General features: G+C 42.2%; 62 protein-coding genes and 1 pseudogene (1 of these 63 cut by a window edge). 28 read left to right on the plus strand and 35 right to left on the minus strand.

What is annotated here, in order from left to right:
- Together VM932_RS05640 and VM932_RS05645 are read left to right on the plus strand one after the other, a co-directional pair.
- Window positions 1-273, plus strand: partial view of a S9 family peptidase gene (locus VM932_RS05640; RefSeq protein ID WP_326277618.1) — the final stretch only. It extends 1,887 nt beyond the left edge of the window; only the last 273 of its 2,160 coding nucleotides appear in the window; its start codon lies off the left edge, out of view; it ends in the stop codon at window positions 271-273.
- Window positions 274-297: 24 nt separating this feature from the next.
- On the plus strand, window positions 298-1,833 hold the full coding sequence (locus tag VM932_RS05645; RefSeq protein WP_326277619.1) for a peptide MFS transporter: 1,536 nt from the start codon (window positions 298-300) through the stop codon (window positions 1,831-1,833).
- An 80-nt stretch (window positions 1,834-1,913) separates the two neighbouring features.
- On the opposite strand, the gene VM932_RS05650 is transcribed toward VM932_RS05645, so the two are convergent.
- From VM932_RS05650 to surE, 8 genes and pseudogenes are all read right to left on the minus strand, one after another.
- The gene (locus VM932_RS05650; RefSeq protein WP_326277620.1) at window positions 1,914-2,540 is read right to left on the minus strand and encodes a hypothetical protein; all 627 of its coding nucleotides are present in this window, start codon (window positions 2,538-2,540) and stop codon (window positions 1,914-1,916) included.
- Between the two features lie 17 nt (window positions 2,541-2,557).
- Window positions 2,558-3,120: pseudogene (locus tag VM932_RS16735) on the minus strand (ComEC/Rec2 family competence protein).
- Complete coding sequence (locus tag VM932_RS05665) at window positions 3,108-3,344, minus strand: DUF4131 domain-containing protein (RefSeq protein ID WP_326277623.1); 237 nt, start codon at window positions 3,342-3,344, stop codon at window positions 3,108-3,110. The pseudogene VM932_RS16735 and the gene VM932_RS05665 overlap by 13 nt, the downstream one beginning before the upstream one ends.
- Window positions 3,313-3,732 (minus strand): hypothetical protein, encoded by a 420-nt coding sequence (locus VM932_RS05670; protein WP_326277624.1) that lies wholly within the window; start codon window positions 3,730-3,732, stop codon window positions 3,313-3,315. The genes VM932_RS05665 and VM932_RS05670 overlap by 32 nt, the downstream gene beginning before the upstream one ends.
- Before the next feature lie 19 nt (window positions 3,733-3,751).
- Complete coding sequence (locus VM932_RS05675; RefSeq protein WP_326277626.1) at window positions 3,752-4,309, minus strand: C40 family peptidase; 558 nt, start codon at window positions 4,307-4,309, stop codon at window positions 3,752-3,754.
- A 33-nt stretch (window positions 4,310-4,342) separates the two neighbouring features.
- Window positions 4,343-5,455 (minus strand): lipid-A-disaccharide synthase, encoded by a 1,113-nt coding sequence (gene lpxB / locus VM932_RS05680; RefSeq protein ID WP_326277627.1) that lies wholly within the window; start codon window positions 5,453-5,455, stop codon window positions 4,343-4,345.
- An 85-nt stretch (window positions 5,456-5,540) separates the two neighbouring features.
- Complete coding sequence (locus tag VM932_RS05685) at window positions 5,541-5,828, minus strand: hypothetical protein (RefSeq protein ID WP_163626641.1); 288 nt, start codon at window positions 5,826-5,828, stop codon at window positions 5,541-5,543.
- The gene (gene surE / locus VM932_RS05690; RefSeq protein WP_326277631.1) at window positions 5,818-6,597 is read right to left on the minus strand and encodes a 5'/3'-nucleotidase SurE; all 780 of its coding nucleotides are present in this window, start codon (window positions 6,595-6,597) and stop codon (window positions 5,818-5,820) included. Before surE ends, VM932_RS05685 begins: the two co-directional genes overlap by 11 nt.
- 201 nt (window positions 6,598-6,798) lie before the next feature.
- On the opposite strand from surE, the gene VM932_RS05695 reads away from it, so the two are divergent.
- Both VM932_RS05695 and VM932_RS05700 read left to right on the plus strand, forming a co-directional pair.
- A complete protein-coding gene (locus VM932_RS05695) occupies window positions 6,799-8,970 on the plus strand; it encodes a carboxy terminal-processing peptidase (RefSeq protein ID WP_326277632.1) in 2,172 nt (723 codons plus the stop codon).
- Between the two features lie 245 nt (window positions 8,971-9,215).
- Window positions 9,216-10,013, plus strand: coding sequence for a DNA/RNA non-specific endonuclease (locus tag VM932_RS05700; protein ID WP_326277634.1), 798 nt, complete (start codon window positions 9,216-9,218; stop codon window positions 10,011-10,013).
- Here the strand turns inward: VM932_RS05700 and rodA are convergent.
- The 7 genes from rodA to VM932_RS05735 all read right to left on the minus strand — a co-directional run bounded on the left by rodA (window position 10,010) and on the right by VM932_RS05735 (window position 17,747).
- Window positions 10,010-11,293, minus strand: a complete 1,284-nt coding sequence (gene rodA, locus VM932_RS05705) for a rod shape-determining protein RodA (protein WP_326277635.1) — start codon at window positions 11,291-11,293, stop codon at window positions 10,010-10,012. The two genes, VM932_RS05700 and rodA, sit on opposite strands and share 4 nt — an antisense overlap.
- Entirely contained in the window at window positions 11,283-13,151 is a 1,869-nt protein-coding gene (locus tag VM932_RS05710) for a peptidoglycan D,D-transpeptidase FtsI family protein (protein ID WP_326277637.1), read from the minus strand. The genes rodA and VM932_RS05710 overlap by 11 nt, the downstream gene beginning before the upstream one ends.
- A gap of 55 nt (window positions 13,152-13,206) precedes the next feature.
- Complete coding sequence (locus VM932_RS05715) at window positions 13,207-13,713, minus strand: rod shape-determining protein MreD (protein WP_326277638.1); 507 nt, start codon at window positions 13,711-13,713, stop codon at window positions 13,207-13,209.
- On the minus strand, window positions 13,710-14,522 hold the full coding sequence (gene mreC, locus VM932_RS05720) for a rod shape-determining protein MreC (protein WP_326277640.1): 813 nt from the start codon (window positions 14,520-14,522) through the stop codon (window positions 13,710-13,712). The genes VM932_RS05715 and mreC overlap by 4 nt, the downstream gene beginning before the upstream one ends.
- Window positions 14,523-14,587: 65 nt before the next feature.
- Window positions 14,588-15,616, minus strand: a complete 1,029-nt coding sequence (locus tag VM932_RS05725) for a rod shape-determining protein (protein WP_293165385.1) — start codon at window positions 15,614-15,616, stop codon at window positions 14,588-14,590.
- A 55-nt stretch (window positions 15,617-15,671) separates the two neighbouring features.
- Window positions 15,672-17,201: a bifunctional phosphoribosylaminoimidazolecarboxamide formyltransferase/IMP cyclohydrolase gene (gene purH, locus VM932_RS05730; protein ID WP_326277642.1), complete on the minus strand. Its 1,530-nt coding sequence runs from the start codon at window positions 17,199-17,201 to the stop codon at window positions 15,672-15,674.
- A 93-nt stretch (window positions 17,202-17,294) separates the two neighbouring features.
- On the minus strand, window positions 17,295-17,747 hold the full coding sequence (locus tag VM932_RS05735; RefSeq protein ID WP_326277644.1) for a GAF domain-containing protein: 453 nt from the start codon (window positions 17,745-17,747) through the stop codon (window positions 17,295-17,297).
- 132 nt (window positions 17,748-17,879) lie between these two features.
- Between VM932_RS05735 and VM932_RS05740 the strand changes: the two genes are divergently transcribed.
- From VM932_RS05740 to VM932_RS05775, 8 genes are all read left to right on the plus strand, one after another.
- A complete protein-coding gene (locus VM932_RS05740) occupies window positions 17,880-18,266 on the plus strand; it encodes an HYC_CC_PP family protein (protein ID WP_326277645.1) in 387 nt (128 codons plus the stop codon).
- 92 nt (window positions 18,267-18,358) lie between these two features.
- Window positions 18,359-22,102: an efflux RND transporter permease subunit gene (locus VM932_RS05745; RefSeq protein WP_326277647.1), complete on the plus strand. Its 3,744-nt coding sequence runs from the start codon at window positions 18,359-18,361 to the stop codon at window positions 22,100-22,102.
- Window positions 22,099-23,319 carry a TolC family protein gene (locus VM932_RS05750; protein WP_326277649.1) on the plus strand — a complete coding sequence of 407 codons (1,221 nt, stop codon included), beginning with the start codon at window positions 22,099-22,101 and terminating at the stop codon, window positions 23,317-23,319. The genes VM932_RS05745 and VM932_RS05750 overlap by 4 nt, the downstream gene beginning before the upstream one ends.
- 17 nt (window positions 23,320-23,336) lie before the next feature.
- Entirely contained in the window at window positions 23,337-23,672 is a 336-nt protein-coding gene (locus VM932_RS05755) for a heavy metal-binding domain-containing protein (RefSeq protein WP_326277651.1), read from the plus strand.
- Between the two features lie 23 nt (window positions 23,673-23,695).
- Window positions 23,696-24,247: an AraC family transcriptional regulator gene (locus tag VM932_RS05760; protein WP_326277652.1), complete on the plus strand. Its 552-nt coding sequence runs from the start codon at window positions 23,696-23,698 to the stop codon at window positions 24,245-24,247.
- A gap of 66 nt (window positions 24,248-24,313) precedes the next feature.
- Window positions 24,314-26,812 (plus strand): heavy metal translocating P-type ATPase, encoded by a 2,499-nt coding sequence (locus tag VM932_RS05765; RefSeq protein ID WP_326277654.1) that lies wholly within the window; start codon window positions 24,314-24,316, stop codon window positions 26,810-26,812.
- Window positions 26,813-26,819: 7 nt separating this feature from the next.
- On the plus strand, window positions 26,820-27,527 hold the full coding sequence (locus VM932_RS05770; RefSeq protein WP_326277655.1) for a hypothetical protein: 708 nt from the start codon (window positions 26,820-26,822) through the stop codon (window positions 27,525-27,527).
- 4 nt (window positions 27,528-27,531) lie between these two features.
- Window positions 27,532-29,265, plus strand: coding sequence for an efflux RND transporter periplasmic adaptor subunit (locus VM932_RS05775; protein ID WP_326277657.1), 1,734 nt, complete (start codon window positions 27,532-27,534; stop codon window positions 29,263-29,265).
- Window positions 29,266-29,548: 283 nt separating this feature from the next.
- Here VM932_RS05775 and groL read toward each other — a convergent pair whose 3' ends face one another.
- From groL to miaB, 7 genes are all read right to left on the minus strand, one after another.
- On the minus strand, window positions 29,549-31,183 hold the full coding sequence (groL, locus tag VM932_RS05780; protein WP_326277659.1) for a chaperonin GroEL: 1,635 nt from the start codon (window positions 31,181-31,183) through the stop codon (window positions 29,549-29,551).
- A 99-nt stretch (window positions 31,184-31,282) separates the two neighbouring features.
- Entirely contained in the window at window positions 31,283-31,561 is a 279-nt protein-coding gene (locus VM932_RS05785; RefSeq protein WP_014032184.1) for a co-chaperone GroES, read from the minus strand.
- Window positions 31,562-31,707: 146 nt separating this feature from the next.
- The gene (gene secG, locus VM932_RS05790; protein ID WP_014032183.1) at window positions 31,708-32,070 is read right to left on the minus strand and encodes a preprotein translocase subunit SecG; all 363 of its coding nucleotides are present in this window, start codon (window positions 32,068-32,070) and stop codon (window positions 31,708-31,710) included.
- Window positions 32,067-32,984 (minus strand): hypothetical protein, encoded by a 918-nt coding sequence (locus VM932_RS05795; protein WP_326277663.1) that lies wholly within the window; start codon window positions 32,982-32,984, stop codon window positions 32,067-32,069. The genes secG and VM932_RS05795 overlap by 4 nt, the downstream gene beginning before the upstream one ends.
- Window positions 32,985-32,990: 6 nt before the next feature.
- On the minus strand, window positions 32,991-33,518 hold the full coding sequence (locus VM932_RS05800; protein ID WP_326277665.1) for an LptE family protein: 528 nt from the start codon (window positions 33,516-33,518) through the stop codon (window positions 32,991-32,993).
- A 19-nt stretch (window positions 33,519-33,537) separates the two neighbouring features.
- Window positions 33,538-34,818, minus strand: a complete 1,281-nt coding sequence (locus VM932_RS05805; RefSeq protein ID WP_326277667.1) for a sigma-54 interaction domain-containing protein — start codon at window positions 34,816-34,818, stop codon at window positions 33,538-33,540.
- 97 nt (window positions 34,819-34,915) lie between these two features.
- Window positions 34,916-36,361, minus strand: coding sequence for a tRNA (N6-isopentenyl adenosine(37)-C2)-methylthiotransferase MiaB (gene miaB / locus VM932_RS05810; RefSeq protein ID WP_326277724.1), 1,446 nt, complete (start codon window positions 36,359-36,361; stop codon window positions 34,916-34,918).
- A gap of 152 nt (window positions 36,362-36,513) precedes the next feature.
- Between miaB and VM932_RS05815 the strand changes: the two genes are divergently transcribed.
- A complete protein-coding gene (locus tag VM932_RS05815; RefSeq protein ID WP_326277669.1) occupies window positions 36,514-37,242 on the plus strand; it encodes a hypothetical protein in 729 nt (242 codons plus the stop codon).
- A gap of 66 nt (window positions 37,243-37,308) precedes the next feature.
- Here the strand turns inward: VM932_RS05815 and VM932_RS05820 are convergent, their stop codons facing one another.
- Window positions 37,309-40,446, minus strand: a complete 3,138-nt coding sequence (locus VM932_RS05820; protein WP_326277670.1) for a VPS10 domain-containing protein — start codon at window positions 40,444-40,446, stop codon at window positions 37,309-37,311.
- Window positions 40,447-40,635: 189 nt separating this feature from the next.
- Here VM932_RS05820 and topA point away from each other — a divergent pair, with 189 nt between their 5' ends.
- The 7 genes from topA to VM932_RS05855 all read left to right on the plus strand — a co-directional run bounded on the left by topA (window position 40,636) and on the right by VM932_RS05855 (window position 50,348).
- Window positions 40,636-43,122 (plus strand): type I DNA topoisomerase, encoded by a 2,487-nt coding sequence (gene topA, locus VM932_RS05825; RefSeq protein WP_326277672.1) that lies wholly within the window; start codon window positions 40,636-40,638, stop codon window positions 43,120-43,122.
- A gap of 1 nt (window position 43,123) precedes the next feature.
- A complete protein-coding gene (locus tag VM932_RS05830) occupies window positions 43,124-44,281 on the plus strand; it encodes a formimidoylglutamase (protein ID WP_326277674.1) in 1,158 nt (385 codons plus the stop codon).
- Between the two features lie 123 nt (window positions 44,282-44,404).
- Window positions 44,405-45,784 carry a T9SS ring complex lipoprotein PorK/GldK gene (gene porK, locus VM932_RS05835; protein WP_326277675.1) on the plus strand — a complete coding sequence of 460 codons (1,380 nt, stop codon included), beginning with the start codon at window positions 44,405-44,407 and terminating at the stop codon, window positions 45,782-45,784.
- Between the two features lie 90 nt (window positions 45,785-45,874).
- Window positions 45,875-46,531 (plus strand): type IX secretion system motor protein PorL/GldL, encoded by a 657-nt coding sequence (gene porL, locus VM932_RS05840; RefSeq protein WP_326277677.1) that lies wholly within the window; start codon window positions 45,875-45,877, stop codon window positions 46,529-46,531.
- A 69-nt stretch (window positions 46,532-46,600) separates the two neighbouring features.
- Window positions 46,601-48,169, plus strand: coding sequence for a type IX secretion system motor protein PorM/GldM (porM, locus tag VM932_RS05845; RefSeq protein ID WP_326277679.1), 1,569 nt, complete (start codon window positions 46,601-46,603; stop codon window positions 48,167-48,169).
- A 26-nt stretch (window positions 48,170-48,195) separates the two neighbouring features.
- Complete coding sequence (porN, locus tag VM932_RS05850; RefSeq protein ID WP_326277680.1) at window positions 48,196-49,098, plus strand: type IX secretion system ring subunit PorN/GldN; 903 nt, start codon at window positions 48,196-48,198, stop codon at window positions 49,096-49,098.
- Between the two features lie 194 nt (window positions 49,099-49,292).
- Window positions 49,293-50,348 (plus strand): NAD(P)/FAD-dependent oxidoreductase, encoded by a 1,056-nt coding sequence (locus tag VM932_RS05855; RefSeq protein ID WP_326277682.1) that lies wholly within the window; start codon window positions 49,293-49,295, stop codon window positions 50,346-50,348.
- Here VM932_RS05855 and VM932_RS05860 read toward each other — a convergent pair.
- On the minus strand, window positions 50,345-50,746 hold the full coding sequence (locus VM932_RS05860) for a DUF983 domain-containing protein (protein WP_326277684.1): 402 nt from the start codon (window positions 50,744-50,746) through the stop codon (window positions 50,345-50,347). The two genes, VM932_RS05855 and VM932_RS05860, sit on opposite strands and share 4 nt — an antisense overlap.
- 66 nt (window positions 50,747-50,812) lie before the next feature.
- Here VM932_RS05860 and VM932_RS05865 point away from each other — a divergent pair, with 66 nt between their 5' ends.
- The 6 genes from VM932_RS05865 to VM932_RS05890 all read left to right on the plus strand — a co-directional run bounded on the left by VM932_RS05865 (window position 50,813) and on the right by VM932_RS05890 (window position 59,828).
- A complete protein-coding gene (locus VM932_RS05865; protein WP_326277685.1) occupies window positions 50,813-52,726 on the plus strand; it encodes an ABC-F family ATP-binding cassette domain-containing protein in 1,914 nt (637 codons plus the stop codon).
- 135 nt (window positions 52,727-52,861) lie between these two features.
- Window positions 52,862-53,749 (plus strand): leucine-rich repeat domain-containing protein, encoded by an 888-nt coding sequence (locus tag VM932_RS05870; protein ID WP_326277687.1) that lies wholly within the window; start codon window positions 52,862-52,864, stop codon window positions 53,747-53,749.
- Between the two features lie 148 nt (window positions 53,750-53,897).
- A complete protein-coding gene (locus VM932_RS05875) occupies window positions 53,898-55,019 on the plus strand; it encodes an efflux RND transporter periplasmic adaptor subunit (RefSeq protein ID WP_326277689.1) in 1,122 nt (373 codons plus the stop codon).
- A 10-nt stretch (window positions 55,020-55,029) separates the two neighbouring features.
- A complete protein-coding gene (locus VM932_RS05880) occupies window positions 55,030-58,320 on the plus strand; it encodes an efflux RND transporter permease subunit (protein ID WP_326277690.1) in 3,291 nt (1,096 codons plus the stop codon).
- A complete protein-coding gene (locus tag VM932_RS05885) occupies window positions 58,320-59,645 on the plus strand; it encodes a TolC family protein (protein WP_326277692.1) in 1,326 nt (441 codons plus the stop codon). Before VM932_RS05880 ends, VM932_RS05885 begins: the two co-directional genes overlap by 1 nt.
- A 3-nt stretch (window positions 59,646-59,648) precedes the next feature.
- A complete protein-coding gene (locus VM932_RS05890) occupies window positions 59,649-59,828 on the plus strand; it encodes a CPXCG motif-containing cysteine-rich protein (RefSeq protein WP_326277694.1) in 180 nt (59 codons plus the stop codon).
- Window positions 59,829-59,949: 121 nt separating this feature from the next.
- On the opposite strand, the gene VM932_RS05895 is transcribed toward VM932_RS05890, so the two are convergent.
- The 11 genes from VM932_RS05895 to VM932_RS05945 form a co-directional block, all read right to left on the minus strand.
- Window positions 59,950-61,059 (minus strand): glycoside hydrolase family 16 protein, encoded by a 1,110-nt coding sequence (locus VM932_RS05895; RefSeq protein ID WP_326277696.1) that lies wholly within the window; start codon window positions 61,057-61,059, stop codon window positions 59,950-59,952.
- Window positions 61,060-61,189: 130 nt separating this feature from the next.
- Window positions 61,190-63,370 carry a hypothetical protein gene (locus VM932_RS05900; RefSeq protein ID WP_326277698.1) on the minus strand — a complete coding sequence of 727 codons (2,181 nt, stop codon included), beginning with the start codon at window positions 63,368-63,370 and terminating at the stop codon, window positions 61,190-61,192.
- Window positions 63,371-63,407: 37 nt separating this feature from the next.
- Window positions 63,408-65,024, minus strand: coding sequence for a RagB/SusD family nutrient uptake outer membrane protein (locus tag VM932_RS05905; RefSeq protein WP_326277700.1), 1,617 nt, complete (start codon window positions 65,022-65,024; stop codon window positions 63,408-63,410).
- Window positions 65,025-65,034: 10 nt separating this feature from the next.
- Window positions 65,035-68,013, minus strand: a complete 2,979-nt coding sequence (locus VM932_RS05910; protein WP_326277701.1) for a SusC/RagA family TonB-linked outer membrane protein — start codon at window positions 68,011-68,013, stop codon at window positions 65,035-65,037.
- 274 nt (window positions 68,014-68,287) lie between these two features.
- Window positions 68,288-71,083 (minus strand): helix-turn-helix and ligand-binding sensor domain-containing protein, encoded by a 2,796-nt coding sequence (locus tag VM932_RS05915; RefSeq protein WP_326277703.1) that lies wholly within the window; start codon window positions 71,081-71,083, stop codon window positions 68,288-68,290.
- Between the two features lie 117 nt (window positions 71,084-71,200).
- The gene (locus VM932_RS05920; protein WP_326277704.1) at window positions 71,201-72,418 is read right to left on the minus strand and encodes an MFS transporter; all 1,218 of its coding nucleotides are present in this window, start codon (window positions 72,416-72,418) and stop codon (window positions 71,201-71,203) included.
- Window positions 72,419-72,746: 328 nt separating this feature from the next.
- A complete protein-coding gene (locus VM932_RS05925; protein WP_326277706.1) occupies window positions 72,747-73,547 on the minus strand; it encodes a hypothetical protein in 801 nt (266 codons plus the stop codon).
- A 23-nt stretch (window positions 73,548-73,570) separates the two neighbouring features.
- Window positions 73,571-75,286, minus strand: coding sequence for a SusD/RagB family nutrient-binding outer membrane lipoprotein (locus VM932_RS05930; protein WP_326277708.1), 1,716 nt, complete (start codon window positions 75,284-75,286; stop codon window positions 73,571-73,573).
- Between the two features lie 30 nt (window positions 75,287-75,316).
- Window positions 75,317-78,559: a SusC/RagA family TonB-linked outer membrane protein gene (locus tag VM932_RS05935; RefSeq protein WP_326277710.1), complete on the minus strand. Its 3,243-nt coding sequence runs from the start codon at window positions 78,557-78,559 to the stop codon at window positions 75,317-75,319.
- Window positions 78,560-78,930: 371 nt separating this feature from the next.
- A complete protein-coding gene (locus VM932_RS05940) occupies window positions 78,931-79,413 on the minus strand; it encodes a helix-turn-helix domain-containing protein (protein ID WP_326277712.1) in 483 nt (160 codons plus the stop codon).
- Window positions 79,414-79,487: 74 nt separating this feature from the next.
- Window positions 79,488-81,008, minus strand: coding sequence for a helix-turn-helix domain-containing protein (locus VM932_RS05945; RefSeq protein WP_326277714.1), 1,521 nt, complete (start codon window positions 81,006-81,008; stop codon window positions 79,488-79,490).
- 342 nt (window positions 81,009-81,350) lie between these two features.
- On the opposite strand from VM932_RS05945, the gene VM932_RS05950 reads away from it, so the two are divergent.
- A complete protein-coding gene (locus VM932_RS05950) occupies window positions 81,351-82,436 on the plus strand; it encodes a tyrosine-type recombinase/integrase (protein WP_326277716.1) in 1,086 nt (361 codons plus the stop codon).
- Between the two features lie 60 nt (window positions 82,437-82,496).
- A complete protein-coding gene (locus tag VM932_RS05955; protein WP_326277717.1) occupies window positions 82,497-83,678 on the plus strand; it encodes an IS256 family transposase in 1,182 nt (393 codons plus the stop codon).
- The last annotated feature ends 69 nt before the right edge of the window (window positions 83,679-83,747 follow it).

Below are 83,747 nucleotides of genomic sequence, written 5' to 3' on the forward strand. Positions count from 1 at the left end.
ATGCAAACACCACAAGAAAACCCAACGGGGTATGATGATAACTCACCGTTCAATTATCCAGAATTGTTGAAAGGCAACTATTTATTGGTGCATGGCTCGGGAGACGACAATGTGCACGTGCAGAACACCATGCGGATGATCGAGGCATTGGTACAGGCCAACAAGCAGTTCGATTGGGCCATTTACCCTGATAAAAACCACGGTATTTATGGTGGCAATACCCGATTGCACCTGTATACCAAAATGACCAACTTCGTTAAGGAAAATCTATAGAATTTTAACCAACACAGACCTGTTATGACAGAAGTATCCAAACCAGAAAGCGAAAAACAAATATTTGGGCATCCAAGAGGTTTGTTCTACCTCTTTTTTGCAGAGTTATGGGAGCGTTTCAGTTTTTATGGAATGCGAGCTTTGCTCACCCTTTACATGGTAGATGTGATTTTCGCAGCTTTAATGGAAAGGGATTACGCCACAGCCGCAGTGTATTCATCATACGGTTCTTTGGTTTATGCTTCAACAGTAATCGGGGGTCGTATTTCCGATAGCATTCTAGGGATGCGAAAATCTATTTTTTTGGGAGGTATCTTAATGTCCTTGGGACATTTTGTGCTGGCCATCGAAAACAACATCACTTTTTTTCTGGCACTTTCGCTAATTATAGCCGGTAACGGATTCTTCAAACCAAACATATCAACATTTGTAGGTTCGCTGTATAAAGATGGAGACCCCAAAAAGGATTCTGGGTTTACCATTTTTTATATGGGAATCAATATTGGGGGCTGGGTAGCACCATTACTTTGCGGTTTCTTGGCTGCAAAATATGGATGGCACTACGGTTTTGGACTTGCAGGAATTGGGATGCTTACTGGTCTGATTGTTTTTTGGAGTGGAATCAAAAAAGGGGTTTTTGGAGATAAAGGACTTCCACCAGCAAATGGAAACATTGAAAAAAAGATTTTCGGTCTAAAACAAGGGGTATTGGTGCCGGTTTTGGCTTTCGCTTCGGTTCCAGTGATAGCCTATTTATTGTCGGCTTACAAAGCATTGGGTGCAGAAGGAACTTTTTTTGATGACCAGAACATAGTCAATGTAATTTTTAAATTGATAGGATTATCCATATTGGTTTATTTGGGTTACATTATGTACAAAGCCACTGTTGATGAACGTAAAAAACTATTTGTCGCCGTACTGATTACCTTTTTTATGACCATCTTTTGGGGCTTTCATGAGCTTTCGGGCAGTGTAATTACACTCTTTGCCGCCCGAAATGTGGATTTGGAGGGAATTATGTCCGCTTCCCAGACCAATTCATTGAACTCCATGTGGATCATTATTCTGGCCATTCCAATTTCTTTAATGTGGCAATGGCTCTCCAAAAAGAAACTCAACCCAAGAACGCCTTACAAGTTTGGAATGGGACTTTTATTTGCGGGAATCAGTTTTTATGCCTTGGCCATAAGCGGGGCAAGTGCCAACGAAAACGGTTTTGTTCCCTTCACGTACCTGTTGTTGATGTACTTCTTGTTATCCGTTGGGGAATTGTTCATGTCTCCGGTTGGACTGTCCAAAATCACGGACTTATCTCCTAAACGCATCGTAGCATTTATGATGGGAGTGTGGTTTCTATCATCTGCATTTGCATTTCAGGTAGTTGGCTTTATCGGTAAACAATTGGCCATAGAAAGTACAGATGCCGATATAAGCGGCTTTGAAACTCTTAATGTATACACAGATGGTTTTATGCTCATAGCACAATACGCTTTGGGAGCTGGTGTTTTAGTGATTTTAGCTTCGCCATTGATCAAAAGGTTGATGGGCAAAGTACATTAAAAGCAGATTTAAAACTTAAAAACATAAAATCCCTTTTCGCCAGTATATTGGAAAGGGATTTCTTTTTGTGCACAGCTTAGTTACCATATATTGATCAAGCTAGGGTAATTACTCCCGTCCGCAAATATAGTTTTGGGTCGGATGGAATCCAGAAACCGGTCTAGATTGATTTTCGGGGATTGGATGAGCAGCACATAATTTGGATTCTCTTCCAAAGGAAGAATACCTAAACTGTCCACAACGAATAAATTTTTATCACCAAGGCGATAGCTGTTTTTTATTTTTGATGTATCTATTTTTTGAATACGTTTCGCAATTGAATAATTGTTTGCGATGCTTCCAATGTTGGAGCTGTCAGATATAATAATTGAAAGGGAGTCCCCCAATTGATGCAACAAAACCGTATTCCGAGACCGATGCGCCAATAGAACGACCTCTTTTTTATGCAATTGGGCTCGATTCCAAATATTCCAACTTTGCAAGATGATAACTCCACCAAATAACACTAAAGCCACTCTCCATTTGGGTCTGGACAAAAACATCACCAAAGCAATGATGATGAGGTAACCCAAGATCAATTGAATCGAATCAAAAGGAATATTTTTTACAATAAAACCTTCTTGATGGGCAACCCAGCCAATAACGGAATTCATCATTTTAATGGTCCAATTGAAACCATCGACCAAAAATGTGGGCAAAAGATCCATCAAAGCCAGTATAATGACTAAATCCCTATACCCAAAATCAAACCTGAAAAAGGAACAATGAGCAGGTCGGAAATAAAGAAAAGTGCCGGAAACCAAAACCTTTGCAATTTGGGGTAAATCCAAACAATGGCAAACACCGCAGCGTAACCCATTTGAAACCCCACTTGGAACAAAAACAAGGGTTTTGTCAATAAAATAAACAACATGGAAAGTGCCATAATGTTGAAGGAATTAGTGGGTCGGTTGAGGTAAAGCGCGTAGGCTACAAAAGAAAACATGGTAACGGCACGGACGATGGATGGCGAAAGTCCCGCCACAAAGCATTACCCCAAAGTAGGAGGACAACCAATAGGAGTTTAAGGGTTTTACCTTTGGGCAAATGTGCCAAAGGCGACAAAAAGAATTCCAATAATAGTATAATGCCCACATGGAGGCCGGATACTGCCAAAATATGAACGGCCCCTGCATTGGCGCAATTGTTGTATGAACTTTCCGGAATATTGTCACGCTTACCCAAAAGCAATGCTTGGATCACACCCAGCTCTTCTTCTCCGAAGTTTTCCTTTTTCAATTTGGACATGATGAATTCCCTAAAGTTTGAAGCAAGTCCAAATAAAGCTTTAGAAACATTCTCTTTTTTTTAATTGAAGGGAAATTGGTTCTTATTTGGTGTTGAATCCCCTGTTTTTGCGGATAGCTTTTATAATCAAATTGGTGTGGATTTAAAGGGGGGTGAATGCTATCGGGTTTTGCATAGACCACAAGTTCATAATCAACCTGTAATTCCTTTAAAGTGGAGTGCACCGAGAGACTGAAAAAGCAGTTTTCCGGATGCTACGTCACCATCCAAAGCAATAATTTGGGCAATATATGGGTGGGAGTAGGCATTTGGTTTGTATACCTCTCTCACTTTGAGATGCCAGACCTTTTCTTGGTTGAGGCCTTGTTTAGGGTAGTGTTGAGACATTCCTCTGTTCATGGAAATGCCCACAACAAAAACACCCAAGCATATCGTGATGAGCGAAGTAAGCACCTCAAAATACGGGAACCCTTCCCTTTGTTGTTTTTTGCTGACCCGGTAAAGCACGGGTAGCAAAACAAACATTGAAACGAGGGGCAAAAGCGGAGCAACTTCAAAATAAAAACCTACAACAATGCCCAAAATAACACACAACGTGAGTTTTATGGACACAAAATTAAGTTGGCGCACTTTACAGGATACGCATGGCCTTTACAAAAGCGCTGTTCCAGTACCCCTCCCGTAACGAGGATACCAGGACGCCCCGTGAGGTTGTGGCATGTATAAATTTAATGTCGTTACCATCTACATCCACTACCAAGCCAACATGATTGATGCGCCTTCCGGTTTTGCTGGTCTTAAAAAAGAGCAAATCCCCTTTTTCTATGTGGTTCACCTTTATTTTTTGTCCTTCCATGGCCATTTGATAGGAAGTTCGTGGAAACATAATGTCATTTTCCCGTAAGGACACATAGACCAATCCAGAGCAATCCATGCCCCTTTTGGTGGTGCCCCCGTATTTGTAACGGGTTCCGGAAAAAGTCAATGCGGTGGAGATTATTTCATTGGCCTTAGCATTTTTACGCCCCTCCTTTTTGCGTTCCTTTTCAGGTTCTTTAAAAGGGGAAGTGTCTTCATTGGACCCCTCTACCGTAACGGTTCGGGTCTTGCTGTAGGTACGTCGTTTTTTACCGGGACCACAAGCGGAAATGGCAAAAAGCAACAGTAAGATTATGGTTTTTCGAAACATCCAAGAATAGATTTACATTCTTGGAAGATAAAACTACGCATTTTTCACAATTAATTTGGCGGCCAATTCACTGGCACCTTTCCCGCCCAATTTCTCTTTTAACAATGTATAGTCGGACAACATACGCTCCCGCTCGGCCCCACCTACTATTTTGGAAAGTTCTCTTTTCAAGTTTTTTGTTGATAAATCATTTTGAATCAATTCTTTAACAACCTCTCTTTTCATAATCAGGTTTACCAAGGAAATATAATCCAACGTGATTATTCGCTTCGCAATTTGATAGGAAATCCAATTTCCTTTGTAGCACACCACTTGAGGGATGCCAAAAAGAGCGGTTTCCAAAGTCGCGGTTCCGCTTGTGACCATCGCAGCATGAGAATGTTTTAAAAGCGTATAAGTTTTGTTGGAAACGTATTCCACTTTATCGCCTTTAAGAAATGGCGTGTAAAAATCATCGGGCAGACTGGGAGCACCTGCGATCACAAATTGATACGATGGAAAATCCTTTTTTACGGAAAGCATTACCTCCAACATTTTTTGTACTTCTTGCTTTCTGCTCCCGGGAAGCAATGCTATTATGGGTTTTTCGGAATCCAGTCCGTTTTCTTTTCTAAAGGTTTCATTATCCTGTAGCGGTGTATTTTCTATGGCATCAATAAGGGGGTGCCCCACAAAGTGTACTGGATAACCGTGTTTTTTCTCGTAAAAGTCCTTTTCAAAAGGAAGGATTACGAACATATTGTCAATGTCACGTTTTATTTTTTTAATTCTACTTTCTCTTGATGCCCAAATTTGAGGTGAAATGTAATAATTAGTCTTAAAGCCATGTTCTTTGGCCCATTTGGCAATCCTTAGGTTAAAACCGGAGAAATCAATAAAAATAACCACATCTGGATTAAATTCTTGGATGTCCTCCTTGCAATAGGCAATATTTTTGAAGATGGTGGGGATATTCATAAGCACCTCCAAAAACCCCATAAAGGCCATATCCTTGTAATGTTTTGCCAATTCTCCGCCAGCTTGTTGCATCAAATCACCGCCCCAACAACGAATCGTCGCCGATGTATCCTCTTTTTTAAGGGCCTTGATCAAATTGGAACCGTGCAGGTCCCCCGATGCTTCACCAGCTATGATGTAATATTTCATTGACAAGTATCAAGTTAAAGTATCAAGTCCAAAAGTTTTCAGTGAAACCGTTTAATCTTGAACTAGCTCATGTGTTTTCCGTTTTTTACGACATCACTTTGTACAACAATATAACCAAAGCCGTTACCAAAGTGGCCAACATAACCCCCTTGGCCCGTTGATCTCTTTTGATTCGTAAAAATCCAAAAAACGCCACTAAGTTCAAGATGGCGCCCAATGCCAATAAGCTGCCAATATGGCCTTGCTCTATAGCGGCATTAAAGGTTTCAACAATGTCCAAATCGGAAAACATGAGAATGTAGAGCAAAGTGCCAAAGGTATTTGCAATGATCCCTACGATAAATCCTATGATGATTTCTTTCTTATTGTTCATTTAAGTTCCAGTTGTTTATTTGTGGTATGGCGTGGTGTGCCGTGAGGTCGAACTGGGTGGGCACTATCGAAATGTAGCCCTGTGCCAAAGCCCATTCGTCGGTGTCCTCGCCTTTGTCCAAAAGTTCAAATTCTCCCGTTAACCAATAATAATCCTTTCCAGAAGGACTAGTTCTTTTGTCAAATTCCTCTTTCCAATTACCACGTGCCTGCCTGCATATCCTTATTCCTTTGGGTACTGTTTCCGTTTTCGGGATGTTTACATTCAACACAGTTCCCTTTGGGATTCCGTTGGTCAACGCTTCGGAAACAATTTTTTTGATGGAACCCGACGCAGGCTCAAAATTGGCATCCCAAGAATAGTCGCACAACGAAAATCCAATAGCAGGGATACCTTCGATACCTGCCTCAATGGCTGCACTCATGGTTCCTGAGTAAATCACATTGATAGACGAATTGGACCCGTGGTTGATGCCGCTTACACAAATGTCGGGTTTTCTGTCCAAAATTACCCGAAGTGCCAATTTTACACAATCGGCAGGGGTTCCACTGCAACTGTACTCGCTCGGCGCACCTTCTTTATGGTCAACGACAACCTTTTTGGAAAACAGGGTGCTGTCAACGGTAATGGCGTGCCCCATGCCACTTTGCGGGCTGTCGGGAGCCACTACCACAACATCTCCAAGTTCTTTCATGGTGCGGATTAACGCCCTAAGGCCTGGAGCTGTGATTCCATCATCGTTGGTAACCAGAATAAGCGGTTTTTCCATGTTGGATAATTTAAGCCATAAAAATACGTTTTTCATAAGGATATGAAGCCTTGGGCGTTTAACAAAAAATTAAATGCCATGGAAATGACTGGCACGGTTTTTTCTGTATCTTAGAGAATTCATACAAGTAGAAACGATGGGTGATGTAATGAAGATTTGACAGTATGATGTCAGATTATTTCGCTCTAGAAAAATCACATTATGAAAAAGAACTTTATTTTGGCACTTTTGGTTATTCTTGTTGCAGTTGCCTCCTGCAGTTTTACCAATAAGTCTTTTGATAACGACGACAAGGATAAATTTTTATTGGAACTGATTTCCTACGTTTTGGAAAAAGGGCATTATGAGCCCAAAGAAGTCAACGATAGCTTCAGCTCCAATGTTTTTGATGATTTTATAGACATCATCGACCCTACCAAAAGATACTTTCTAAAAAGTGACATCAGGGAATTTGAAAAATACAGGTTTATGATCGATGATGAGATCAGAAATACCGATATTGAATTTTTCAATACCGTATACCAGCGTTTAATGGTACGAATGGATGAAGCCAAGGATATTTATAAAGAAGTACTTGCTACGCCTTTTGACTATACGCTTGATGAATCCATTGAAATCGATTATGACGAACAAGATTTTGCGGCCAACAAAAAAGAACTTAAGGAACGTTGGAGAAAACAGCTAAAGTACAATACCCTAAACGTTTTTGACAATAAGGTAGACAATATTATCTCCGATGCAAATCAGGAGGCAGCTTCGAATTCCGATGGGATATTGGCTTTTAATGATATTCCTAGCACTGTTGATAAGGTCACTACAGAGGAAGAGGCAAGAGAAGTAACCAAAAACACCTTGGACGAATTTTTCGATTTTGTGGGTGATTTGGAACGAAAAGATTGGTTTGTACAATACTTGAACACCATTGTAGAGGAGTTTGACCCCCACACTTTTTACTTTGCTCCTGAAGAAAAGGAAAAATTTGACATTGGTATGTCCGGTAAGTTTGAAGGTATCGGAGCCCGATTGCAGAAAAAGCCTGAAGGAGCCAAAATCGTGGAAATTATTTCCGGTGGCCCCGTTTGGAGAGATCAGTCGCTTGAAGTTGGAGATCAAATACTCAAAGTAGGGCAAGAGGGTGAGGAGCCCATCAATATTGTGGGCATGCGATTGGAAGATGCCATTAAATTGATCAAGGGCCCAGAGGGAACCGTGGTTGATTTGACAGTAAGAAAAGTAGACGGAACCATTGAAACGGTTTCCATAACCAGAGATGTTGTGGAATTGGAGGAATCCTACGCTAAATCAGCAACTATTGATGCTGGTGAACAAAAGTATGGATTGATCAATCTTCCAAAATTCTATGTGGATTTTGAAGATTACTCCGAAAGAAACGCAGCAACCGATGTGGCCAAGGAATTGGAACGTTTAAAAGAAGCAGGCGCAGAAGGAATTATTTTGGATTTGCGCGACAACGGTGGAGGATCTTTAAAAACGGTTGTCGAAATGGCAGGATTGTTCATTAAGGATGGACCTATCGTTCAGGTTCGTTCCTCTGGCCAACGCAAAGAAGTTCACGAGGACAAGGATGAGCGTATCCAGTGGGATGGACCATTGGTTATCTTGGTGAACGAACTATCCGCCTCCGCCTCGGAAATATTGGCCGCTGCCATGCAAGATTACAAAAGAGCGGTAATCATTGGAAGCAAACAAACTTTCGGAAAGGGAACCGTTCAAAATGTAATTCCTTTGGACAATATTGTAAGGGGCAACGAACACGGAGATTTGGGAGCCATTAAATTGACAACTCAAAAATTCTACCGAATCAACGGTGGGTCTACCCAGTTGGAAGGTGTAAAGAGCGATATCGTGGTTCCGGACCGGTACAGTTATATAGATCTTGGGGAACGTGACCAGCAAAACCCACTTGGTTGGGATAAAATTACCCCTGCGGATTACGAAGTTTGGGATGGCTATATTGATTTTGATGAAGCCGTAAAAAACAGTAAAGAACGTATGGCGAAAAATGAGCAGATCAAGCTTATTGAGGAAAATGCCAAATGGTTGAAAGAGCAGCAAGATGAAAACACCATTTCCCTTAAATATGATGCTTATGTAAGCAAAGAACAAGAAGCCAAAAAGCGTTCAGAAAAGTTCAAGAGCCTGAGGGATTACGATTCCAAACTGTCTTTTAGCTCCTTGCAATACGAGAAGGAGCTATTTACCCAAGATTCTGTTCTCAGGGAAAAAAGAGATAGATGGCATAAAGACCTAGCACGAGACATTTATGTTGAAGAAGCTGTGAACGTGCTAAAAGATCTTCACAAGAACAATATCAAGAGAGAAGAAAATAAATTGGCTAGCGTAAAAGGATAGTCGTTTATAAAAAATAGTATTAAAAGCCAACTCTTATGGGTTGGCTTTTTTTTATGCAACTTTATGAACTCGTCTTGAGTTGTCATATTCAGGCGAAAATTAAAGATTTTGAACCAGAAAGAAGGCTTTTTTGAACCAGATAGCGGCTACGGGGCGAGAAAAAGACAAAATGCGGGTGCAAAAGATAAATTTGCAGCAAATATCGGGAACTCCAGGCGAGTTCTATCAGTACAATAGTTGACTAAATGAAGAACAGAACAATTTATGCCCTGCTCATAACACTATGTGTTATTGGCTTCTGGTTGTTTGAAAATTTCTACACCCCGGCAACCTATTCCAATCCAAATGGAGCAAAGGGAGACTTGGTCCATACCGATTTTTTACCCTATTCCACAACAGGCGAAGTAGTGCAACATGCCTACTATACACTTTCTTATAGTGAACCCCACGAACAGGCAGAGTGGGTGGCATACACCCTTAAAAGGGAACATCTCACCTATGAGGATAGGGAACGCCCCTATTTTATTGAAGATCCAAAGGTGAAAACAAAATCGGCAGATTGGTGGAATTACAGAGGTTCTGGGTACGATAGGGGGCATTTACTTCCTGCTGGTGACCGACGGTTTTCTGAACAGGCCTATAACGAGACTTTTTATACAAGCAACATAAGTCCGCAGAACAAATACTTTAATGCTGGGATTTGGAACCGATTGGAACAAAAAGTACGTTATTGGTGCAAAAAATATGGCGATTTAATAGTCGTCACCGGAGGTGTATTGGAAAATGGTTTAGAAGAGATTGGGAGCGAGGATATAGATGTGCCGAACTCTTTTTACAAGATTGTGTTGAAAGGTAATGGTGGAGGAGCGCAAGTACTGGCATTTTTGATTCCAGCAGAAGAAAGTCAAGAACCACTTCAAAACTTTGTAGTGCCCGTTGATGAAATCGAGGAGAAAACAGGCATTGATTTTTTTCAAAACCAACCTGAAAACTGGCAATCAGCAATGGAAGCTCGGGTTGATACCCAAGATTGGAAATTTTAAATACCGTCCTTCAAGCGGTTGGAATCCAGTTTTAGAAAGATGAACAATAGCATCGTAAAAAAGATCAATCCAGAACCTCCATAACTAAAAAAGGGCAGTGGAACCCCAATGGTAGGTAACAGTCCGATCACCATTCCAATATTGATGAAATAGTGGAACACCAAAATCGAAATCACCCCATAACCATACATTCGACTAAAGTCGCTTTTTTGTCGTTCTGCGATATAAATCAACCGCAAAAAAAATAAGGAAAACAATAGAATTACGGCAGAAGTGCCTAAAAACCCCCATTCTTCGCCCACCGAGCTAAATATATAATCCGTATGCTGCTCGGGCACAAAATCCCCTTTGGTCCGTGTACCCTCCATAAATCCTTTTCCGGTAAAACCGCCCGATTCGATGGCTTTTTCGGATTGATAGGTGTTGTAGCCAATGGTCTGTCGGATTTCATCAAGCTTTTCTTCGTCCTTTTCCAAACTCAACCATAAAGAAAAACGATCTCTGTGACGTTGTTCAAATACATTTTCAAACACAAAATTTACAGATAGGGAAAAGAGTATCGAAACAACAATCACCCCAACAACGGGGAGTATTGGAATTTTTACGGATGCCTTTTTGAATGTGTAGATCAATAGGGTTAAAATGATCAATCCTATGGTGACCCAAACAGTTCCGAACATTAAAGTTGTAGCAAATAAAACGACCGAAAAAATGAGGATGCCCAAGTAATAGATGGGAAAACCTTCTCTAAATAGCACAAAAAAGAGAGAAAAGTAAATAAGTGAGCTTCCTGGATCGGGCTGTGGCAATATCAATAACGCGGGCAATAAGATAATGATCAAGGCATAAATTTGATGCTTTCTTGTCCGAATATCCGTTTGGATGTCGCTTAAAAACTTGGCTAGTGCCAAGGAGGTTGCCACTTTCGCCAACTCCGAAGGTTGAAGGTTAAAAAAACCAAGGTCGTACCAAGAAGTTGCCCCAGCTATGGTTCTTCCGAAAACAAACAAGCCCAAAAGCAAAACAATCGAAACAATATAGAAGATTGAGGCAAAGCGCTCAAAAAATTGGGATTCCACAAAGAGCACGAAGATGATACCCAAAGCGGCAAGGCCTATAAAAAAAAGCTGTTTGCCGTATAAAGTGGAAAAATCAAAAATGGAAGTACTGGCTTCGCCCACCGATGTGGAGTAAATATTGATCCAACCAATAAAAACCAAAATTGCGTAGAGGATTACGGTAATCCAATCCAATCTGCCAAAAGGCCCCCTACCACTCATATTCGTTTATTTCAAAAGGTTCGCCACTATATGGTTTGGCATACTCGTGTTCCAATGTTTTTTCCAGCATGCGCTTTTCCAAATCTTTTCGGGTAATCTCCCCTTTAATGTATTTTTCTATCAAAAGTGAGGCAATGTGACCCGCATAGCGTGATCCGTAATACCCATTTTCAATATAGACCGCTAGGGCAATTTGAGGATTTTCTATAGGTGCAAAGGCCACAAAAACCGAATGATCCGTAAGTTGCATGCGTTCACCATTGACCCGGATATAATTTTCCACAGTACCTGTTTTTCCAGCTATCTCAATACCTGGAATTTGGACCCACCTTGCTGTTCCATAATTATACACATTGGCCATGCCCTCAATTACAGGTTCAAAATGTTTTCTGTCTATGGTGGTGTATCGGGGCTCGGTGTATTTAGGGTCTATTTTTCCATTGTTGCCAACACTTTTAATAATGTGAGGGGTATAAAAATAGCCTCGGTTAGCAATGGCAGCTGTCATGTTGGCCAATTGTAAGGGTGTGGCAGCAATTTCCCCTTGCCCTATGGAATTGGATATAATGGTGGATGCTGCCCATCTGCCATCTCCGTACCATTTATCATAATAAGCCACATCTGGAATCCTTCCAGGGGCGCCTGTGGGAAGGTCAGTGCCTAAAAAATCGCCCAGGCCAAAACTTTTCATGTGCTTTTCCCACATATCCATGCCTTTGTCGGTAGTCTCGTATTTGTCAAAAATCTTTCGGAACACACCGGCAAAATAAGCATTGCACGATTGGTAAATACCTGAATTTAAATCTCGAATTCCACCACCACAATGACATCCCCTGAGCGTATTGCCTACATAGAACCCGTGATAGCACCTAAACTTGGTTTGGGTATCTATTACCCCTTCTTGCAGGCCCACCAAGGCATTAAGTGTTTTAAAAGGTGATCCAGGGGAAGGCTGTGCTAAAATAGAACGGTCCCATGTAGGTTTGGATATGGTATCATAATGTAGTTTGCTATAATTTTCGGAACGTTCCCTGCCTACCAAAAGGGCGGGGTCGTAGGTCGGGCCCGAAATCATGGCCAATATTTCTCCTGATTTGGGTTCAATGGCCACAATGCCCCCACGTTTGCCGTGCATCAATTTTTCCCCATACTCCTGCAGAGTCTTGTCCAAGGTAATGTGAATCTCTTTGCCCTGTTTGGGAAGGGTGTCCAATTTTCCGTCTTTGTAAGGCCCAATATCCCTGTTAAAACGGTCTTTCTGAATATGCTTGACACCTTTTTGGCCTCTCAATATTTCTTCATATTGCTTTTCAATACCTGTACGTCCTTTTAATTCTCCGGCAACATAATACGGATTGTTTTTGAGGTCCCATTCGTTTACCTCACTAATGTAGCCCAGTACATTGGCCGCACTTTTGGTGTTGTAATAGCGCAACGACCTCTTTTGGATATAAAAGCCGGTAAAGTGCCGCATTTTTTCCTGAAGCTTGGCATAATCCTCTTTGGAGAGCTGGGGTACCAAAACAGAGGGCAGCCGAGGAGAATAAATTCTCGCTTTTTCCATTTTGGAAAGGAATTCAAGTTTATCAATACCCAAAAGACTGCAAAATTCCAGAGTGTCCAAAGGTTTTACTTCCCTTGGTATGACCATAACGTCGTATGCAGGTTGATTGCCTACCAATAGTTTGCCGTCCCTGTCGTAAATATAGCCTCTTTCAGGATAGTCGTAGACTTTTTTTATGGCGGGATCATCCAATATTTGATCGGGCGAAAACCGAAACAATTGAAGATAGGATAACCTGCCAATAAATGTGAATCCTATAAGTACAACAATGGATGACAGCAATAATTTCTTCATGACCAACCTAAATTCTAGGGCTTCTTAATATACACCAACGATAAAAACTACGTTTTTATTCGCTTTTTGGACTAAAAAGTGAACTGAATAATACACAAAGTATTAAAGTTACAATACCTGTGGCGAAAACTTTCTTCAAAATTAATAGGATATGGGCGATACTTAAAATTTCAAACGAAAAGAATATTAGATGATGGATAAAAACGAGCAAAGCCATAAAGGTGATACGCTGTACCTTGGTGGTGTTCTTAAAGCTGAAACTTTGAAAATCGTAGTTTACGCCAAAACAAAACCGCATAATGGCGGGTCGCGCATAGGCAATGGTAACCGACGCCAATGCATTCAAGGCAAGGGTGTCAGAAAAAATATCGATGACCAGCCCCAATAAAAATGCTATAAGCATAAAAAGTGCCCTGTTCCCTTTGATGGGGTACCAATAAAAGAAAATCACATAGACAAAAGGATTTATAAAACCCAGAAAGTTGAGATTGTTAAATATCAAAATCTGTGTGATGACCAACAACACAAATCGCAGCATATTTATGATCAGGGTATTGTTCATTCTATGGTTCTGGATTCTAATTCCTCAATCTCCTCTTTGTCTTTATTCTCTATAAGATATACATTTTTGATGTTGGCCATATCCGAAAACAGTTCCACATCGATATCGTAAAAGCTCTTTGATGCGTTCAAGTCGTATTTTTTAATGATCCCAATGGGAACGTTTTCTGGAAAAATACTGGACATGCCCCCAGTTACAATAGTGTCGCCAACGACCAAGGGAACCAAGCGGGGAATGTCAATCAATTGTACAACCTTATAATCTTTAGTGTCCCAAATCAAGGAACCAAAGTATTCGGTGCCCTTAATTTTTGCGTTGATGTTGGATTTGGTGTTCAGCACACTTTGTACCGTGGCAAAATTATTGGAGACATTCTCTACGATTCCCAAAATTCCATCGGTGGTAATTACGCCCATATCTTGTTGTACCCCATCTTTCTCTCCTTTGTCAATTAAAACATAATTTCTGGGAGAGGTAAAACTATTCTTGATAAGCCTTGCGTCCAATACCTGATAGACGGCCAAAGTGGAATCCAAAGGTTCGATGCTATCATATTGGGCGTTGAATAGCATTTTGCGTAACTGCTGATTTTCCTCGACCAATCGTTTATTTTCTTCTTGTAGATTAAAATATGAAGACACATCTGACCCAGCACCGTAAATACTTCCAGATACCCATCGGGATGAATTAAAAAATCTGGATTGATGATAGGAATGGGAGCGAATCGTCATCACCAATGCGATAAACGCAAAAAAAGCATACAAAAATGCATTTCGGTAGCGTAAAACAAAATTGATGATGCGTTGCATGCAATCGTATCGTTAAGAAGGTTTTTCAACTCCTTGAAGGTAATAGAACCGCAGAAAATACAAGTCTATTTTATTAAAATACTTTTATAGCGCTCCAAGTTTTTAAGGGCAATGCCCGTACCCCGCACAACGGCCCTCAAAGGATCTTCGGCGATGTACACGGGCAAATCGGTTTTTTGGGAAAGCCTTCTGTCCAAACCTCGGAGCATGGATCCACCACCTGCCAAATAAATACCTGTATTGTAAATATCCGCTGCAAGTTCGGGTGGGGTTTGTGACAAGGTTTCCATAACGGCATCCTCTACCCTTAAAATACTTTTGTCGAGTGCTTTGGCAATCTCTCTGTAGGAAACATGGACCTGTTTTGGTTTTCCCGTCAATAGGTCGCGGCCTTGTATGGATTTATCCTCTGGTGGGGATTTCAAATCCTCGGTAGCCGAACCAATCTCTATTTTGATGGCCTCGGCGGTGCTTTCGCCCACGTACAAGTTATGTTGGGTCCGCATATAGTAGATAATATCGTTGGTGAACACATCACCAGCAATTTTTACGGATTTGTCACAAACAATACCACCAAGTGCAATGACCGCAATCTCCGTAGTACCACCGCCTATATCCACGATCATGTTTCCTTTCGGTTGCATAATGTCCAGACCAATACCAATGGCAGCGGCCATTGGTTCGTGGATCAAGTATACTTCTTTACCGTTTACACGTTCAGCAGATTCGCGTACCGCACGCATTTCCACTTCAGTAATCCCAGAAGGAATACAAATGACCATGCGAAGTGCTGGCGGGAACCATTTTTTCTTGAGTGCCGGAATATTTTTGATGAACATACTGATCATCTTTTCCGAAGCATCGAAATCGGCAATTACCCCGTCTTTCAACGGTCGTATGGTTTTGATGTTTTCATGGGTTTTCCCCTGCATCATGTTGGCTTCGCGGCCCACCGCGATTATTTTCCCCGATACACGGTCTCTTGCCACAATGGAAGGACTGTCCACAACCACTTTGTCCAAGTGGATGATCAGGGTATTTGCAGTACCAAGGTCAATGGCAATTTCCTCGGTCATGAAATCAAAAAATCCCATACAAATTGTCTGTTTTTCGGATTAACGGTAAAATTTAACGGCTAAAGTACTAAAATTAATGTTTAAAATGTCTTGTACCTGTCATCACCATGGCCAATCCATTTTCGTTGCAATAATCGATGCTCAATTGATCCTTGATTGACCCCCCGGGTTGAATCACACTTTTAATGCCCGCGTTGTCCGCAATTTCCACACAATCGGGAAAGGGGAAGAACGCATCGCTGGCCATAACCGCACCGTTCAAATCAAAGTTAAAGGATTGTGCTTTGTGGATGGCTTGGTTCAATGCATCAACACGCGATGTTTGCCCAGTTCCGCTTGCACACAATTGTTTGTTCTTCGCCAAAACAATGGTATTACTTTTAGTGTGCTTGCACAATTTAGAGGCAAAAATCAAGTCCTCAATTTCTTCTGGAGTTGGCTTTTTGTCGGTCACGGGGTTCAGATCCTCCTTTGTGTCGGTTTTGGAATCCTTATCCTGGACCAAAACACCGTTCAAGCAAGTTCTCACCAAAGTGTCTGGCAATTCAATTTCATTTTGGACAAGAATAATTCGATTCTTCTTGCTTTTCAAAATTTCCAAAGCATCATCCGCATAACCTGGAGCAATCACCACTTCACAGAACAATTTGTGAATTTCTTCGGCTGTAGGCTTGTCAATTTCAACATTGGAAATTAAAATACCACCAAAGGCTGAAACCGGGTCACCGGCCAATGCATCCACATAGGCTTTATGAATATTGCTTCGAGTGGCCAATCCACAGGCATTGTTGTGTTTTAAAATGGCAAAAGTCGGGTCATCGTTTTTAAACTCACCCATTAAGTTTACGGCAGCATCCACATCCAAAAGGTTGTTGTAGGACAGTTCCTTACCGTGAAGCTTGGAGAACATCGCATCAAAATCACCAAAAAAGAATCCTTTTTGATGTGGGTTTTCGCCGTAGCGCAATACCTGACCTTTGGTCTCGCTGATTTTTAATACGGTTTCTTCTTTCTCTTTGTTGAAGTAGTTGAAAATGGCCGTATCGTAATGTGAGGAAATATTGAAGGCCTTGGTTGCAAAACGTTTGCGGTCTTCCAAGCTAGTGCTTCCGTTTCCTTCGGAAATCACATTCAAAAAGTCTTCGTAATCCTCCATGGACGATACACAAAGCACATCTTTAAAGTTTTTGGCGGCGGCCCTGATGAGAGAGATGCCCCCTATGTCTATTTTTTCAATAATATCTTGTTCCGATGCGCCACTGGCAACGGTTTTTTCAAAAGGATAAAGATCTACGATCACAATGTCCAACTGTGGAATATCAAATTCCTTCATTTGGGAAACATCGCTCTCGTTGTCCTGTCTGTTCAAAATTCCACCAAAAACCTTTGGGTGCAGTGTTTTTACGCGTCCCCCCAAAATGGACGGGTAACTGGTAACATCCTCAACAGGTACCACGTTGATACCTAGATCACGGATAAATTTTTCGGTACCCCCTGTGGAATAAAGAGTTACACCAAGTTCGTCCAATTTTTTTACGATGGGTTCCAGTCCATCCTTATGAAATACGGAAATTAATGCGGCAGAGGCTTTTTTGGCAGTCATCTTCTTTGTCTTAAAATCAATTTATTAAGCGCACAAAAGTACTTTTTTTGAAGCTAAAAAGCAGAACGGTTTATCAACAAAATGGGAGAAGTTTTACAAAATTTCAGCAACGTTTTGGTTGATGAATTCCAAAAAACGTTCATCTTCTTCCGTAAATGGGTCCGGCGTATTGGAGTCGATGTCGATTTGGCCCACATTTTCGCCATTCACGAACAACGGGACAACAATCTCTGCTTTTACTGTAATGCTACAGGCAATATAATTGTCCTGCGCCGCTACATCGGGTACCACAAAGTTCTGATTGCTCACGGCAACCTGTCCGCAAATACCTTTGCCAAAGGGGATAATGGTGTGGTCGGTGGGAGTACCAGCGTAGGGGCCCAATTTCAATTCTTCCTTGTCGCCATTTTTAAAGTAGAACCCGACCCAATCGTAATAATCGATATTATTGCGCAAAAGTTCACAGATTTCCCCCAAACGGGTATCTACTGATTTGTTTTCGTCTCTTACGATTTCAAGTACTTTGGGTTCCAATGATTTTAGCATGAGGTGATTTTTTTTGCAAATGTATTGAATAGTGGTTTTGTACAACAAAAGAAAGTAAACTTACAGCCTAAAACAGATAAAGTTCTGTTAAGCAAAGCAATAAATGTTAATATTTTGTAGTTTTGTAGTCGAATGAAACAGTTTTTCCATCAAATAGGATCCTCGGTAATGGCACTTTTGTTGTTGGCCTCCACGGTTTCGTGGACGGTGGACAAGCATATTTGTATGGGCCGTGTGATGGATATTTCCTTTTTTGCCCATGCCGACGATTGTGGTATGGACATGGATATGGAAAAATCGTGTTGTGATGATGAGTCGTTCACTGTTCAAGGTCAGGACGACCTAAAAATCTCCTTTGAAAATTTTAGTCTGGATCAACAAGTCTTTTTGGTAAGCTTTGTCCATACCTATTTTCAACTTTTCGAAATTGATCCCGGAGAACCAAGCTCGTTCAACGAGTACAACCCACCTCCGTTGATACGGGATGTACAGGTTCTAGATCAGACTTTCCTTATTTGATTTAACATAGATTGAATTTTCCCGATTCAAGTGATTGGGCAGCTGCGTTTATACGCGTTTTTGAGTTGATCTAATGTCTAAATCAAACCTTTATGCTGAACAAAAGCATTAAATTTTTAATAGAGAATAAATTGGTGGCCGTGTTGCTCCTGCTGGTTTTTATGGCATGGGGCATTGTAAGCACGCCTTTTAATTGGGATACTGGAGGTATTTTGCCCAGTAACCCTGTGGCCGTGGATGCCATTCCCGATATTGGGGAAAACCAACAGATCGTTTTCACCAAATGGCCCGGACGCTCCCCACAAGATATTGAAGATCAGATCACCTACCCGTTAACGACTTCTTTATTAGGTATTCCAGGGGTGAAGACCATCCGAAGTTCTTCCATGTTCGGGTTTTCTAGCATCTATATCATTTTTGAAGAGGATGTGGAGTTCTACTGGAGTCGCAGTCGCATTTTGGAAAAACTCAATTCACTCCCAAATAACTTATTGCCCGATGGTGTAAATCCGGCCTTGGGACCAGATGCCACCGCTTTGGGACAGATTTTTTGGTACACTTTGGAGGGTCGCGATAAAAATGGCAATGTAACGGGTGGATGGGATTTGCAAGAGTTGCGCAGTGTACAGGATTACTACGTAAAATATGCGCTTTCTTCTGCATCGGGCGTATCTGAAGTAGCCTCCATCGGTGGTTTTGTGCAAGAATACCAAGTGGATGTGGACCCTGAACTGATGAAGCAGTACAATGTGGGGCTAGATCAGGTCGTCAAAGCCGTAAAGCAGAGCAATAGGGATATTGGGGCACAGACCTTGGAAATCAACAAAGCAGAATATTTGGTTCGTGGTCTCGGCTACATCAAATCGTTGGATGACATCAAAAATGCGGTTGTAATGGCTACCGACTATACCTCCATTCGCGTGCAGGATGTGGCCCATGTTTCTTTAGGGCCTGCGGTTCGTCGCGGAATTTTGGACAAGGAAGGAGCCGAAGTAGTTGGTGGTGTGGTTGTGGCCCGATACGGAGCCAATCCGTTGGAGGTCATCAACAATGTGAAAGATCAAATAAAAGAGTTGAGTGCGGGACTTCCATCAAAAGAATTGAAAGATGGGACCACTTCGCAATTGACCATTGTTCCCTTTTATGATAGAACGGAACTCATTCAAGAAACCCTGGGAACCTTGAACGAAGCCTTGACGCTCGAAATTCTCATCACTATTTTGGTCATTGTGGTCATGGTGTTCAACCTTCGAGCTTCTATTCTGATTTCTGGCCTGTTGCCCATCGCAGTGCTCATGGTGTTCATTTCCATGAAAATGTTCGGAGTAGATGCCAATATTGTGGCCTTGTCAGGTATAGCCATCGCCATTGGAACCATGGTCGATGTTGGGGTCATTCTCTCCGAGAACATTATACGGCACTTGGATGAGAATGATCAAAATTTATCGACCAATGAGGTGGTGTACAATGCCACTTCCGAGGTTTCAGGAGCAATTTTAACGGCCGTATTGACCACGATTATCAGTTTTATACCCGTATTCACTATGGTCGGTGCCGAAGGAAAATTGTTCCGACCATTGGCCTTTACCAAGACCATGGCATTGACGGCCTCCATCATTGTAGCGCTCTTTTTGATTCCGCCTTTTGCAGCCATTATTTTTAAGAAGAAAAAACAAAATTCCATCTTTAAATATATGTGGAACGGTATTTTGATGGCATTAGGCTTGGTTGCCATCGGTTTCGGATATTGGTTGGGCTTGGCATTGCTGGTGTTTGGCGTTTTTGGAGTCCTCAAATTGAGGAAATTTATTGATGGGAAACAAGCTGGAATGCTCAACGTAGGTATCTGTGTTGGAACGATTGTTTTCTTATTGGCAAGCTATTGGAGACCTTTGGGCTTTGATCGTAGTATTGCCATCAATCTACTGTTTGTAAGTTTGATATGTGCTGTTTTATTAGGCGTATTTTACCTGTTCAGACAATATTACAGTCGCATTTTGACATGGGCATTGGAAAACAAACTGCTATTTCTTTCTATTCCTTCTGTAATAGTTGTCTTCGGATTTATGATCATGCGCAACACAGGGGAGGAATTTATGCCCTCGCTCAATGAAGGCTCATTCCTTTTGATGCCCACTTCCTTGCCCCATGCAGGAGTTGAAGAAAACAAAAGGGTGTTGCAACAGCTGGATATGGCCGTGGCCACCATTCCCGAGATTCAAACCGTAGTGGGAAAAGCAGGACGGACCGAATCCGCGTTGGATCCCGCACCACTTTCCATGTACGAGAATATTATCCAGTACCGTTCGGAGTATCAAAAAAACGATACAGGAAGTCCGCAGCGATTCAAGGTTAATGCGGACGGTTATTTTGAATTGGGCAATGGAAAAGTGCTCGCCAATCCAAATTTGGAAGTCCGCAATGAACAAAAGTATGCCGAAAACCATGTGAGCGAACCATTGCGAATCGATAGGAAGCTTTTAATTCCCGATGATGATGATGGGGAGTATTTCCGTAATTGGCGCCCCGAGATCAAAAGTCCGGATGATATTTGGAACGAAATCGTAAAAGTGACCAAGTTGCCCGGAGTTACATCGGCGCCCAAGCTCCAACCCATCGAAACACGATTGGTGATGCTTCAAACAGGAATGCGTGCCCCGATGGGTATTAAGGTAAAAGGTCAGGATTTAAAGGAAATCGAAAACTTTGGCCTTCAATTGGAACCCATTTTAAAAGAAACTGCTGGGGTTAAGGATGAAGCCGTTTTTGCAGACCGAATCGTAGGGAAGCCCTATCTGCTCATCGATATTGACCGTGAAAAATTGGTGCGCTACGGACTTGTAATTGAAGATGTGCAACAAATTCTTGAGGTGGCCATTGGAGGTATGAATTTGACCCAAACCGTGGAAGGAAGGGAGCGCTATGGTGTTCGGGTGCGCTACCCAAGGGAACTTCGGGAAAACCCAACCGATTTGGAAAATATTTATGTTCCGGTGCAAAAAGGAAGTCCCGTTCCATTGAGCGAACTTGTAACCATTCGATACGAGCAGGGACCACAAGCGATTAAGAGCGAAGACACCTTTTTGGTGGGCTATGTGCTATTTGATAAGCAAGATGGCTATGCAGAGGTCAATGTGGTGGAAAATGCACAGGCCAAGATTGAAGAAAAAATAGAAAGTGGCGAATTGGTGGTGCCAAAAGGCATCAGCTATAAATTTACCGGGACGTATGAGAACCAGTTACGTGCAGAAAAAACTTTGTCCGTGGTGGTTCCCTTGGCCCTATTAATCATCTTTTTGATACTTTACTTTCAGTTTAGGTCGGTTGCTACTTCCCTAATGGTTTTTTCTGGAATTACGGTGGCTTTTGCAGGTGGCTTTTTAATGATTTGGTTCTATGGTCAGGATTGGTTTCTAAACTTCAGTTTTATGGGTGAGAACCTGCGTGACCTTTTCCAAATGCATACGATTAACCTGAGTGTGGCTGTCTGGGTCGGTTTTATTGCCCTGTTCGGTATTGCTACCGATGACGGGGTGGTGATGGCCACCTACCTTACCCAAACTTTTGACAAGAACAAACCCAACAATTTAAAAAGCATCCGTACCTCGGTACTGGAAGCAGGCGAAAAACGTATCCGGCCTTGTTTGATGACCACAGCGACCACCATTTTGGCACTTTTGCCCGTGCTTACCAGTACAGGAAGAGGGAGTGATATTATGATTCCGATGGCCATTCCAAGTTTTGGAGGGATGTTGATTGCATTGATCACCTTGTTTGTGGTGCCCGTGCTATTCAGTTGGAAAAGTGAGTTGCAACTTAAAATGCAAAACAGATGAAAAGGAGATTCATATACATAGTATTTGCTTTAACAGCTTTTGGGGTTAACGCCCAGTCCTTGGAAAGCTATTTGCAAGAAGCTGAGTTGAACAGTCCCAAGATTCAAGCCTTGGAACTTCGCTATAACATCGCAAAGGAAAAGGTGGTCGAAATGAACACTTTGCCCAATACCACCATAGCGGCAGGATATTTTGTGAGCGAACCAGAGACCAGAACAGGGGCACAGCGTGCCAGATTTTCGGTATCGCAAATGTTACCTTGGTTCGGAACGATCACCGCACGGGAAAACTATGCAGGTTCCATGGCGGAGACCGAGTATGCAGAAATTGTAATCGCCAAACGAAAATTGGCCTTGTCCGTGGCACAATCCTATTATGTGTTGTATGGAATTCAGTCGAAGCAAAAAGTGTTGCAGGAAAATATAGAACTGCTTAAAACCTACGAGACCTTGGCTTTGACCTCTGTTGAAGTGGGAAAGGCTTCCGCGGTTGATGTTTTAAAGCTTCAAATTCGTCAAAATGAATTGCAACAGCAGAAAGAAGTGCTGGAGCAATCGTACCTAGCAGAGCAGGCTGTCTTCAATAATTTGCTGCATCGAGATGAAAGTATTGGGGTTGAGGTGGTGGATGAAATGGATATTCCTGTGGATGAGCCCATTTTCAACAAAGACGATTTGAGCCTTAATCCAGAGTTACTCAAATATGATCAATTGTATGAATCGGTAACCCAATCGGAATTGCTCAACCAAAAGGAAAATGCTCCAAGTTTTGGGATAGGGTTGGATTATATACCTGTTTCGGAACGGGATGATATGGTTTTTAGCGATAACGGAAAGGATATTGTAATGCCGATGGTCACTTTTTCCGTTCCCATTTTCAACAATAAGTTTAAATCGACCACCAAACAGAACGAGCTTCGTCAAAAAGAGATTGAATTCCAAAAAGAAGAACGATTGAACGTGCTGGAAAATGCCTTTGCCAATGCCATTTCGCAACGGAACCAGGCACGCATTGCGCATCAAACCCAAGCAAAAAACCTAAAACAGGCCAAGGATGCCGAAGAAATCCTGATCAAGAACTACGAAACGGGCACCATCGACTTTAACGACGTGCTCGACATTCAAGAGCTGCAATTAAAGTTTCAGACCAATCAAATACAATCGGTGCAGTTGTATTATCTACAATCTGCCATCATCAATTATTTAATTAACAAGTAAATTTAAAATGTCAAAAAATGAGAACAAACATTAGAACTATTATCGGAATCGCATTCGCTTCAGTATTGGTACTTACGGTATCGTGCAAGGGAAAAACGGAGGAAGCAAAAGAAACTTCTACGGAAGCAACCATGGAACATGAAGGCCATGACATGGAAAAGATGGATCATGAAGGGCATGACATGGAAGGCATGGAAACTGCAAAAATGGAAGGCAAAGAATATACCTCCACATATGTGTGCCCAATGCATTGCGAGGGTAGTGGAAGTGATGAAGAGGGTAAATGCCCGGTTTGCGGGATGACCTATGTGTTGAACAAGGAGCACATGGCAGACGGACATACCCACAATTAATTAAAGTTTGAATTGTACCAGCGATGCGGATTAAAGTAAAAAATATGGTTTGCGATAGATGCAAAGGCGTTCTGAGACAAGAGTTTCAGAATGCGGGCATCAAGGTGGTACATATGGATTTGGGAGAAGTCCAATTTTATGACGGAGCCCAATATCAATTGGAGCATATTCGGGAGATTTTGGTCAAAAATGGTTTTGAATTGATCGAGGGTGTGAATGAAAGTTATATAGCTGACATTAAAAAACACTTGATCAATGCTTTGGATGACGATTTGCACCGGAATCTCTCGAAATACCTGTCAGAAAAAATGAACAAAGATTATTCGGTGCTCAGTAAAATGTTCAGTGCCAAGGAGGGCCTGACCATTGAAAAGTACTTTATCCTCTTGAAAATTGAGCGGGTAAAGGAAGAAATCCAGATGGATAACAAGACATTTTCTGAAATAGCTTATGATTTGAACTATAAGAGCAGTAGCCATTTGGCCAAACAGTTTAAATCGATAACAGGAATGTCCATGAGTGAATACCGAAAAGTGCAAGATTGGAATCGGAGGCCTTTAGATCAAATTGTATAAAAGATACCCAGAATTGTGAAAAGCTTCCAGCTGGTGTTCAGTTAGTTTTGAAAAAAAACAAACAAGATGAAACATACCTATCACATACACGGAATGAGCTGTAATGGCTGTAGAAATCATGTAGAAGGAACCCTTTCCAAAGTGGATGGGGTTACCGGGGTTGAGGTAAATCTGGAAAAAGCCGAGGCCGTGATTGAGATGGAGGAGCACATTCCAATTAAAAAGTTCGAGGAAGCTTTGGAAAAAGATGGAGGCGGTTACAGTATTCATGCCGAAGGCCACTATCATAAACCAAAGAAAAAAGAGAAAAAACCGGTTTCCAATGGAAATGGCACTTTTTATTGCCCAATGCAATGCGAGGGAGACAAAACCTATGATGAACCTGGCGATTGTCCTGTTTGTGGGATGGATTTGGTGGAGGAACAAAATACGTCTACGAGCTCCAAACAACAATGGACCTGTCCCATGCATCCCGAAGTGGTGGAAGATGGCCCAGGTTCCTGCCCAAAATGTGGAATGGAGTTGGTTCCCAAAGAACCGGAAGCCAGTGCAGAGGAAAAAACCTATAAAAAACTGCTCAAGAAATTTTGGGTAGCGGTAGCTTTTACGCTGCCCATTTTCTTAATAGCCATGAGCGATATGATTCCCAGTAATCCGTTTCATGAGTTAATGGTGCCCAAATATTGGAATTGGGTTCAGTTTGTCCTATCGCTTCCCGTGGTTTTTTACGCCACATGGATGTTTTTTGAAAGAGCTTATCGAAGCATCAAAACGTGGAACCTGAACATGTTTACCTTGATTGGTATCGGTGCGGGCGTGGCTTTTATATTTAGTGTGCTCGCATTGTTGTCCCCAGGATTTTTTCCTGACCAGTTCAAGGGGGAAACAGGTGCGGTTCACGTCTATTTTGAGGCAGCAACCGTAATTCTCACTTTGGTGCTTTTGGGCCAATTGTTAGAGGCTAGGGCGCACAGCAAAACCAATAATGCGGTAAAGGAATTATTGAAATTGGCTCCCAACAAAGCAATCAAAGTTGTGGATGGGGAAGAGGTTGAGGTAAGCATTGATGATATAGAAAAGGATGATATTCTCCGTGTGAAACCTGGCGAAAAAATTCCTGTGGACGGTATCATTACGGAAGGAGACACTTCAGTGGACGAATCCATGATCACAGGAGAGCCCATTCCAGTTGAAAAAACAGTGGATGACAAAGTAAGCAGCGGAACCATCAATGGGAATCAAACCTTTTTGATGAAAGCTGAAAAAGTGGGTAGCGACACCCTGCTTTCACAAATCATCAAGATGGTGAACGAAGCTAGCCGAAGCCGTGCACCTATTCAAAATTTGGCCGATAAGGTATCCGCCTATTTTGTGCCAGCAGTTGTCATCATTTCTATTTTGACATTTGCTGTTTGGGCGATATGGGGTCCCCGGCCAACCTATGTTTACGCCTTGATCAATGCCATTGCCGTATTGATCATCGCCTGTCCATGTGCACTCGGTCTAGCCACACCTATGTCCGTAATGGTAGGAGTAGGAAAAGGTGCCCAAAACGGAGTGTTGATCAAAAATGCCGAAGCTTTGGAGAAAATGGCCGATGTGGACACCCTGATTATTGATAAAACGGGTACCATCACCGAAGGCAAACCCACTTTTGATCATTTAGAGGTGTTTTCAGATGATTATTTAAAAGAAGAATTGCTGCAATATCTAGTGTCGGTAAATGCCAATAGCGAACACCCTTTGGCACAAGCGACGGTGAATTATGGCAAGGAAAAGGATGTTAAAATTCTAAAAACGGAATCTTTTAATGCCGTGACGGGTATGGGTGTTGAAGGCAAGATCAAGGATTTAGAGATTCAGTTGGGGAACATCAAATTGATGGAAAAAGCCAATGTTGACATCTCTGATGATATGAAGGATAAAGTCAAAAAAGCACAAGGGAAAGGTAAAACGGTTTCCTATTTGGCCATTGATGGTAAATGTCACGGTTTTGTGGCCATTGGAGATAAAATCAAGGAGACAAGTGCCAATGCCATCAAAGCAATTCAAGATAAGGGGATAAAGGTGATTATGCTTACGGGCGACAATGAAACGACCGCAAAAGCAGTAGCTGGTGAATTGCATTTGGATGATTTTAAGGCAGAAACCTTGCCCGAAGATAAAATGAAGGAAGTGGAACAGCTTCAAAACAACGGCAGAGTGGTCGCCATGGCCGGTGATGGAATCAACGATGCGCCTGCCTTGGCCAAAAGCGATTTGGGTATTGCCATGGGCACGGGCACCGATGTGGCCATAGAAAGCGCCATGATCACTTTGGTAAAAGGCAACTTGCATGGCATTGTAAAAGCACGGAACCTTAGTGAGGCCGTGATGAAAAACATAAAACAAAACTTATTTTTTGCATTGATCTACAACACCATTGGTGTTCCAGTAGCTGCAGGGGTGCTCTATCCCTTTTTTGGGATTTTGCTTTCGCCTATGATTGCGGCCCTGGCCATGAGCTTTAGCTCGGTGTCGGTTATAGCCAATGCATTGCGATTACGAACTAAATCAATCGACTAAAAATAAAATGGTAAAACGAACAACAGCGGTTAAGATTAGAAAAGCCCACAGGTATTTGGGGATATTTTTGGGCATTCAATTCATCATGTGGACAGCTAGCGGACTCTACTTCAGCTGGACCGACATTGATGAAATTCATGGAGATCATTTCAGAAACATGGATTATCACCCCGTTGCATTTGATGGACTCATTGGGCTTTCACAAATCAATATTCCATCAAGGATAAATTCGTTGAGCCTAAAGGAAATAGCAGGTAAACCGTATTACTGGATCAATAACGAATATTTGGTAGATGCTAAAAACGGAAACATAAAAGAAGGTGTTTCGGAACAAGAGGCTTTGGCGGTAGCTGAGCGTCATATGTCAACAGAATTAAAAGTCAAAGGGGTTGAGATGATCCATGAGGCCGATAAGCATCATGAGTATCGGGAAAAGAAATTGCCTGCTTATGTGATTACGTATGATTCACCAGAAAACATTAAGGCCTACGTTTCGGAGGCCGATGGTTCGTTTCAAACGGTAAGACATCGAAATTGGAGATGGTTCGATTTTCTTTGGATGACCCACACGATGGATTATGAAAGTCGGGACAATTTTAATACCACCGTGCTTCGTGCTTTTTCCCTTTTGGGATTGATCACGGTACTGAGCGGATTTTTGCTTTGGTTTACCTCGTCGCCAACGATGAGGAAATTGGTTAAACGAAAAAAGTAAAACGATGAAAAAGGAAAACATCATATATATTGGAATTGCGGTTGTGGTCGGGCTATTGGTCGGATACCTCATATTTGGGGGAAGTGCCGAGACTACAAACGAAACAGAGCATGACCACAGCACGGAAATTGCCTCGGGCGACATGTGGACCTGTTCCATGCACCCACAGATTATGCAACCGGAACCGGGATCTTGCCCCATTTGCGGGATGGATTTAATTCCGGCAGAAAGTAGCGGAGAGGGACTGATGGCGAATCAAATAAAAATGACCGAGAATGCCATGGTGTTAGCAGGCGTAGAAACCATTATGGTAGGTTCTGGAACAGCAGGAGAGGACCATGTTAAAGTTTCTGGTAAGGTTACTGTGAACCAAGAATCCGATGCAGTTCAATCGGCCTACTTTGATGGGCGGATTGAAAATATTTACATCAATTTTGAAGGCGAAACAGTGCGAAAAGGCCAAAAATTGGCCGCTATTTATGCCCCGGCTTTGGTTTCGGCCCAACAAGAGTTGTTGACCGCTGCCAAATTAAAGGAAACACAGCCCCAATTGTACAAAGCCGTTCGCAACAAATTGAAACTTTGGAAATTGTCCGAAACACAAATCAACGAAATCGAAAGCTCTGGCCAAGTGGTTGAAAATTTTCCGGTGTACTCCAATGTAAGCGGTGTAATCTCCGAAATTATGGTAGAGGAAGGCGATTACATCAAAACGGGTTCACCTTTGTTGAAAGTAGCCAATTTGAATTCGGTTTGGGCTATTTTTGATGCGTATGAAAACCAATTGAGCTTGTTTAAGGAAGGGCAAACGTTGAACGTGACCACCAAATCATACCCTAATGAAACATTCCCTGCCAAAGTTTCCTTTATTGCTCCCACATTGAACAAGAATACAAGAACCTTGGAGGTTCGTGCAGGACTTGATAACCAAAAGGGGTTGCTCAAACCTGGAATGTTTGTACAGGCCGAAGTTGAGGTTTCAAACAATCAAAACGAATCGTTGACCATACCGGAAAGTGCGGTTTTGTGGACGGGAAAGCGTTCCTTGGTCTATGTACAGCCAAATCCGGACAATGCAATTTTTGAAATGCGCGAGGTGGAGCTCGGAAATTTGAGAAATGGCAGTTATGTGATCAATTCGGGCTTGAAACCGGGTGACTTGGTAGTGGCCAAAGGAACTTTTACGGTAGATGCCGCTGCCCAGTTGCAGGGCAAAAAATCCATGATGAATCAAGATGGAGCCACAACCAGCATGAATCATGACGGGCATTCGGGTATGGGAAGTACCATGGAAATGAAATTTTCTAAAGAAGCACAATCAAAGTTCAACAACCTTTTAAATATTTATCTGGATTTGAAAGATGCCTTGGTTGCATCAGACCAAGAGCAAACACAAGTGTTGGCAAAGCAGGGTACGGAAATTGCTTCAGAAATAAGCGGCTTGCCAATGGATGATATGGGCAAGAGTCACATATCAGAATTAGCCGAACAACTTTCAGAAATTGCTTCAAAAGATATTTTGCAGGCGCAACGGCAGGATTTTGTATCGCTTTCCCAAAATATGATTCAGATAGGGCAACAAATCAATGAATTGGACATAAAACTTTATGTACAGCATTGCCCCATGGCGAATAATGATAAAGGGGCCAATTGGCTCAGCTTGGAGGAAGAAATACGAAACCCCTACTATGGGGATGCTATGCTGACATGTGGTAGCGTGGTGGGAACAATCGACTAACTATTTTAGTTAATTTTTAGCCAAATAAAATCTACGGATTCAAATCTGAAATACATTTACTCCAACATTTAAATTATTGACTGATGAAACAAGCAAAGTCAAACGGAAAGTCATCTCCTGCAAAAACGGTAAAGCCTGTTGCAAAGAAGACTGCCCAAGCTACTGGTAAGAAGAAGTAACTTGGTTTTTAGGTTCTCCCTGAGAACCGCACAAAAGAAAAGAAAAAGAAAACGCCCCGATGAAAATCGGGGCGTTCCTATTTTTAATCCGAATGGAAATATTATTACATCATGCCTGGCATTCCACCGCCACCTCCCATTGGAGGCATTGCAGGGGCATCTTCCTTAATATCGGTCAATGCACACTCTGTGGTCAAAATCATACCTGAAACAGATGCTGCGTTTTCCAAGGCAATACGGGTTACTTTTTTAGGATCAATGATTCCTGTTTTGAGCATATCCACATATTGGTCGGACTTGGCATCATAACCGAAGTCTTTTTTGCCTTCAAGTACTTTGGCGATAACCACGGAACCTTCACCACCAGCATTCTCTACGATGGTACGCAAAGGAGCTTCAATGGCTTTGGCCACGATTTGTACACCTGTGGTTTCATCCAAAGATTCGGTCGCCAATTTTTCAAGGACCTTTTTGGCTCTTACCAAGGCAACACCACCACCGGCAACAATACCTTCTTCTACAGCGGCACGGGTTGCGTGCAAGGCATCATCCACACGGTCTTTCTTTTCTTTCATTTCTACTTCGGAGGCTGCACCTACATATAGTACGGCAACACCACCGGCCAATTTGGCCAAACGCTCCTGAAGTTTTTCCTTGTCGTAATCAGATGTTGTAGTCTCGATTTGAGCTTTGATCTGGTTTACCCTGGCTTTGATGTCATCTGCATTTCCGCTACCGTTTACAATTGTAGTATTGTCTTTGTCAATGGTTACAGTTTCAGCAGTACCCAACATATCCAAAGAAGCGTTTTCCAAAGAGAATCCTCTTTCTTCAGAGATTACGGTACCACCGGTTAGGATAGCGATGTCTTCCAACATAGCTTTTCTTCTGTCACCAAAACCTGGGGCCTTTACAGCAGCAATTTTAAGCCCACCTCTCAATTTGTTTACTACCAAAGTAGCTAGGGCTTGCCCTTCTACGTCTTCAGCGATGATCAAAAGTGGTCTTCCAGATTGTGCTACGGGCTCTAGGATAGGAAGGATTTCCTGTAGGTTGGAGATTTTCTTGTCAAAAAGAAGAATGTAAGGATTCTCCAAATCGGCGATCATCTTGTCCGTATCGGTTACGAAGTAGGGAGAAAGGTATCCTCTGTCAAACTGCATACCTTCTACAACATCAACATAAGTGTCGGTACCTTTTGCTTCTTCAACGGTGATTACACCTTCGTTTCCAACTTTGGCGAATGCTTTGGCGATAAGGTCACCGATAGCTTGATCGTTATTTGCGGAAATAGAAGCAACTTGCTTGATCTTGTCGGAATCGTTGCCCACTTTTTTGGCTTGTTTTTCCAAGTCGGTCACCAAAGCTTCGACAGCTTTGTCGATTCCGCGTTTTAAATCCATGGGATTTGCTCCAGCGGCAACGTTTTTAAGGCCTTCTTTTACAATGGCCTGTGCCAATACGGTTGCGGTAGTGGTACCATCACCCGCTTGGTCGTTGGTTTTGGAAGCAACTTCCTTCACCATTTGTGCGCCCATATCCTCCAGAGCGTCTTCCAATTCAATTTCTTTTGCGACGGATACACCATCTTTGGTTACTTGTGGTGCTCCAAAGGACTTGCTGATGATTACGTTTCTACCTTTTGGCCCCAAGGTTACCTTAACGGCCTCGGCCAATTTGTCAACGCCTCGTTTCAGTCCGTCACGTGCATCTATATCAAATTTAATATCTTTTGCCATTTTATACTCTTATTTTGTCATTCCTGCGGAGGCAGGAATCTTTTGGTTATACTTTTAAGTCTTTTATGGATTCCCGCTGTTGCGGGAATGACATATGGGTTACACTATTGCCAAAATATCGCTTTCGCGCATCATCAAATAATCGGTACCATCAAATTTAAGTTCGGTACCGGCATATTTTCCATAAAGAACGGTGTCGCCTACTTTAACGGTCACTTTTTCGTCCTTGGTTCCAGGTCCAACGGCCACAACAGTTCCTTTTTGTGGTTTTTCTTTAGCGTTGTCCGGGATGATGATACCGGAGGCAGTTTTTGTCTCGGCCTGTAGAGGCTCGATCAAAACCCTGTCTGCCAATGGTTTGATATTTACTTTAGCCATATTTTAATTATTTAGGTGTTTGTTTTAAAAATTCTTGAACGTAAAGGACAGAAATTGTGCCAATGCTCAAAAACTGACATTCTGGAAAACAAAAATGCCAGCTTGTCATTTCAAGCTGGCATTTTTCTATGCTTTGTCACTTTTTGTTATCCAATAGTGTCTACTGGACTTGTTGTGTCGGCAGGTGGAAGTTGTTCGGGTACTTCCTCTGGAACCGTTTCTGGTATTTCCGTATCGTCGCCTTGGAGTAGTTTGGAATCTGCTTGGCTATAGTTTCCTTTTAGGGAAACGTTGGAAAGCAATATCAAAACAATCAAAAGGGTGGCAAGGGTCCAAGTACTTTTATCTAAAAAGTCCCCGGTCTTTTTTACACCACCAACAACTTGGTTGCCACTTCCTCCAAAGGATGAGGACAATCCTCCTCCTTTAGGGTTTTGGACCATAATGACCAAGACTAACAAAAGGCACACGATAATTATCAGTACCAAAAAAATTGCAAACGTGCTCATTTCTTATCTTTTTCTTGTTGCAGTTTCTTCACTGCCTGAATTTGATCTGCAAAGAAACCACTTTTTTCTGGATATTTCAAACTCAATATTTTAAACGCTTGAATAGCTTTTTTATACTTTTTTTGCTCTAAGTAAACCTTGGCCAAGGTCTCTGTCATCAACTCGTTTTGGTTGATTTTGGTAGATTCTTTTATTTTGACTTTGGGGTTGGATTCCTTTGGAACAATCTTGGGGTTGTTCTCGATAAACTTGTCCAAGAGTTCAAATTTCTTTTTACGCTCCAGCTCGTCCATCACATTTTCTTCCTGATGGTCTACATTGTTCTCCTTTTCTTCTGATGGTTCTTCAGAGGTTGAGGTCAATTGGAGCCATTCGGTAAAGGAGTGCTTCTCCTTTTTGGTGAACGGGATGGGTTTGCCCAAATTTAAATCGGTGTCCGGTTCCTTTATGGTTTCCTCAACTTTTTCAGCTTGCTTTTCAGGAGTTTTTGATTTGAAAAGTTCTGGATTCAGAATTTGTTCTGCATCGGTTAAATTTTGGGGCAGGGCAGGCTCGTTGGATTCCGATAGCATACTCGCCGCATTTGGATTGGGCCGTATTTCTTCCGAAACGGCTTCTTGGTCCTCAAGTTTGGAACCCCTCCCGGTAATGGCATCTGCAATATTGTTTTGGATAAATTCTTTGGAGGTGATATAATCAAAAAGCACATCCCTGTCAGAAGTATGGGCGGCCGTTACCTTAAGGGCATTGTTGTACTTGTAGCTGTCCAGATTTTTGAGGCCTTTTAAGTGCAGCGCGCGTGCTGCCTGAAAATAGGGGTATTCCTCAATGATACCTTCCAATTCCCTTGTTTGTTTGGGAGATAGGATGGCATTCGAGTTTTGAAGAATGTGTATAAAATTTGAAACGTTCATATACTATTACCAATTCCCCAAGGATGCATTAAAAATATCCTGGGTAAGTCGTTCAAAAATTTCTTCGTGCGCAGCAGCTTGTATGGATGGCAACGGAGCTGCTGCATCAAAATCGTAAAAGAAAGAAAACCTTTTTTCAAAATCAGCATCTTCCTTTGTAGTGTTGTAAAACCGGACATTTACGCTCATGGTAAGCCGGTTTTGGGCAGTCCGCTGATCGGATGTGGCTGTCATGGGCACCACTTTGTACTCCACAATTTCGCCTTCGTACAACAAATCACCATTACTTCCGGTAAGGGACAAGCTGGTAAGGTTGTTGATCATGTCCTGCAGTGCCAAGGTGAAATCACGCCCTAATCCGGGTACAATGACCGAACCGGGTGTTTGATCCGCATAATTCTGAAAAAAGTTCACTTGGAAACTCTCAGCGGTCCCGATGTCTGCTCCAGAAAAGTTATATGCCCCACAGCTCTGTAGGAAGAAAACCAATCCCAACAGTCCGGCCTTTAGTCCATTTTTTTTCATTGTTCCCATTAAAATTTTTAAGTGCAAATTAAAGATCGTACTGTTTTATTTTTCTGTAGAGTGTCCTTTCGGAAATTCCAAGTTCCGCAGCAGCGGCCTTTCTTTTCCCCTTGTTACGCTCCAACGATTTTTTGATCAGCTCGATTTCCTTTTCTTGTAAAGATAGGGTTTCTTCCTCTTCGATCTCTTCAGCAAAATGATAACGGTCTTCTGGGGGTTGATGTGTTGTGGTCGATGCTGATGCTTCAACAACAGGTTCAGGAAGATGTAACAATCCCGCCGTGGGTTTCTCCTCGTGTTCTACATCCTCTTCTTTCTGGTTTCCATAGATTTTTCGAATCAAGCCTTCGTTTTCGCGCTGAACTTTATTGGAATCATTATCCTTAAGAAGCTCCAAGGTTAATTTTTTGAGGTCGTTCAAATCACCCTTCATGTCAAAAAGAACCTTGTACAGGATTTCGCGCTCGTTGCTGAAATCCCCTTCTTTTTTGGCTTGGGCTACTACGGCAGGTAAATTGGAACTGCTTGCATTGGGCAAATAGCCGCTTAGTGTAGCTGCTGAAATATTTCGGTTTTCTTCCAGGACGGAAACCTGCTCTGCAATGTTTCGTAATTGACGAATATTGCCGGGCCAGCGGTATTTCAAAAGAAGCTCCACGGCATCGTCCTCCAATCGGATGGTGGGCATTTTATATTTTTGTCCAAAGTCCGAAGCAAATTTTCTGAACAGCAGGTGAATATCGTCCCGTCTATCGCGAAGCGGGGGCAGATTTATTTCAACCGTACTTAATCTATAATAAAGGTCTTCCCTGAATTTTTCCTTTTTAATGGCCTCGAACATATTAATATTGGTGGCCGCTACGATACGAACATCGGTTTTTTGCACTTGGGAGGACCCTACTTTTAGGAACTCGCCATTTTCCAGTACACGTAGCAATCGAACCTGAGTCGTCAACGGAAGTTCACCTACTTCGTCCAAGAAGATGGTGCCTTTGTCGGCCACTTCAAAATAACCGCTACGGGTTTGGGTGGCACCGGTAAAAGCCCCTTTTTCGTGACCAAACAATTCACTGTCTATAGTTCCTTCGGGAATGGCACCGCAGTTTACCGCAATGTATTTGGCATGCTTGCGGTGGGACAGGGAATGGATGATTTTTGGAATGGATTCCTTTCCCACCCCACTCTCACCGGTCACCAAAACCGAAATATCGGTAGGCGCGACTTGTATGGCTTTTTCTATGGCCCGATTGAGTTTTATATCGTTTCCGATAATCTCGAACCGTTGTTTTATGGATTGTACATTTTCCATATGCTGCTATTCCTGCGAAAACAGGAATCTTATTTTTTTTGATTCCGCACAGATACTGAGCGTAGTCGAAGCACAAAGCGGAATGACAAATTGGTTATTAATTGTTTTCTGAATATCCTACTGCCTCACCAATAAGGGTAGCCGAGGTACATTCGTGGATTTTTACGTTCACAAAATCGCCCACTTTGTAATTTTCCTTTGGAAAAACCACAACGGTATTCTGGGAATTTCGTCCCATCCAATGTGCATCGGATTTTTTGGAAGTTCCCTCGATAAGAACTTCTTCGGTTTTGCCCAGATGTTGTTGGGTACGATAGTGGCTGTGTTTTTGCTGCAGTTCAATGATTTCCTGCAAACGCATTTTCTTGGTAGCTTCAGGAATGTCGTCTTCCATTTTGCGTTCGGCCAAGGTTCCAGGTCTTTCGGAATAAGCGAACATAAAACCAAAATCGTACTTCACGTATTCCATCAGGCTTAAGGTATCTTGATGGTCTTCCTCGGTTTCTGATGGGAAGCCCGTGATCATATCCTGACTGATGGCGCAATCGGGTATAATTTTTCTGATGTTGTCGATAAGCTCAAAATATTCCTCACGGGTATGAAGCCGGTTCATCGCCTTTAAAATGCGGTTGCTTCCACTCTGCACGGGTAAGTGAATGTACTTGCAGATATTTTCGTGCTTGGCCATCGCCTCGATAACATCCAAGGTCATATCCTGTGGGTTGGATGTTGAAAAACGGATACGCATTTTGGGCTGTGCCTGCGCCACGAGCTCCAACAATCCTGCAAAGTTTACGGATGTGGCTTTTTGTATGTCCGAAGCCTTGTCGAAATCCTTTTTTAATCCACCGCCGTACCAAAGGTAACTGTCCACATTTTGGCCCAAAAGCGTGATTTCCTTGAATCCTCTTTCCCAAAGATCGTTCACTTCTTCCAAAATGGATTGTGGGTCGCGGCTACGTTCTCTTCCACGAGTAAAGGGAACCACACAGAAAGTACACATGTTGTCGCAACCTCGGGTAATGGAAACAAAGGCGGAGACTCCGTTGGTGTTCAATCGAACAGGTGCCACATCGCCATAGGTTTCTTCTTTGGAAAGGATAACGTTTACGGCATTTCTACCTTCATCAATTTCTTGGATAAGGTTGGGCAGGTCTTTGTAAGCATCGGGGCCTACCACCATATCCACAATTTTCTCCTCTTCCAGGAACTTACTTTTCAATCGTTCGGCCATACAGCCCAATACCCCAACCTTCATGTTGGGTTTGGTTCTTTTTACGGCATTGAACTTCTCCAGTCGCTTGCGAACGGTTTGTTCGGCCTTTTCGCGAATGGAGCAGGTGTTTACCAATACCAAATCGGCATCATCCAAGTTTTGGGTGGTGTTGAAACCTTCCTTGGCCAATATGGACGCCACAATCTCGCTATCGGAAAAGTTCATCTGGCAACCGTAGCTTTCTATATAGAGCTTTCGACCGTTGCTTTCGTTGTTTTCCAGCGACAAGGTGCTCCCTTGTTGGCTTTCATCTATTACTTTTTCCACGCTTTTTTCCTCGATCATAAATGTTTCAATGGGATGCAAAGATAATGCTTATTACAGTTTAGTGACAATTTGGCAGTAATTTTTAAGAAGATATTGCGGAATCGCCTGTTAGTGTTACCTTCAAACTAAAAAAATAACCAATTTTTTTTAAAATGAATTTTACCAACCTATCCGAAAGAATAAAGCAGAGCGCACCAGTAGAATTTGGGTCCGTGTTCAACAACTCTTTTGAATTGTTCAAAAAGGTGTGGCTACAGGGGTCTCTTACCTTATTATTGACTTTTGTTAGCATAATTCCTTTTTATTTGCTGATTTACCTCCCAATGATAGCCATGGGGGTCAGCGATTCCAATGCTTTCGACCAACAGGAAATGCCACCAGCATTTGCCGTGCTAATGACTTTTGTAATGCCCATATCTATGATTGGTGGAATGACCGTTGCTGTTTGTTTGAACGCTGCTTTTTTAAGGATTTGCAGAAAATATGATTTAAAGGAGCAGGGGAGGGACGATTATTTTTATTACTTCAAAAAAGAATATTTGTCAAAGGCATTGATTCTTTCTTTGATAATGGTCGGGCTATCGCTGCTGGGTTTATTGGTCTGCGGATTGGGTATTATCTATTTAATGGTGCCCATGTCTTTGTTCCCCGCATTTTTTTCTTTTGATAAAGAACTTACCGCCATGGAAATTGTAAAAGCCGGGTTTGCCCTTGGAAATAAAAACTGGTTGATGATATTTCTTTTGATACTTGTGGCCGGAATGGTTGCTCAACTTGGAGTAATATTGTGTTTGGTCGGGGTTTTATTTACCGCAATGTTCAGTAAAATACCCATCTACTTTATTTATAAAGAGGCCGTGGGAATTTCCATGGATGTGTAAATGACCATAAACAAAAAGCGCCCTCTAAAAAAAGGGCGCTTTCACTTGCTGCCCGGCATTACATTTTTATTGGGAGGAAATCAATTTAATTTGATTCTCTTCCACTTTCCGATTGATTAAGGTGGCTTGTTTTTCCACCAGCATATTTAAGTCGTTGATTTCCTTGTCGAGTTCCTTGGTCACCTCCACAAAAAACTCTTGGGCCTGTTGTGTTGGCTTTTGGTCGCCCCGTTGCGAGTCCACCATCAAAAATGCCAATCTGTTATTTATTCGGATACCATAATTTAATGGATCTTGCCTACTCTGATTTTTGGTCATGTGAATGTTGTTCTCGATTATAGAAAGCTCCGTTTCAAAATCCTTGGCCATTTTCAGGATTTCAGCATTTTCCTTGGTTTTCTCCTTTAAATAGGCCAGATCTCTTTTAATGCTTCTAATATTGATGATGGCATTGTTGGCACGGCTGACCTGTTCGCGGACCTTCATTAAAAAGTCGAATTGATCTTGAAAATCTTTTTGGCTGAGCGATACTCTTGGGTCTTTTACAATATTGAACATCTGCTCCATGGAATTTCCATTGACCGTGAGCCTTGCCTTGTAGTTGCCAGGAACCGCTTTTGGACCAATATTGGGTGAGGAATAGAATACCATTCCTTCGAATTCCTTATACCCAGGGTATCTCATGTTCCAGATAAATCGGTTTCCGCCTTCAGCAACTTCCAATTTTTGAGTTGATGTGGGATCCAATCCATCAGGTTTGGCATGGTTGGAAAAGGCTTGAATGACAGCGCCATCAGTTTCTAAAATTTCCAAGGTCACCGTATCGGTTTCCTTCAAGCTTTTTAAATAATAGTTGATAATGGCTCCATCGGGATGATTTTCCCCTACTAATTTGGTGTTGGGCTCTTGCCAAGATCGGTCCTGATGCATTCTGTAAGCCATATCGGGTTTGTACAGATAAAAATCACTCTCTGCAACTTCTTTGGTAAGCTGGTGGAGTGGTGTTAAATCATCAATTATCCAAAAACCCCTTCCGTGGGTGGCAGCGATCAAATCATTGTCTCTAACATGTAGGTCCCGTATTGCAGTGATAGGTAAATTTAACTGGAAGGGTGTCCAGTTTTCCCCATCATCAAAAGAAACATACATGCCCCATTCGGTACCCGCATACAATAATCCTTTCCTTACTTTATCGGCACGAATTGCACGGGTATAGTAATTATCCTTAATGCCGTCCGTAATCAATGTCCATGTTTGGCCATAATCATTTGTTTTGTATAGATAAGGGGTGTAGTCCCCAAATTTGTAGGACGAAGCGGCGACATATACGGTTCCAGGATCAAACGGACTTGCATCAATACAGTTGATCATGTTCAATTTAGGCGACATGGACTCTGGTGGGGTCACATTTTCCCAAGTAACTCCGTTGTCGCGAGTCACATGAATCAATCCATCATCACTACCGGTCCAGATCACCCCTTTTTCCAAAATGGATTCCGTAATCACAAAAATGTTGGAATAAAATTCTGCACCCGTATTGTCCTGCGTAATGGGTCCTCCTGAAGATTCAATGGTCTCGGGTATACCTCTGGCCAATTCAGGTGAGATGGTTTTCCATGATTGCCCCCCATCCGTAGTGGCATGCAAATAGTTGGAACCTGCATAGAGTACGTTAGGGTCGTGTCGGCTAAAAGTCAAAGGATAGTTCCAGTTGAAACGGTACTTCATTACTTCCGCGCCAGAACCAGCGGGATTGTCGGGCCATATGTTGGTGGAAATGGTCTGTCCCGTGGTATGGTCCAAACGGTTCATGTATCCTTTATAAGTTCCCCCATAAACCAATTGGTTGTTCTTGGGGTCGGGTGCCAAGTGGGCGCTCTCGCCTCCGGCCGTTGGTTCCCAGTCATCCTCTGTGATGCTTGAGCCCGAGGAGCGATGGAAAACTCGCAAGGCAGTATTGTCCTGCTGCGCTCCATATATTCTGTAAGGAAAAATGCTATCCGTCGCAATGCGGTAGAACTGCATGGTCGGCTGGTTATAATAAGTGGTCCAGTTGTTTCCACCATCATTGGAAATTTGTGCGCCTCCGTCATCGGCAATGATCATTCTTTGATTGTTGTTTGGGTCGATCCATAGATCATGGTGATCACTATGCCCGGCGGTTTTGAGTGTAAAGGTGTTTCCTCCATCTGTGGAAACCCCATAGCTCACGTTCATTACCCAAACTTTGTCAATGTTCTGGGTGTCGGCATAAATTCTACTGTAATACCAAGCTCTTTGTCTAAGTCCTCTGTTTTCATTGACTTTTTTCCAATTTGCCCCTGCATCATCGGAACGGAAAACACCACCATCTTCAGCCTCAATAATGGCCCATATCCTGTCAGAATCCAACGGGGAAACTGTTATCCCTACAATTCCCCATGGAAAACCGGGCAATCCTGAATGTTCCGAAATATCCTTCCAAGTATCGCCCCCATCGGTGCTTTTAAACATTTTGCTATCTGGACCACCACTGTCCATGCGATAACCGTTTCGTTTCATCTGCCAAGTGGCGGCATAGAGGATTCTACTGTTGTTCGGGTCCATAATCAGGTCCCCTGCACCCGCTTTATCACTTATGTATAGAATTTTTTCCCAATTTTCTCCTCCGTCCATAGAACGGAATACACCCCGGGTTTCATTGGGTTTCCACAAGTTTCCAATGGCGGCTACGTAAACAATGTCCGGGTTTTTGGGATGAACTCGGATTCGGGAAATATGTTCGGAATCTTTCAGGCCTATAAATTCCCAAGTCTCACCGGCATCCATACTTTTCCAAAGTCCTTTGCCCGAGGAAACATTTCCTCTTAGGGTCTGCTCGCCTTCGCCTACATATATAATGTTAGGGTCGGATTCGGAAACGGTGACGGCCCCGATGGAACCACCAAAATAGCCATCGGAAATACATTCCCAAGAATTGCCCGCATCAGTAGTTCTCCAAACACCCCCACCTGCGGTGCCCATATAATATAGGTTAGGGTCGTTGGCCACACCTGAAACGGTTCCGGCCCTTCCTCCCCGGTGTGGGCCCACCATTCTCCATTTCATTCCATCGTAAAGGGATTCCTTGTATAGGGGAGCGTTGTTCTTGTTCTTTTTTCGTTGAGCGTTCGAGGGACAAAAACACAGTACGGCAAGTACCATGATCAAGTAGCGGTTGGTCATTTTTAGTTGAGTTATGAGTTAGTCTTCATAAAAATAACAAATATTTCACCCTGAGTTGTAATGGATCAGCTATTAATGTGGGTTTTTGAATTTGCTTGATGATTTTTTTTGGTTCTGAAGACTAAAACCTATCCTGTAAATGCTGAAGTTTAAATTTTAATATACTTTTGTTGTCACAAAACCAAGTGCATGCCAAAAAATTTAGTTATTGTAGAGTCCCCCGCTAAAGCTAAGACCATTGAACGGTTCCTAGGAAAAGAATTTCAAGTAGAGTCTAGTTTTGGGCACATTGCCGACCTTCCCTCAAAAGAGCTCGGTGTAGATGTGGAGAACGATTTTAAGCCAAAATACACTGTAGACAAGGAGAAAAAAGCTTTGGTAAAAAAGCTTAAGGATTTGGCTAAAAAAGCAGAAACTATTTGGCTGGCAAGTGATGAGGACCGCGAAGGGGAGGCCATATCTTGGCACTTGGCAGAAGAGTTGGGTTTGGACAAGAACAAGACCAAGCGAATTGTATTTAACTCCATCACAAAATCGGCCATTCAAAAAGCGATTGAAAATCCAAGGGATATCAATTATAACTTGGTAAATGCACAGCAAGCACGTAGGGTGTTGGATCGATTGGTGGGTTACGAACTATCGCCGGTACTTTGGAAAAAAATAAAACCGGGACTTTCCGCAGGTAGGGTTCAATCTGTTGCGGTACGCTTGATCGTGGAGCGTGAACGTGAGATCGAGGGGTTTACGCCCGAAGCATCGTTTAGGATAAAGGCGGAATTCAAAACCAATGAGGGGAATACATTTGCAGCCAAGCTGAACAAAACATTCCCGACCAAAGAGGCGGCCGAATCATTTTTGAAAGAGAATATTGGTGCGGATTTTTCGGTTTCCGATTTGGCCCAAAAACCGGCCAAAAAATCACCGGCGGCGCCATTTACCACATCTACCTTACAGCAGGAAGCATCGCGAAAACTCTATTTTTCGGTGAGCCGCACCATGCAGGTGGCCCAGCGCCTATACGAGGCAGGTCTCATTACTTATATGAGAACAGATAGTGTTAATCTTTCGAACGAAGCATTGTCCGCCGCCAAAAGTGCCATATTGGACAACTATGGCGAAAAGTATAGTCAAACCAGAAACTTTACGGGCAAATCCAAAGGTGCACAAGAGGCTCACGAGGCCATTCGCCCAACCGATATGAAATTGCAGTCGCCCCAATTGGAGCGCGACCAGGCCAAATTATACGAACTTATCTGGAAACGTACCCTAGCCTCGCAAATGAGCGATGCCCAGTTGGAGCGCACCAATGTAAAAATAAAGGCAAGCACCCACAACGAGGAATTCTCAGCAAACGGAGAAGTGGTGAAGTTTGATGGATTCCTTAAAGTATACTTGGAAGGAACCGATGATGAGGATGGGGAGGAACAAGAAGGTATGTTACCGGCCATGGCTGTGGGGGAGCCGCTTCAAAATGTATTTATTTCGGCCACAGAAAGATTCTCAAGACCGCCTTATCGTTATTCAGAAGCTTCTTTGGTGAAGAAGTTGGAAGAATTGGGCATTGGCCGACCATCTACCTACGCACCTACCATATCCACCATTCAAAATAGGGGATATGTGGAAAAAGGTACCGTTGAAGGTTCCGAGCGCAAGTATACACAGTTGGTATTAGAGGGTGGAAAAGTGTCCGATAGCCAGCTAAGCGAAATGGTAGGCTCTGAAAAGGGGAAGATTGTTCCGACCGATATCGGGATGATAGTAAACGATTTTTTGGTGACCCACTTTACCCAAATTCTGGATTACAATTTTACGGCCCAGGTAGAAGAGGATTTTGATGAAATCGCATCTGGTGATGAAGATTGGCAGGAAATGATGAAGAACTTCTACAAGGATTTCCACCCGAATGTGTTGAAGGTTGAGGAAAATGCCGAACGTGCCAGTGGAGAACGTGTGTTGGGAACAGATCCAAAATCTGGCAGACAGGTTTCCGTAAGATTGGGACGTTTTGGTCCCATGGTACAAATTGGAACGGTCGACGATGAGGAAAAACCACAATTTGCAAGTTTGTTGCCAGACCAGTCTATCGGCACCATCACTTTTGAAGAAGCCATGACGCTTTTTGAGCTTCCAAGAAAATTGGGAGTGTACGAAGGTGAGGAAGTAGAGGCGAATGTAGGCCGCTATGGCCCTTATGTACGGTTTGGGAAAAAATTCATTTCACTCGCCAAAGGCGAAAGTGCTTTTGATGTGGATATGGACCGTGCCATAGAACTGATCAAGGAAAAACAAAAGGCCGATGCACCGATTGCCACGTATGAAGGAAAGGAAGTTACCAAAGGTAAAGGTAGGTTTGGTCCTTTTATCAAATGGGACGGTATGTTCATCAATGTGAACAAAAAATATGACTTTGATAATCTTTCCGAAGGCGATATTGCTGAATTGATCGAGGCCAAAAAGAAAAAGGAAGCCGAAAAACTGGTTCAAGAATGGCCCGAAGAAAAAATCAGGATAGAAAAAGCCCGTTGGGGAAGACATAATATTATAAAAGGTAAGGTGAAAGTTGAAATTTCCAAAGATGTGGATGCCACAAAAGTAACTTTGGAAGAAGCACAAGCCCTATTGGAAAAAAAATCACCAAAGAAAAAAGCCAAGTCAAAAGCTAAGAATAAAAAATAGTATGGCCTTCGATTTTCTGGTTCCGGTAAAGGACAAGGTATTGGCGCATTCCGAATTGTTGCCAGAACAAGCATTGGGAAAAAACATCCACATGCATACCGAAAAGGATGGGCTTCCCGTATTCGCCCATGCCGATGTAGCCATTTTTGGCGTATTGGAATCCAGAAATGCCTTCGAGAAAAAACCAGAAAAACTGGATTTGGACGAGGTCCGTATTCAACTCTACCGTTTAATGATGGGCAATTGGAACTCCACCATTATCGATATAGGGGATGTGGAGGAAGGCGACACTGTGGAGGATACCTACTTTGTTGTAAAGGAAATTGTAGCTGGATTACTAGAGGAAAACATCATTCCCATTGTTTTGGGACTTACGCAAGATATAACATTTCCTACCTATCGTGCTTTTGATAAGATAAAGAATATGGTGAATCTGGTCTCCATCGATAGTCGTTTTGACTTTGGTGAGGACGATGAATTGATTTCATCACATTCTTATATGAGTAAGATCATTACGGATAAGCCCAATAATCTTTTTAATTTTTCAAACATTGGATACCAGAGTTATTTCAATGCCCAGGAAGAAAAGGATTTAATGGAGCGTCTTTTTTTTGATGCCTATCGCTTAGGTGAGATTGCCGCCAATATAGAACTGGCGGAACCTGTTTTGCGAAGCAGTGATATTGTAAGCTTGGACCTGCGGGCTATCCGGGCCAGCGAAATGGGTATGACAAGAAACTTTTCCCCAAATGGTTTTACAGGTCGAGAGATATGTACCATTGCCCGTTACGCCGGTATTAGCGACAAAGTTTCCCTGTTTGGAATTTACGAAGGGGAGAACTCGCACCAGGCATTCCAGATGATTGCCCAGATTATATGGTATTTTATTGAGGGCCTAAGCTTCAGGATCAAGGAATACCCAAGTTCAAAGAACGAAGACTTCACAAAGTTTACTGTACCCACGGACACGGAAGAATTGATTTTTTTCAAAAGCCATGTCACAGAACGGTGGTGGGTAGAAGTGCCAACAATTTTGGCAGAGCATACTAAAACAAATTCGGTGGCGTTATTACCTTGCACCGAAGAGGACTATTTGGATGCTTGCAACCAGAACATTCCCGAAAGGTGGTTCAAAGCCTATAGAAAAGGCTTGAACTAAATAAATTAAATTTTGATCATTAATTGTTTTTACACAATAATTCATTCAAAAATCAGTTTTGAGAGTAATGAATCTGTGTAGTACAGTTATTAAAATCTTGAATCGAACAATTTAACCTAAAGTATGAGAAAGCTATTCTTTTCATCTCTAGCACTTGTTTTTTTGCTTACCAGTTGTGGCTCTAAATCAAGGTCAAAAGGTGAACTAGTTGGGGTAAAGGGGAAAAAATGGCATCCAGAAAAACCCTATGGAATGGAATTGATTCCCAGAGGCGCCTTTGTAATGGGGAAAGCCCATGAGGATCAAGCGAAAACATTGAACGCTCCCACAAGAACGGTTACCGTACGTTCCTTTTATATGGATGATACGGAAATCACCAATAGTGAGTACCGACAGTTTGTGGAGTGGGTCAAGGATTCCATAGTAAGAACCAGATTGGCCATTTTGGCCGATGAACTTGGCATAGGGCCCGAAGATGAAGGTATTGGTGAGTACGCTTTTAAAGATACTGATACGACCGAACTTTCCGTTTACGACAAATACATGCTCGATAATTATGCGGGCATGGGGGACAACTATTATGAAGGTAGGGCATTGAACAAAGATGTTGACCTGATATGGGATACATCGGAATACCCAGATGAGTACTATACAGAGGTTATGGATTCCATGTATCTGCCAGAAGAAGAGAGTTACAATGGCCTTAGGAGCATAGATGTTACCAAAATCAAATACAAGTACAACTGGATGGACATCGAAGCTGCGGCCAGGGCACGATCAGGCAATAGAAAGGACTTCATCAAACAAGAAGAATTGGAAATTTACCCAGATACCACCGTATGGATCCGAGATTTTGAATACAGCTACAATGAGCCGATGCACAACGATTATTTTTGGCACGATGCCTATAGCGACTACCCTGTAGTCGGGGTAAACTGGATGCAGGCCAAAGCCTTCTGTAATTGGAGAACAAAATTTAAGAACGATGATCAAAAAAGTCGTGGAAAACAGTTTGTGAACCAATTTAGGTTGCCCACCGAAGCAGAGTGGGAATATGCCGCCAGAGGAGGGATTGAAGGCGGAAAATATCCTTGGGGCGGTCCGTATGTGATCAGCGACACAGGATGTTTTATGGCCAACTTTAAACCACAACGTGGCGATTACGCAGCAGATGCCGCTTTATATACGGTAGAAGCAAAATCCTTTGAGCCTAACGAATACAATCTATACAATATGGCAGGCAATGTATCGGAATGGACAAACTCCAGTTTTGATCCAGGTGCTTACCAATATTTATCCACGATGAACCCAAACATTGGTTCGCAGGACAATAAACGTAAAGTGATTCGTGGAGGTTCTTGGAAAGATGTAGCTTACTTCCTTCAAGTAAGTACCAGAGATTATGAATATCAAGATTCTGCGAGAAGTTACATAGGATTTAGAACGGTCCAGGATTATATGGGAGAGGAAGACTCTACCAACGGTAGCCGAAGCGGACTATAATAAAACAAAAACACGAGAGAACATTATATAAACAAGTAAGAGTAGTAACCAAATACTTATTTTTTATATAACTTAATTAAAACTAGAATTATGGCGCAGTCAAAATCAACAAAAAAGCTGTTTAACATGGCCTACGGGCTTGGGGCATCGGTAGTAATTATTGGTGCATTGTTCAAGATCCTTCACTGGGAGTTCGGACCCCTTACAGGTGGACTTCTTCTTGCGGTTGGACTTATTACAGAAGCATTAATCTTTGCTATCTCTGCATTTGAACCAGTTGACGATGAATTCGATTGGTCTTTGGTATATCCGGAATTGGCCGGCGGTGAAGCGGATGCTTCCAGAAAACAAGAAGCCAAAGATGCAAAAGAAGCTGAAGGATTGCTTTCCAAAAAACTGGATAACCTTCTTAAAGAAGCAAAAATCGATTCTGAACTTTTTACCAATTTGGGAGAAAGTATCAAGAGTTTTGAAGGTGCTGCCAAGAACATCACTCCAACTACAGATGCTATTCAGCACACTAAAAAGTACTCAGAGGAATTGTCTCATGCAGCAGCTCAAATGGAATCTTTGAACAGCTTGTACAAAGTACAATTGGAAAGTGCTAGTAGACAAGCGTCCATCAACGAAGAAGTTGTGCAGAATGCAGGTGCGTTGAAAGACCAAATGGAGTCTTTGGCCACCAACCTATCTTCTTTGAACGGAGTGTACGGAGGTATGCTTACAGCCATGGGCGGAAAAAACTAATTAGAGGTTTTCAAAATCAACAGAAAACAAAACCAAATCAAATTAATTATTAAATCTAATTAGAAAAACATGGCAGGAGGAAAACAAACACCACGTCAGAAGATGATCAACCTTATGTACTTGATCTTCATCGCGATGTTGGCACTAAATATGAGCAAGGAAGTACTTGCCGCGTTCGGACTTATGAACGAAAAGCTGGAAACTTCCAATACCAATATGGACTCCAATAACTCTAGTTTTATGGCCAGCTTGGAAACAAAGGCCAGTGAAAACGAAGAGGAGTACGGAGAATTGTACCAAAATGCTCAAGAGATCAAACAACTTTCCGATAATTACTATAACTATTTGGAAGGATTGAAAAAAGAAATGACCGCAGATTTGGAAGACCCAAAGGACTATGTGGTTATGGACAAGTCTGATTATTTGGACCAAAAATTCTTTCAGGGCGACAATTTGGGACCAGAAGGAAAAGAGTTCATGAAGCAGATCAACGATTACCGTGAAGGTGTTATCAATGCTTTGCCAGATGAATACAAATCTTTGAAAACCGGTGTTCAAACCCGTTTTGCCACTGGTGATGAAGATGGTAAAGTTGAGAAGAGAGATGGCACACGTCAAGATTGGATCAACTACCATTACGAAGGGTTCCCATTGGTGGCCTCTTTGACCAAAATGACCCAGTTGCAGGCCGATATCAAAACCACGGAACAAGAAGTGTTGAAAACCCTTTTGGAGGGTGAATTGACCGAGGCTGTGTCCTTGACCAACTTTGCCAGTGCATTGTCCGCTCCAAAAACCGCTTACTATGCAGGTGAAAAGTATGATGGTAAGATCATTGTTAGTAAAACTGACAAGACTTCCACGCCTGTAAAAGCAGAATTGACTTTGGACGGAAGACCATTGACCGAAGGTAAGGACTATGAATTGGAAGCTGGCGGTATCAAAATGTTGATCAGTGCCGGTACCCCAGGGGATCATACCATTAAAGGAACCATGACATACATGCAAGATGGTGAAGAGGTACCAGTGGAAGTGAACAACACTTTTGCAACAATCTCCATGCCTAACGCAGCAGTAATTTCTGCTGATAAGATGAACGTGGTATATCGTGGTGTTGCCAACCCAATGACCATCTCTATTCCTGGTATTCCGGATAATAAGGTTTCAGCATCAGCTCCTGGTTTGAGCAGAAGAAGTGGCAGCAATTACATAATGAACCCCGGTACAGGTAGATCTGTAACCATTACAGCTTCTGGAACGTTGCCCGATGGTAAGGGAATCCGTACTTCGTCCGAATTCCGTATCAAGGATATTCCAAGGCCAAGTGGTACCGTTCGTGGAGAATCAGGTAGCATTAAAATGCCAAGGAAAAACCTTGAAATCGCAACTGTTAGTGCAATGTTGGAAGATTTCGACTTTGATTTGAACCTAGCTGTTAATCAGTTTAAGTTTAAAGTACCTGGTCAGCCTACCGTAGTTGTAAATGGAAACAAATTGGATAGCAGGGCCAAATCTGTGCTTGCGAGAGCAGGTAGGGGCGAGTCTGTCCAGATATTCGATATCCAAGCTTACATCACAAACAACAAGAGCTACAAGTTAAAGAAAGTATCTCCTGTTATGGTTGAGCTTACTAACTAAGAAGTATAAAAAGTATACAAGTGATCATGAATTGGAAAAACGCATTATTAATTGGATTGTTGGGCGTATTGCCAGTATCAATCATGGCGCAGGCAAATATTTTAAATGCCAAGTTGCCAGAGGATATAGGTAAAAAAACCCAAGCTCAAGTAGAGCAAGATGCCGATGAGCCTTTAGCGTACGGTTATGTGGATGATAGGGATATCCTATGGTCCAAGACCGTTTGGGAAATCATCGATCTTGACGAACGGGTTAACTTTCCATTGTATTACCCAACCGATACCATAGGTATTGGGGCAGATAGAAGGTCGCTGTACCATGTTTTGATGAAAAACATTAAAAATGGAAACCTTACCGAGGTTTATGCAGACTCCTACTTTACCGAAAAAAGAAAGTTGGAAGACCTTTCGGCTACCTTGAGAAAGGTAGATACCACCGATCTTGGTTACGAGCAGGTAAATGCTGGTGAGCAGGTTTCCCCGGAGTTTATTAACAAAAGGGATATTACTGCTGCCGACATAGAGGAGTTTCGTATAAAGGGAATCTGGTATTTCGACAAGCGCCAGGGAGAACTTAAGTATCGCTTATTGGGAATTGCACCGGTTGCGCCCGATGTTAACTTTATCGATGATGAGTCCATCGATCCAGGACAGAACAAAGTAGAATTGTTTTGGGTATGGTACCCTGCGGCTAGGCAAATTTTGCACGATGCCAAGGTGTACAACCAGCGGAACTCGGCAAGACCCATTTCCTTTGATATGTTGTTGAACGCACGTCGATTCAACGGAGTTATCTACAAAGAGGAAAACGTTCACGAAGATCGTGAAATAGACGATTACATTTTTGATAATGCATTGTTCCAGCTCTTGGAATCCCAAAGAATAAAAGAGGGTATACGCGACAGAGAGCAGGATATGTGGGCATATTAGTGAAGCGCTGTTTTTTCGACCTTTGGTCGCAGAAAACCAAAAGCTGAATTAATCCCGAAGAACTTCGGGACCCCTATAAAAACCATAATTTCCAATTCAATACAGCAAAACGCCGCACTTAGTGTGGCGTTTTTTTTTGGTTTAAACTAAAGTTTGAATGGATGATTGATCGATCAGATGCCTAATTTTGCAGTATGTTGGATTATATAGTAGTAGGTTTAGGTTTGGCCGGGATTTCGTTTAGCGAAGTTTTGGAAAAAGAGGGAAAAGCTTTTACAGTGATCACGGACGAATCACAAAGAGCTTCACAAGTGGCTGGTGGCCTATACAATCCCATAATCTTAAAACGGTTCACCATGGCATGGAAAGCCAAGCAACAGTTGCAAGGGGCCAAACCATTTTATCATAATGTAGAGGAAAAACTGGGCAAAAAGTTAGATTACCAGCTCCCTGTTCTGCGAAAGTTTGCATCCATTGAAGAGCAAAATCTATGGTTCGAGGCCGCTGACCGCCCAGAGTTGGACTATTTTCTTTCAACCAAAATTATACCAAACAACAACCCGGCCATTGATGCACCGCATGGATTTGGCGAAGTAAAATATACAGGACGAATAGATACGGGTACTTTAGTGCGTTCCTACAAAAGATATTTGGAAGAAAAAGGCAAACTCTTATCAGAATCCATGGATTTTGATTCACTTTCTATAGCAGAGGATCATGTCGCTTATAAGTCCATTGCAGCCAAGAACATTGTTTTTGCATGCGGTTACGGCCTCAAACAGAATCCATATTTTGGTTACCTCCCCTTAAATGGTACCAAAGGCGAGCTATTGATTATCCATGCGCCCAATTACAAAGAAGACAATGTGATTAAATCCTCGGTTTTCACCATTCCTATGGAAGATGATACGTATTTGGTGGGAGCCACATACAAATGGAAAGATAAGACCAACGAACCTACGGAACCATCCAAAAACGAACTTTTGGACAAACTGAAGTCCTTTTTAAAATGTGATTTTGAGGTTGTTGACCACGTAGCGGGCATTCGCCCCACTGTTATTGATCGCAGACCCTTGGTGGGCAGGCACCCGAAGCATCAAAATTTGTATGTTTTGAACGGATTTGGTTCTAGGGGTGTGTTGATAGGGCCGTATGCCTCTAGGCAATTGTTCGATTATATTGAATACAATATCGACTTGGATCCGGAAATGGATATTGTAAGGTTTACCAAAAAATATTATTCCAGTTAAGTTTTTACCGCTTCGTGTTTTTTAACCGAAGTGGGGTCGTACTTTACAAAAAAGTTGATCCAAATATTTCTGGATAACCTGATGATTACCGGCATAAAAACAATCAAAGTACCCACAATAGCAATAAAGGTGGTCAATAAGGAAGTGCCAATAAATAAAAAGGAGATTACAAAGGCGGCAACTGCAAACGCAATGCCCACACCATAACTCACGTACATAGCACCGTAAAAAAAGGAGGGCTCAATCTTGTATTTTAAGCCACAATGCGAACACCTTTCGTTCATACTGAAAATTTTGGAAAGTGTGTACGGGTTGGATTTCTCATACATGCTCTCCTCGTGGCACCTTGGACAGTTTCCTGTTAAAATGCTGTACATTTTGGTTCCTTTTTTTAACATTTGCACGGCTTTTGTACAAAAGTATGAATTCGCCAACTAACGTTTTGTAATCAAGGTCACATTTAAATGCTAAATATTCATAATCTTTCCGTAGCCTTTGGAGGAGAATATCTGTTCGAGGAAATATCGTTTCGTCTTAACGGCGGGGATAGAGTAGGTCTAATAGGAAAGAACGGTGCGGGTAAATCCACTATGCTTAAACTCCTTGCCAAGGAAATGCCCTTGGATGAAGGAGCCATAGCCACTGAAAAAAATATAAAAATCGGTTTTCTTAAACAGGATATTGATTTTGAAGAAGGGAGAACCGTCTTGGAGGAATCCTATCAGGCATTTTCAGAAATCAAAGAGCTGGAACTCAAACTGGACGAGATCAATACTGCCTTGGCGGAGCGAACCGATTATGAAAGCGACGGGTACCATCAACTCATGGTGGATTTGAACGATGTAACGCATCGGTATGAAATCTTGGGAGGGTACAATTACCAAGGTGATACCGAAAAAGTGCTTCTTGGGTTGGGTTTTAAGCGGGAAGATTTCAATAAACTGACCGATACCTTTTCCGGTGGATGGCGTATGCGTATTGAACTGGCCAAACTCTTACTTCAAAATAACGATGTATTGCTGCTGGATGAGCCCACCAACCACTTGGACATTGAATCCATTATTTGGTTGGAGCAGTTTTTACGAAACTTTACCGGTGCCGTGGTGATTGTTTCCCACGATAAAATGTTTTTGGACAATGTAACCAACCGTACCATTGAGATTTCATTAGGAAGGATTTACGACTACAACAAGCCCTATTCCCAGTTTTTGGTGCACCGAAAGGAAATAAAGGAACAGCAATTAAGTGCCCAAAAAAACCAAGAAAAACAGATACAGCAGACCGAAAGGCTGATTGAAAAGTTTAGGGCAAAATCCAGTAAGGCATCCATGGCACAGTCCCTTGTCAAAAAACTGGATAAAATGGAACGCATCGAGGTAGATGAAGAGGACAATAGTGTGATGAACCTTCGGTTTCCCGTTTCAGTAAACCCCGGCAAGGTAGTGGCAGAATTAAACGGTGTTTCCAAAAGCTACGGCCCCAAAAAAGTGCTTCAAAATATAGATCTAATGATAGATCGTGGAAGCAAAACCGCTTTTGTAGGTCAAAACGGCCAAGGAAAAACAACTCTTGCCAAAATTTTGGTCGGCGAATTGGATTACAAGGGCGATTTAAAAATTGGACACAACGTACAGTTGGGCTATTTTGCCCAGAACCAAGCGGAATACCTGAATGGTAATAAGACCATTTTGGATACCATGATCGATGCCGCCAATGAGAAGAACCGCAGTAAAGTAAGGGATATTTTAGGATCCTTTCTGTTTAGAGGCGATGAGGTGGACAAATATGTGAAAGTGCTTTCCGGAGGTGAAAGAAACCGTTTGGCCCTGGCCAAAATGCTCTTGCAACCCTTTAACGTGCTCGTAATGGATGAGCCTACCAACCACTTGGACATCAAATCCAAAAATGTTTTAAAACAAGCGCTTCAAAATTTTGAGGGGACATTGATTCTCGTTTCTCACGATCGTGACTTTCTTCAAGGGTTGACCGATAGGGTTTACGAGTTTAAGGACGGAGGCATAAAGGAGTATTTGGGAGATATCGACTTTTACTTGGAACAGCGTAAGATGGAGGATTTCCGAAGTGTTGAAAAAGGGGACACAAAGAAAGAAGACAAAACACAAGAAAAAAGCAAGGAGAACGACTATCAAATCCAAAAGAAGCAAAAATCCCTCAAAAACAAGCTTAGTGGGGTAGAGAAGAAGATTTCCCAACTGGAAAAGCAGATTGCCGATATTGACCACGACCTGCTCATGGACTACGATGCCACCATTGCAAAGCCTAACTTTTTTGATAATTACGAAGGTAAAAAGAAAGATTTGGAGTCCTTAATGGAAGATTGGGAGAACTTGTCCGAAGCTTTAGAAGCTCTTGATTAACCTAACATTTCAGTTTTTACATCGAGTTTTACCGAATTCACAACAAATTGGAGTGTATTTGACGATTATATTTGTAAGTTATTTCTTCTTTATTGTATTTTGTAAGTAAATTCGTTGTGATTTAATAAGTAATCAATGATTCGAGCGGCTCTTTTTTTCTTTTATTTGATGTTCTCTGCGGGTATATCTTTTGCCAGTGGACAGATTTCCCCTAAAGAAAAATCTGCCTTGGTAGATTTGTACAATAGCACCAATGGCGAAGATTGGAATGTTTCTTGGGATTTGACCGCACCCGTGGACACATGGAAGGGTGTAGAGGTCGATAAAGGGCATGTAGTGGGCCTTACACTGTTTATGAACAATTTAAATGGCGTACTTCCAGAGAGTATAGGTGATTTAAGACACCTTTCCAATTTGAATCTAGCTTTCAACCAGATTACCGGAGTGCTTCCTGAAGATATTGTGAAATTGGAAAAGCTTAAGGTTTTCCGTTTGGAGATGAACCGAATCAAGGGTGGTATCCCAACAGGAGTCGCCAATTTTAAGGAGTTGGAGGTATTCTCTATGTTCAATAACTTTTTAACCGGACCTATTCCAGAAACATTTGGGGAACTCAAAAAGTTAAAAGAGTTAAACCTATCCAGTAACAATCTCAAAGGAACAATACCCGAATCCATTGGAAACCTATCAAACTTAGAGGCGTTGGGTCTTTTTGAAAACAAATTGGAGGGTCAGATACCGCGAGAAATTGGGAATTTACTCCAATTAAAGGAATTGGTCTTGTCCAATAATCAATTGGGAGGTGAAATTCCCGAGGAGTTTGGCCAATTGGCAAATTTAAAAATATTACAACTTCAAAATAATAGGTTCAACTCGTTCAACGCCTTACATGGTATGGATACGAAACAGTTTTTGGTGTTCGATACCGATGATAAAACATTGAACCCAAAATTTAGGGATATTCAAATAGACCGTACTCGAATGGCAGATACCAAATTCGAGGATGAAAACGAAAACGAGTAGTTAGTTATTACTTTAGTTTGTTTGGTTTGGGGATGCCGTTTGGGGTCCCCTTTTTGCATTTGACCCAGTTAAAAATGCATTTTATGAAATATTTAACCATTGTAAAAAAAGTAGGGAATAGATTTGTAGCTATTAAACCAACTAACGAATGCGAAAGCTTATAATATCGGCAGTTGCCGGAGGTATTATCATATTGGCCTCTTTATATTTTGCTGGCCTTATTGCTGGCAGCAAGGACAATAAAAGGCCCCCTTCCCAAAAGGTGGTAAAGACTGTTTTTGTGGATACGGTAAAAAATACGACCATCCCCATAATGGTGCCGGCCAATGGGAACCTTACCGCCAAAAAACGCGTAGAGTTATACTCTGAAGTGCAAGGAGTATTTAGATCGGGAAGCAAATTGTTCCGAACAGGACAGCAATATAGTGCCGGGCAAACCCTTATCCGAATAGATGCAAACGAGTATTATGCTACCGTGCAATCGGCCAAAAGCAACCTGTACAACTTACTTACGTCCATAATGCCCGATTTACGTTTGGATTACCCAGAAATTTATCCAAAATGGCAACAATACCTCAATGGGTTTGATTTGGAGAAAACCACTCCCGAGCTACCCAAGATGGATTCGGAAAAAGAAAAGTTCTTCATAACGGGAAGAGAGATCATCACTACATATTATAACGTAAAGAATTTGGAACAGCGTCTGTCCAAGTATACCATTTCCGCTCCTTTTACAGGAGTGTTGACCGAAGCTTTGGTCACAGAGGGAACATTGGTCAGATCTGGACAAAAACTGGGGGAGTTTATTGATACCGGCCTCTACGAACTGGAAGTTTCCGTTAGCAAGACCTATGGAGATTTCTTAAAAGTAGGAAAAAAGGTAGCGTTGTCCAATTTGGAAAATACCCAAACGTATATGGGCGAAGTTACCCGGGTGAACAGTAGGGTTGACCAAAACTCGCAGACCATAATGGTCTATATTGAAGTAAGTGGCGATAATTTAAAAGAAGGCCAATATCTTGAAGCCAATCTAGAAGCAAAAGAAGAGCCAGATGCCATAGAAATCAGTCGATCCTTGTTGTTGGAAAACAACCAAATTTTTGTGGTCAGGGACTCCGTGTTAGACCTAATGGATGTAAAACCTATCTTTTTTACGGACAGAACCGTAGTGCTCAAGAACGTTCCCGATGGAGAAGTTATAGTGGCAAAACCCATTACCGGTGCCTACGCAGGTATGTTGGTTAAAACATTTGACGAAAGTAAATCCTAAACCCCTGGCCGTGAGAAAACTCATCTCGTACTTTATTAAATACCACATGGCAGTAAATGTCTTTATATTGGCGTTTTTTGTTTTTGGGGTTGTGGGAATACTTTCCTTAAAATCATCTTTTTTTCCTCTTACCGAGGCACGTAACATTACAATTACCATTGCTTACCCAGGTGCTTCGCCACAAGAAGTAGAGGAAGGTATCGTCCTAAAAATCGAGGATAACCTAAAAGGCCTTGAAGGTGTGGAAAGGGTAACCTCTACATCAAGGGAAAACAGTGGTACAATCAATGTGGAGATTGAGAAAGAGAGGAATGTAGACTTCATGTTGTTAGAGGTTAAAAATGCCGTGGACAGGGTACCTACCTTTCCTACGGGCATGGAACCTTTGATTGTTGCCAAGCAAGAACCGGTCAGGCCCACCATAAGCTTTGCCGTAAGCGGAAAGGATATTCCCTTGGCCACCCTAAAACAAATTGGCCGTCAAATAGAGAACGACCTTAGGGCCATTGATGGAATCTCTCAAATTCAAATAGCGGGCTATCCCGATGAAGAAATCGAGATTGCCGTAGATGAGAACAGCCTCTTGGCATATAACCTATCTTTTACCGATGTAGCACAAGCCGTTTCCAATGCAAATATTTTGGTAACGGGAGGTAACATCAAAACTGCTACCGAAGAATATCTAATACGCGCCAATAACCGTTCCTATTATGGGGATGAACTTTCCAATATTGTAGTTCGAGGCGATGCAGCAGGCCGCACCATACGCTTAAAAGATGTAGCTACGATACGGGACAGGTTTTCTGAGACTCCCAATGCCTCCTATTTTAATGGGGAACTGGCAGTTAATATTACCATAACGAGCACAAATACAGAGGATTTAATGGGCTCTGCGGAAAAAGTTAGGCAGTACATTAAAGAATTCAACGAAAAGTATACCAATGTGCAGTTGAATGTTATAGACGACCGCTCCACTACTTTAACACAGCGTACCCAACTTTTAACGGAGAACGCCATCGTAGGGATGATTTTGGTATTGGTGTTTTTATCCCTCTTTTTAAATACCCGATTGGCGTTTTGGGTAGCCTTTGGACTTCCCATCGCATTTTTGGGAATGTTCGTTTTTGCACCCATGTTCAACGTTACCATTAATGTTCTTTCCTTGTTCGGGATGATAATCGTTATCGGTATTCTGGTGGATGATGGAATAGTGATCGCAGAGAACATCTATCAACATTATGAAGACGGGAAATCTCCGGTACAGGCCGCTTTGGATGGCACGATGGAAGTGATACCGCCCATTATTTCAGCGATAATCACCACAATTTTGGCCTTTTCCATTTTCCTTTTTCTGGATAGCCGTATCGGTGAATTCTTTAGCGAGGTGTCGGTGATAGTAATTCTTACCCTAGTGGTGTCCTTGGTAGAGGCATTGATTATTTTGCCAGCTCACTTGGCACACTCCAAAGCGCTTCGAGCTAAAAATACCAAACCCAAAACAGGTGTTGCAAAGATTTTTGCAAAACTTAGGGTAATTAATAAAATGGGCGATAGGTTAATGAACTACATGAGGGATAACTGGTATAGTCCAGTACTTCGCTTTATGATGAACTATAAATTTTTGACTTTTGCCCTGTTCTTTATGGCTTTGGCATTAACCCTGGGTTCCATTGGGGGAGGAGTTATCCGTACTTCATTCTTTCCGAGGATTGCAAGTGATCAGGTGTCCATACAACTTACCATGCCTAATGGTACCAACGAAAAAGTAACGGATTCCATTATTAGTCTTATTCAGGAAAAAGCACATATTGTAAATCAGGAACTCACAGATCAATATTTACAAGACATGGATAAGATGCTTTTTGTAAATATGATCAAGAACTTGGGACCAGGTTCTTCTGCTGCTGAATTAGAGATAAACCTACTGCCTGGTGAAGAACGTCCTGATGGCATTCGTGCCGATATGGTGACCACCAGGCTTCGAGAACTTGTGGGCCCCGTGATTGGCGTAGAGAGCTTAATATATGGTTCTGGAGGTAACTTTGGTGGAAGCCCGGTTTCGGTTTCCCTTTTGGGCAATAATATTACCGAGCTCAAGGCAGCAAAAGAAGAGCTCAAACAAGCCATGGAAGAAAATGCCAACCTAAAGGATGTAACGGACAACGACCCGGCTGGAATCAAGGAAATACGTTTGGAACTTAAGGAAAATGCGTATTTGCTCGGTCTGGACCTCAGAACTGTGATGAACCAGGTTAGAGGTGGCTTCTTTGGGGCGCAGGCCCAACGTTTTCAACGAGGGCAGGATGAAATTAGGGTTTGGGTCCGGTACGATAGAGAGAACAGATCATCCATTTCAGATCTGGATGAAATGCGGATTTTGGCACCCAGCGGAGACCGTATCCCTCTAAAAGAGATTGCAAGCTATACCATTGAAAGGGGAGATGTGGCCATCAACCACCTAGAAGGTAGAAGGGAAATACAGGTTTCTTCAGATTTGACCGACCCGGAAACTACAAGTGGAACCGATGCCATGCTGTGGATACGAAATGAGGTAATGCCGGAAATTCTGGCCAAATACCCATCAATAAGCCCATCTTATGAAGGACAGAACAGAGAGGCCAATAAATTGATCGGTTCCTTAGGGTTTGTAGGGCCAATTGTATTGTTTCTGATTTTTATTGTCATAGCCTTCACCTTTAGGAGCATAAGTCAACCCTTATTATTGATTTTTATGGTGCCCTTTAGCTTGACTGCCGTGGCGTGGGGACATTGGTTGCACGGTTTTCCTATCAACGTCCTATCCATGTTGGGGATTATTGCATTAATTGGGATTATGGTAAACGATGGACTGGTACTAATAGGCAAGTTCAATACCAATCTTCGTAGTGGGATGAATTTCGATGATGCCTTGTACCAAGCAGGCCGTTCCCGTTTTAGGGCCATATTCTTGACCTCGATTACTACAATTGCAGGTCTTGCACCATTGCTTTTGGAGAAAAGCCGTCAAGCCCAATTTTTAAAGCCAATGGCTATTTCCATTGCCTACGGAATTGGTTTTGCCACTATTTTGACTTTGTTGATGCTACCCTTACTGCTCTCCTTTGGAAACAATATAAAGGTTGCGGCCAAAAAGTTGTGGACAGGGGAAGAGGTTACGTCCGAAGAAGTGGAGCGAGCCATTCGCGAACAGCATGAAGAGGAGGAGATGGAAGCAGATGGCGTTACCTTAAACGGAACCGATAGTAAAAACGTTTCTCAGAATGGAGAAGAAACCTCAAAAGTTGTAGAAGAGACCACATAATGAAAAGCATTTTTTATACCGTATCCCTGATTTTGTTGTTTTTTGGTCCAATGGCAAACGCCCAAGATCAAATACTTACCAAACAGGAAGCCATTGACTTGATTTTGGAAAACAATCTGGATATCAAAGTGGCCCGTAATACCAAATTAATAGATGACAATAATGCCGATATCCTTAACTCTGGCTATTTGCCATCGGTAACAGGAAATGCTAGTGGAAGCATAGACAAGCAAAATTCCGAAGGGGTTCTGGGCAATGGAGATACCCGTACAGCAGAAGGGGCCGAAACCAGAAGGTATAGTGCTGCGGTCAATGTAAACTATACTTTGTTCGATGGATTGGGGAGGTATTATAATTACAAAAGTTTTCAAGAACGGTCTGAACAATCCGAACTTGAGGTTAGGCAGACCATTGAAAACACCATTTTACAGCTCTTTACGGTGTATTATGAAGCGGCCCGCCTTACCGAAAATACCGCAACATTGGAGCAGGCGCTGGAAATTTCCAAGGATAGATTAAAAAGGGCGCAATATCAATTTGAATACGGACAAAATACAGGATTGGATGTATTGAATGCCGAAGTGGACATCAACACGGATAGCATTAATTTATTGAACTCCAAGCAACAGCTCAGAAATACCATGAGGGATTTGAATTTGATATTGAATCGTGATCTATCTGCCCAATTTGCTGCGGATACCACGGTGACCTTTGTTCCTGGACTTCAAATGGAAAATATGTACAATGAGGCCCAAATGAACAATGTAAGGCTTCAAATTGTGGAAAAGGACATCAATATGGGCCTTAACGACATTCGGGTAGCCAAAAGCGGTTATTTGCCTACCATTGGATTGACAGGAACTTACGGTTGGAACGAGTCCAACAACAACAGCCCACTGGCTTTTGTTTTACAAAATACCTCTACAGGGGTTACGGGAACTATAAACTTAACGTGGAATTTGTTTGATGGCGGAACTACCATAACTGGGATAAAGAATGCCAAAATCGCCTATAAAAACCAAGAGATAGCGAAAAAGCAGATACAATTGGAGGTGGAAAGGGATATTCGCAATGCTTGGGACAGCTATACCAATGCACTGTACGTACTGGAGGTTCAGGAGAAAAACCTACAGACCAACCAAAACAACTTTAAGCGTACCGATGAGCGCTATAAACTGGGGCAAATAACCTCAATAGAATTTAGGCAGGCCCAGTTGAACTTGTTAAATGCGGAACTGGCCAAAAGTCAGGCCAAATACAATGCAAAATTGGCGGAACTTCAAATGCTTCAAGTTAGCGGTCAGTTGCTCAATGTAGATTTTTAGAAGATGTACGAGCATTTCTTCCAATGTCCATACTGTTGGGAGGAAATATCCTTTCTTTTGGATAGTTCTGTGCCGCATCAAACCTATGTGGAAGATTGTGAAGTATGCTGCAACCCAATAGAGGCCACAGCAAAATTCAATAATCGGGAACTTGTTTTTTTTGATGTTAAGGAACTTGGGTAATAAAAAAAGCCGAAGGTCTAACTCCGGCTTTGGGTTGATTGGAATAAGTTGATGGAACCCTTTTCAAGAATCTTGAAGTTGATCGTAAACAGTAATCCACCTCTTGCCAATTTCTCAGGTACTACTGATATATCCTTACATAATCAATTTCAAAGGTATCTTCTGTAAAATCGCTTGGTACATCACCACCTAAATTTCCGCCTATGGCAATGTTCAGAATCAAATAATGTTCGTGATTATAAGGTTTGTTATTGGTGTTGGGCAATTCAAAAACCAAGGTATCATCAACATAGGTCTTAATACTTTCACTATCCCATTCCATAGCATAGATATGATATTCGGAGGATGTATTGGCAACAGTAGTTTCACCACCGGTATCCATATATTCCTCGGTATTTAGGTCGCCCCAATGAAAGTGGGATATGGTATTGCTCTTGTCCCATCCCGTTTGCTCCATAATGTCAATCTCTCCACAAAGCGGCCAGCCAACGCTGCCGTATTGGTACCCGAAATAATTTCCGGTTTCGTTTACATTGGCGCCCAAGGTCCAAATAGCGGGCCAAGTACCTGCATTGCTTGGAAGTTTGGCTCGTACTTCTACCCGGCCGTAGGTAAAGGCAAATTTTGTATTCAATCTAGCAGAAGTATATTCTTTGGTGCTTCCGTTATACGAATATTGTTCTTTGATGGCCTTGATTTTTAAGGAACCATCGCTCACAAAGGAGTTTTCTGGCCTGTCCGTATAGTGTTGAAGTTCATCATTGTGCCAACTTCCATTGTTCGGGGGAATGACCTGATGATGCCATTTTTGGTCATCAGGACGCCCTTCATTATCAAATTCATCAGAAAAGACCAAAGTGGCAAAAGCTTCATCGGATTTGTAAACATCCACACTATAACTTTGGTTGATGAACTCACCGGATCGTGAATAAGCCCATACAGTTATGTTGTATGTATTTGTGCCATTTTGGGTAAAGGTATGTTCGATGGATCCCATTTCACTGCCAATTTGGTCGCCATTTTTAAACCGGAAGGCATAACGTACCGCATTGTTGGCCGATGCGGATACCTGTACAGTCCCAGAACCATCGCCATTCGGGTTATTGTCGTTTGAACCAATGATGGAAATGTCCACGTTTAAATTGGTGGGAACATCGGTGGAGTCGGAATCCCCAGAGCTGCACGAAAGCGCAAATACCAGGGATAATAAGGATATGTTTAAAATGCTCATTTTTAATTTTTGATAAACGTATGTTTTGTTTTTCATAGAAAACATTGCTTGGATTAAAGTTCCACTCTTTTTAAAGAGTGGAACCTTTCCCTTAATTAACTAACTCAAATTACGATTTGTTTTTTATCCATTATTTGTGAAAATATACGTTGTCAACAAATACTGTGGTTGAACCAGCGGGCTGGCCTACATAGATAAGTTGTGCAATGTTTGCTTTTGTGGTAAGTCCAACAAACTCTGATAACGGGATATCCAATGAAATCCAAGTGTTTTGTTCTGGGTTGGCGATGGTAATTTCGTGTTCCACATCATCTCCTCCATCAAAAGCACCGTCGGCACCAAAATCAACAAGTTTTATTCTAATTTCTGTGGCATCCGCTGTCCATACATCGGTATGAAAATGTGTCATTTCCGTTGCATCGATTGGAGTGGCTACGGATTCTATCCCCACAAAATTTAAGTCGCTATACTTTTTTACATCGTTACCATCAATCATAATATCCTCAAGTGTAGCAACCGACCAATCTGTTCTCCAAGTGTCAATGGAAACATTGGTGTATGCATTGCTAAACAATGATATCACATCCGCTTCTGCAACAGTTGGAGTTGGCGCTGCGGCTGTTGGTTCCGTTGCAGGTGGTGAATAAAAGTAGATGTTATCCAAATAAATGGTTCCGTTACCATCAAATTTTAATTGTATCACATCGGTAAGATCCACTACATCCGAAAACGCTGTTAATGGAATATCCTCACTTACCCATTCACCATTGGTAATATCAAAAGAATATGGAATTTCTGCAGGTCCTGGACTGATCAAGGATAAATTGAGCTCTGAGGAATCGGGTGTCCAATAATCCACGTGCACCATAGTAGTTCCAGAAACGTCCAATGGAGCTGCAAACTGCGTTCCTTGATAGTTGAGGTTTTCATATTTTAAGGTGTTGTTCCCTGCAATCTCCTCTTGTGTAACCATAGTGGCCTGCCCCCAATTTGGATTGTAATCCGTTCCTGCGACATCGGTATAGGCATCACTGAACACGGAGATCACGTTTGCTTCCGCTAGTGTAGGTGCAGGGGCACCCGATGTGGGCGCGTTGGAAACACCTGCTTCGTTGTAAAAGAACACATTGTCCACAAATACCGTATTTGCGCCTGATGGTGCTCCCACGAATATCAATTGGGCGATATTACCCCTAGTGGTCAGTCCTGTAAAATCTGAAAGCGGTATATCCAGCGTTACCCATTCTTGCTGCGTGGGTGCTTCAATCACTATTTCGTGCTCCACATCATCACCGCCATCAAAAGCGCCATCAGCACCGAAGTCAACTAACTTTATTCTGAATTCTGTAGCGTCACCGGTCCAGATATCAGTTCTAAAATGGGTCATGTTGGTAGCATCAATAGTGCTGGACACCGCTTCTACGCCCACAAAACTAAGTTCGCTGTATTTTTTAACGGCATCGCCTTCAATTTCTATGTCTTCCAATGTGGCATCGGACCAATCGGTTCTCCAGGTATCCACGGCAACGTTGGTATAGACGTCGCTAAACAACGAAACCACTTCCAATGGATCAATAGTGGGGTCGGGTGCGGTGGCGGTGGGTTCGCCAGTTTCAACAGGTTCTTCTACTTCGCCACCTTCACTCATCTCGATGTCATCAAAATAGTGCGTGGTCTCGGCACTCTTTTCTCCGTTAAAGTCAAAGAACAAAATCATTCGATCAAACTTATCGGAATCACTGGGTGAAAAAACAAAGGACAGTTCTTCCCATTCGTTGGCCACAGTTGTGGTTGCCTGAACTTCTTTTGCAATGGAATTATCGGTCTTGTCCTCAAACTTCATCAGTACAATTTGATCTGCGGCAGGGGAGTACACTTTAATTTTGACCGTCTGCATCTCGTTAAAATCCACTTTACTGGCCAAATCAAAAAAGAAGCCTGCCCAAGGTTCAATATCGGCTGTTTGGGTATATTCAACAACGGTTTCAGAGGTGTTGATGCCGGATGGATCCGGATTTTCAACATAATCAAGGGTAAAGGAACCGTCTTTTTCCCCAAAGAAGGTCACTTCCGGTCCTCCACACTCAAAATCCATTCCATCTGCCAATTCTGGAACTATAGTGGAGAATGTACAATCCTCGCCTGGTTCTGGTTCTGGTTCCGGTTCTGGTGGAACATAGGCAGAGGGTGGGGGCAAATCGTCCTCGGTTTCGCAAGAAATGATAGTGCCCAAAATACCTATGGCCGTCAACAGGAACAAGATGGGTAATCTTGTGCTGTTGAGGTTCTTCTTGTTGTTATGCTTTTTCATTTTTCAACGTTATAAGTTAATTCTAGTTAGTGCCGATTTAGTTATACCCGTCGTTCTGTGGGTAGTTTGGTCCCAAAAGATCCATTTGTTGTTGTGGAATGGGCCAGTTTTGCATGTATTCCCTTAGAATATCCTTTGGATTTCCTTCGGGATAGGACTCGTTCATGTTATCATTGTTCATATGGTCCAAAAGATACTCGTACAACAATCCGGTACGTTTTAAGGTAAACCAGCGCTGCCCCTCAAAGGCTAACTCTCTTGCTCTCTCTTCCAGAATAATTTCAAGGTCGATACTGTTTACAGGAGCTGCATTTGCCCTTGTTCGCACTGTATTTAGGTACTCAAGGGCTTTGGTGGTGTTGTTCAGCATCATGTGGGCCTCGGCACCGATCAAATAGGTTTCTGCCAACCTGTAGATCATAATATTTTTAAAATGATTTCTGTCCGTAGGTTCCACGGTTTCATCAAAAAATTTAAGGATGCCCGGGTTCTGCCTTCTGTAATAGAGCATAAACTCGTTTTGGTCCGTTTCACTGTTTTCGTACAAATCCAATGGGTCGCCTAGCTCTTTCCCTTCCGGCAAAGCAGTTTCGTCGTTGTAGGCATACTCAAAAATGTAATAGGTGTTGTTTTTTCGGTCATCGTTCGGATCCTCATTGAGCAGGTCGATGGTGTATTGGTTTAATGAAATGAATCCCGCTCCCGCACCGCCATTCTCTACGGATTGAACAAGGCCTGGTGCATCGGCATAGGAGGAGACCATGTTCCAGTTCAAGATATGTGGACTCCCGCCACCAATGGTTTCTCTTTCAAAGTTGATTGCAAAGAGAGTCTCAGGATGATTAAGTTCACCGACAAATACTTCTGCCGTGGTAGTGGTCAAACTATGACTTCCACTAGTGATCAAGGCATCGGTTTGGGCAGCGGCTTCTGTCCAATCGTTTTCCCACATGGCCACTTTTGCTCTGAGATGTCTTGCGGCTCCTTGTCCCCAACGTCCAAATTGTGCCGTGGAATAATCCAAATTGTCTATGGCAAAATCCAAATCGGAACGCAATAGCGAAAAGATTTCTTCTTCCGAAGATTTGTCCTGTGGTACATCAAAGGCATTTTCTGGGGTAGTGGGCTCCGTGGTGATGAAGATGTTGTTAAAAAGGCGGTACAAGGTAAAGTAGGCATGGGCCCTCATGCATTTGGCCTCAGCAAGAATCTGATTTTTTCTGCCTTCCTCGATATCTTCCAAATTCTCTGCTCCCTGAATCACAGCATTGGCCCTATCCACTATTTTATAGTAGTTGACCCAGTACGCATTAATTCCCGAGGTAGTACCGAAATCCCCTAGACTAGCCCCCCAAAGCAAACGGCTGTATAAAGAAACCTCTCCTGTAATCCCAACCCCAAGATCACTTTTGGCTTGTGGAATTAGAGGATAAGTGCCATTTAGGCTTAAGTCTTGGTATAAGTTTCTGTTGAGGGTGTAAAGGCCTACAACGGCGTTCTCCAAACCTTCGGGCGTGGAGTATAGAAAATCGACCGAGGTATTGGATAACAGTTCATCCTCCAACAAATCCTTTTCGCATGATGTGAATGTTGCAATAGCAAGTAGTATTGCACATATTCTTTTTGATGTTAAATATTGAAATATGGTTTTCATGACAATTTTTTTAGAATCCTAATTTTACCCCTAGGGTTATGTTTCTGGTCTCAGGGAATGCAGAGCCACTTTGGTCATTGTTCAGTGGGGTTTGTTCCGGGCTGTACGATTTAAAATCGGTAAAAGTGAACAGGTTGGTCCCCGTGAGGTATACTTTGGCCCGTTGCAACCCAAGCTTGGAGAAGGCATCTTTGGGTATGTTGTATCCCAAAGTAAGGGTTCTTAACCTCACATAAGATGCATCCCTTACAGCAAAAGGGAACAGGTGCAAGTGTGTATCCGGCTTTGGTCTTGGGTATTCGGTAGATGGATATTCCGGTGTGTAATATTTGGTTCTGATCCCGTTTATGGCACCCTTCCAAAGTTCTCCATTGGCAAGAACAGGGTTTAGGTTTGTTGCTCCTTGAACAATATAAATATCGGCAAACAAGTCAAAGTTCTTGTAGGTAATGGTGTTGGTAATGGAACCATACCAATCGGGATCGGTATTTGTGAATACGTTATCGCGATTGTCTATCTGACCATTTCCATCCTGGTCCACCACGCGGACATCACCGGGCTGGGCCAATGGGTTTCCTGACCCTGCAATATCATCACCTTCTTGGTATATACCATCATATTTGGGGAGCCAAATGTTGTTGATGGACTGCCCTACCGATAAACGCCTTCCAGATGCAATATCGGTTATGTCGATGGGGTTGCCATTATCATCCAGTTCTCCTGTCAATGAGATTACTTTGTTTCTGTTTCTGGAGAAAACCATCCCCAAAGACCAACTAAAGTTCTCTTTACGAATAATGTTCGAGGTCAAAGAGGCTTCGATACCTTGGTTTTGCAATTCACCGGAATTAAACCGGATTACATTGAATCCGGTGGTTCCTGCTATGGATCTATCCAATAATAGGTCGTTGGTGTTGGCTTTGTAGTATTCAAAAGTTCCTTGGAAAAAATTGTTGAACAACCTGAAATCCACACCTGCATTCAAAGTTGTTGTGGTCTCCCATTTTAGGTTTGGGTTGGGCAAACGAGACGATGCTGTGGCGCCGGCCACTGTTTCATCTCCAAAAACATAAGGTAGGTCGTCCGCAACGCCCAAAGATTCCAAAGGGTTGATTCCCTGGTTACCCGTGGCACCGTAGCTTACCCTAAACTTCATTTCGTTGATGGCATCTACATCAGCCATAAAAGGTTCCATGTGCATTTTCCATGCTACGGACACTGCCGGGAAAAAACCCCATTTGTTGTTTTCGGCAAATACCGAAGCACCATCGGCACGAGCGGTGGCCTCCAAAAGATATCTGTCCAGATAACCATATCGTACCCTGCCCAAGAAGGACAAAAGCCTACGTTGGGAAACATCCCTTACGTTGTTTAGCAGGTTGGTGGCATTTCCGTTAAAGCGCAAGGCATCGTTGGTAAAGCCGGATTTGTCCAATTGGGTGTACTCGGTACGGCGTTCATCAAATGCGTGAACAGCCGTTAAGTCCAAACTATGATCATCATTGATTTGTGGTGTATAGTTCAAAATATTTTCTACCAGCACCTGTTTGAACAGGGTGTTGGATAATACTCCGATTCCATCAATTCCTTCATCCCCAGCGGAGTGAAGAGAAGACCTGTAAACACCTTGGTTGGAGTTACGGTTCCTTAAAAACGTTTTTAGGGTATAGCTCAGGTTTGGTGCAATGTCATAAATAAGGCTCAGGTTTATATCCGTAAGGTTGATTTTGGTCTCATCCACAGACTCTCTTTGGTCCCACAATGGGTTGACTGCTGTGTTGGATGGCCCCAAGTAGAATTTCTGGAGCTCGCCATCTGCTGTATAAGGTTGTGCCAGTGGAGTAATTGTGGTAAAGTTGATTCCACCTGTTTCCCTGTCCTGTTTTGCATTTTGATAGTTGATTATTCCACGGAACAATAACTTATCGGATATTTTTTGTTCTAAGTTTAGTTTAAATGTGCCTCTGTCAAAACCTGAATTGGGAATAATACCTTCTTGCGAAAAGTAATTTACACTTGAAAAGACCTTCGTTTTTTCGCTACCTGCCGAAAAACTAAGCGAATGGCTCTGGATAATGGCATCTTGAAGCACCAAGTCTTCCCAATCCACAAAGTTTTGGTTTTCTATGGCCTCCAACTCAAATGGCGAGAAGATGTTCTCATCGTTCAGGTAATCCCCGGTGAACCTATTTCTGTTAGCTTCTCTTCTTAGGTCGATAAATTGCTGTCCAGTATATTGGTTGAAGTTTTTGGTCAAGGTTTGTACGGTGGTATATCCATGGTAATCTATGGTTGCCTTGCCTACTTTTCCTGATTTTGTAGTCACCAAGATTACACCGTTGGATGCTCTGGAACCGTAAATGGCTGTTGAGGATGCATCTTTCAATATTTCAATGTTGGCAATGTCATCGGGAGCCACATCATTTAGGTTGTCAAAAGGAAGTCCATCTACGATGATCAGCGGAGAGTTTCCGCCGGGTGCAACGGATACATTACCCCTGATTACGATATTGGAATTACCTCCTGGCCGTGCATCGCCCAAGTTTACTTGAACCCCTGCCGCTCTACCTCTTAACATTTCGGATACGTTTGTTGTGGGTACATTGGTGGCTTCCTCTACTTCAACACTGGCCACAGATCCGATTACATTACTTTTCTTTTGGGTACCATATCCCACAACAACTACTTCGTCGAGGGCTTGGGTGTCTTCATTCAATACAATGTTGATTTCCTCCTGGGTCCCGACAGGAACCTCCTGGGTCACAAAACCAATGTAGCTGAAAATTAAGATATCTTCATTGGAAACATCGTCAATGGTAAATTCACCATCAAAATCGGTGACAACCCCATTGGTTGTTCCCTTAACAAGTACGTTAACACCCGGCATGGGCCCAATATTATCAGAAACGGTGCCGGTAACAGTTTTTGTTTGTGAATATCCATAAGCAGTACATAAAAGTACCATTAAGGTTAAAATGCCATATCTCATTTTTGAGTGAATTTAATTTGAGTTAAAGGTATATGGCTTAACGTCTTGTTAACAAATGATGTACCTCTATAAAAAACCTACATTGTTAATTTGAAAGGGGTAAAATTGATTTTTTATCACTCAAACCCTGTAAAATATGAGGATTTTAAAATATTTAGCGTTTTTGCAATCATCCTGAACAATACGGTAAAACGGAACAAAGTGAGGATATGTAGAGTTATTGTAGAGGTGATTTTAAGGTTTGTAGAGCAATGATGTGCAAAAGTAGAGCTTATTAAAAGTTTAAAATGTAATCTATAAGGTTGTCGTGGTGTGGTAGGTTAAACTTTTTACGGAGCCTATAACGTTTCATTTCCACACTTTTTACAGAAATGTTAAGCAATGGTGCAATTTCTTTGGAGGAAAGATTTAACCTTAAATAAGCGCACAGGCGAAGATCGTTGTTGGTAAGGCTGTCGTGTTTTGTTTTTATTCTTTTTAAAAAGTCTTTGTCGGCATTATTGAATGCGTCTTCGAAAAATTTCCAATCGTCTTCGCTGTTAATGTTCCTATCTATTTCCTTGATTACGTATTTTATGTTCTTATCCTTGCTGGGAACTTCCCTGAGTTGCGCTTTTAGGGCAGAGAGGAATTTATTTTTCTTTACCAGGCTCATCGTGGAAATGGCCAACTCGCGGTTTTTACTGTCAATTTCGTTTTGGAGTTTTTCCGTCTGTATTTTGGCAATTCGTTCTTTTTCTTCCAGTTCCCTCCGCTCCAATTCTTTTTTATTCCTTTTTATGAGGGACTCTTGTTTTTTTTGATAATAGTTGTTGTAAAGTCTGTGTACAAGTACAAACAGCAATGCAATGGACAACATATAAAGGATAAGTGCAAGATTGGAAAGGTACCATGGCCGGGATATGCTAAAACTGTACGAAGAGGTATTCTCGCTCATGGTACTGCCTATCATGGCCCTTACAGTAAAGGTATAATCACCAAAAGACAGGTTTTTAAATGTGGCATCTGTATTTTCGGACCATTCGCTCCAATCATCGTATACGTTGTCCATCTTATACTGGTACTTTACCTCGGTATATTTATCGAATTCCGGTACGCTAAATTCCAACCTAACGTTGTTGTTGGAGTATTTAAAAGTACCTGTTGTGTCAATAGATGCCTTGGAGGATACTTCTTGGTAATCCCCATAATAAACCGAATTGATGTGCACTTGCTGGTTCGTGGGCTCCACTCTGGTAAGGTCCAAGGACACGTAGCCGTTGGAACTTCCTATCAAGTATGTGTAATCGGATATTTTTGAAATATTTTCAAAACCTGAAACTCCCAAATTGGCCCTAATGTCCTTGGGTATGGAAATATGGGAGGCACTCAGTTTGTTGCTAAGTGTACTTTGGGTAACGTACTGGATGCCATCGTTGGTAAAGAACCACAACCGTTGTTCCGAACTTTCAGGAATTATGATGCTGACCTGTCCATCATTTTCATCTAAAATCAACTGGGTCAAAGTACTGTCCAGGACGATGTTGTTTTCGCCATCAATATTATAGATTCCTGTATTGGTCTTGTAATAGAGTTTATCCTGAAAACTGAAAATATTGGAACTGTGGCCGATTCGCTCCTTATTGGTAACTTGTTTAACTTCTCTCAGGTTTGGCTCCAACTCAATAAAATATAGCCCTTTTTTTTCGTGGTCCACGACTACCTCAAGCGAATCCATTTCAAAAAAACGACTGGAAATTGTATAACCATCAATGGTATTTCGGAATCTCCATGAGCCTTGCACCTTTTCGAGTATACTCAACCCATTGTAATTTCCTTGAAGAAGTAAGTTTTTACGATTTTGAATAGGTTTTACGCCCCAAGTGCCCGGAAAATCAGAAATAAGTTCAGCCAAGTTATTTTCCACAACGAACGTACCATTATTGTGTCCACAAAAAATAGTGGAATCCACAAGCTGAATGTTCCACACTTGGCCTTCCGTGCCATCGATTATGCGAAAAGCATCCTCAGAACCGGTTTTGCGGTAGAACAGACCTTGGTTGGTGCCCAAATACAAGTACCCTTTATGGCTTAAGGCCGCATAAACCAAACCTAGGTTCCCAAGTTTGTCCACGTACTCGTTAAAGGGAGAGTAGAGGTTTACGACACTAATACCATTGTCCAACCCCAACCACAAATTATTTTCCGAATCCTCAAAAAGCGTTAATACCGTATTGTTGTTTAGCCCTTTTTCTTGGTCAATGTTCCGGATGATGGTCTGTCCGTTTGGCGAAAGATGATAAAAACCATTGGAAATGCTGCCCAGCACAAAAGAACCATCCTTAAGTTGAATACTGCTGTAGAGTTTTACATTGATGGAATCCATAGCTGTTTTCCACGGTATGATGGCTTCAGAGTTATATTTATAAAAACGGGAACCTTCGGTAATTACCAAAAGATCATTGCCCATCGTGTAGAGCCCAATAATGGGTTGGTCCATAAAAACTTGGTTGTGACTTACCAATTTGGGCTTCCCATTTTGAATGGTAAACAGCCCTTTCCGGGCTATTTGGAAATAAACATCACCGTTTACAATGCTAAGGTTCGCTTTTTCCGAATTTGCATTTATAACTTTAAAAGTATCCTCTGCACTGTCATAAATATAGATTCTATCCAAGGATTGAAAAAGAATCCATTGGTCCACGACCAAAATATCCCAGAACTCTTCGTCTTCGGCCATGGGTATTTCCATTTTTTGGGATAATGAGGTGTACGTCAGTTCGCCGTTTGCCTTTTTTGTCCAAAAGCCGAATTCACGGTAGGAGCCGGTATAGATTTTATCCCCAACTGCCTTTACCGACCTAATTATGGGGGAGGTTGGCAGTTTATATTGATGCCATTTGCTCCCATCAAACTCCATAAGACTGGTGTGGTTGGCCACGTAGATGTTTTTTGAAGGGGATTGCGTTATTCCCCAATTCTGAAACTCCCCGCTGTATTCTTTTGGGGTATAATTTCGGATAGGCGGCAGTTCTTGACCCACCAGGGTGAAGCAAAAGAACAATAGAAAATAAAAAATGTGGGGCCTCAAACCGAACTATTTTAAATATGCATCGAAACTTATAAAGATAAAGTTAAGTATAAAACTAGACCTCTTTTTAGATGCTTAATGGTTTTGTTCCAAAGTGTTATTTCAGCAAGAACTTTTTTATCCTTTATTCTTTTTGGATAGTTTCTCCAAATAAAGGATTGCAATTCCGATACAGGCTCCAATGCAAGCCAAAATACCCCCCACAACACTGGCATAGTTAACCCCAAGACCAAAAACCATGGGCAGACCACCAAGATAGGCGCCCGAGGCATTTCCCATGTTAAATGCGCTTTGGTTCATGGAAGAGCCTAATTTTTCTGCACCCTTCGCGGCTTTTATTATTGCAATTTGGATAGGTGCTGCAATGGTAAACGTAATGACCCCAACAAAAAAGCTTAAGACAAATATGGCAATGCCATTACTGGCAAAAAGTGCGTTGAGGATCAAGATGATCGTCATGGACAGCATGCTAATGACCACCGATTTTACGGGGTTGAATGTTTCTACCATCCTTGCTCCCAAAAAATTGCCAAAAAGCATTCCCAGCCCAGCCACGATCATCACGTATCCTACGTTTGCTTCGGGCAGTTTTGTTACGGAGATCACCAACGGGGCAATGTAGCTGTACCAAGCAAAAAAACCGCCGGTTCCCACAGTGGTCAAAGCAATCAAGGCCCATAGTTTTTTGTTTTTTAAACCCGGTGATGCGCTTTTGGCGTGTTGGTCACCAACCTTTTCTTCCAAGTCCTCTTTGGGCATCCAAAAATAAAGGCTGGATATAGTGGCAATACCTGCAATGCCCACCAGCATAAACGAATAGCTCCAATGTAATTCCTGTCCAATATAGGTACCCAAAGGAACTCCTAAAATGTTGGCAATGGTCAATCCGGAAAACATAATGGCCATGGCTTGGGCCGCTTTGCCCGGTTTGGCCAAATATCCCGATACTACGGCACCTATACCAAAAAAAGCACCATGCGGCATTCCGGATAAAAACCGAAAGAGCATCATAACCCAATAGTTGCCGGAAAATGCGGATAAGGTATTGAAAACCGTAAACCACAACATCAAGAACAACAAAGTCTTTTTAGGGTTTAAGTTGTTTGTGATCCGAGCCATTACAGGGGCACCGATTACCACGCCCAAGGCGTAGATGGCGATAAAATGTCCTGCTTTAGGTATGGAAATTTCCATGGATTCAGCAATGTTGGGAAGAATTCCCATAATCACGAATTCCGTTAGGCCTATACCAAAACCGCCTATGGCAAGAGATAAAAGTGCTTTTTTGTTGGTTGATCGAGAAGTGTTGTCCAAGCTTATTTTCTTAAAGCGCAAAGGTAAGTCCTATTGCAGGAAGAAGTTGCAAGGATTTTTACTTAATTCTATTTTGAATGATCTGGGGAAGAATTAAAAACAGCCTTGAGGATTGGACTAATTCAAATACATTCAAAAAATGAAACAAATACTTTTGAAAAGATATTTTGGGTTCAAGGCTGTTATGAGGATTACTTTTTATATACGCCAAAAATACGTGGATGGATTATTTTTTGCGGAAATCCTCAACTACAAGTACCATTCCCGATTTAGTAGAACCTATTTGTTCCAAAAACAAAGTCCCGATCCATTTAGGTCGGGACTTTGTTTTTGGAACAATATGTCAAGATCAATTGATACAGGGTGACGGGTTGGGCCCAAAAGGTCCCAGTACTTCGCCATTCGGTGTTTCAATAGTGTAAACATGCTCTTCTTCGAAAGCACCGCTGGTATAGGAAATTACTAACGAGCTTGTTCCTTCTGGTACGTCCACATTGAATGTTGCTGCATCACCTCCGGTAAAAGTATAGTCGGTAGTTACGCCATCAATTTCAAAAGTAACAAAGGCACCGTCCCATCCATCGCCATAAAGGTCCTGCATATCGATTACCCAAGTCCCGGGAACCGTGGTTCCGGAAATTGGGGAACATTTGACCAGTACTATAAAATTAAAGGCCTGTAACTGTTCTGGCTGTCCGGTTACGGTGGCACTATAGTTTTCCGCAGTGGTTTCTGTACCATCAACTCCAGTGGATTTTCCTAAAAACCGGATAAAGTCACCTCCCGAAATATCATCAACGGTTATGCCCAGGGCACTAGCGATATCGGTATAGGGAATGGAAATATCACTTGGAAATTCCGTTATTGTTGCCAGAGGTACTGTATCGGTGGAGACTCCGCCCGATTCCAGGGTTACGCTTAAATCCCACGAAGCTACATTGTCGCTAGGGTCGTCAACGGTACCAGAAAAGGTGGAATTGGCCAAATCGCCTTTCGCAACAATGGTTTCATCCAACAAAATCCTAACATAAGGAGCTGCTGAATCTTCCAGTTCAAAAACATTGATCGGATTTTTGTCGTTGTCCTCGCAAGCTACAATTCCCAAAATTAGGAGAATAAGACCTAATATGTATTTAAAATTACTTTTCATCTGTATTGTTTTTTAGTTTTAAATCAATCAACGAATCCGTCCGGGTTGGTGTCCCAAAACACAGGAGTGCTAGGAGCGCTTTTCTGTGTAATGTTCGTATTGCTGTCCGCTGCGGTTTGCGAATACCACATAGATCTTAGGAACGGCCCCGGGTCGTTGGTGGTAAAAGCAGGAGTGAGGTTGTCCGGCTGACCGGTTCTTCTGTAGGTGTTATAAGCCTCTATTCCGTTGCACCACAATGCTATAAAGTATTGTTCTACAATAATGCGAAGCTTGTCCGTATCATCCCCGGCATCATAATTGGCCAATATTTCCGCTACATGATCGTCGATGGCCGTTGAGGTGGGTTCGTATTCCGTGCCACTTGCCAAAGATGCTCCAAAATCGACCACGGTGCCTATGGACTGTCTAATTCCTGTTTCCAAGTAGTCCCGAGCATTTCCAGTCGTGTTCAATGTCAACGCTGCTTCGGCCAACATAAAATAGGTGTAGGAGGACATTAGAATGGGTGAAATACCGGCTCCTACCAAACCTTCATTTATAGCTCCGGAACCGGATACATTTCTAAATGAGTCATCATCAAACGGTCCGCCAACAGGGTATGTACCATGCAATGTTCTAAAGGCGTCATCTGGTGGAATTCCGTCATCATCCAAGTGGTTTCTTCCCCAATATCCGCTTAAACCATTGGTTGCGGGCACTAAGCAATAGGGTTGTGAAGGATCCCACCAAGCGGGCAAGGATATTTCCGTAACACATTCTTTGGTAACAACATCGGCGCCTGAATAATCCGACTGTTGTCGGTAAAAGTAGTACCGTATTCTTGGGTCTGGGTCACTATACTGATTGGCCATCAGATCCATATAATAGTTACAGGTATAAAAATCCGAACTTGGCCCTGCGCCATCGTAGTTGGCATCAAAATAAGGATGTCTACTATCTGGGGAGGCATTGTTGGTGCCCCATTGGAACAAGAAATCATCGGAAGGATCTAAAATCAACTGGTTTCCACTGATCAACTCGTTGATGCGCGAGGTGGAAACAGATGCCCCAAACCCATCGGCACTGGCCAAACGTGTTTGCAGGTATAGCTTCAATCGCATGGTATTGGCAACTTTTTTCCATTGACTTTCGTTGCCGTCGTAAAAAAGGTCATTGGAAGGCAAAGAGGTCTCATCTTTATTCAGGTTGGCAATGGCATCGACTAAAAGTTGGTCTGCTGCTTGATAAATGGAAGCTCCTGAATCCACGGTTGGGTTTAGAATACCTTCACCGCCAGATACTGCCTCTGAATAGGGTACATCTCCGAAGAAATCCACCATGGACATCATGATATAGGCTTCTAAAATTTGCCCAATGGCAAGATGGGTGTACTGGCCAGCTTCTTCGGCCAAGGGGTTCATGGTTCTGATATCGATCAATGCCCTTGCGTAAACATTGTCCCAGACCCTATCAAAATCAGATGGGTCATAACTTTCACGATACGTTGGGCCAAACCCGTGTTGCATTCTTACCGGTTCCATTCCAAATTGACTGAGGCCGTTTTCGGCGCGCCCCTCTTCACCGGAATGGATTTGCGCGGTCATGAGTTGTATTTGATTCAGAAAGAAATCAACACTTGCCTGCGAAGGGTTTAATGCATTTGGACTCTCCACAACATCCAAGGATGTGGTCTCACAGCCCAACAAAACTGTCAGTGCAGCGATTATGAGACTTAGTATATTTGATATTTTTTTCATAATATATTTTTTGATTCTAGTTAGCTGCTTTTAAAATGATGCCCTTACGGTAAGGCCATACCTTCTGGTAGATGGCCCGGTAAAGAAATCGATTCCTTGCCCGTTGCCCACACCGGTACTGGAAGAATTGGTGTCGTAACGAACATTATCCGGGAAGTTTACCGCTTTGTACCATAGATTGGAACCAGAGAGTGTAAAGGATAAACTGCCAAAAGGAGTTTTATCCAACATTTTCTTAGGAATGGAATACCCCAATGAAGCTTCCTGGACACGGATAGTGGTGCCATCAAAAATATTTGCTTCGTTGATACCACCAGCAAAAAGGGTGTTGAATCCGAATTCTGTGGACGAAATGGCAACATTATTGGGTGTGCCGTCAGCAAAAACTCCTGGCAAAATATAATTGGATTCCCTGTGGATCGGATCATCCAGATCAACCACACCACGACCGATCAACCCTGCAGTGGTTACAGAGTAAACATCACCGCCATGACGATACTGTAAGTTGGCCGATAGGGTGAAGTTTTTGAAGGTTATTGTTGGAATCAACGCAGTGGTCCAATCTGGATTGGGATCACCTATTTCAGTAATATTGTTGTTCACCAAATAGCGACCATTTGGGCCTACAACTTTGTTGCCATTGTCATCTTTTAGAATGGTGCTTCCGAGCAAAACACCAAAGGGTCTGCCTTCCACGGCGTAGTTGGCTGCTTCGCCGGCTACGGCAAACGTCAATAGGATGTTGTTGGTGCCTTCGGCCAAATCGGTAACAATGGTTTCGTTGGCAGTAAAGTTTCCAGCTAGATTAAATCCTATTCCAGCTTCACTTTCCCTTAATAGATTAAGGTCGTAATCAATCTCGACACCTTTGGTCTCTACCTCACCAATGTTAACAAAAGTGGAACGGAAACCTGTGGAACTGTCCAAAGTACGGTTGGTAATCAGGTCGGTTGTTGATTTTTGGTACAAGCTCACATTAAAATTGAGGCTGTTGAACAACCGAGTGTCCAAACCTATTTCCAGTTCTTGAACTCTCTCTGGTGATAAATCCCTGTTCCCCAAAACATCCGAAACTGTGTTTCCTGATACTACATTGCCATTGAAATCTACAAAGGTCCTTGCGCCCAAGGTGAGGACATCCCGTGTATTAAATGGGGTAGGGAAACCTGCGGAGGAACCATAGCCCACTCTAAGTTTGGCATAGTTCAGTACGTTTCCTTGCAGTGCAGGGAATGCGGTTGTTGGAATAAAGGATAAACTGGCTCCTGGATAGAACAAGGAGTTGTTTTCCCTTTCCAATGTTGAGGACCAATCGTTTCTTCCTACCACATTGAGGTAGAGCAAATCGTTATATGAGAGGGTTGCATCTAAATAGACTCCAACTAGGTTTTCCTCAAAATTTTGATTCAAATTAGCTCCAGAGAAAGAGTTAACAGATGATGGGGTGGTAAAGTTGTAGTGTTCGAGCACTCCAAACACCAATTGTCCCTGACTTTCAATACCATCTTGTGCATAGGTATCCCTACGGCTATTGGCACCCAAAGTTGCGGTAAGGTTTACATCTTCGGAAAGACTTTTTTCAGCACTTAGAATCAAATCATGGTTCCAAATGGAGTTCCTTACTGATGTTGTCCTTAAAATACCCAAGGTTGGCCCATCTACTCCACCTTTGTTTTGTCCATAGGAGTTTAACTCGGTGTAGGTATCCAAACCAACACGATAGGTGAGGTTCATCCAATCGTTGATGGCGTAGCTCATGGAAACATTTCCTGTAAAACGGTCGGTTTCCTGAGAGGTTTTTGAGTTGGCCACGGTCCAATATGGGTTTTGGATATCGTTTCCTGAACGATAGTATAAACTTCTGCCATCTGCTGCTTGGAACGGAATGTTGGTTAAATCGACACTCCTTGGGGTATAAAGCACATCCCCAAAAATGGCAGAACCGTTAAAGGCGGCCCCACTACCGGTACTTACTGCATTTGGAGGTGATTTATATCCTGTCCTTGCAAAATTGAACACACCCGAAACGGTAAAGTTGTTGGACAAAGTAGCATTACCTCCCAAACTAAAGTTGTTGCGCAATAATCTGTTCCCGGGAGTAACCCCAATATCTTCCGTGCGGCCATAATTGGCATTAAAGTTTACTTTTTCCGAACCACCGCGAACATTAACGGATGTACTGTACACATAACCGGTCCTGAAGAATTCCTCGACGCCATTATAGGGTTTATAAGGATATTCGTCGTCCAAAAGGTCTTCGTAACCTGCAATCAGAGTCGGGTCGGCAATATAGTTGAATGGATGTCGGGTAAGTGCTACACCATTGGGTCCCGTACGAATATATTGTGCTGCCGTGGCTATGCCATCATCATCTGTACGATCAAAACGTGGTCCCCAGTTACTGAAGAAAAATCCGAAACCTTGATGAAACCCACTTCCGTAGTTATCTTGGAATTTTGGGAGTACTGCATTCGACATAAATACCGACTGTGTAACGGAAACTTCGGTTTTTGAGGGGGTGTCACCCGTGGCGGCACCTTTGGTGGTAATTAAAATCACACCATTTCTACCTCGGTTACCGTACAATACGGTTGCACTCAACCCTTTTAATACACTTACACTTTCTATATTGTTAGGATCAAGATCCAAAAATCGACTGGATTCGGTGTTTCCATCCAAAAAGTTGGTCTGTGTGTTGGTGCCAGAATCAAAAGGGATGCCGTCCACAATAAACAACGGTTGGTTGGATTGTGTTGCTGAGGAATATCCACGGATAATAATGTTGGTGCCTGAACCGGACATTCCATTATTGGATGTAATGTTGACCCCGGCGACTTTTCCGTTCAATACACGGGCAACGTCGGCCTCCGGTCTGGATTCCACTTTGTCGGATTCCACAGTGGTTACGGAGTATCCTAGGGATCGTTTCTCTCGAACAATACCTTGAGCGGTTACCACTACTTCTTCAAGTTGGGATGCATCTTCGGCCATTTGTACGTTAATGGTATTCCCTGTGCCAATACTTCTTTCTTGCGTTCTTTGTCCCAAATAGGAGAATACAAGAATATCTCCTTCACTGGCTTCAATAGCATAATTGCCATCAAAATCGGACTGTGTGCCTCGAACGGTTCCCTTAACAACAATGTTAACACCAGGCAAGGGTACCCCTTCTTGGTCGGTGACCGTTCCGGTGACCGTTTTTTCTTGAGCATGGGCAAATGCTATCGATAGACATATGGCCACCAGTGCTCCAAACAGTTTCTTTACTTTCATACGAATAAAGTTTTGTTAGTAATTTGAAATGAGTTAGAGCAACTGAGAAAGGAGGACGGCGCTAGGAAAATGATAGCTAATTCAAATAATACTTCTGGGAAGTGAACAAAACTTAATGGATTTTGTCTTTTTAAGAAGCAGAGCCTCTCACCGCCCTACCTTTACAATTGCATAACAAATCAACTTATAAGTGTCGTGGAGCAGGTACTTTTTAAACGGCAAGAACCTGAAAAACAAGGGTGCCCATGGGGAAGTACCGTTTTTAACACATAAAAATGGATTTGATAACAATTTGATAATGGGATGTGAAAAAACCTCTTGGATTTCCAAGAGGTTTTTGCGAATAACTCTGAACGATTTAATGGGTTCTGCTACGCCATCTGCATGTTGTTTTGATTGAAATCCACAGTAGCGGCAACAGATCTGTAATCGTTGGGGCTGAGCCCTGTTACTTTTTTAAAGGCACCGTAAAAGCTGTTCTTGCTGTTAAAACCTACTTCGTACATAACGGCCTTTACACTTAAAGTGGGGTCCGATACCAGAAGATGTTTTGCCTCCTTTATTCTGTATTCGTTCAAAAAGGAATAAAAGTTTTTGGAGAAGTACGTATTGATTACTTGGGACACCTTGTACCTATTGTCTTGAATGTGTTCCGAAAGTTCGTCAAGACAAATGGTGTTGTTCCGGTAAATCCTGTCCTCCTCAAAGGCCTTTTTAATTTTCCCTCGAATAGCAAGGGCTTCTTCTTCCGTAAGTCCGGATTTCTTGTACTTTTCATGACTGTTTAATGGGTCGGAGGTCAGTTCCTTCTGCCCAATGTACTTAAAAACGAGTTGCTTTAGTAGTCGTTTCATAGGATTGATGATTTTTGATTGATGACCACTAGTTAGCAATAAAACCCCTGTTTTTAGGTGTTCCCGATAAGAGTTTACCCCTGTTTTAAGTGATTGAGGTATTCGCTGGGAGTAAGATGGGTATCTTTTTTAAAAGCTTTGTTGAAGGATACCTTATTGTTGTAACCCACCTCGTAGGCGATGTCTATAATATTGAGTTCATTTTCTTTTTCAAGGAGTTCTTTGGCTTCTTGTATACGGTAAGAATTTACAAACTCCCTAAAGCTCATTTTAAAATGTTCGTTGATCAGTTGCGAGGCATTGTGTCGGGTAGTATCGAGTTTTTCGGCCACCATGTCAAGATTGATGTCATTTTTGCGGTATAGCTTATCTTTTAGAAATAGGTCGTTCAGGTTCTTTTTGAGCTCTTGTGAAAGACTGTCCGTTAAACCGGATTTTACATATTTTGGGAAAAGCCTGTTGGTGTAGGCGTATAAACCGCTAAATACGTCGGGCTGTACATTAGCGGCATATCCAACATACAGGACCATGGTGCTCATCAAAACAATGGGAGCATGATAGAATAGACCACTATTTACCCCTACATTAATATATATACCATAAATCATATAAACCATTACATAACTTATATGTATAAGATAGATGTTTTTTTGCCAGGTTCTGGTTTTTTTGCTCAAGCCTATTTTGTTCTTGACCAATATTAGATGGACCAAAAAAGCATATAAGCCTAGCGAAATTGCTTTAAGGGTCACCATCAAAAATAATTTAGTGGAATCCCCTGGATTTAAACCTTCTTGCAACCTTTGCAGCATTTGGTTCACTTTTTCTGATCCTGAAAAACCATAAACCGTAAAAATTAGATAGATGGTTAAAACCAAGGTGGGTAAAAAATGCAATATGTCGCTTTTGTTTAGGTCGGTTGATTTTGTAACTCGTTTAAAATAAAGAAAGAGCAGAGGTCCATATAGGAAGGAAGACCAAGTTGACATGAGGTAGGTGTGTGGAAACTCGAACACATAATTGGTCTGGTTTATGCATATATTTAAAATGAATAGTGAATGAATAAAGACAAAAGTGGCAATTAGAATTCTGGCTTGTTTGTCAATTTTTTTGTTAATCAATAAAACAAAGGTGACGTAAAATCCAATTAGGGAAACAAAAAAGTAAAAAATTGACCAACCTGTGAACTTTGGTAATACGGTTCCAGATAGTTTCGCAAAATTTTCTTCGTCTCGAATACTATCAAAATCTTCGTGTAAAAGAAAGGTAGGTTGAAAATCTATTTTAAAATAATCGTAGATGTATGAAATGGACTCATCGGGGTTCCCCAATGCCGCCTGACTAAGCGCTAGCTTTTTTAAAACATGGACTCTTTGTTGTTTATCATTTAGCCCAAGGTTTTTTTGATAAAGAGGAATTGCTTCCTTGTACCTGTGAATATTAAAATAGTAGTCTGCCCAATCCAGGGAATCTTTAAGTGTTTCGGCAGTAGGTGTGGGAAAACTGACATAACCGCTAGTTGTGGTAACGCCATAGGCAAACGCATGGTTTAGCCATAGAAACAGTAAGACAATATAGTTGGTAGATTGTCTCATTTTTGATTGATGATGAATTAGGCATTAACAATTTATGAAAATAAGCTGTTAAAATTGTTAAGAAACTATTAAAGCAGGTAAACCCCGATAAAAGTTTACCCCCTAGAAAGCTATATAAACTGAGGGACTGAGGTGAGAATACAAAAAAAGCCGAGAAAATCTTCTCGGCTTTTTTACTTCTAGTAGCGGGGACTGTACTAACACCTTGAACCTTTGGAAACTTCTATAAACTAATTATTTATATTAAATATCAGTTTATCAGTAAATTAAATAAAATTTTATTTCTATTTGTTTCGTTGTATTTCTATGATTTTCGTAGATTTCGGGAAAATATCGGGATAAATGGCCAATGTGAAATTAATAGTAAAAAGTACTAAAAACCCATCCGAAATATATGTAAGATTCTACAGGGGCAAAGAATTGGATATAACTTCTAAATCAGGTTTTTTAATCAACCCTAAGTTTTGGCATAAAAAAGGTTATGTGAAAAATATGGTTGACAGCCAATCCTCTCGTTTCTTAAATGAGAAGCTACCGAGATTAAAGGAGCATATCATCAATACGTTTAACGAATCTTATAATCAAGGTAAGATAATTAATAAAAAGTGGTTGGATTCAACTGTTATGAGTTTTCACTCTCAGCCTTTAAAAGATGAGGAGAATGAAAAATTTTACTTTACGCCCTTTTTTGAAGTTTTTGTGGATGACAAAGAGAATGAGGTAAGTATAAAAACTGGGAAAAAGTTGTCAGATAGAACAATAAAAAAGTACAAAGGAACTCTGAATGTTGTTAAAGCATTCGAATCTGAGAGGGACGTTAATTTAAGGTGGCGTGAGTTAGACAGTGAATTTCATAAGTCTTTTTTGGATTACATGACCAATGATTTACTATACAATAGAACCAATGCAAGTAAGCACCTTTCAATTATTAATCAGGTATGCTCCTATGCGAAATCAAAAGGGATTGAACTCAATCCGTATGCAGCCAATAATAAGTTTTCCTTGCCTAGGGATAAAACTTATGACCCTTATTTGAACATTCAGGAAATAAAGAACATTAGTTCATTGGATTTCTCAGATAACCCAAGATTAGATAATGCACGTGATTGGTTGTTAATTGGTGTTTGGACAGGTCTTAGAATATCAGATATTTTAGAGTTGAATAGTTTGCAAATCCAAACTGGAAGATTTCAAATCATGACCGAAAAGGTTAGTGATAAGGTAGTTATTCCTATTCACCCAGATGTCCAAACCATACTTGACAAAAGAGGCGGCAATTTTCCAAAAAAGATTAGTGACCAAAAGTTTAATGATTATATAAAAGAGATAGGTGAGTTGGCAGGTTTGACAGAAAGTATCCTTGGAGGCAAAAAAGTCAAAGTGACCTTGCCCAATGGAGAAGGACTATCTCATAAAGTGTGTAAATAGAAAATTAGCGGGGGCATGCCCCCGCTAATTTTTTTGTCTAATTTTAAATATTTGCACATTATGAAGAAAGAAGAATTGTTCAACGACGATTTCCTGAAGCAGTTCAAATCGGGAGACGAGCTCAACGGTTTTCTCAAGGAACTCCAGAAACGCGGCATCGAGAAGATGCTGGAAGGGGAACTGGACGGCCATCTGGATTACGAAAGGCACCAGAGGTCCAAGGACGGCAACTCCCGTAACGGGCACTCCAAAAAGAAGGTGCGTACCTCCTTCGGGGAGTCCGAGATATCCGTCCCCAGGGACAGGGATGCCAGTTTCAACCCCATGGTCGTCCCCAAGCGGGGCAACATGGTGGACGGCATCGAAAATGTCATCGTATCGCTATATGCCAAGGGGATGAGCAACAGCGATATCGAGGAGCAGATACGCGAGGTCTATAATTTTGACATCTCCACTTCCACCATATCTAGGATAACCGAAAAGGTGGCGGAGGACATCGTTGCCTGGCAGAACCGACCCTTGGAGCCGGTCTATCTTATCGTATGGATGGACGGGATCGTCTTCAAGGTCAGGGAATCCTCCAAGGTGATCAACAAGACCGTGTACGTGGCCGTGGGCCTGCGCAGGGACGGAAAAAAGGAAGTGCTCGGCCTTTGGCTGGGCAAGAACGAATCGGCGGCCTTCTGGATGTCGGTGCTCACCGATATCAAGGCCCGTGGCACCGAGGACATCCTGATCACTGCCACCGACAACCTGAACGGATTTACCGATACCATCAGGAACGTCTTCCCCGAGTCCAGAACCCAGATATGCGTGGTGCACCAGATACGCAATGCCTGCCGCTACGTGGTATGGAAGGACAAAAAAGCGTTCACCGCCGACATGAAGGGCATCTACAACGCACCCAACGAGAAGGCCGCAAGGGCCGCTCTGGAGGACTTCGCCCAAAAATGGGAGGGCAAGTACTCCTATGCCATAAGGAGCTGGAGGGACAACTGGGACGAACTCACCGTGTTCTTCGAGTTCCCCCTCGAGATACGAAAGATCATCTATACCACCAACCTTATAGAGAACCTGAACGGGAAGATCAGGAAGTACACCAAGAACAAGCTTTCCTTCCCCACCGACGATGCGGTGATGAAATCCGTATATTTGGCAACAAGGGAGGCCACCAAGAAATGGTCCATGCCCATCAGGAACTGGGGCATAATTTTAAACCAGTTCCTTACGATCTATCGTTAGTTTGTATTCTATAAAAATAAAGACAAGAAAAGAGAATGAATCGTGAAGTGTTACCTTGGCAAAAAAAGC

Source organism: Flagellimonas halotolerans (assembly GCF_035818535.1).
Lineage (GTDB): Bacteria > Bacteroidota > Bacteroidia > Flavobacteriales > Flavobacteriaceae > Flagellimonas > Flagellimonas halotolerans.

Excerpts from the sequence above, each read along its gene's own strand:
- VM932_RS05895 (WP_326277696.1), bottom strand. The coding sequence starts at position 61,059 with ATGAGCATTTTAAACATATCCTTATTATCCCTGGTATTTGCGCTTTCG.
- VM932_RS05950 (WP_326277716.1), top strand. The coding sequence starts at position 81,351 with ATGGCCAATGTGAAATTAATAGTAAAAAGTACTAAAAACCCATCCGAA.
- VM932_RS05645 (WP_326277619.1), top strand. The coding sequence starts at position 298 with ATGACAGAAGTATCCAAACCAGAAAGCGAAAAACAAATATTTGGGCAT.
- VM932_RS05890 (WP_326277694.1), top strand. The coding sequence starts at position 59,649 with ATGTACGAGCATTTCTTCCAATGTCCATACTGTTGGGAGGAAATATCC.
- VM932_RS05865 (WP_326277685.1), top strand. The coding sequence starts at position 50,813 with ATGCTAAATATTCATAATCTTTCCGTAGCCTTTGGAGGAGAATATCTG.
- VM932_RS05870 (WP_326277687.1), top strand. The coding sequence starts at position 52,862 with ATGATTCGAGCGGCTCTTTTTTTCTTTTATTTGATGTTCTCTGCGGGT.
- VM932_RS05770 (WP_326277655.1), top strand. The coding sequence starts at position 26,820 with ATGGTAAAACGAACAACAGCGGTTAAGATTAGAAAAGCCCACAGGTAT.
- VM932_RS05800 (WP_326277665.1), bottom strand. The coding sequence starts at position 33,518 with ATGGGAACAATGAAAAAAAATGGACTAAAGGCCGGACTGTTGGGATTG.
- VM932_RS05820 (WP_326277670.1), bottom strand. The coding sequence starts at position 40,446 with ATGACCAACCGCTACTTGATCATGGTACTTGCCGTACTGTGTTTTTGT.
- VM932_RS05740 (WP_326277645.1), top strand. The coding sequence starts at position 17,880 with ATGAAACAGTTTTTCCATCAAATAGGATCCTCGGTAATGGCACTTTTG.
- VM932_RS05855 (WP_326277682.1), top strand. The coding sequence starts at position 49,293 with ATGTTGGATTATATAGTAGTAGGTTTAGGTTTGGCCGGGATTTCGTTT.
- porN (WP_326277680.1), top strand. The coding sequence starts at position 48,196 with ATGAATTGGAAAAACGCATTATTAATTGGATTGTTGGGCGTATTGCCA.
- VM932_RS05725 (WP_293165385.1), bottom strand. The coding sequence starts at position 15,616 with ATGGGATTTTTTGATTTCATGACCGAGGAAATTGCCATTGACCTTGGT.
- VM932_RS05905 (WP_326277700.1), bottom strand. The coding sequence starts at position 65,024 with ATGAAAACCATATTTCAATATTTAACATCAAAAAGAATATGTGCAATA.
- VM932_RS05695 (WP_326277632.1), top strand. The coding sequence starts at position 6,799 with ATGAAAAAGAACTTTATTTTGGCACTTTTGGTTATTCTTGTTGCAGTT.
- VM932_RS05815 (WP_326277669.1), top strand. The coding sequence starts at position 36,514 with ATGAATTTTACCAACCTATCCGAAAGAATAAAGCAGAGCGCACCAGTA.
- topA (WP_326277672.1), top strand. The coding sequence starts at position 40,636 with ATGCCAAAAAATTTAGTTATTGTAGAGTCCCCCGCTAAAGCTAAGACC.
- VM932_RS05830 (WP_326277674.1), top strand. The coding sequence starts at position 43,124 with ATGGCCTTCGATTTTCTGGTTCCGGTAAAGGACAAGGTATTGGCGCAT.
- VM932_RS05885 (WP_326277692.1), top strand. The coding sequence starts at position 58,320 with ATGAAAAGCATTTTTTATACCGTATCCCTGATTTTGTTGTTTTTTGGT.
- porL (WP_326277677.1), top strand. The coding sequence starts at position 45,875 with ATGGCGCAGTCAAAATCAACAAAAAAGCTGTTTAACATGGCCTACGGG.
- VM932_RS05765 (WP_326277654.1), top strand. The coding sequence starts at position 24,314 with ATGAAACATACCTATCACATACACGGAATGAGCTGTAATGGCTGTAGA.
- purH (WP_326277642.1), bottom strand. The coding sequence starts at position 17,201 with ATGACTGCCAAAAAAGCCTCTGCCGCATTAATTTCCGTATTTCATAAG.
- VM932_RS05685 (WP_163626641.1), bottom strand. The coding sequence starts at position 5,828 with ATGAACAATAAGAAAGAAATCATCATAGGATTTATCGTAGGGATCATT.
- VM932_RS05875 (WP_326277689.1), top strand. The coding sequence starts at position 53,898 with ATGCGAAAGCTTATAATATCGGCAGTTGCCGGAGGTATTATCATATTG.
- VM932_RS05760 (WP_326277652.1), top strand. The coding sequence starts at position 23,696 with ATGCGGATTAAAGTAAAAAATATGGTTTGCGATAGATGCAAAGGCGTT.
- VM932_RS05900 (WP_326277698.1), bottom strand. The coding sequence starts at position 63,370 with ATGAAAAAGCATAACAACAAGAAGAACCTCAACAGCACAAGATTACCC.
- secG (WP_014032183.1), bottom strand. The coding sequence starts at position 32,070 with ATGAGCACGTTTGCAATTTTTTTGGTACTGATAATTATCGTGTGCCTT.
- surE (WP_326277631.1), bottom strand. The coding sequence starts at position 6,597 with ATGGAAAAACCGCTTATTCTGGTTACCAACGATGATGGAATCACAGCT.
- VM932_RS05785 (WP_014032184.1), bottom strand. The coding sequence starts at position 31,561 with ATGGCTAAAGTAAATATCAAACCATTGGCAGACAGGGTTTTGATCGAG.
- VM932_RS05650 (WP_326277620.1), bottom strand. The coding sequence starts at position 2,540 with ATGGATCTTTTGCCCACATTTTTGGTCGATGGTTTCAATTGGACCATT.
- VM932_RS05795 (WP_326277663.1), bottom strand. The coding sequence starts at position 32,984 with ATGAACGTTTCAAATTTTATACACATTCTTCAAAACTCGAATGCCATC.
- rodA (WP_326277635.1), bottom strand. The coding sequence starts at position 11,293 with ATGAGTGGTAGGGGGCCTTTTGGCAGATTGGATTGGATTACCGTAATC.
- porK (WP_326277675.1), top strand. The coding sequence starts at position 44,405 with ATGAGAAAGCTATTCTTTTCATCTCTAGCACTTGTTTTTTTGCTTACC.
- VM932_RS05735 (WP_326277644.1), bottom strand. The coding sequence starts at position 17,747 with ATGCTAAAATCATTGGAACCCAAAGTACTTGAAATCGTAAGAGACGAA.
- VM932_RS05910 (WP_326277701.1), bottom strand. The coding sequence starts at position 68,013 with ATGAGATATGGCATTTTAACCTTAATGGTACTTTTATGTACTGCTTAT.
- groL (WP_326277659.1), bottom strand. The coding sequence starts at position 31,183 with ATGGCAAAAGATATTAAATTTGATATAGATGCACGTGACGGACTGAAA.
- VM932_RS05955 (WP_326277717.1), top strand. The coding sequence starts at position 82,497 with ATGAAGAAAGAAGAATTGTTCAACGACGATTTCCTGAAGCAGTTCAAA.
- mreC (WP_326277640.1), bottom strand. The coding sequence starts at position 14,522 with ATGCAACGCATCATCAATTTTGTTTTACGCTACCGAAATGCATTTTTG.
- VM932_RS05700 (WP_326277634.1), top strand. The coding sequence starts at position 9,216 with ATGAAGAACAGAACAATTTATGCCCTGCTCATAACACTATGTGTTATT.
- VM932_RS05715 (WP_326277638.1), bottom strand. The coding sequence starts at position 13,713 with ATGAACAATACCCTGATCATAAATATGCTGCGATTTGTGTTGTTGGTC.
- VM932_RS05945 (WP_326277714.1), bottom strand. The coding sequence starts at position 81,008 with ATGAGACAATCTACCAACTATATTGTCTTACTGTTTCTATGGCTAAAC.
- lpxB (WP_326277627.1), bottom strand. The coding sequence starts at position 5,455 with ATGAAATATTACATCATAGCTGGTGAAGCATCGGGGGACCTGCACGGT.
- VM932_RS05860 (WP_326277684.1), bottom strand. The coding sequence starts at position 50,746 with ATGTTAAAAAAAGGAACCAAAATGTACAGCATTTTAACAGGAAACTGT.
- VM932_RS05935 (WP_326277710.1), bottom strand. The coding sequence starts at position 78,559 with ATGAAAGTAAAGAAACTGTTTGGAGCACTGGTGGCCATATGTCTATCG.
- VM932_RS05755 (WP_326277651.1), top strand. The coding sequence starts at position 23,337 with ATGAGAACAAACATTAGAACTATTATCGGAATCGCATTCGCTTCAGTA.
- VM932_RS05750 (WP_326277649.1), top strand. The coding sequence starts at position 22,099 with ATGAAAAGGAGATTCATATACATAGTATTTGCTTTAACAGCTTTTGGG.
- VM932_RS05745 (WP_326277647.1), top strand. The coding sequence starts at position 18,359 with ATGCTGAACAAAAGCATTAAATTTTTAATAGAGAATAAATTGGTGGCC.
- VM932_RS05930 (WP_326277708.1), bottom strand. The coding sequence starts at position 75,286 with ATGAAAAAAATATCAAATATACTAAGTCTCATAATCGCTGCACTGACA.
- VM932_RS05925 (WP_326277706.1), bottom strand. The coding sequence starts at position 73,547 with ATGAAAAGTAATTTTAAATACATATTAGGTCTTATTCTCCTAATTTTG.
- porM (WP_326277679.1), top strand. The coding sequence starts at position 46,601 with ATGGCAGGAGGAAAACAAACACCACGTCAGAAGATGATCAACCTTATG.
- VM932_RS05710 (WP_326277637.1), bottom strand. The coding sequence starts at position 13,151 with ATGAAGAAATTATTGCTGTCATCCATTGTTGTACTTATAGGATTCACA.
- VM932_RS05940 (WP_326277712.1), bottom strand. The coding sequence starts at position 79,413 with ATGAAACGACTACTAAAGCAACTCGTTTTTAAGTACATTGGGCAGAAG.
- VM932_RS05775 (WP_326277657.1), top strand. The coding sequence starts at position 27,532 with ATGAAAAAGGAAAACATCATATATATTGGAATTGCGGTTGTGGTCGGG.
- VM932_RS05675 (WP_326277626.1), bottom strand. The coding sequence starts at position 4,309 with ATGTTTCGAAAAACCATAATCTTACTGTTGCTTTTTGCCATTTCCGCT.
- VM932_RS05805 (WP_326277667.1), bottom strand. The coding sequence starts at position 34,818 with ATGGAAAATGTACAATCCATAAAACAACGGTTCGAGATTATCGGAAAC.